86 protein-coding genes, 1 pseudogene and 1 riboswitch (2 of these 88 cut by a window edge) are annotated in these 115343 nt (G+C 45.8%); of the genes and pseudogenes, 48 read left to right on the top strand and 39 right to left on the bottom strand.

Annotated features, from left to right (window positions below):
* A protein-coding gene (locus R7P80_RS11140) for a helix-turn-helix domain-containing protein (protein WP_186585076.1) crosses the window boundary here: on the top strand, nucleotides 1-1091 show its 3' portion. 373 nt of this gene lie to the left of the window's left edge; 1091 of the gene's 1464 nt are visible here — the last part of the coding sequence; its start codon lies off the left edge, out of view; it ends in the stop codon at nucleotides 1089-1091.
* 129 nt (nucleotides 1092-1220) lie between these two features.
* Complete coding sequence (locus tag R7P80_RS11135; protein ID WP_225491620.1) at nucleotides 1221-3878, top strand: alpha-amylase family glycosyl hydrolase; 2658 nt, start codon at nucleotides 1221-1223, stop codon at nucleotides 3876-3878.
* Between the two features lie 84 nt (nucleotides 3879-3962).
* Here the strand turns inward: R7P80_RS11135 and R7P80_RS11130 are convergent, their stop codons facing one another.
* Entirely contained in the window at nucleotides 3963-5120 is a 1158-nt protein-coding gene (locus tag R7P80_RS11130) for a D-alanyl-D-alanine carboxypeptidase family protein (RefSeq protein WP_104976414.1), read from the bottom strand.
* Nucleotides 5121-5330: 210 nt separating this feature from the next.
* Between R7P80_RS11130 and R7P80_RS11125 the strand changes: the two genes are divergently transcribed.
* Together R7P80_RS11125 and R7P80_RS11120 are read left to right on the top strand one after the other, a co-directional pair.
* Entirely contained in the window at nucleotides 5331-6626 is a 1296-nt protein-coding gene (locus tag R7P80_RS11125) for an alpha/beta fold hydrolase (RefSeq protein WP_172563937.1), read from the top strand.
* A 464-nt stretch (nucleotides 6627-7090) separates the two neighbouring features.
* Nucleotides 7091-8071 carry a rhodanese-related sulfurtransferase gene (locus R7P80_RS11120; protein ID WP_054574886.1) on the top strand — a complete coding sequence of 327 codons (981 nt, stop codon included), beginning with the start codon at nucleotides 7091-7093 and terminating at the stop codon, nucleotides 8069-8071.
* A 68-nt stretch (nucleotides 8072-8139) separates the two neighbouring features.
* Here R7P80_RS11120 and R7P80_RS11115 read toward each other — a convergent pair whose 3' ends face one another.
* A complete protein-coding gene (locus tag R7P80_RS11115; protein ID WP_005374898.1) occupies nucleotides 8140-8445 on the bottom strand; it encodes a DUF6482 family protein in 306 nt (101 codons plus the stop codon).
* Nucleotides 8446-8553: 108 nt separating this feature from the next.
* Between R7P80_RS11115 and R7P80_RS11110 the strand changes: the two genes are divergently transcribed.
* The 3 genes from R7P80_RS11110 (at nucleotide 8554) to gbpA (ending at nucleotide 12546) form a co-directional block, all read left to right on the top strand.
* Nucleotides 8554-10035 (top strand): cryptochrome/deoxyribodipyrimidine photo-lyase family protein, encoded by a 1482-nt coding sequence (locus tag R7P80_RS11110; RefSeq protein WP_225491619.1) that lies wholly within the window; start codon nucleotides 8554-8556, stop codon nucleotides 10033-10035.
* An 80-nt stretch (nucleotides 10036-10115) separates the two neighbouring features.
* Entirely contained in the window at nucleotides 10116-10616 is a 501-nt protein-coding gene (locus R7P80_RS11105) for a fasciclin domain-containing protein (protein ID WP_225491618.1), read from the top strand.
* A 267-nt stretch (nucleotides 10617-10883) separates the two neighbouring features.
* Nucleotides 10884-10984: riboswitch (cyclic di-GMP riboswitch) on the top strand.
* A 98-nt stretch (nucleotides 10985-11082) separates the two neighbouring features.
* The gene (gbpA, locus tag R7P80_RS11100; protein ID WP_054574884.1) at nucleotides 11083-12546 is read left to right on the top strand and encodes an N-acetylglucosamine-binding protein GbpA; all 1464 of its coding nucleotides are present in this window, start codon (nucleotides 11083-11085) and stop codon (nucleotides 12544-12546) included.
* 53 nt (nucleotides 12547-12599) lie between these two features.
* Here the strand turns inward: gbpA and R7P80_RS11095 are convergent, their stop codons facing one another.
* On the bottom strand, nucleotides 12600-13472 hold the full coding sequence (locus R7P80_RS11095) for a patatin family protein (protein WP_005374891.1): 873 nt from the start codon (nucleotides 13470-13472) through the stop codon (nucleotides 12600-12602).
* 190 nt (nucleotides 13473-13662) lie between these two features.
* Nucleotides 13663-14305 (bottom strand): annotated as a pseudogene (locus tag R7P80_RS11090) (MarC family protein).
* A 194-nt stretch (nucleotides 14306-14499) separates the two neighbouring features.
* On the opposite strand from R7P80_RS11090, the gene nfsA reads away from it, so the two are divergent.
* Nucleotides 14500-15222, top strand: coding sequence for an oxygen-insensitive NADPH nitroreductase (gene nfsA, locus R7P80_RS11085; RefSeq protein WP_005384597.1), 723 nt, complete (start codon nucleotides 14500-14502; stop codon nucleotides 15220-15222).
* A 69-nt stretch (nucleotides 15223-15291) separates the two neighbouring features.
* On the opposite strand, the gene R7P80_RS11080 is transcribed toward nfsA, so the two are convergent.
* Entirely contained in the window at nucleotides 15292-16185 is an 894-nt protein-coding gene (locus tag R7P80_RS11080) for a hypothetical protein (RefSeq protein ID WP_047102404.1), read from the bottom strand.
* Nucleotides 16186-16643: 458 nt separating this feature from the next.
* Between R7P80_RS11080 and R7P80_RS11075 the strand changes: the two genes are divergently transcribed.
* The 3 genes from R7P80_RS11075 to R7P80_RS11065 all read left to right on the top strand — a co-directional run bounded on the left by R7P80_RS11075 (nucleotide 16644) and on the right by R7P80_RS11065 (nucleotide 20552).
* The gene (locus tag R7P80_RS11075; protein ID WP_017820139.1) at nucleotides 16644-17762 is read left to right on the top strand and encodes a polysaccharide export protein; all 1119 of its coding nucleotides are present in this window, start codon (nucleotides 16644-16646) and stop codon (nucleotides 17760-17762) included.
* Between the two features lie 129 nt (nucleotides 17763-17891).
* Nucleotides 17892-18332 carry a phosphotyrosine protein phosphatase gene (locus R7P80_RS11070; protein ID WP_031780905.1) on the top strand — a complete coding sequence of 147 codons (441 nt, stop codon included), beginning with the start codon at nucleotides 17892-17894 and terminating at the stop codon, nucleotides 18330-18332.
* 51 nt (nucleotides 18333-18383) lie between these two features.
* A complete protein-coding gene (locus tag R7P80_RS11065; protein WP_170893943.1) occupies nucleotides 18384-20552 on the top strand; it encodes a polysaccharide biosynthesis tyrosine autokinase in 2169 nt (722 codons plus the stop codon).
* A gap of 65 nt (nucleotides 20553-20617) precedes the next feature.
* Here R7P80_RS11065 and R7P80_RS11060 read toward each other — a convergent pair whose 3' ends face one another.
* Both R7P80_RS11060 and R7P80_RS11055 read right to left on the bottom strand, forming a co-directional pair.
* On the bottom strand, nucleotides 20618-20989 hold the full coding sequence (locus R7P80_RS11060; protein ID WP_017634450.1) for a hypothetical protein: 372 nt from the start codon (nucleotides 20987-20989) through the stop codon (nucleotides 20618-20620).
* A gap of 7 nt (nucleotides 20990-20996) precedes the next feature.
* Complete coding sequence (locus R7P80_RS11055; protein WP_225491617.1) at nucleotides 20997-21305, bottom strand: monooxygenase; 309 nt, start codon at nucleotides 21303-21305, stop codon at nucleotides 20997-20999.
* 110 nt (nucleotides 21306-21415) lie between these two features.
* On the opposite strand from R7P80_RS11055, the gene R7P80_RS11050 reads away from it, so the two are divergent.
* The 4 genes from R7P80_RS11050 to R7P80_RS11035 all read left to right on the top strand — a co-directional run bounded on the left by R7P80_RS11050 (nucleotide 21416) and on the right by R7P80_RS11035 (nucleotide 26413).
* On the top strand, nucleotides 21416-22306 hold the full coding sequence (locus R7P80_RS11050; protein WP_225491616.1) for a LysR family transcriptional regulator: 891 nt from the start codon (nucleotides 21416-21418) through the stop codon (nucleotides 22304-22306).
* 280 nt (nucleotides 22307-22586) lie between these two features.
* Nucleotides 22587-23852, top strand: coding sequence for a DUF1835 domain-containing protein (locus R7P80_RS11045; RefSeq protein WP_064376875.1), 1266 nt, complete (start codon nucleotides 22587-22589; stop codon nucleotides 23850-23852).
* A 389-nt stretch (nucleotides 23853-24241) separates the two neighbouring features.
* On the top strand, nucleotides 24242-25546 hold the full coding sequence (locus tag R7P80_RS11040; protein ID WP_054576578.1) for a dicarboxylate/amino acid:cation symporter: 1305 nt from the start codon (nucleotides 24242-24244) through the stop codon (nucleotides 25544-25546).
* Nucleotides 25547-25948: 402 nt separating this feature from the next.
* Nucleotides 25949-26413 carry a DUF6795 domain-containing protein gene (locus R7P80_RS11035; RefSeq protein WP_225491615.1) on the top strand — a complete coding sequence of 155 codons (465 nt, stop codon included), beginning with the start codon at nucleotides 25949-25951 and terminating at the stop codon, nucleotides 26411-26413.
* Between the two features lie 133 nt (nucleotides 26414-26546).
* On the opposite strand, the gene R7P80_RS11030 is transcribed toward R7P80_RS11035, so the two are convergent.
* From R7P80_RS11030 to R7P80_RS11010, 5 genes are all read right to left on the bottom strand, one after another.
* Nucleotides 26547-26990, bottom strand: coding sequence for a DUF6795 domain-containing protein (locus R7P80_RS11030; protein ID WP_104980194.1), 444 nt, complete (start codon nucleotides 26988-26990; stop codon nucleotides 26547-26549).
* A 170-nt stretch (nucleotides 26991-27160) separates the two neighbouring features.
* Nucleotides 27161-27535: a YkvA family protein gene (locus R7P80_RS11025; RefSeq protein WP_065275513.1), complete on the bottom strand. Its 375-nt coding sequence runs from the start codon at nucleotides 27533-27535 to the stop codon at nucleotides 27161-27163.
* 237 nt (nucleotides 27536-27772) lie between these two features.
* A complete protein-coding gene (locus R7P80_RS11020; RefSeq protein WP_182038092.1) occupies nucleotides 27773-28897 on the bottom strand; it encodes a M20 family metallopeptidase in 1125 nt (374 codons plus the stop codon).
* Nucleotides 28898-28906: 9 nt separating this feature from the next.
* Nucleotides 28907-29374: a YjiG family protein gene (locus R7P80_RS11015; RefSeq protein WP_005374849.1), complete on the bottom strand. Its 468-nt coding sequence runs from the start codon at nucleotides 29372-29374 to the stop codon at nucleotides 28907-28909.
* Nucleotides 29374-30111 (bottom strand): nucleoside recognition domain-containing protein, encoded by a 738-nt coding sequence (locus R7P80_RS11010; protein ID WP_225491614.1) that lies wholly within the window; start codon nucleotides 30109-30111, stop codon nucleotides 29374-29376. Before R7P80_RS11010 ends, R7P80_RS11015 begins: the two co-directional genes overlap by 1 nt.
* A gap of 448 nt (nucleotides 30112-30559) precedes the next feature.
* On the opposite strand from R7P80_RS11010, the gene R7P80_RS11005 reads away from it, so the two are divergent.
* Both R7P80_RS11005 and R7P80_RS11000 read left to right on the top strand, forming a co-directional pair.
* Nucleotides 30560-30847, top strand: a complete 288-nt coding sequence (locus R7P80_RS11005; RefSeq protein WP_049872671.1) for a hypothetical protein — start codon at nucleotides 30560-30562, stop codon at nucleotides 30845-30847.
* 96 nt (nucleotides 30848-30943) lie between these two features.
* Entirely contained in the window at nucleotides 30944-31660 is a 717-nt protein-coding gene (locus R7P80_RS11000) for a DsbA family protein (RefSeq protein WP_025768635.1), read from the top strand.
* A 69-nt stretch (nucleotides 31661-31729) separates the two neighbouring features.
* Here the strand turns inward: R7P80_RS11000 and R7P80_RS10995 are convergent, their stop codons facing one another.
* The 5 genes from R7P80_RS10995 to R7P80_RS10975 form a co-directional block, all read right to left on the bottom strand.
* The gene (locus R7P80_RS10995; protein WP_161440635.1) at nucleotides 31730-33790 is read right to left on the bottom strand and encodes an alpha-amylase; all 2061 of its coding nucleotides are present in this window, start codon (nucleotides 33788-33790) and stop codon (nucleotides 31730-31732) included.
* A 180-nt stretch (nucleotides 33791-33970) separates the two neighbouring features.
* Nucleotides 33971-34645, bottom strand: a complete 675-nt coding sequence (gene mtgA, locus R7P80_RS10990; RefSeq protein WP_054865800.1) for a monofunctional biosynthetic peptidoglycan transglycosylase — start codon at nucleotides 34643-34645, stop codon at nucleotides 33971-33973.
* A 136-nt stretch (nucleotides 34646-34781) separates the two neighbouring features.
* The gene (glgB, locus tag R7P80_RS10985; protein WP_225491643.1) at nucleotides 34782-37025 is read right to left on the bottom strand and encodes a 1,4-alpha-glucan branching protein GlgB; all 2244 of its coding nucleotides are present in this window, start codon (nucleotides 37023-37025) and stop codon (nucleotides 34782-34784) included.
* A gap of 232 nt (nucleotides 37026-37257) precedes the next feature.
* Entirely contained in the window at nucleotides 37258-39438 is a 2181-nt protein-coding gene (gene malQ, locus R7P80_RS10980) for a 4-alpha-glucanotransferase (protein ID WP_225491613.1), read from the bottom strand.
* Nucleotides 39439-39555: 117 nt separating this feature from the next.
* The gene (locus tag R7P80_RS10975; RefSeq protein WP_005374836.1) at nucleotides 39556-42009 is read right to left on the bottom strand and encodes a glycogen/starch/alpha-glucan phosphorylase; all 2454 of its coding nucleotides are present in this window, start codon (nucleotides 42007-42009) and stop codon (nucleotides 39556-39558) included.
* A gap of 734 nt (nucleotides 42010-42743) precedes the next feature.
* On the opposite strand from R7P80_RS10975, the gene malT reads away from it, so the two are divergent.
* The 7 genes from malT to sstT all read left to right on the top strand — a co-directional run bounded on the left by malT (nucleotide 42744) and on the right by sstT (nucleotide 51465).
* Nucleotides 42744-45452, top strand: coding sequence for an HTH-type transcriptional regulator MalT (gene malT, locus R7P80_RS10970; protein WP_005374834.1), 2709 nt, complete (start codon nucleotides 42744-42746; stop codon nucleotides 45450-45452).
* Between the two features lie 578 nt (nucleotides 45453-46030).
* Entirely contained in the window at nucleotides 46031-46948 is a 918-nt protein-coding gene (locus R7P80_RS10965; protein ID WP_031778872.1) for a DUF368 domain-containing protein, read from the top strand.
* Nucleotides 46949-47191: 243 nt separating this feature from the next.
* Nucleotides 47192-47617: a hypothetical protein gene (locus R7P80_RS10960; protein WP_025768641.1), complete on the top strand. Its 426-nt coding sequence runs from the start codon at nucleotides 47192-47194 to the stop codon at nucleotides 47615-47617.
* 9 nt (nucleotides 47618-47626) lie between these two features.
* A complete protein-coding gene (locus R7P80_RS10955) occupies nucleotides 47627-48241 on the top strand; it encodes an SCO family protein (RefSeq protein ID WP_005384635.1) in 615 nt (204 codons plus the stop codon).
* Nucleotides 48231-48539: a PTS transporter subunit EIIB gene (locus R7P80_RS10950; protein WP_005384641.1), complete on the top strand. Its 309-nt coding sequence runs from the start codon at nucleotides 48231-48233 to the stop codon at nucleotides 48537-48539. The genes R7P80_RS10955 and R7P80_RS10950 overlap by 11 nt, the downstream gene beginning before the upstream one ends.
* Nucleotides 48540-48814: 275 nt before the next feature.
* Complete coding sequence (gene rsgA, locus R7P80_RS10945) at nucleotides 48815-49891, top strand: ribosome small subunit-dependent GTPase A (RefSeq protein ID WP_005384642.1); 1077 nt, start codon at nucleotides 48815-48817, stop codon at nucleotides 49889-49891.
* A 356-nt stretch (nucleotides 49892-50247) separates the two neighbouring features.
* Nucleotides 50248-51465 (top strand): serine/threonine transporter SstT, encoded by a 1218-nt coding sequence (gene sstT / locus R7P80_RS10940; RefSeq protein WP_005374821.1) that lies wholly within the window; start codon nucleotides 50248-50250, stop codon nucleotides 51463-51465.
* A 65-nt stretch (nucleotides 51466-51530) separates the two neighbouring features.
* On the opposite strand, the gene pdxY is transcribed toward sstT, so the two are convergent.
* From pdxY to R7P80_RS10925, 3 genes are all read right to left on the bottom strand, one after another.
* Complete coding sequence (gene pdxY, locus R7P80_RS10935; RefSeq protein ID WP_053303912.1) at nucleotides 51531-52400, bottom strand: pyridoxal kinase PdxY; 870 nt, start codon at nucleotides 52398-52400, stop codon at nucleotides 51531-51533.
* 101 nt (nucleotides 52401-52501) lie between these two features.
* On the bottom strand, nucleotides 52502-52690 hold the full coding sequence (locus R7P80_RS10930) for an AbrB/MazE/SpoVT family DNA-binding domain-containing protein (protein ID WP_017634469.1): 189 nt from the start codon (nucleotides 52688-52690) through the stop codon (nucleotides 52502-52504).
* A 140-nt stretch (nucleotides 52691-52830) separates the two neighbouring features.
* Nucleotides 52831-54027 (bottom strand): tetratricopeptide repeat protein, encoded by a 1197-nt coding sequence (locus R7P80_RS10925; RefSeq protein ID WP_213971617.1) that lies wholly within the window; start codon nucleotides 54025-54027, stop codon nucleotides 52831-52833.
* Nucleotides 54028-54573: 546 nt separating this feature from the next.
* Here R7P80_RS10925 and pulA point away from each other — a divergent pair.
* Nucleotides 54574-58563 (top strand): pullulanase-type alpha-1,6-glucosidase, encoded by a 3990-nt coding sequence (gene pulA / locus R7P80_RS10920; RefSeq protein WP_225491612.1) that lies wholly within the window; start codon nucleotides 54574-54576, stop codon nucleotides 58561-58563.
* Between the two features lie 99 nt (nucleotides 58564-58662).
* On the opposite strand, the gene R7P80_RS10915 is transcribed toward pulA, so the two are convergent.
* The 5 genes from R7P80_RS10915 to R7P80_RS10895 all read right to left on the bottom strand — a co-directional run bounded on the left by R7P80_RS10915 (nucleotide 58663) and on the right by R7P80_RS10895 (nucleotide 65370).
* Complete coding sequence (locus R7P80_RS10915; RefSeq protein WP_225491611.1) at nucleotides 58663-60279, bottom strand: endonuclease; 1617 nt, start codon at nucleotides 60277-60279, stop codon at nucleotides 58663-58665.
* 331 nt (nucleotides 60280-60610) lie between these two features.
* A complete protein-coding gene (locus R7P80_RS10910) occupies nucleotides 60611-62224 on the bottom strand; it encodes an alpha-amylase family glycosyl hydrolase (RefSeq protein WP_017820115.1) in 1614 nt (537 codons plus the stop codon).
* A 140-nt stretch (nucleotides 62225-62364) separates the two neighbouring features.
* Complete coding sequence (locus R7P80_RS10905) at nucleotides 62365-62871, bottom strand: hypothetical protein (protein WP_005374788.1); 507 nt, start codon at nucleotides 62869-62871, stop codon at nucleotides 62365-62367.
* 317 nt (nucleotides 62872-63188) lie between these two features.
* Nucleotides 63189-63998 (bottom strand): MalM family protein, encoded by an 810-nt coding sequence (locus R7P80_RS10900; protein WP_225491610.1) that lies wholly within the window; start codon nucleotides 63996-63998, stop codon nucleotides 63189-63191.
* Between the two features lie 100 nt (nucleotides 63999-64098).
* Nucleotides 64099-65370, bottom strand: coding sequence for a maltoporin (locus R7P80_RS10895; RefSeq protein WP_005374784.1), 1272 nt, complete (start codon nucleotides 65368-65370; stop codon nucleotides 64099-64101).
* Nucleotides 65371-65816: 446 nt separating this feature from the next.
* On the opposite strand from R7P80_RS10895, the gene glgX reads away from it, so the two are divergent.
* Complete coding sequence (gene glgX / locus R7P80_RS10890) at nucleotides 65817-67808, top strand: glycogen debranching protein GlgX (protein WP_193837791.1); 1992 nt, start codon at nucleotides 65817-65819, stop codon at nucleotides 67806-67808.
* A gap of 78 nt (nucleotides 67809-67886) precedes the next feature.
* Here the strand turns inward: glgX and R7P80_RS10885 are convergent, their stop codons facing one another.
* Nucleotides 67887-69257: an L-serine ammonia-lyase gene (locus tag R7P80_RS10885; RefSeq protein WP_193837792.1), complete on the bottom strand. Its 1371-nt coding sequence runs from the start codon at nucleotides 69255-69257 to the stop codon at nucleotides 67887-67889.
* A gap of 11 nt (nucleotides 69258-69268) precedes the next feature.
* The gene (locus tag R7P80_RS10880) at nucleotides 69269-70810 is read right to left on the bottom strand and encodes a sodium:solute symporter (RefSeq protein WP_225491609.1); all 1542 of its coding nucleotides are present in this window, start codon (nucleotides 70808-70810) and stop codon (nucleotides 69269-69271) included.
* A 339-nt stretch (nucleotides 70811-71149) separates the two neighbouring features.
* On the opposite strand from R7P80_RS10880, the gene R7P80_RS10875 reads away from it, so the two are divergent.
* The 3 genes from R7P80_RS10875 (at nucleotide 71150) to R7P80_RS10865 (ending at nucleotide 74826) form a co-directional block, all read left to right on the top strand.
* Nucleotides 71150-72445: an MFS transporter gene (locus R7P80_RS10875; RefSeq protein ID WP_053307975.1), complete on the top strand. Its 1296-nt coding sequence runs from the start codon at nucleotides 71150-71152 to the stop codon at nucleotides 72443-72445.
* Nucleotides 72446-72546: 101 nt separating this feature from the next.
* Nucleotides 72547-73563 (top strand): nuclear transport factor 2 family protein, encoded by a 1017-nt coding sequence (locus R7P80_RS10870; protein ID WP_005374772.1) that lies wholly within the window; start codon nucleotides 72547-72549, stop codon nucleotides 73561-73563.
* A 177-nt stretch (nucleotides 73564-73740) separates the two neighbouring features.
* Nucleotides 73741-74826 carry a porin gene (locus R7P80_RS10865; RefSeq protein WP_017634480.1) on the top strand — a complete coding sequence of 362 codons (1086 nt, stop codon included), beginning with the start codon at nucleotides 73741-73743 and terminating at the stop codon, nucleotides 74824-74826.
* A 69-nt stretch (nucleotides 74827-74895) separates the two neighbouring features.
* Here R7P80_RS10865 and R7P80_RS10860 read toward each other — a convergent pair whose 3' ends face one another.
* The 4 genes from R7P80_RS10860 to hisD form a co-directional block, all read right to left on the bottom strand.
* Nucleotides 74896-75609, bottom strand: coding sequence for an alpha/beta fold hydrolase (locus tag R7P80_RS10860; protein ID WP_170889939.1), 714 nt, complete (start codon nucleotides 75607-75609; stop codon nucleotides 74896-74898).
* Nucleotide 75610: 1 nt separating this feature from the next.
* Entirely contained in the window at nucleotides 75611-76615 is a 1005-nt protein-coding gene (locus tag R7P80_RS10855; protein WP_005374765.1) for a cupin, read from the bottom strand.
* A gap of 65 nt (nucleotides 76616-76680) precedes the next feature.
* Entirely contained in the window at nucleotides 76681-77415 is a 735-nt protein-coding gene (locus R7P80_RS10850; protein WP_005374763.1) for an SDR family NAD(P)-dependent oxidoreductase, read from the bottom strand.
* 1 nt (nucleotide 77416) lies between these two features.
* Nucleotides 77417-78709 (bottom strand): histidinol dehydrogenase, encoded by a 1293-nt coding sequence (gene hisD / locus R7P80_RS10845; RefSeq protein WP_005374756.1) that lies wholly within the window; start codon nucleotides 78707-78709, stop codon nucleotides 77417-77419.
* 289 nt (nucleotides 78710-78998) lie between these two features.
* Here hisD and R7P80_RS10840 point away from each other — a divergent pair, with 289 nt between their 5' ends.
* The 12 genes from R7P80_RS10840 to R7P80_RS10785 all read left to right on the top strand — a co-directional run bounded on the left by R7P80_RS10840 (nucleotide 78999) and on the right by R7P80_RS10785 (nucleotide 92194).
* Entirely contained in the window at nucleotides 78999-79748 is a 750-nt protein-coding gene (locus tag R7P80_RS10840; protein WP_005374748.1) for an HpcH/HpaI aldolase family protein, read from the top strand.
* A 150-nt stretch (nucleotides 79749-79898) separates the two neighbouring features.
* The gene (locus R7P80_RS10835) at nucleotides 79899-80855 is read left to right on the top strand and encodes a LacI family DNA-binding transcriptional regulator (RefSeq protein ID WP_025768661.1); all 957 of its coding nucleotides are present in this window, start codon (nucleotides 79899-79901) and stop codon (nucleotides 80853-80855) included.
* A 266-nt stretch (nucleotides 80856-81121) separates the two neighbouring features.
* Nucleotides 81122-82117, top strand: a complete 996-nt coding sequence (locus R7P80_RS10830; RefSeq protein ID WP_025768662.1) for a TRAP transporter substrate-binding protein — start codon at nucleotides 81122-81124, stop codon at nucleotides 82115-82117.
* Between the two features lie 58 nt (nucleotides 82118-82175).
* Nucleotides 82176-82739: a TRAP transporter small permease gene (locus R7P80_RS10825; RefSeq protein ID WP_225491608.1), complete on the top strand. Its 564-nt coding sequence runs from the start codon at nucleotides 82176-82178 to the stop codon at nucleotides 82737-82739.
* The gene (locus R7P80_RS10820) at nucleotides 82736-84016 is read left to right on the top strand and encodes a TRAP transporter large permease (RefSeq protein WP_225491607.1); all 1281 of its coding nucleotides are present in this window, start codon (nucleotides 82736-82738) and stop codon (nucleotides 84014-84016) included. The genes R7P80_RS10825 and R7P80_RS10820 overlap by 4 nt, the downstream gene beginning before the upstream one ends.
* Before the next feature lie 513 nt (nucleotides 84017-84529).
* Nucleotides 84530-85504 carry an ester cyclase gene (locus tag R7P80_RS10815; RefSeq protein ID WP_054574863.1) on the top strand — a complete coding sequence of 325 codons (975 nt, stop codon included), beginning with the start codon at nucleotides 84530-84532 and terminating at the stop codon, nucleotides 85502-85504.
* Nucleotides 85505-85553: 49 nt separating this feature from the next.
* Nucleotides 85554-86549, top strand: coding sequence for an ester cyclase (locus R7P80_RS10810; protein ID WP_225491606.1), 996 nt, complete (start codon nucleotides 85554-85556; stop codon nucleotides 86547-86549).
* The gene (locus R7P80_RS10805; RefSeq protein WP_225491605.1) at nucleotides 86542-88275 is read left to right on the top strand and encodes a sodium:solute symporter family transporter; all 1734 of its coding nucleotides are present in this window, start codon (nucleotides 86542-86544) and stop codon (nucleotides 88273-88275) included. The genes R7P80_RS10810 and R7P80_RS10805 overlap by 8 nt, the downstream gene beginning before the upstream one ends.
* 217 nt (nucleotides 88276-88492) lie before the next feature.
* The gene (locus tag R7P80_RS10800; protein ID WP_017820101.1) at nucleotides 88493-89500 is read left to right on the top strand and encodes a LacI family DNA-binding transcriptional regulator; all 1008 of its coding nucleotides are present in this window, start codon (nucleotides 88493-88495) and stop codon (nucleotides 89498-89500) included.
* A gap of 146 nt (nucleotides 89501-89646) precedes the next feature.
* Nucleotides 89647-90291: a recombinase family protein gene (locus R7P80_RS10795; protein ID WP_047102429.1), complete on the top strand. Its 645-nt coding sequence runs from the start codon at nucleotides 89647-89649 to the stop codon at nucleotides 90289-90291.
* Entirely contained in the window at nucleotides 90288-91472 is a 1185-nt protein-coding gene (locus tag R7P80_RS10790) for a multidrug effflux MFS transporter (protein WP_225491604.1), read from the top strand. The genes R7P80_RS10795 and R7P80_RS10790 overlap by 4 nt, the downstream gene beginning before the upstream one ends.
* 77 nt (nucleotides 91473-91549) lie before the next feature.
* Nucleotides 91550-92194, top strand: a complete 645-nt coding sequence (locus tag R7P80_RS10785) for an START domain-containing protein (protein ID WP_017820098.1) — start codon at nucleotides 91550-91552, stop codon at nucleotides 92192-92194.
* Between the two features lie 80 nt (nucleotides 92195-92274).
* Here R7P80_RS10785 and R7P80_RS10780 read toward each other — a convergent pair whose 3' ends face one another.
* Nucleotides 92275-94029: a hypothetical protein gene (locus R7P80_RS10780; protein ID WP_186436814.1), complete on the bottom strand. Its 1755-nt coding sequence runs from the start codon at nucleotides 94027-94029 to the stop codon at nucleotides 92275-92277.
* A 427-nt stretch (nucleotides 94030-94456) separates the two neighbouring features.
* On the opposite strand from R7P80_RS10780, the gene R7P80_RS10775 reads away from it, so the two are divergent.
* The gene (locus R7P80_RS10775) at nucleotides 94457-95410 is read left to right on the top strand and encodes a M23 family metallopeptidase (protein ID WP_005374721.1); all 954 of its coding nucleotides are present in this window, start codon (nucleotides 94457-94459) and stop codon (nucleotides 95408-95410) included.
* The gene (locus tag R7P80_RS10770) at nucleotides 95314-95766 is read left to right on the top strand and encodes a bactofilin family protein (protein ID WP_080659230.1); all 453 of its coding nucleotides are present in this window, start codon (nucleotides 95314-95316) and stop codon (nucleotides 95764-95766) included. Before R7P80_RS10775 ends, R7P80_RS10770 begins: the two co-directional genes overlap by 97 nt.
* Nucleotides 95767-95853: 87 nt before the next feature.
* Here the strand turns inward: R7P80_RS10770 and R7P80_RS10765 are convergent, their stop codons facing one another.
* Nucleotides 95854-98604, bottom strand: coding sequence for a M16 family metallopeptidase (locus tag R7P80_RS10765; protein ID WP_053350168.1), 2751 nt, complete (start codon nucleotides 98602-98604; stop codon nucleotides 95854-95856).
* 364 nt (nucleotides 98605-98968) lie between these two features.
* Here R7P80_RS10765 and R7P80_RS10760 point away from each other — a divergent pair, with 364 nt between their 5' ends.
* The gene (locus R7P80_RS10760) at nucleotides 98969-100855 is read left to right on the top strand and encodes a methyl-accepting chemotaxis protein (RefSeq protein ID WP_025768674.1); all 1887 of its coding nucleotides are present in this window, start codon (nucleotides 98969-98971) and stop codon (nucleotides 100853-100855) included.
* A 117-nt stretch (nucleotides 100856-100972) separates the two neighbouring features.
* Here the strand turns inward: R7P80_RS10760 and fecE are convergent, their stop codons facing one another.
* The 6 genes from fecE to R7P80_RS10730 all read right to left on the bottom strand — a co-directional run bounded on the left by fecE (nucleotide 100973) and on the right by R7P80_RS10730 (nucleotide 109062).
* Nucleotides 100973-101737 carry a Fe(3+) dicitrate ABC transporter ATP-binding protein FecE gene (gene fecE, locus R7P80_RS10755; protein WP_225491603.1) on the bottom strand — a complete coding sequence of 255 codons (765 nt, stop codon included), beginning with the start codon at nucleotides 101735-101737 and terminating at the stop codon, nucleotides 100973-100975.
* 2 nt (nucleotides 101738-101739) lie between these two features.
* Nucleotides 101740-102711, bottom strand: coding sequence for a FecCD family ABC transporter permease (locus R7P80_RS10750; RefSeq protein WP_213915592.1), 972 nt, complete (start codon nucleotides 102709-102711; stop codon nucleotides 101740-101742).
* Nucleotides 102708-103667 carry a FecCD family ABC transporter permease gene (locus R7P80_RS10745; RefSeq protein ID WP_370687806.1) on the bottom strand — a complete coding sequence of 320 codons (960 nt, stop codon included), beginning with the start codon at nucleotides 103665-103667 and terminating at the stop codon, nucleotides 102708-102710. Before R7P80_RS10745 ends, R7P80_RS10750 begins: the two co-directional genes overlap by 4 nt.
* Before the next feature lie 74 nt (nucleotides 103668-103741).
* Nucleotides 103742-104665: a Fe(3+) dicitrate ABC transporter substrate-binding protein FecB gene (locus R7P80_RS10740; RefSeq protein ID WP_025768676.1), complete on the bottom strand. Its 924-nt coding sequence runs from the start codon at nucleotides 104663-104665 to the stop codon at nucleotides 103742-103744.
* Between the two features lie 101 nt (nucleotides 104666-104766).
* A complete protein-coding gene (pvuA, locus tag R7P80_RS10735) occupies nucleotides 104767-106905 on the bottom strand; it encodes a TonB-dependent siderophore vibrioferrin receptor PvuA (RefSeq protein ID WP_115386857.1) in 2139 nt (712 codons plus the stop codon).
* 120 nt (nucleotides 106906-107025) lie between these two features.
* A complete protein-coding gene (locus tag R7P80_RS10730) occupies nucleotides 107026-109062 on the bottom strand; it encodes a TonB-dependent receptor (RefSeq protein WP_115386858.1) in 2037 nt (678 codons plus the stop codon).
* Between the two features lie 250 nt (nucleotides 109063-109312).
* Here R7P80_RS10730 and R7P80_RS10725 point away from each other — a divergent pair, with 250 nt between their 5' ends.
* The 4 genes in view from R7P80_RS10725 to R7P80_RS10710 are tightly spaced (at most 6 nt apart) and all read left to right on the top strand, a layout consistent with a single transcriptional unit that may run on beyond the window.
* Nucleotides 109313-110524, top strand: coding sequence for an ATP-grasp domain-containing protein (locus R7P80_RS10725; protein WP_005383468.1), 1212 nt, complete (start codon nucleotides 109313-109315; stop codon nucleotides 110522-110524).
* On the top strand, nucleotides 110521-112353 hold the full coding sequence (locus tag R7P80_RS10720; protein WP_065275535.1) for an IucA/IucC family protein: 1833 nt from the start codon (nucleotides 110521-110523) through the stop codon (nucleotides 112351-112353). Before R7P80_RS10725 ends, R7P80_RS10720 begins: the two co-directional genes overlap by 4 nt.
* A 6-nt stretch (nucleotides 112354-112359) precedes the next feature.
* Nucleotides 112360-113565, top strand: coding sequence for an MFS transporter (locus R7P80_RS10715; RefSeq protein ID WP_005374702.1), 1206 nt, complete (start codon nucleotides 112360-112362; stop codon nucleotides 113563-113565).
* Nucleotides 113537-115343 carry the 5' portion of an IucA/IucC family protein gene (locus tag R7P80_RS10710; protein ID WP_054578600.1) on the top strand. 23 nt of this gene lie beyond the right edge of the window, so only the first 1807 of its 1830 coding nucleotides appear in the window; the start codon lies at nucleotides 113537-113539; its stop codon lies beyond the right edge, outside the window. Before R7P80_RS10715 ends, R7P80_RS10710 begins: the two co-directional genes overlap by 29 nt.

Genomic DNA, 115343 nt, shown 5'->3' with positions numbered 1-115343 from the left:
ACGCCAACAATCCACTCACGGCCGATATTTTTCTAAAGGAAACGCGAGATTCTAAAACGAGTTCAAGCGTGTTTGAACTGGTGAAACATGTTTATTTGCTACTTTCTCACCAGCCAATTGAACAACCCGAATTGCTGAGTGTTTTGAACGCCTTGTTCATCAAAAACAGCAATTACGCGCTCAAGTTAGAGCAAGCGGCAAGGCAACTGGGCGTCTCCAAACGCACCTTGCAACGTCGACTGCAAGAGAAGCAAATGAGCTACTCTCAATGCGTTGATTTCGCTAAAAGAAAGCAAGCACTCACTTTGCTTGCCGACACCCAACTCACAACGCAGCAAATCGCCTATCAACTTGGTTATGAAGAACCTTCGAACTTTCACCGCACTTTTCGTCGTTGGTATCCGTTTTCACCCATGCAATATCGCCAGCAGTGCTTAGATAACCGCACTCATCTCAACAACCAACCCATCCGCTTGTACTACGCCAAAGCGAATACTTTAGCCGATAACGACATTGACCAACCCGTCGGTAAAATCTGGATGGAAGTGGATAATATTGCGTTTGAGAAAGTGGTCTCGGTAGAATGCCGTGACCGTGATGGCGCATGGCGGCGCTACCCCGCTTTCTTCGAGCGTTTTTTAAGTCATGGCACCGAACTATGGGCAACGACCGAACTTCCGGTAGCGCACCCCCTTACCTTTCGCCTTTGTTATGAAGTCGATGGGGAACGTTACATTGAGAATAACCACCAGCGTGACTATGTGGTCTCCAAGGGGCTTTTAATTGGCGCAACGGAATACATTGTCCCGACAAGACAACTTATCCAACTCGGCACTCAGTACACCTTGTTTGTGGAACTCGCGTGTAGATTAAAAGACGTAGCGAAGATCGATTGCTACGTGGGTGACGCGCCAGCTCTGCACGCAATGAGCCAAACTCAGAATGCAGAAGATTACACATGCTGGGCGCTACAACTTCCCCTCACCCAAACGGCTAAACAGTGTCGATTCCGACTCTATGATCATTCTGGTAATGAGTTAGCCAAAGACCATTACCCGATTCAATACCCAATTGTGCAACCACTCAGTTAAATATGTAGCACAGTTCAAATTCAGCACTTCGTGACATCATTTCACGTCTCTTTTGGCGTGAAATGACACTCTCAATTTCAAACCTTTGATTTATCGTTTCCGCATTGCTGCACAACGGAGACAAAAACCGTGTTTGAAACCTTACCTAACCCTATGAATAAAATAAAAATACTCCCTATAGCGATCGCCCTAGCTCTTTCTGGCTGTGGTAGCGATGAAACTACGCCAACCGATACAGGAAGCCACGTGGCATCTCCTGATTGGCAAGATCAAATCATTTACTTCCTGATGATCGACCGTTTTAACGACGGCGACAGCGCTCTTAATGATCAAGGGCAAAACGAATTCGATCCGACTTCGGATAAAAAGTTCAGCGGCGGCGACCTCGTTGGCGTGAGTGATAAGTTAAGCTACATCGAAACTCTCGGTGCCACATCGATCTGGATTACTCCGCCAGTGGCAAACCAATGGTGGGATGCAGAACAAAACTATGGTGGCTACCACGGTTACTGGGCGCGTGACTTCCAAAAAGTGGATGAGCACTTTGGTGACATGGAAAGCTACCAAGCGTTAGCGCGAGAAGTGCACGCTCGTAACATGTTCTTGATTCAAGACATCGTGACCAACCACGTAGGTAACTTCTTCACTTACGATGACCCATACAATTACGATCCTAGCCTACCTTGCCAAGGTTTCCGTTTGATTGAAAATGCGCTACCAGCAGGACAAGAACTGCCTTACCCGCTCAACAAGAATGAGTGTAAAGAAGATGGCACAGGCAGCTACCACTGGACGCCAAGCATCACCGACCACAACGATCCGGTACAAGAAAAAACCTGGCAGCTCTCTGATTTGGATGACCTTAATACGTCCGATCCTGAAGTACGCGCTTATCTAAAAGAGAGCTACCGAAAATGGATTCGCGAAGTCGGCGTCGACGGATTCCGTATCGATACGGTGAAGTTTGTTGAGCACGATTTCTGGAACGACTTCCTGCACGCCGACGATGGTGTGATGACTCAAGCGGTTGATACTGGTCGCGATAACTTCCTGACCTTTGGTGAAGTCTTCGAAACATCTACGCCTTACAACACAGAAGGCGAAGAGAAGATGCTGACTTACATCGGCGAAAGCGGCTCGCCGGAGCAGTTAACCTCGGTACTGAACTTCCCATTGCAAGCGACCATGACGCGCGTATTTGCAGCAGGGCAACCGACCGATTACTTACGCTTCCGTCTTGAGAAAATGATGGAGATGTTCCCAAATCCATACATCATGCCGAACTTCATTGATAACCACGATATGCCGCGTTTTCTATCGCAAGGCAGTGTCAACGATATGAAGCAAGCTCTGATCACCATGATGAGCGTACCCGGTATTCCTGTGATTTACCAAGGTACAGAGCAAGCGATGCCAGCAGCGCGCGATGCGATGTTTGCTGGCGGTTACCGTGAAGACGGCGACTACGTAGATTCATTCGACCAAAACAGCGAGATGTACTTGTTCATCCAAGAGCTTGCTAAGTTACGTACCGAAAACAAAGTCATGACACGCGGCGAAATGAAAGTCATTGGCAGCGATAAAGCTGGTGCAGGTGTGTTCGCCTTTACCCGCACTTTGGATAACGACGAAGTCTTAGTGGTAATGAACACATCTAACTCTCCAATGTTGATGAACCAACTCGATGTAGAACAAGTTGGTGGCACCGTCTTCAAACAACAAATCATGTCGAACTGGGTAGACGCTCCAGAGCAGTTAATCGCAGATGAAAACGGTCACGTAACCCTTGAGCTACCAGCCAAATCTGCCGTGATTTACTCAAAAACTAACGATACCCAATCGGTAGATACCCCAGACCTCAACATACAACTGGCGCAGGATTGGGAAGGAAAAACCATCACTGGTGATATTGTTATCGCGGGTAGTGCGAACGCCAACGAGAAGTTGAACCTTGTCGTCGATGGTAACTTAGAAACAGCGCAAGCCATTACTGCAGGCGCTGATGGTCAGTTTAGTGTCACGCTGTCGACTCGTCACTTTGCAATTGGCGAACAACAACACCGCTTCGCGATTTATTCTACTGAGAAAAAAGCTGGCATTGAAGATGTTAACTTTGTGTCGGACTTAAGCTGGTCAAACACGCCAGACGACACTATTGATAACGCGGGTGATGCGCAAGATGGCATGGGCGGTCCTAACGGTAACTATTCGCTACCAACGGATCCAACATTCGATAAAAACAATAGCCAACTCGCAATCAACAAAGCTGAGGTATTTACCGTTGGCAGTAACGTACGTTTGACCTTCACTATGGACAACATCACCGACACTTGGTTGCCACCAAACGGCTTCGACCACGTAGGTTTCACCATCTTTATTGATTTACCTGAAGAAGCCGCAACTAACTTGTCTGAGCTACCGAAGATCAACGCTTCTATGCCAAGCGGAACCTGGAGTCGTAATGCGGTTGTTTTTGGCTGGCAAAGCTCGATTTACAACACCAAAGGAGCAAATGCGACGACATGGGGAGAAGCGGTCACGCCAGCACCAACAGTGACAGTAGACAAAGCCAATAACACTATTTCGATGGACTTTGCGAGTGACGCGCTGGGCCGCCCAGATTCGCTCGATGGTATCCGCTTCTATGTCACGACTTGGGACTTAGACGGCCTTTCGGCAACTTACCGTCCGCTAGAACAAGACAAAGGCCCTTGGAACTTCTCCGGTGGCGCATCGGATGAAAGTAAGATTTGGGACGATTTACCAATCATCACCTTGTCGGAATAAACCGTTAAATAAAACACCGCCCAGCGTTTAGCTGGGCGGCCATCAACAAAAAAATGCAGAAAGACACTTCTGCTCGTTTTTATTCTAGTTAAAGAACGATTTCACCCACAGCACCAGACTGTCCCAAAGCTGAGCGAACCACGAGCCCTCTTCTACCGCTTGGCTGCTGACCAAGGGATAACTCGCCACGGTACTGTCATCGCTTTTCCAAACGACCTTACCAATCTCATCTCCTTGCGCGATCGGCGCAATCAACGGTTCATTTAACACCACACTCTTATCAAGCCCAGCCGTCATTGAACGAGGCAGAGTGAGATAGGCATCTTTAGCAAAGATCGCCTCAACTTGATTAGCATTTCCCTTCCAAACGCGAACTTTAGACTCAACTTCCCCCTGTTTAGCAACTTGCTTGGTGTCATAAAAGCGAAAACCATAGCTGAGTAGATTCTTCGATTGGCTGATCCGAGCCTGTTTACTTGGCGTACCCATCACCACCGAGATAAGGCGCATTCTTCCTTCTTTGGCCGAGCTCACCAAGCTGTATCCGGCATTGCTGGTGTAGCCGGTTTTTCCCCCGTCGACATCAATGGAATTGTCCCACAACAACTTATTGCGGTTGTACTGCGTAATGTCGTTCCACTTGAAGACTTTCTCACTGTATAGCGCGTACACATCAGGAACATCGCTGATGATCGACTGCATGAGTCTTGCCATATCGGTTGGTGAGGTTTGGATGCCATCACTATCAAGACCATGGGAGTTCACAAAATAGGTGTCTTGCAGTCCTAATTTCTCCGCCCAACCATTCATCAAGGCAACAAAGCCGCGTTCACTGCCTGCAACATGCTCAGCCAGTGCAACGCACGCGTCATTTCCTGATTGGATGATCACGCCGCGCATTAAGTTCGCAACACTAATTTCATCTTTCGGTTTGATGAACATTTTAGAAGAACCGGGAAACTTGGCCGACCACGCGTTTTCGCTCACGGTGACAACATCATCCCATTTCAAACGCCCCGCTTTGATTTCTTGTCCAACTACATAAGCGGTCATCAACTTGGTTAAACTCGCCGGAGCAAGGCCTGCTCGCCCGTTATACTCGGCAATAATGGCACCGGATTGAAAGTCCATTAATACGTAGCCTTTTGCCTGTAACTGAGGTGGGTTGGGCGTAACAACGGCAAAAGTAGGTACGCTTATTAAACAAGTCACAATTGTCCATCGAGCCAGTGACACTTTCATCCGACTTCCTCCATGCTCTTACTTTGTCGCAACTCTATTGAGCATAGCTCACTCAACCAGTTGCACCAGTCGCTAATCGTTTCATTTTCTTGAACTTACATTGATTTGACCAAGGTATAGAACTGAAGAGGCAATTGGGAAATAGCGTTGGTTCTTCGCGCCATTCGCAGTAAAGTAGCGCTACCCCTCAATAAGGAAATAAAGATAACAATGAACGCTCAATCATTTATCGACGCAGGATTGCATTACACTCCCCACAGTTTTACCGTTCCTCTGGATTACCAAAACGCGAGCAAAGGCACCATTGAAGTCTTCGCCCGTGCGGTTTGCCTAGTTGGCGAGGAAGAATCGACCAAACCTTGGTTGGTTTACTTTCAGGGCGGACCTGGCTTTCCCTCTCCGCGTCAAAACGGCAATAACGGCTGGGTAAAACGCGCGCTGCAAGAGTACCGAGTTTTGCTTCTCGACCAGCGCGGTACGGGCAACAGCAGCGTAATTAATCACCAGACGCTTGCTCACCTCACGCCAGAGCAACAAGCAGACTACTTGAGCCACTTCCGAGCGGATAACATCGTGCGCGACGCGGAATACATTCGTGAGCAATTTGGCGTCGAAAAATGGGCGATCTTAGGTCAAAGCTTTGGTGGGTTTTGCTCCCTCACCTATTTGTCTTTGTTCCCAGACAGCTTGCTACAAAGCTACATCACAGGTGGCGTGCCATCAGTCTCACGTCATGCCGACGATGTGTATGAAGCCACTTTCAAACGCACCATGGAGAAAAACCAAGCGTTCTTCCAACAATTTCCCAATGCGCAACAACTTTGCCAAAACATTGCGAATCACTTGCTGGAAAATGAAGAGTACCTACCAAATGGTCAACGCTTCACAGTGGAGCAATTTCAACAAATCGGCATCAACTTTGGTGTGAGTGATACTTTCTTACCAACTTACTATTGGCTAGAAAGCGCGTTGATTGAAGTGAACGGCAAACCACAACTTCGTTATGAGTTCTTAAACGATATGTTGGCGCAGCAAAACTTCCAAACCAACCCGATCTACGCCATTTTGCATGAATCGATTTACTGCCAAAGCTTCGCGTCGAATTGGAGTGCGCACCGCGTTCGCCAAACCCGATCAGAGTTTAATTATGAATCTGGCAAGCCATTTTACTTTACGGGGGAAATGGTCTTCCCATGGATGTTCGACCAATACGTTAACCTCAAACCACTAAAAGACGCCGCAGAAATATTGGCAGCGAAAAAAGATTGGACTGCGCTGTACGATCAAACACAACTGGCTCAGAACAAAGTGCCTGTCAGTTGCGCCGTTTACGCCGATGATATGTTTGTTGAAATGGATATCAGCCGAGAGACGCTCGCGTTAATACCAAACTCAAAAGCGTGGATCACCAATGAGTACGAGCACAACGGCTTACGTGCCGACGGTGAACGTATTCTCGACAGGCTCATCGCCATGGGCAAACAGACCGCAGCTACGTTGAAATAAGCACGGCAGACGTTAGAAAAACGCCTTTTCAGTATGTGGTGAAAAGGCGTTTTATAGCGGTTTATGAACAATGGCGATCAGTCATTCACTCTTTGTCCCTAAACCTTTATCCCTCACCACCTCATGTATAAAACTGCGACATGTCCTTTCCTTGTCAATGACTCCGGTGATTATTTGGTGCTTCTTGCGCCTAACTTTTTTGAAGGGCCTAAAACAGAATAACAGCATAAATTTAAGCCAAAAGTATCGGCTCCAACCTACCTAACTCACTATAATTAATGCTTATAATTTGAACACATATCGGCTTCACCTGCGGACATGCTCCCCCTATCAAAGACCGCCAGGCCCCGCCTACTCATAATATCCGTATAATTTGTCCGTATTTCCGACTAGTTTAGTCAGGTATACTTCGTGCCGCTAAAATTTTAAGGTCGTTGACCACCTGTATTTTTAAAGGAAACCTCATGAGTCAGTATGTAGTTTGTGCGCTGTACAAGTTTGTTGAGCTGAATAACTATCGAGAGCTACGCGAGCCATTACTTGCGTTGATGGAAAAACACCATATTCGCGGAACATTACTACTGGCAAGTGAAGGTATCAACGGTACTGTTGCATCTGATCGTGCAGGTATTGATACGCTACTGGAGTGGCTAAACAACGAACCTCGTTTGACTGGCACCGTATACAAAGAGTCGTATTCTGAGACCCAGCCATTCAATCGCACCAAAGTGAAATTGAAAAAAGAGATCGTAACATTAGGTGTTGAAGGTATAGACCCTCGCCACGTAGTGGGTACTTACGTGAAACCTCAAGAGTGGAACGATCTTATTGCTGATCCTGAAGTGTTTGTTGTCGATACACGTAATGATTACGAAATCGAGATCGGGACATTCAAAGGCGCTGTAAACCCAAATACTGAAACCTTTCGTGAATTCCCAGACTATGTAAAAGAAAACATGGACCCGGCAAAACACAAGAAAGTTGCGATGTTCTGTACCGGTGGTATCCGCTGCGAAAAATCAACGGCTTACATGAAAGAACAGGGCTTTGATGAGGTCTACCACCTAGAAGGCGGCATTCTTAAATATCTTGAAGAAGTTCCTCAAGAAGAGAGCATGTGGGAAGGCGATTGTTACGTATTTGACGGTCGTGTTGCCGTGAACCACCAGCTAGAAAAAGCAGATTACGATTTATGTAACGCTTGTCGTCTACCGATCACTGAAGAAGACAAACAGTCAGAATTGTTCGAGCAAGGCGTGAGCTGTCCAAAATGTCACGGCACACACTCAGAAGAACAAATTGCTCGATTCCGCGAGCGTGAAAAACAAATTGTTCTTGCAGAGCAGCGAGGCGAGCAGCATGTTGGTGGTGAAAGTGCCAAGCAAAGAGAAGCTCGACGTGCCGCTAAGTACGCGCAAAAAGAAGCGCAGCGTAAACAAGACTAAGCCCAACTCTCCTTATATTTAGCGAGCTGCCGTAAGGTGGCTCGCTTTTACTACGCACCAATACTCTTTCAATACAATTTTGTATCCCTCACCAATACCTCTAGTTGATTGTCTCTTTTGCCTTCGGGTAGCCCCACCATTTCATCATAAGCACTTTGATGCACTAGAACCTGCTTATTTGCTTTGATATTCCTGCACTTCTTTTGCATCTCGATCAGGGAATGAGCCCTCAAAAAGATACCGTTGTCATCAGTGATAAATTGCGCTTCTCCATCAATCACGACAGATGCCTGGTACAATGCGAGATCAAGCGAATGAATGACCAATTTGTCTACATAGAAGTATTTTTGTAACTTACTCAATGGTATTGCCATGTGTCACCTCCCTGAAAGTTACCTCTACGTTTTGTAGAATAAAACCGATCATTGGATGAGATTTCTTCGGTTTACTTGCGTACAACATCGGAAACAAAGAGGATTCCGATGCAAACAATCAATGTCGTGTGGTTAAAGCGAGATTTAAGGCTGACTGACCATCAACCACTAACTCAAGCATTATCAACAAAGCACCCAACTGTGCTTTTGTATATTGTTGAACCATTGCTATTGAACAACCCACACTATTCTGAGCGCCACTGGCGATTTGTTTGGCAATCACTGCAAGACATGGATGAAACGCTCAAAGCGTATGGGCATCGAATCACGGTGCTGTTTGACGATGCCTTAGCATGTTTCCAATCAATTCAAGCGCAATATCAAATCAACGCTGTTTTTTCTCACCAAGAAATAGGACTCAACTGCACCTTTGAACGAGACCGACAAGTTGCCGCTTGGCTGTATGAGCAGAACATCGACTGGTTTGAATTCGAACACGGTGCTGTAATCAGAGGTGCAATAAACCGGCAAGGTTGGGACAAACATTGGGACTCTGTCATGAGAGCCTCAATAAGCCCTATTGAGCTCCAAACCGACTTATTGCATTCATTGGATGCAGAAGCTCTCGGCTGTTCGTTTTCGCCACCATCATCCTGGCTATCAAAATGCAAAGGAATGCAAACGGGAGGAAGCCGGCTCGCTTGGAAAACACTAGAGGACTTTTTCCATCGTCGAGGTCGTGATTACTATCGAAGCATTTCTAGTCCCACCGCCTCACGCACAGCCTGTACTCGACTTTCTCCATATCTCGCTTGGGGTAACATATCCTTGCGTGAAGTTTATCAATACCTTTTGAAACACTGGCAAGTCGCTGGGTTTCGTCGCAGCTTAATTGCATTGTCTTCACGGCTTCATTGGCACTGTCACTTCATCCAAAAATTCGAATCGGAATACGACATGGAGTTTTACTGCGTTAATCGGGCTTACGAACCATTGATTAAACAAAGTAGTACTTTCGATGAAGAAAAGTTAGCAGCATGGAAATCCGGGCATACTGGCGTACCTTTGATTGATGCCTGCATGCGCTGTTTGCACCACACTGGTTACATTAACTTTCGCATGCGTGCCATGCTGGTTAGCTTTCTTACTCACCACATGAACATGGATTGGCGAGTAGGTGTAACGCATTTAGCGCAACTGTTTCTCGACTTTGAGCCTGGAATTCATTACCCACAATTCCAAATGCAAGCAGGAGTAACCGGGACTAACACAATCCGTATTTATAATCCGATCAAGCAGGCCCAAGAACATGATCCTAACGGTACGTTCATCTACAAGTGGGTACCTGAGTTACAAATGGTTCCTCCCCCTCTTTTATTCGAGCCCTGGACAATGACCCAGATGGAAGCTGTCATGTATCAATTGCAGCCAGATAGCCGTTACCTTGCACCTATTATCGCACCAGACAAAGCAGCTAAGGCAGCAAGAGAGCGCTTATGGACGTGGCGGAAACGAGCTGATGTGAAACAAGAAGGCAGACGACTTCTTGCGCGACATGTTAGACCCTCAAAAGAAAGTAGGACGCGATGATCATCTTTCAATCACGATGCGTACAAATGCAAACACACTCCAGGGAACCCGTTGTACCCTCAACTAGTAAGGAACACATTATGTTCAAACGTATCTTAGTTATCGCGGCGACACTGATGGCGACATTATCTTTTATGCTTCCCGTTCAGGCTCATGAGCATGGCATGATGAAAGCCGATATTGTCGACGTTGCCGCTGAAAATGGCTCTTTCAATACGCTTGTTGCTGCGGTGAAAGCAGCGGGCCTGGTTGACACTCTCAAAGGGGAAGGCCCATTTACTGTTTTTGCACCAACGGATGACGCTTTTGCAAAACTGCCAGACGGCACAGTCGACATGCTCTTAATGCCGGAAAACAAAGACAAGTTAGTATCTGTTTTGACTTATCACGTCGTGCCAGGGAAAGTGACGGCTGCCGATGTTGTTAAGCTAGACAAAGCGACTACGGTTCAGGGGCAAGATGTGATGATTAAAACCATGGGCGATAAAGTCATAGTTAACGATGCAAATGTCATTGCAACCGATGTGAAAGCTAAAAACGGTGTCATTCACGTGATTGATACTGTCATCATGCCGAAATAACACCATTCAGAGGGCGGTACACTCCGCCCTTTAGACAGAACTTCTTCCACCCTTAGCACGATTCCTCTCCACTTATCCCCACCCCCACTCATTCACCATGACTATAAAAAGGATAAAAACAAAATTAAAATCAATACCTTGCAATACGACACTGCACAATATTGACGAGGTTAAGATATCGTTATCTTTCAATTTGAGAACAGGATTCCATGTCAGTGACGTTTACTTTTCCACATGTAAATTCTTAAGCTAAATTTTGGCTGCTCAATCACATTTCGGCAAACCATTCGAAAGGGTGGGACGCAAAGCTTCCGGTCTGTCAGCATTTAAAAATCTAAAAGAATGCTCATGATAGCGGGGTTACCATGACGCAGTGTTACAGAAGTCCAATTTCTGTAGCGTTGCTTTATGCTCAGCATGCGCCGGGGTGTGACACTAGTTTGTCAGCCATAACAGAGGACATGTGATGAAATCATTTCCAACCAAATCCGTACTCGCGTTAGCACTTGCAAGCATTAGCTCAGGTGCTGCGGCTCACGGTTATGTATCAGAAACCAATGGTGGTGTCGCTGCAAGTCGCTCGGCACTATGTAAGTATCCAACGCCAGATACTAACGAAAAAAATAATAACTGCGGTGCGATTCAATATGAACCGCAAAGCGTTGAAGGCCCTGATGGCTTTCCCGAAACAGGGCCTCGCGATGGTAAAATAGCGAGTGCCGAAACCGCTTTAGCAGCTGCCCTTGATGAGCAAACTGCCGACCGTTGGGTAAAACGTCCTATTCAAGCAGGCACACAAACTTTTGAATGGACATTTACCGCTAACCACGTGACGCGCGACTGGAAATATTACATCACCAAGCCTGATTGGAACCCAAACGCTTCACTATCACGAGACTCTTTTGATCTAACTCCTTTCTGTGTCGTCGACGGCAATATGGTTCAACCCCCGAAACAGGTAAGCCATCAATGTAATGTGCCTACTCGCGAGGGATACCATGTCATCCTGGCAGTATGGGATGTTGGCGACACTGCAGCCTCATTTTATAACGTGATCGATGTGAAATTTGATGGTGACAGTCCCGTTATTCCAGATTGGAAGCAAGGCGGTCAAATTATTCCTACAATGGATTTAAATATTGGGGATTCGGTTTATACGCGCGTATTTGATCAAGCAGGTGAAAACATAGCGTATAGAACTGAACTAGAAATTACCGATGCAGCAATGGGCCAAGCGAAAAACTGGTCTTACGCACTCGCGACTAAGCTAAACCAAGAACAAGCAAAACTGCAAGCTGGGCAGTATGCAGAGGATAAATTCACTCCTGTTTATGGTACTAATCCGGTGTATCTGCAAGCAAATAGCAGCCTTGAGCGAGTAGAGATCGGTTATAACATTGAAACTCCTGTTCCAGAATACTCACTCACAGTAGATGGCTTAGCAGACGAATATATCATTGAGTCAACACCGACAACGTTGGATCTGACACTAACTGCTGAAGGCGATTTAAATGCAGAACTCACCGTTTACAACCACCATCGCGAACCACTTGCAAGTTGGGCAAACGAAATGAAAGACGGCTCGGTAGAGGCGATATCGCTCGCTTTAAGTAAATCGGAGCCGGGTCACCATATGCTCGTAACACGTATTAAGGATAAAGATGGCAACTTGGTGGATCAGCAAACACTCGACTTTCACTTAAAAGAAGAGTCAGTTACTCCACCACCATCTGGTGAGTACGATTTTGTCTTCCCTGAAGGACTATCTAGCTACACGGCGGGCACAAAAGTGCTTGCCAGCGACGGGGGCATTTATCAATGTAAACCTTTCCCATACTCTGGTTACTGTATGCAGTGGAAAGAAAGCGCAAACCATTACGAGCCTGGAATAGGTTCACACTGGGAGATGGCTTGGGATAAAGTCAACTAAATCACCCTTTGAACGTTACGTAAAAAGAGCCTCACGATGAGGCTCTTTTACAATCAAACGCAAAAATGACAGCTTTCTCGGTCTAAACCATGAACACCAGATAAACTAGTGAGATGCGCTCGCCCCTCAATCAGCCCCATTTCATACCCTTCTAGTAAAACGGATTGTCGCATTGATAAGCGCTGAACATGAAAATTATCTGGTGGGGCAATCACCCTAACATGTGTTCCTGGTGGAGGGTTACGAATAAACTCTAATGATTGATTATAGTTATCTGCACGTCTTAACATCGCATCCGCCATTTTGGGGTGCTCCGCAAAAAGTTTCTTCATCAGCCATGTGGTCTTAACTGGCTTTTTGGCATAATTCAGTGGGTGAGAGAGTACTACGGTTATGTCGCGAGCCCCTCGACGATAAGCCTCACGCACTGGGATAGAATCAGCGACCCCACCATCGGTATAACAACCGCCAGAAAAACAAGGGGTATGCTTGTAGGCAATCGGTAATGCTGTTGTCGCTTCAATCGCATGGTGAAAATTATCACGTGTCACGCGGTAATAATCTGCCTGCCCTGTATCTACATTTGTTGTCGCTGCGAGAAAAGGAACGCCATTAAACAGTTTATTTTCATCGACGGGATACAAGCGATTAGATTCTTCAAACAGCCACTTCACATCGATGAGGTCCCCACCTTTAACGAAGCGAGTCGGGTCAAAAAAGCGTTTGCTTGTGGCCAGCTTAGTAATGACGTTAATACTGCGATGCGGGTAGTCGGTCAAATACCCAATCAAATTTGATGCACCAGCAGATACACCGATTGCAAAATCAAACGGTTTATAACTCTGCTCTAAAAACGCATCTAACACTCCGCTTGCGAAGACGCCTCGCATCGCGCCACCTTCTACTACAATTGCTTTTGTTGCCATATTTCCCCCATTCTCCTTGCCAAAAGAGTAATGAAATTCGTGCAATCACAACAATTGAATATTCTTATTATTGAAATAGGTGAAGTCTATTTATTTCTCTCTTAGAAAATGAAAACTAAAGTTCAAAAAATCCGTACCCGTTAGAAATGTAATTGCGGGTTGAACCAAGGTGGCAATGCCTAAGAGAAATCTAGGAGAAAACCGTTTTATAGGCTTCGCCCGCGCCATCAATGAACATTTGAGTACCAATAACCGCTAGAATTAAGCCCATCATTTTAGTCACAACATTTAGAGCACTTGGTCCAACCGCTTTGACCAATTTGTCTCCAAATAAAAACAGTACATAGGTGATCACACAGAGGACAGCGAAAGAAACCGATAGTAATAATGGTTTGATCGAAACCACCCGCTGTCGCAAAGTTCATCGCGGTAGCAATCGTTCCAGGCCCAGCTAATATTGGCATCGCCAGTGGAGACACTGCAATACTCAATGCCGCCCGTTGCTGAGCTGGTGAATACGCCTTCTCTTTGGTTTTCTGATGCGTCGAATCACCTTGAAGCATGTTAAAACCTATCAAAAACACCAAAATACCGCCTGTTATTCGCAATGCATAAAGCGTGATACCAAACAAATCAAAAATTAACTTACCGGCAATAGAAAATATCGCGATGATAATAAATGCAATAAAAACCGAGCGGAGCGCAATGGAACGGATGGTTTCTTTATCTTCATCAGCAGTTAAACTCAAAAAGATGGGAATATTGGCGATAGGGTTCATGATGGCAAAGAAGCCCATAAACACCGTAACTGTATGAACAATGAGTTCTTTCATATATTCCACTGCATTTAAATTATTGATTCTAAAAACAGTATATACGCTCTCAAACAGAACGAGTGGTGTAATCTCGAATCGTCTTCACACTTATGCGCCAAGCATTGTTTTTCTTTTGAGATAGTTTACCGACTCATCAAATGTCGCTAAGGTGAGTCTTCAGCCTTTAACGTAACAGGGGATGTTAAGTCACCATGAACAGCACGATTCAAACAATTCTCAATCACCGCTCAATTCGAAAATTCACCTCACAACCGATTGAGAGCGAACAATTAGATGCCATTCTTCAAGCCGGCCTTGCGGCGTCCTCATCAAGCATGTTGCAAGTCGTTTCAATTATTCGCGTGACCGACAAAGAAAAACGTACGCTATTAGCTCAATATGCCGGAAATCAAGGGTACGTTGAAAGCGCGGCTGAGTTTTTGGTGTTTTGCATTGATTACCAACGCCACGCCAGTATCAACCCAGATGTTCAAGCTGATTTTACCGAGTTAACGCTAATAGGCGCTGTAGACTCGGGCATCATGGCACAAAATTGCTTGCTTGCGGCGGAGTCGATGGGACTAGGAGGTGTGTATATTGGTGGTTTACGAAACAATGCCCAAAAAGTAGACGAATTATTAGGTTTACCTAAAAATACCGCCATTTTATTTGGTATGTGTCTTGGTCATCCAGATCAAGCCCCTGAAGTAAAACCTCGCCTACCTAAGCATGTCGTGGTGCATGAGAATCAGTATCAAGACCTAAACTTGGATGATATTCAGACGTATGACCAAACTATGCAAAACTACTATGCAAACCGTTCGAGCAATCAAAAACAGAGTACTTGGTCGCAAGAAGTCACCAGTAAACTGGCTGGCGAATCACGTCCGCACATCCTGCCTTACTTAAACAGAAAAGGGCTCACTAAAAGGTGATGACTACAGTACGATAGGATCAAAAAAGGCCTCTGAAGAGGCCTTTAGAATTTATCAGCAAAAACTTGCTTAGTTACCGCCTGAACCGCCTGATGGTGGAGCAACCGGATCAACTGGCTTACCAGGCTTCGCATCTGGAACTGGTGGAACGGTAGGTTTGATTTGGTCTACAGGCTTACCTGCAGCAATGTCTTTTTCAACCTGCTCAACAACGTTCTTCGTATCTTCTTCAGAGATTTCTACGTAAATCACTTCTTCAGAATCCGCGCCTGCTTTAGGGTAATGCGGGTATTTCGCAATCACTTCTTCTGCCATTGATTTTGCAGCTACAGCCACGGCTTCAGGTGCAGCTGTTGGGTTCGCTTTAATGATATCAGACACGATATTTGCCGTAGCAACTAGCTTCGTAGCAAGTTCACTATTGCCGCCTTCACTTTGAAGGTTAGCAACTACAGACTCTGTATCACGAAGGATTTCGTCAACTGTTTTACCACTTGCATTGATATCGATACCTAAATTGGCAAATACTTTTTCAGCAGTATCTGATGAGTATACCTCTCCGTCATCTAGAGAGTTAGCTACCAACGTTGTAAATGGAGAACCTGTAACTAAAGAGTCAGCTTGGGCAAGACCTTTAGGAATCTTGTAATCAGACGTAATAGGTTTTCCGTTAGATGCATCTACACTCTTATCAGTATGCTTCAATGTGAAAGTACATTCACCTGGTGCACTCACTACGTCGATATGGCTAATGCGAGCTTTACCAACCATGCCTTCATAGTTTGTTGTTAGCTCATCAGCCTGACCTTTTAAGTCTCCACCACAGTCATAAGATACTTCCATGCCGATAACAGCTGGGTCATAAGCCTGTACTGAGTATGTTTTTACCTCAGGATCGCTGTCACTACCACAACCTGCTAGTAGAACAGCAGCCACACTTGCCGTTAAAAGTTTGATTTTCAAAATTAGCTCCAATATTTGTTGTTATATCCGACCGCAACACGAAGCATAACGGCAGTTGCATATAGTGTAAATAGGATGCATACAACTTTGGCATGAGTTTTTTCACATTACTGCCTGTTTGCTTGTGCAAAATCATGCATTCATCTCAATAACGCTAAATAGACACAATTTTGTCATGTATTCGTCAGTATTTTTTCGAGTAACTTGTTGCCTTTATTGCAACCAGATGGATAATAGTTGACTATTTTTTGTGGGTCGGATTTTCACACCTTCATTAATAAAACTAAGAGCTCTAAGTCGCTAGCAGCCATTTGGAGTGTTTATTACACAAATAATTCTGAATGGACTCGCTTTCTAAAGGCTTAAAACTGCAGTAAATCGTCAATATTGATGAAACTCAGTTCAATTAGAATGAATCAATTTCAGTCGGCAAACTTTCTTTCGGTAGTTATAAACCAATGAACACATTTAATAAATTTTTGGGGATATCAGTACTTCCAATCCTTCTTACAGGGTGTACTTTGCCTGGTAGCCACCTTTCGGTCAGTGACAAAACAGTCATGAGCACTGAATCGAGTGATATAGAGTCTCAGGTTACCGTTTATCCCTTAACTTTGGAGCGCGTAACGTCTTTAAATTCAGTGGACCCTTTTTCAAAACCAAACCCAGAGTTAGATATTGAAATCGCAAAATATGAATACGAAGTAGGACCTGGCGATATCCTAAATATCACTATTTGGGATCACCCAGAGCTAACGATCCCAGCGGGCTCATACCGAAGCTCAGCCGAAGCGGGTAACTGGGTGCATTCGGATGGCACGATCTTCTACCCTTACATAGGTGTCGTACATGTTGAAGGCAAAAACGTACGTCAGATTCGTGCAGACATTGCAAGCCGCCTTGCAAAATACATTGAGAGCCCACAGGTCGATGTAAGCGTTGCGGCATTTCGCTCTAAAAAGACTTATGTAACTGGCGAAGTTAACAAGCCAGGACAACAACCAATTACAAACATCCCCCTTACACTTCTAGATGCTGTGAATAGAGCTGGCGGACTGGCTGCCGAGGCTGATTGGCGTAATGCGACACTGACACGCAATGGCGTTGTTGAAAACGTCTCTTTGTATGCTCTGATGCAACAAGGCGATTTAACTCAAAACCGCCTTCTAAAGCCTGGTGATATTGTTCATATTCCTCGAAACGATGCGCAAAAAGTATTTGTTATGGGCGAGGTTAACGATCCGAAATTACTCAAAATTGATCGTAGCGGCATGAGCCTTACTGAGGCTCTTAGCAGCGTTGGTGGTATCAGTGAAATCTCCGCAGATGCTACCGGTGTGTTTGTCATCAGACGTTCAAAAGAAGAAGCTAAAATGGCGGACATTTATCAGCTAGATGTTTCTGACGCTTCTGCTTTGGTGATTGGTACTGAGTTTGATCTCAACCCTTACGACATAGTCTATGTGACGGCTGCACCTGTTAGTCGTTGGAATCGTGTGATTGCTCAGCTCGTTCCAACCATTTCCGGCTTTAATGAACTAACTGAAGGTGTACTACGAGTACGCACTTGGCCGTAAAACAACGTGCCGCAAGAAACTTATCTCTTGCGGCACGTAATCGATAGCTACTCAGCTCAATTGCGCAATATAAAGAAGCCAGCAATTCAGTTGAGATCATAAGCATACAATTTAAAGTAGGGTAAGCATTTGTTTTCTAATATTCTTGTCGTCTGTGTCGGTAATATTTGCCGCTCTCCAACAGGAGAGCGGCTTTTGCAGTCTTTACTACCAAACAAACATGTCGCATCAGCAGGAATCGCAGTAGATAAGAGCCATCTAACGGGAAAAGCTGCTGACGAGATGGCAACCACTATCGCGAACGAACATAGCGTAAGCTTAGATGGACACGAAGCACGACAATTAACACCTGAGCTTTGCGCTCAATACGATCTGATATTGGTTATGGAAAAAGGTCATTTAGAAGCCTTAACCAAAATCGCTCCTGAGGCACGAGGTAAAACGATGCTGTTTGGACAGTGGATAAATGAACAAAACATCCCTGATCCATACAGACAAAGTAGAGAAGCTTTCGAACATGCATATACGCTTATAGAAAAAGCAGCAAAAGCGTGGTCTCAAAAACTATAAGCCGCAAGGCTAAATAAACGCCAATGGCAAGGTATTTAAGAAGTTAAAGTAATGACAACACAAACTATTAAGCAATCACGTCAAGCCGACGATGAGATCGATTTGGGAAAGTTATTTGGGATCATTCTCGATGCCAAATGGCTCATTCTATGTACCGTAGTCCTATTTTCGATTATAGGCGTCGGCGTTGCCATTCTATCAACACCTATCTATAAAGCTGACGCTCTTATCCAAATCGAAAGTAAGAGTTCAGGTGGTATTTCAGCGATGGTTGGTGATATGGGAGAGCTGTTTTCAGCAGAATCATCAGCGACAACAGAAATAGAGATCATCAAATCTCGTATGATCTTGGGCGGTACTGTTGATAAGTTCAACTTAACGACTGTCGTTTCTCCAAACTACATGCCAATTATTGGTAAAGGCCTAGCTCGACTACAAGGTGAGCAAATCAGTCTGAGCGTTTCACGATTTAATGCTCCTTCTTACGCAGTTGGCGTTCCTTTAACTCTTGAAGTTATTGATTCTGAAAAACAGACGTTCAGGCTCTTAGAAGATAACAATAACGTCATTCTAGAAGGTAAAGTTGGTGAACTGCTTGAGAAGAATGGATACCAGTTTTTGGCGACTGAACTTGTGGCTCAAACTGGTGACTCATTCACGGTCAGCAAAATCAGTAAATTAGATGCAATTAATAAACTTCAAGAAAACTTATCGATTAGCGAACGTGGTAAGCAAACCGGGATTATATCTTTAAGCTTCTCTGGTGAAGACCGCGCTAAGATTCAAGATATCTTGAACGACATTAGCCAAAACTACTTCTTACAAAACGTTCAAAGAAATTCTGCAGAGGCAGAGCAAAGCCTCGAGTTCTTGAAAGGTCACCTCCCAGACATCAAAACAAAACTGACCGCTTCTGAAGACGTTTTAAATCGGTTCCGTCAAGAAAATGAATCTATCGATTTAGGCCTTGAAGCTCAGTCAACGCTGAAAGTAATGGTTGAGTTAGAAGCACAGCTAAATGAGCTTACATTCAAAGAAAGTGAGATCAGCCAACGCTTCACACAGGATCACCCAGCTTATAAGTCGCTACTTGATAAACGTGAAACACTACTAAAAGAGAAAGAACGTCTTAATAAACAAGTTCAAAAGTTACCGAAAACACAGCGTGAAGTTCTACGTATGACACGCGATGTAGAAGTAAACCAACAAATCTACATCCAACTATTGAACAAGGTTCAAGAGCTCAACATTATTAAAGCCGGAACAGTTGGCAACGTTCGAATCTTAGATAACGCTCAATCTTTCTCTAAGCCAATCAAGCCGAAAAAAGCGCTTATTGTTGTGCTAGCAACACTGCTTGGCGGTATGGCAGGCGTGGCTTTCGTATTAATTCGTGCAGCATTCCACCGTGGTGTGGAAACACCAGATCAAATTGAACAGATTGGCATGCCAGTTTACGCAAGCGTTCCAAAATCTATTCAACAACTGGAATTTGCAAACAAGCTTAAGCGCAACAAAGGCAGCAACAATGAGCTAGTCCTTCTAGCGGAAGCTAACCCAGCCGATCTTTCCATTGAGGCTCTACGTAGTCTTCGCACTAGCTTGCACTTTGCAATGATGGAAGCGAAGAATAACGTTCTTATGATTTCAGGTCCTGCACCATCTATCGGCAAAACATTTGTATCGACCAACTTTGCGGCCGTCGCTGCGAAAACCGGTCAGAAAGTGCTGCTTATTGATGCGGATATGCGTAAAGGTTATTTGCAGCAATGCTTCGGTCTACGCTGGGACAACGGTCTTTCTGATTACTTGAGCGGTAAGACATCCCTTAGCAACATCATTAAATCTACATCCATTGATAATTTAGATGTTGTGACTCGCGGCCAAGTACCACCAAATCCGTCAGAACTTCTTATGCACCCTCGCTTCAAGAGCTTTGTTGACGAGATGTCTGCACAATACGATCTAGTCATCATCGATACGCCGCCTGTACTCGCAGTTACCGACCCAAGCATTGTTGGCGCGCTTGCAGGAACAACTCTGATGGTCGCTCGTTTTGATCAAACGACTTTGAAGGAGATTGAAGTCGCGCAAGGTCGCTTCGAGCAATCAGGCGTTGAAGTTAAAGGTGTGATTCTCAATGCAGTTGAGAAAAAAGCATCTAACTCATACGGCTATGGATACGGCTACTATAACTACGCGTACAAAAGCGAATCATAACTTGAATTTAGATCGCTAATTAAACCAAATATGACAAAGCCCTGCTAGAAACAGCAGGGCTTTTTCTATTGCACTCTTAATTGCTTGTACGTAATCAAACTAAGCAAGACAAAGAATATTGGGTCACTCCAACCAAAACCGACAAATACTCCGATAATGCCGGCATAGGTAGTAATCACTGCCCCTAAGCCATTAGTAATCAATAATGCTTTAAACAGCTGTTTCGCAGTATGCCCTGATTCCACATTACGTAACATCAAACTCACCGCTGCGATTCCACCTAAAAAGATCGAAGTATGCTGCGATAAAAACAGCGCGTACTGGTCGTTAATTTGTACTCCATACATCGGCCACATTATGGTTGGTACAAAAAACAACGCAAAAGCGAATACCGTATATACGACACCATGAACGGTTAGAAAAGTGCGGTTGGTCATCATCTCCTTATCCTCTAATAGGCCCTTGATTGAGCGTCGTTAACGGCACATTGATATCGAAGATTTGACCTCGTACTTCGACTACGCCCTTTTTTCGTAAGCGTGCGGCATGCATTTCGAGATAAGCTTGCGCCGTGGCTTCATCTTCAAAAAGATAGATACCACCACCGAGTTTGTCTTTTTCGTTTTCCGTCCAAATTTTCCAAATCATGCCCGGCTCTTGGTTAATCGACTTAGCTAAGTCGACCAAAGCATTCGACATCTCTTCACCAAACGGACCATGAAATTCAAAATCAACTTGCAATAATTTCGCCACCTTGGGTCTCCTCTTCTTAATTGACTCGCTTTCGATGACAAGATTATTGCCTTTATAAAACTGACAAAAAAGTTCATAATTTTGCCATTAGCTGTCTAAAAAATTGACTGATGAGACTAAAAACGACCTTAGAACAATGGCAAACGCTACAAGCGATTGATCAAGAAGGCAGTATTCAATCCGCAGCTTTACTGCTCAACAAGAGCCATACCACATTGATCTATTCGGTGAGGAAGTTAGAAGACCAACTTGGTATTCAACTTATCGAAGTACGAGGGCGCAAAGCGGGTTTGACAGAGCACGGCAAAACCATACTGCGTCGTGCACAATCCATGCTTGAACAAGCGCGGGAACTGGAAGTCATCAGCGAGCAGTTAAAAAGTGGGGTGGAATCTCAAATCACGGTCGCAGTAGATCATCTTTGTGACCCTTGTTGGCTTTATGCACCACTCAGTCAATTTTTGGAGGACAACAACACGACCTCCGTTCAAGTGGTTGAAACGTCACTGAGCAAAACAACCGAAATGGTCGTAAATGAGCTCGCTGACATAGCAATCATCAACTTACCGATAACCAACTACCCTGCCGAAGCATTTGGCGTAACAACCATGCTGCCTGTAATCGCAGCACACCATCCACTCGCTAAAAAGCCGCATGTTTCCATCGACGATTTTGCAACCACCAGCCAAATTGTCATCCGTGACTTAGGTGATTCAGACAAAACGAAAAGAGATGTGGGTTGGTTACGCGCACGTCAGCGTATTACCGTCGATAACTTCGACCACGCTTTTCACGCCGTAGAGCAAGGCGCTGGACTTTGTCGGCTACCAGCGCACTTAGTCGCAGTCCGCAAGAGCGATAAAATTAAAGTATTGGAGATCGAACACTCCCATCAATATCAAGTTGCGCTGCACCTCACTTTACCCAAAGGAGCCAAAAGTGGTCCTGCGACTCAAGCGCTTTATCGTACTTTACTCAAAAGTGTAGAAACTCGAATCTAGCAACAGTGGTATTGAGTTGAATCGCTAGTGTTATCGCCTATTGATTCTCCCTAAATATAGAGAAACGGCCATTTTGTGACGCTACACTCTCACAAAAGGTTGCACGAAGGATAGCGACCACCTACTATCACTCTGCTCATGCCTAAAGCACCCAACACTCGCGGAAAGAACTCGGTTCACGGCAATATCCTCACCTGCTTGGTTTAGCAGGCACAATCTGTTTTTACCTTCTTTTTAGCTTCTATATAGGCGAGTGTGGAAGAGATAAGAAAGGTGAAATATGAACTCTACAAATAGCTTCTCGATCAATATCAATCAGCAAAAATCCATTGCTAAAAAAAGGCTCAAAGCTATCCGCCTATACGATGACGCCACGTTGGAGTTAGTTAAGCGATTTCACTCCAAACCAGAATCTTTGGCTCCCAATACAATTCAATTGGCTGACGTTCAACATGCACTCGCAAGAGAACTGGGCTTATCCAGTTGGAGTAAACTAAAAGCTCATGTCGAAGAGCTAGAAGCGCACAAACTAGCCATCAAAGAACAAAAACCGCCCCTAGATGCAAAAGTAAAAACGCTACACGTTCGTTGTGGCCACGACATTCAACAACAACTTAAAGCCAGCGGATTTGAAGGGACATTTTTAGCCCTGATCGATCCGCTTTGTATTGGCCCCATACCAGCAACACCACAGAACTTCCTTGCCATTCGTGCCCAATATGTCGTAGAGACTCTGCTGCCTGTGATGAAGCGTGAAGACTCGGTTCAAGATATAGTCACATTGGAACAATCAAACCTCGATCTGTTGCAAAGTGATGTATTTGAACGAATCGTCTTTTGGGTCGAACATGACAGCTATGATCAATTGATTCTAATTCGTGCTCTAACACAGTTAGAGAATGTAGAGAATAAAGTGATAGAGATCATTGAGTTGAATCAGTTCCCGGGCACTGAGCGATTCATCGGCTTTGGGCAGTTGCCTGAAGAAGCTATTCGTTCTTGTTGGCGATACCGTAAACCTGTGACAGCAAAATTATTCAGTCAGGCTAAACGGTGTTGGCACGCTATTACATCACCGACACCTATTTCCATAGTTAATTTGATTCAGCAGCATAACCTGGATTGCTTGCCCAATATACTCGACGTGCTTAAACGCCATTTGCAAGAGTTACCTAATTCACAAACTGGATTGAGCTTGACACAACACCTCGCACTAAAGGTTTTGAACTCGCAAAATCGTTCAATTCCCATCAAAGATTGGTTTGAGCAATATCAACAACTAGAACCTCTTCCTTACCTAGGAGACGTGATGTTTTACGCGTTACTCCTCCCTCTAGCACAGTGTCAAACACCTTTGATCACGATTGAGTCACGTGAAAGGCACTGGTGGGAACAAAGCGTCCGTATCACTGAGGCTGGCAAGCAGTGTTTGGAGGGTTTAATACGAGCGAAACAATGCTATTGGGTTGGAGGGATTAAAAATACCAGTCAAAGTTATTGGAGCTGGGATCACCTCCAACTAACTACACTTGCCAACCATCATTGAGTTGACAAATATGAAAGCATAAAAGGTTCGTTGGCTCTGATGAACACTCAATACTAAAGTATCGCTAAAGAAGCGACCGCTAGTCTGAATACAACTTAAATAGTTATGCAGAAATGCATCCACTCAAAGAGAGTATGCACTCTATCTCTTATTAAAATTTATTGTAAATCCTCTTTGTTATCGGTTGTATATTCGATAAAAGTGTTAAAATACAAACTTTTCATCCGGCCAATTCGTTAATATTTGGTTAAAATCCCATTTTTATTAGTGATAAAGTTCACATCTATTAACCATTTAGAGGATTATTCTTTCGTATTTTCTCACTCCGCTGCTAATCTGCTCGCCGCTTTGAAGTGAACTCAAGGTGCATAACTATAAGGAGTGTTCTCATGAATACCAAGAAACCGATGTCGCTTACCAGCCGCGTAATTTTAGGTATGGTTGCGGGTATCTTGACAGGATTTGCAATTCGCACACTTTTTGCCGACAACGGATTTGTCGACGCATACATTGTTAATGGATTATTCGAAGTTGGTGGACAGATCTTCGTTGCCAGCTTAAAAATGCTTGTTGTACCGCTAGTATTTGTTTCGTTAGTTTGTGGTACTAGCTCTCTCAAAGACCTCTCTACACTGGGTCGCATGGGCGGTAAAACCCTCGCTTTCTACGTTACGACAACGGCTATCGCGATTACGCTTGCTCTAACTATGGGTACTCTATTCCAGCCAGGGGCAGGGGCAGATCTAACGGCAGCAAGTTCATTCAAATCAGCCGAAGCGCCATCTTTAGGTCAGGTGATCATCGATATGTTCCCGACCAACCCAATCAGCGCAATGGCAGAAGGTAAAACTCTGCAAGTTATCGTGTTCGCCGTGCTATTCGGTATCGCGATCAGTGCAGCGGGTAAACCAGGCGAACGCATCGCAGCATTCTTCTCTGATCTGAATGAAGTGATCATGAAGCTGGTCGCGATTTTGATGAACTTGGCGCCTTATGGGGTGTTCTTCTTAATGGCGAAGCTATTCACTGGTCTTGGTCTGGGCGCGATCGTCAATCTGGCAGAGTACTTCTTAGTACTGGCTGGTACGCTTGTCCTACACGGTCTAGTTACTTACAGCTTAATGTTAAAAGGTTTCACAGGTCTAAACCCAATTACGTTCCTACGCAAGATGGAAGACGCGATCATGTTTGCTTTTTCTACAGCATCATCGAACGCGACGATTCCAGTGACAATGGAAACAGCAAAGCACCGCATGGGTGTTGAGAACCGTGTATCATCGTTCACTGTACCACTTGGTGCAACCGTGAACATGGACGGTACGGCGATCATGCAAGGCGTAGCAACTGCGTTTATTGCTCAAGCTTTCAATATTGATTTAACTATGGGCGATTACCTAATGGTTATCATGACGGCAACTCTGGCGTCTATCGGTACCGCAGGTGTTCCTGGTGTGGGTCTAGTAATGTTGGCAATGGTATTGAACCAAGTAGGCCTGCCTCTAGAGGGTATTGCACTTATCATGGGTGTTGACCGTCTTCTTGATATGATTCGTACCGCGGTAAATATCACTGGTGATAGTGCTGTGACCGTCATCGTTGCGAAATCAGAAGGTGCATTGGATGAAGCTCGCTTCAACGACCCAATGGCAGGCGTAGCCGAAGAAGAAGTGCACCTGAAACGCGCGGAAGCTTAAACCCTTCCAAGTTAAATTATCCTGTCTAAGCAAAAACCACCTTACTCTAAGGTGGTTTTTTATTTCCAATTAACCCGAAGTCAAAAAGGTTTAGATAAATTTCTCGTCCCCCGAGGTTGTTTCAATTACTAATCGGTAAGTAGTTAGATTCTATATTAGTTCATCTAGAGGGTTAAGATAACTCGCCTATGTTTATCACTTTGAAAATGATATAAGGAACATTTTCATCATATAGAGATACAAATTCCATTATCAAATTAAAGTTCAAAACCAAATCGCGATAGATAGTAGTCTGATAATTAAGTTGGTACTAAGATACATACATCATAATTTCATGTTTAAAAATAGTCTTTTTTATTCATTTTCTCATTTCCAATACTTGCATTAGGTTTCAACGAAAGTATGTTCGATTTTTTTAAGAAATTTAAATATACATTAAGCCCAGAGGTAAAAGGTACTTTAGTTCTTGATCAAAGACCTCTAGAAAATGTAACGGTTTACTTAGAAGCTAATTTTTTAAAAAATAATTACAAAAGGAGTTCAAGTACTAATGAGTTAGGTGAATTTCACTTTAAACCAGTCATACATGCTCAAAGGTTCAAAGAATCAGCTTTGAATCAAACATATTCATATATCGGAATATATACCTATATAAATGAAGAAAAGAAATATATTTGGGAGTCTCAGTTAAACTACGTTTCACCACCTATATTTATAGAGGACAACTTAAGTAATCTTTACTGTGAGCTTGAAGATACCGAGTTTCGATACTTTTTCAAGAATATCAATCTAGAAAATGCTGGAGATCTAATGGTTATTAGCAACTGCAATTTAAATGGATTTTTATATAAAAGACATTTTTCATAGAGTTTATGATTGTGATGATTATTAAACTCAAAGTTCTTTAAAAGAAAAAGCTATACCTGCACGCCTCAATCAAGTTTAAACATATCAATCAAAGTGCTAATTCGCAGAATATTTCTCTAAAGTAATTCACTACTTAACTTTCGTATACTCCTGATTCTACATAACCAGTTAGTTTGCACTGACTGTACACATAAGTATCATCTTCACCATTTCCAAAATAAGAAAAAGCGAAGTAGTAAACTTCATTGGTTACTTCACAATTCAAATTTCCCATATTTTCTCTAGCAAACTCATAAGTCTCATAACCATCAATTGAAGACTCCCATATCGTCACCTCTTCTCCATTTGCTAGATGAGTCTTCAGGAAAACGAGCACGTATTTCTGATCTAAGTTCAATAAGTCTTGAGACTCATGCTCTTCAAATACAGGGAAGGCAAACGATCCGTTAGCATCAGTAATAGTTTGAAACTCATGAATGGTTCCACGCACACCGACTCGGAGGACCACTAATTGAGATGACAACGGTTTTCCGTTCAAAGTTAGCATACCAATAATATCTGGCGTATACCTGTACATGAAAGGTTTCTCTTAGATAAAAACTTGAATCTGAAAGTACCCTTTCAAATCGAGCAAATCTACTACGGAAAAACGTATTGTGACGAGCTCGTGTGCTTTGAGTAAATGTTAAAAATAACAATTTCTTGTTTGCGCTAAACCAAACATAGAACATGTTTGATGGGCCATACCTACTCCACCATCGAATTCAGTTTTTCTCTGGCTTGTGCTTCGTGTTCTTTAGTGATGGCATTACCGACTGAGTTCGCGGCTAAGGTAAGTGCTGCCATGTCATCGGTAAAACCGACGCCAGCGAGTACGTCTGGCACCATATCTGTTGGTAGGACGAAGTAAGCCAACGCGCCACCTAAGATAGCCTTGTGGCGAACAGAAGTGTTGGAATCTGCCATCGCGAGCCATGATTTTATGCCCATTACGGCAATTTCTTCACCCGCTTTCTTAACCGACCCTTTCATTTTACGCCAAAAGGTTTTCTCATCTGGCGCTTGCATCGTTTGGTCTAAGACGTCATCGGACGCCGAATTTACAGACATGCTTGTGGTCATCGTGCCTCCTAAATTTATGACTGTGGCAAAGATATTAAGAAGATGAACCTGAACGTAGGATTAATAGCGAGTAATGATAATGAAGAAAGGAAACAAAATGGCTAGATAAATAAATCCCCAAACCGAAGTCCGGGGATTATTGCCTTGAAATCAAAAGTCTTGGAAATCAAAAGTTTTGGAAACCAAATGGTTTTGAAACCAACAGCTTTGGGAACCAAGCTTTAGAAGCAAAATGCCTTATTGAGCAATCTTCTCCAGTACACGCATCAGCATTTTGATACGTGGTTCGATAGACTCAAGCAACAAGTACTCTTGATCGCTGTGGAAGCCCGCACCGATAGGTCCTAGACCATCCAAAGTTGGAACACCAAGAATCGCCGTGTTGTTTGCATCAGAGCCACCACCTACTTCTTTCCAGTTGATGTCGATAGCCAGTTCACTTGCGGCTTCTTCAACTAGCATCATCAGGCTTTCTGTTTGTGGGCTTGGCACCATAGAAGGCTTATAAGCTTCACGAACCAACTCAATTCTCACGCCATCAACGAATGGTGTTTCCAGCATGCCATTTAGCTTGCTATCGACATCATCGTATTCTTCGTTGCTCCAGAAACGCACATCCACGATCGCTTCCGCGTGCTCAGGGACGATGTTCGCACCGTTGCCGCCAGAAACAATGCCGACGTTCAGCGTAGTACCAGAGTCAAAGTTGGTCATTGCATTGACAGCCAGAATCCAATTTGCCATCTCAGTGATTGCGCTGCGACCGTTTTCTGGCTCGTTACCTGCGTGAGCAGCAACGCCATTAAAGGTCATTTTGTAGCGAGCCATGCCTTTACGCGCTTTCACTAAACCACCGTCTGCACGTGCTGCTTCTGCAACCAGTACATTCTTAGCGTTTTTCGCAACTGATTGAATCCAATCCACAGAATCCAGAGAGCCTGTCTCTTCATCTGGGTTCATGCAGATAGCGATAGATAACTTATCCAACACAGCTTGGTCTAGATTACGCATCGCGTACACGATGTTCAGCAAACCAGATTTCATGTCAGACACACCTGGACCGTACGCTTTCTCTGCATCTTGAAACATTGGACGAAGCTCAGCGGTACCCACAGGGAACACCGTATCCATGTGACCAATTAGCATCACATCGATTTGCTCAGCTTCCGGCTTATTTCGAACTTCAAGACCAACACCGGCTCTGCCACAGTCGATGCGTTTTACGCTCCAACCTGACATCGCTTGGTACTTCTCTTCAAATTGAGAAGCGATGAACTCGATACCATCAGTAGTATAAGTGCCACAATCCACATTGATTAGCGGACGTAGCTCTTCTAGATATTCATTTAGAGAGAATTGCATGACTCACTCCTAGACAAACAGATTCATCACTAGCATTGCGCCAAATGCGTTCAATACTGAGATTGCAATCATAACTGGGATGTAACGACCTTCAGTACCAATTGGACCCATGATACGACCCATGTACTGAACTTGAGAGCCCATTAGGTAGATAGCTGGCGCTAGAATCGCAATGTGCGTACCGTTCAGGATGCCTTGGTCAAATAGCGTAATCACTACGCCCACCGCGCCGCCCATCGACATCCAAGCACCGATCAATACCGCTGCTGCTTCACCCGGAAGACCAAACACCGCCATGATTGGAGAGAACACAGTGCCCATCAGATCTAGCGCGCCAGTGATTTGCAGCGCTTTGATGATAACGAACGCCATCAATACGTTAGGAACCGTAGAGGTAGTCGCAATTACCCAACCTTTCTTAGCACCTTCGACGAAGATATCCGTCACCATTGGTTTTTTCGCTTTAACGTCACCCATTATGCCGTCTCCTCTTTTAGGTTCTCTGATTTGTTTTGGTCTTGTTTGTCTTCTTTACCTTCCGTCATGTTCAGGTAAATACGGAACAGGTTTGCACCGATGATCTTGAATGCGAACATCACCACAACCGCTAAACCAATAGAAGACGTGACCGCTAGAGAGCCGTCAGCCATCGTCAATGTGAACAGCACAGCACCTGATGAGAAGAAGTTCACGATGGTCGCACCTGCAGTAAACTGGAACATGGTAAATACGTCCGTTTCACGCTTAGTTAGGTGACCTTCATCTTTTAGCTGACGCGTCATCGCCGCGCCCGCGTCGGTACTTTGTAGAGAAGCAATTAAAGCCAGACCAGAGTTACCAGGGATGCCCATTAGAGGACGTAGAAGAGGAGTAAGAAGCTTACGAGCTGCTTCAAGTGCACCGTAGTGCTCAAGTACGTTGATCATACCTAAGGCGAACATAACAGTTGGAATCAAAGTAAGTGCGAAAATGAAACCGTCGCGAGCACCGCTACCACCAGTACCGCGAAGCGACGTTGTTGCAACTTGCACACCGTCAGCCGTTTCGGTGACACCATACGTCACCTTGCCGAAAGAGCCATTGAGCGTTGTAAAATCGAATACACCGTACCATTCGCTAGATTGCATCAGGCCAGAAAAGAACACGACCGCAAACGCCAGAGCAACGTAGCACCCCAGTGTAACTTTACGCTCAGTTTGAACAGGAATTTTCATAACATTACCTACACATGTGGAACTTAACACATATGTTCACCTGAATAATGTGCTAGAGAGATGATCAAAATCAATCCGCCTGCCGAACATTATCGCGACTCAGTTATGAAGTTTTGTTTTATGATTCCAATCACAATTGAAAGATAATAAAAATTTGTGCTAACAATTAGGTATATTAATCTATGTCGATAGCTCACGACTTCTTCATCAACTCAACAAATTATTCTGACGAATATTGCTTTCTACAACATTCATGACGTACTTCATACTTTGGCATTGAGGCAATATCGATTAACTCGAAAGTAACATTCAGCCACGAAATTTAGGTTAGGATGGCCCGGTCATATGTAAACGGCATAAACCAGAATTAACAGGACTATACGACCCATTGTTACGCTCACAATATAAAATAGCCAAATGGACACTCGCCCTCGTGCTTTGGGTGGTGATGATATGCTTAAGCCAAAATTCTGGTTTCTCGAAAAGCTGCCCGAAGGCTCACCAAATACAGAGTCAGCAAGATGAGAGTGTGAATTTATCACCATCTTGCGACCTTTCAGAAAAGCTGGTTCAAGCGTACCAACATCAGTTTGATCATATTCTTATTCCATTTTTTCTGTTTGCTTTGATTGTGGCGCTGCCGATGACAACCACAGCAATTCGTTATCTGGAATACACAGAACCGATACCGGAAAAGTATCGGGTTCACCTAAAACTTTGCGTGTTTAGAGAATAAAGCCAGCAAGGCGAGAGACCTTTCTGCCTGACTTTTGTACATATTTTATTCACTTCACATAACAAACAACGAAATTTAAAAGTTTTAGGAAATATTATGACATTCACTCGTACACTTTTGGCGTTAACGATGGCTATCGTATCTGCCGTATCTTTCGCATCAGAAAAGACCGCAGAACAAAAGCTAGAGGAAGTTACTCAGATACTAAAAGAAAACCCTCAAATTCTTGATTCATTGCACCAAAACCTTCAAGAGTACATTGCGTATCAACAGTCATTTGGCGACACCTTGAAGGAGGTTCGTCAATATCTAAGTGATGGCAAACATTCCTCTTTTGGTGCTGAAAACCCTGAGTTAACCATTATTAACGTAACAGACTACAGCTGCCCTTTTTGTAAACGTTTAGAAGGAGAGCTGGTCAAAGTTGGTAAGGAATATCCGCAGGTAAAAGTGCTTAACCTCAATGTCTCTTTTAAAGAACAATACGAGAAAAACGGCTACAACTCGGCAAGTTACGCATTAAATGTTTGGCAAAACCAGCGAGATAAGTACGAACAAGTGCATGAGTTATTGGTGAAAAAACCGGGCGCACATGACGCACGTTCCTTAAATCAAATCGCGAAAAAAACGGGGACAGAAGCGCAGCTTGTCGACGACAAAGAGACCAAGGCGTTGCTTGATAAAAACTATCAGTATTTCACGCAACTTGGTTTACGCGGCACGCCTGCGTTGATCATTAATGATCAAGTCATTCCTGGCTATGTGCCGTTTGACGAGCTAGAAAAAGTCATCGACCAAGAACTGGCGAACTAAAACAACAAAGCCCTTCCCTGATAACTCAAGGAAGGGCTTTTTCTATCTAGGCTTAAAACGAAGTTCTAACTACTTTTCGCGACCCACAAACGCCACAATGACTTTGTCATTGCCAAGCGAGCGAGAGAACACGTACGCGCCTTCTTGTTCAATCACGTGATGCTGACCCGCACCAATCGCTGGGTGCGCTTTACGGAACTGACCAAGAGTTTGCCAGTGTTTGAGCAGCGCTTGCTTCTCATCAGATAGCTTCCATACCATGTCAGAACGAGTGCCTTGGTGGAAATCGTCCGCGTAAGGACCAATGTTACGACCAACTTCATCACCATAGTAAACCTGAACAGCACCAGGGCTCAGAAGCAGTGCATTCGCGGCGTTACGCTGCATGCCGTAATCTTTGAAGCGAGAGAAGAACAGCTCGGTATCGTGAGAAGACATGTAGCTCACTGGGTTGAAGTCTTTTTCATTGGCGATAGTATCTGCGTAACTTTGGTAGGTGTCTGCCATTTGGCTGAAACACGCCGCGCCTTTGTCTAACTTCTTCTGCATGTCGAAGTTAATCAACGCATCAAAGCCATCGTCAAAGTAAGGACTGCGATATGCGGTATGTCCCCATACTTCACCCATCATCCAGAATGGCTGACCTGACTTACCATTCTCTTTGCGCCACTGCTCAAGACTGCTTGAAGCCTCTTCTTTCAAGCGTTTCCACACATCGCCTTCAACGTGCTTCACCGTATCGACACGGTAACCATCAATGCCAAAGCGTTTCACCCAATCAGTTTGCCACTCAATTAGGTAGTCCGAGACGGTGTAATTGTCGCGCGCCTCTACGCGAGTACCAGGGTTATCCAATAGCCACTGCGCTGGCTTCACAGCTTTGTCTGATTCAGTGATAAAGTCAGGCAAACCCGCCAATGACATGGTGATATCACTGCTGCCCGGAGCTGGGTATCCCGGTAGACCTGTTCTTATCCAGTCACCGCCCCACCATTTCGCCCAGTTTGGACTCTGGTAATCAATATTCTGGTGGTAGCTATGCCAATTTTCACCCGCTTTTGGTTGCCAATCCCCCCACTTCTTAGGTAGTTCAGCGTTTGGTTTTAACACCTCAATACCATCAAATTGCAAATCGGCTAACGTTGAGTAACCGGTGTGGTTGATTACTGCGTCCATCAATACTTTAAGGCCACGTTTGTGTGCCTCTTCCACCAGCTTTTTCAGGTCATCTTCGTTACCGAAGTTCTCATCAATCTTGGTGAAATCACGCGTCCAGTAACCGTGGTAAGCGTAAAATGGGAATGAGCCGCTATCGCCGCCGCCAACAAAACCATGCACTTGCTCAACGATTGGCGACAGCCAAATCGCATCTGTACCTAGGCTCTTTATGTAATCTAGCTTTTCGATCACACCTTTTAGGTCACCACCGTGAAAGGTACCAATCTCTTCTTTACCGTCTTTCTTGCGACCATAGCTGTTGTCATTGCTCGTATCAGCATTATTGAAACGGTCGACCATCACGAAGTAAATGTTGGCATTGCGGTAATCAAACGGCACTGCTTCTTTGGTTTTCTTCACTGGCTCTAGTAGCACCAAACCGCCTGAATCTTTGCTTGGTGTCAGCGATACTTGCTGATCTTTTACTTCGACCATCTGACCAGAATAGGCATCACGCAACTTGGTGCCATCGGGGAAACTGTCACCCAGCGCGATGGTGACTTCGCCGCCTTGGTAAACCTCACATTGCACTTGTGGGATTGGGCGTTTAAATTCTGTCTTGGCAGCTTTCTTAGGCTCTCGCTTGAAGCGTAGAGTTTTGGCTTCCGCATCAAAAGCAAAAGAGTAATCGCCAGTAAAACGGATTTTTAAAGGCAGTTCTGTTGGCTTTCCACAGTTCAGCGCGATAGGTTTGTTGAATTTGACCTTCTGACCATCAGGCGCGACACAGTCGCCTTCAACACCCGTGATTTTGAGCGTGTATCCGTCTTTGGTTAAGGGCACAACCAAAGGTTGCTCTGCACTTAAAGGAAAGTCACGGCTGTTGGTCGTGGTAGAAATGGTGATGTTTGGCTCGGCGATGGCACTTGCCGATGCAAGCAATAAGGTCGTCGTAATCAGATTCAGTTTCATCGTTCAGTCCATTGGTTGCGCATAGGCGCAGTATTCGTGTTGTAGTTTTATTCACACTAATAGTAAATGGATGAAAAACTGAGCACATCATTCTGAAAAGCTACGCCCTAAAGCTTGTGACGCTTCACATTTTGCTTTTATGGGGGCGTAGTTCTACTTATGAGCAGGGTAAAAAGGAGTTTAAAGCTGAACGCTACCAAGGTTACGCATTTGTCTCATCGCCCAATTGACGCGGCTGATGGTGTAAGAAGTCTGAGGGTAAACTTTGATGCGATACGGATTTGGCAGCACCACCGCAAGCCTTGCTGCTTGGCGTGTTGAAAGTTGTTTAGCAGGAATACCAAAGTAGTTTTGCGCAGCGGCTTCCGCGCCATAAATACCTGGACCAAACTCCACCACATTCAAATACACTTCAAGAATGCGTTTTTTACTCCACATTGCTTCCATCAGCAGAGCAAAATAAAGCTCATACGCTTTGCGCACATAAGAGTGTGAAGGAAACAGAAACACGTTCTTTGCAGTTTGCTGAGTAATCGTGCTCGCACCGCGAGAAGGACCGTTCTCGCCAGACTCTGAGATCACTTTAAACAAGGAATCAAAATCCACTCCGTAATGGGTCGGGAACTTTTGATCTTCTGTCGCAATCACAGCCAATTGAATGTGTTTAGAAATATCACTCAAAGGCACCCATTCATTTTGACTCTCTTCAGGAAATCCTTCAGGAGGAGAAATCATGCGGCTGATCTTCCATCCCCAAATTGGTGGATCGATGTATTTCACTATGCCAACGAGCATCACTGGTAAAAGCAAAAGCACCAATAAGATATTGAACAGAAGGGATTTAATCTTTCTCAAAGTCCGACCTAGCCTGATTTAATAAAACAATATGATGCAAGTATAGAGTATGCAGTCTGTTTATCGTTAGTGAAAACTTGGTCAAAAAAAGCCCGATTTACAATGTAAAACGGGCTTAGAATTTGATTAGACAAAATTATTTGTGCAGCTTGTAGAACACGGTTGAAAGTGGAGGCAAACGAAGCTCAAGTGATTGAGGCAGTGATTCACTTTCAACTTTTTCCGTTTTCACACTGGTCAGCACTTTAAAATCGCTGCCGCCGTATTTGCTGTCGTCTGTATTCAGTAGCAGTTCGTATTGACCTGCATTTGGAACGCCTAAACGAAAGCGCTCGTGTGGTACGGGCGTAAAGTTGGTGATGATCAGAATACGCTCACCTTCTTTACTAATACGCTCGTGCGCTAGGATGCTCGCATCCGCTTCGTCTTGTAGACGCCACTCAAAACCAGCAGGAACACAATCTTGATCGTGCATCGCCGCTTCATTTCGGTACAAGTGGTTCAAATCGCGCATCAGCTTTTGAACGCCTTGATGACGTTCGTATTCCAGCAAGAACCATTGCAACTGATCATCGTGGTTCCACTCCGCCGTTTGGCCGATTTCCGCGCCCATGAAGTTCAGCTTTTTGCCCGGTTGACCATACATATAACCGTAGTATGCACGTAGGTTTGCGGTTTGCTGCCATTCATCGCCCGGCATCTTGTTATGGATAGAGCCTTTTCCGTACACCACCTCGTCGTGAGAGAGAGACAAGACGTAGTTTTCGCTGTGCGCATAAACCAGCGGGAAGGTGATGGTATTGTGGTGGTATTTGCGGTGAACAGGATCTTCTTTGATGTATGAAAGACTGTCGTGCATCCACCCCATATTCCACTTGAAGCCAAAGCCTAAACCACCCATAAAGGTTGGCGCAGACACACCCGGAAACGCCGTTGACTCTTCCGCAATCGTCATCGCATTCGGGAAGTGCTTGTACACTTCTTCGTTCATCCGTTTTAAGGTTGCGATTGCGTCGTAGTTTTCGTTGCCACCATCAACGTTCGGGACCCACTGATCGTGGCTACGTGAATAATCGAGATAGAGCATCGACGCAACAGCATCGACACGAATGCCATCAATATGGAATTGTTCAAACCAGTACAGCGCATTCGAGACAAGGAAGCGACGTACATGTTCACGGCCTAAATCGTAAATGTAGGAGTTCCAATCTTGGTGCCAACCGCGACGAGGATCTGGATCATGGAACAGAGGCGTACCATCAAAGTTAGCTAAACCATGATCATCCGATGGGAAATGCGCAGGAACCCAATCCAGCACTACACCGATACCAGCTTGGTGACACGCATCCACGAAGAATTTGAAATCATCAGGTGAGCCAAAACGGCTAGTTGGTGCAAACAAGCCAACAGGTTGATAGCCCCATGAACCATAGAATGGATGCTCAGACACAGGCATCAGCTCAACGTGGGTGTAGCCCATATCCACAAGGTATGGCACCAACTGCTCCGCGAGTTCGCGGTAGTTCAGGAAATCACCGTTCTCGTCGCGCTTCCATGATCCAGCATGTAGCTCGTAAAACGATAACGCTTCATCACACTTTTGTGTCACTGCACGGTTTTGCCATTTCGCATCTTGCCATTGGTAACGCTTGTGATCGTAGGTAATGGATGCGAACGATGGGTATTGCTCAGAGTAGAAACCCCAAGGGTCTTGTTTGTGTGGCAACCCTTCCCCATTTGGCCCTTTGAGCTCAAATTTGTATTGTACCCCCTCTTCCAAACCAGGAATGAATAGGCCCCAGATACCGTAGTCTAAGCGTTGCATTGGATGACGACGGCCATCCCATTGGTTGAAGCAACCCACAAGGCTAACAGCAGATGCATGTGGTGCATAAACAAGGAAACGCACACCAGAGATGTTTTCACCGCCACGCTCTAGCGTGACAAAGTGCGCGCCCATGTAGTGATACATGTCTTTTGGCGTATGCAGATGCTCGTACTCTTGGTAGATATTGTGGTACTGGTACGGGTCATCAATAATTTGTTCAACACCATTCCAATCGACCGCTAAACGGTAGTGGGTCAGGTGTAAATCGCGTTGTTCTTTTAAGATGAAACCGCTGTCGCCATCACGCTCAAGCGCCACGCGAGGTTCACCATTAACAAGCAGTTCAACCTTGTTTGCGCCCGGCATCCAAACTCTCAGCGAAGCTTCGTCGTCAATGAATGGACCCAGCGCCGCAAATGGATCTGAGTAAGCCGCCTCAGCAAGCAGTTCGTATGCGCGTTCGTGTTGTTTCTTTATTTTCTTGGTTTTGGTGGTTTTCAAATCTTTCTCCCTAGAGCCAACATCCTTTTCAAGACCAGAGATCTGAATCAAACATCGGTTTCTCCACAGCCAACGTTGTGAACTCACAAAAAGACTCCGCTTCTCACGTTCGTTGCGTAAACGGCGTCAAAATACAAAAATGCCCGCTATTGTCGCGGGCATAATAACGGTACTTCATCCTAACGGATTGTGTTTTAGGAATGAGTGACCTAGACGGAACTTTCGTACCTCTGAGCTAACAAAATTAGTAATCCGCTCATTCATCTACGTCACTCTACGCATCTTATTTGCTCGCCTGTGCGCGAACTTCTGTAAGGCGTTTAGAAATGCGATTCACGTCTTCACGACTGAAGATTTCATCTAGGTTCATCGACAGCTTACGACGCCAGTTTGGATACTCATCAACCGTGCCAGGAATGTTGACCGGTTGATCCATTTCTAACCAGTCTTCAAGCTGAACGCTAAGCAGTGCAGAATCACCCGCAGCAACGTGCAATTGAAGCGCTTCGCTTAGGTATGAATCCATTGGTACGAACTGAGCATCATGACCAATGCCTTCTGGCAGATAGCCATGCCAGCGAACGCTGTCTAGAATACCTTGTTTGCACTTCAAGCGGTCAGCGAATAGGCCTTCCAACTGCTGTTCATCAGGGTACAAACCAATCTCACGCCCCATCTTCAAGTCATCACAGTGCCAGAAACCGCGTAGTGTTGGCATATCGTGCGTACACAGCGCAGCCATAGACTGCTCAGCGTAGTGCTTCGGAGAAATAAAACCGCCGTCGTCTTTTGATGTTTCGAAGAAGAAGACTTTGTACGAATGCACACCCGCATCACGAAGGATATCAACGATTTCATCAGGTACAGTACCCAAGTCTTCACCGATTACAGAACACTGATGACGGTGAGATTCCAACGCTAGGATTGCTAGCATGTCTTCAACTGGGTAGTACAGGTATGCGCCTTCTGTCGCTTTCTCGCCTTTTGGAATCCACCAAAGGCGAAGCAGGCCAAGTACGTGGTCGATACGCAATGCACCACAATGCTTCATGTTAGCACGTAGCAATTTGATGTAAGCGTCGTAGCCAGTCGCTTCTAAAACCTGAGGGTTAAGCGGAGGCAGACCCCAGTTTTGGCCTAGTGGACCAAGTACATCTGGTGGTGCACCGATGCTTGCATCCAATACTAGCGCGCCTTCATCAGCCCATGTTTCACTACCAGAATCAGCAACACCAACCGCAAGGTCACGGTATAAACCCACAGCCATGCCTTTTTCTTCGGCTAGCGCTTGCGCTTCTTTGATTTGATCGTCTGCGATCCATTGCAGGTACATGTACAAGTGAACACGATCTTGGTTGTCCTTAATGTACTTCTGAGTACCAGCTGCGTCGAATGTGCGGTATTTCTCAGGGAATACAGGCCAACCCCACATGTTTGCATCTTCTGCATGTAAATCAGCATGAAGTGCATCGAATGCAGCTTGGTGTAGCAAGCTGTCGCCGCCTTTTTCAACAAAGTCCAAGAAGGCACGAGCGCGATCGGTGTTCTTGTCTAAATGGCGAGCTTTAAACTCACTGAATAGCAGCGGAAGAACGCTCATTTTTAGTTGCGAAACTTCGGTGTAATTCACCCAATGAGAGTCTCGCGCTTTTTGTAAACGTTGTTGGAACTCTGCACTACCGACACGTTGTTGTGCTTCTGCACTTAGCGCGAACTCAGGTACAGAGCTTACGTCGATGTACATGATGTTCAACCAACGACGAGAAGACGGGCTGTATGGGCTTGCCCCTTCTGGATTCGCAGGGAACAGCGAGTGAATAGGGTTCAAGCCAATGAAGTCACCGCCACGAGAGGCAATATCACTCACCAGTTGTTTTAGGTCACCAAAATCACCGATGCCCCAGTTATGCTGAGTACGCAGTGTGTAAAGCTGGATACTAGGACCCCATAGCTTTTTGTGTTGGTTTAGATCGTCTTGTTTGAAACACGCTTTCGGCGTAATGATCAATGACATCTCGTAAGGTGTTTTACGACGCTTACGACTGATGATCAGTTTGTGATAACCCCAAGCCAAGTTCTTTGGCAATGCAAACACTAGAGGGCCACCCTCAGCACGCTCATCACGAACAATTTGGGACTGAAGATAGCCTTCAAGTACCTCTCCTTGTTCTGTTTCTAAACGCCAGCTGAATTCACTCTCACGAGCACTCGTACCTAGGTTTAGTTCCACTTCGACTGGTTCGCCGTCGCGTAAAACAAGAACAGGGGCTAGTACGTCTTTTTTATGTCTTTTTTCAGCAGAAGCCAGTAGTTTTTCATCACTGCTAGTATCGTAGCCAAGCGAAGCGAGCAAGCGGCGTAGCGTCTCCTCAGACACTTTAGCCTCATCTCCCCAAGCACTGACATAGCTATCAGCCAATCTCGCCATTTCCGCGACTTTCTTTAATGCTGTTTGTTCTTTCATCGCTTTCTCCGAAGGTAATACCAACACCTTCCATGTAGGGTTTTATTGTTATCAATAACTTCTTTTGGAAAATGACCAAAGGTAGCGCTTGGCTACCTTGGTCTTAACTAGGTTCTATTAGCGTTTCACCGCTTCAAGTTTCCAGATATTGTTCACGTAGTCGCGGATTGAGCGGTCTGACGTGAACTTGCCAACAAGGGCGGTATTAAGAATGGCCTTCTTCGCCCAGCCAGCTTGATCTTTATATTGTTCGCTCATGTCTTCGTGTGCTTTCACGTAAGAGGCGAAATCCGCGAGACATAAGTATGGGTCACCACCGTCTAGCAGGCTGTCGTATGTGGCACGCAGTAAGCCCGGTTGGCCTGGTGTGAACTCTTCACCCAATAGCAAGTCCATTGACGCTTTGAGTAAGTGATCCGCATTGTAGTAATCAAATGGGTTGTAACCTTGAGCTTTCAGCGCTTTCACACCTTCAACATCTAGACCGAAGATATAGATGTTCTCATCGCCTACTTCCTCACGAATCTCAACGTTTGCACCATCCATTGTACCGATAGTTAGCGCACCGTTTAGCGCCATCTTCATGTTACCTGTACCTGATGCTTCTTTACCCGCTAGCGAGATTTGTTGAGAAACGTCAGCCGCAGGGATAATGATTTCAGCCATACTCACGCGGTAGTCAGGGATGAATACCACTTTCAGCTTGTTACCGATGCGAGGATCGTTGTTCACCTTGTCTGCAATCTTGTTGATTGCGAAGATGATTTCTTTCGCTAGGTGGTAACCCGGTGCTGCTTTTGCTGCGAAGAACACAACGCGTGGCGTACACTCAAAACCTGGTTCATTAAGAATACGGTGGTACAGAGACAGTACGTGTAGCAAGTCTAGATGCTGACGTTTGTACTCGTGCAGACGCTTGATTTGAACATCGAAGATTGCATTAGTATCGAGCTCGATACCCATGTTCTCTTTCACCCAAGTTGCTAGGCGTTCTTTATTCTCTTTCTTCACTGCCATGAATTCTTTTTGGAATGTCGCGTCAGTAGCGTACTTCGCAATACCTTCAAGTTGCTCTAGTTTCGCTGGCCATTCTGGGCCGACTTTCTCAGTGATAAGCTGAGACAGACCTGGGTTACAGAACTTCAACCAGCGACGTGGCGTAATACCGTTCGTTACGTTGTGTAGACGTGTCGGGTACATTTCGTGGAACTCTGGGAATAGGTCTTTCTTAACCAATTCAGAGTGAAGTGCTGCTACACCGTTTACTGCGTAAGAGCCGATTACACATAGGTTTGCCATGCGAACCATGCGGTGGAAACCTTCTTCGATGATAGAAAGCTTCTGTTGCTTCGCGACATCACCCGGCCACATTGCACGTACGTCTTGTAGGAAGCGGTGGTTGATCTCGTAAATGATCTCCATGTGACGTGGTAGCAGGTGCTGGATTAGCGACTCTGGCCATGTCTCTAGTGCTTCTGGAAGTAGCGTGTGGTTGGTGTACGCAAATGTCTTAGAGCTGATTTCCCAAGCCGCTTCCCAAGCTAAACCTTTTTCATCCATCAGGATGCGCATTAGTTCAGGAATCGCAATCGTTGGGTGTGTATCGTTAAGCTGGATAGTCTCTTGCTTAGGTAGATCCGCTAGCGAGTAGCCCGCAGCTTCGTGGCGACGTAGGATGTCACGTACAGACGCTGCTGAGTGGAAGTACTGCTGCATTAGACGCAGTGTTTTACCTTTCTCGTGGTTGTCATTCGGGTAAAGCACTTTAGTGATGTTACCTGCGTCGATCAGTGCGTGCTGAGCTTCGAAGTAATCACCATTGTTAAAGCTTGCTAGTGAGAATGGTGCAATCGCCTGACATTCCCAAAGACGTAGCGGGTAAACCGTGTCTGATTCGTAACCCACAATTGGAAGATCCCAAGGCATTGCTCTTACTGTCATGCCTGGTACCCATTTGCGGACTTCTTTACCGTTCTCGTTAATCACTTCAACGTGACCGTAGAAACCGATCTCTTGCGCAAGTTCTGGACGCGCAATTTCCCAAGGGTAGCCTTCTACACCGCGCCATGCGTCAGGTGCTTCTTGCTGGCGACCATCTTTGAATGACTGTTTAAATAGACCGTATTCGTAATGTAAACCATAGCCGACAGTTGGGAATTCTTGTGCCGCACATGAATCCATGAAACACGCAGCCAGACGACCAAGGCCACCGTTACCCAATGATGGGTCGCGCTCTTCTTCTAGCAGATCAGTTAGGTTGTAACCTAGTTCAGCCATTGCTTCTGTTACTTGTTCGTACAGACCCATGCTGATTAGGTTGTTACCAGTCAAACGACCGATAAGGAATTCTAGCGAAAGGTAGTTAACGCTCTTCGCACTTTTAATGCGTGGATCTTCTTCTGTCGCAAGCAAATCTAGAGTAGTAAATTCAGCCAGAGCATGCCCCATTGCTAGGTACCATGCGCGGCTGTCTGCGTTTTCAATCGTATGAGCGTAAGTTACAGATAGGTGTTTCTTTACGCTTTCTTGGAACGACTTCTTGTCAAATTGTTTTTGTTGAGTAGGTTTCATTACGAAATTCTCACGTCTTTTGGTAATTCATCTGCCATACATCGTGCATTTACCTCTGTGAATAAACATCCTCCTAATTCTCATCCTTTGAAGGAGGAGGGCTGAGGGCGTAGAGGGGGTACCATTGCTAGGTTAGTGATCCAAATCTCAACAAAGTGAACTTTGCACCAGTTCTTAGTGATTTTGATCACAATGGAATGTGAGAAAGGTTAAAACCCGTTCATGACGCTTTTTATAGTCCACTCATCTGATGATGTGAAAATTGTAATATCGGTCACATTAACTCGGTCAGCGTAGAAGAAATTTTCGTAATCTATGTGCAACGCGATCTTAACGCCAACGAAACAAATGATATTTAAGTGACGACAATCACAAATAAAGGGCGTAGTTGATGGTAAATCCATCAACCCTTGAGAATTAGGAAGTGGATCAAAGTAACGAACATTTCTGATGTCGTAACATCCCACTCAGCTCACAGGATTGTACGCTTTTTATACAAACTAGAATTAGGCGATGTGAGTTATTTCTAGTTTTCGCTAGCTTTTATATCTAAGTGACCGTATGGAATGGTTTTTCAGACGGACGCAAGCCCCAACAGTAGCGACATCATCCGGCATTCAAACAGTGTTTTTGATGCTGATGACATCATTCAGTAAGACGGCTTTCAAGGGGGCTTTACAAGAATGATCACGTTGCTGTCATTTGGGTATACATAAATAAGGACATAACTACTAATGTGGATTCCATCTAAGCTTACTCGACCAGGACGCCTGCACAATGCCATCGTGCGCCCACGAGTGTTGGACTTACTACAGCAAGCGCCTTACTACAAATTGGTTTTATTCCGATCCCCAGCAGGTTACGGAAAAACAACAATGGCAGCGCAGTGGCTATCCGATAAGCCAAACGTCGGTTGGTACAGCATTGATGACAGCGATAACGACGGCTTTCGCTTTGTAAACTATCTGCTTCAAGCATTAAACAAAGCCACCAACTTCAGTTGCGCTAACGCACAAAAACTGGCGGAAAAACGTCAGATCTCGTCTTTACGCTCCCTATTTAGCGAAGTATTCGCTGAAATGGCTGACTTTCATCAAGAATGCTACGTGGTGCTTGATGACTACCATTTAATCACGAATGATGAAATCCATGAATCCATGCGTTTCTTCTTAAAGCACATGCCAGACAACCTCACCGTTGTGGTAACCAGTCGTGCAGCGCCGCCTCTGGGCACTGCAAACTTACGTGTTCGTGATTTAATGATCGAAATCGGCAACGAGATGTTGGCGTTTGATACCGAAGAAACCACTCGCTTCTTTAACCAGCGTATCGCCGATGGTATTGATGAAGACATGGCGAACAGCCTAAGAACCTATGTTGAAGGTTGGCCATCGGCGATGCAGTTGATCGCATTACAAGCCCAACATCAAAACCGCACATTGGCACAAACTGTAGAGTCGGTATCGCAGTTCAATCACGCGCACTTGTGGGATTACTTGGTCGAAGAAGTGTTTGACCTACTCGATCACGAAACTCGTCACTTTTTAATGCAAGTATCCGTGCTTGACCACTTCAATGATGAGCTAGTGTTTGCCCTTACCCAACGCGAAGATGCACTGGGAATGATTGAATCGCTTAACCGTTACGGCTTATTCATTTACCCACTCGAAGGGGAACAGAACTGGTTCCGATTCCATAACTTATTTGGCGAGTTTTTGTCTCATGAGCGCCAAGCTCGTATTCCTCAGCAAGAAAAAGATCTCCACCGCAATGCTGCTATCGCTTGGTTACAGCAAAAAGCACCACACCAAGCGATTCATCATGCACAAAAATCGAATGATAAGGACTTAGTGGTAGAGATCCTAAACGAATTCGGCTGGAAGATGTTTAACCAAGGCGAACTCAGCACACTGGAAAGCTCAATTAACAAGTTGGACGATGATCTGTTGTTCAGCCACCCAAAACTTACGATGCTCCGAGCATGGTTGGCTCAAAGTCAGCATCGTTATAACCAAGTGGGCCACCTGCTTGAAGAAGCGGAAGAGGAACACAAAAAGCGTAACATTGCGTTAGATATTCATTATCAAGGTCAAGCAAACGCGTTGCTTGCTCAAGTGGCTATCAACAGTAACCAACCAGAAAAAGCTCTCGAATTAGCGGAGCTAGCGCTTAGCCAACTTGATAACACAATTTACCGTAGCCGAATTGTGGCGACTTCGGTTGTTGGTGAAGTTAACCACGTGCTAGGTAAACTAGACCGTGCTTTGCCGATGATGCAACAAACTGAAAAGCTAGCTCGTCAGTATCAGGTATATCACCAAGCGTTATGGGCAATATTGCAGCAAAGCGAGATTTTAATTGCACAAGGTTACGTGCAAGCTGCCTTTGAACTACAAGATTCCGCATTTCGTCTGATTGAAGATCAGCAGCTTCAGCATGTTCCTCTTCATGAATTTTTGCTGCGTATTCGCGCGCAAGTACTTTGGTGCTGGAACCGACTTGATGAAGCGGAAGAATGCGCGTACAAAGGTCTGCAAATTCTCGAAAACCATTCACCAAGCAAGCACTTACATAGCTATTCGATGTTGGCGCGTATTGCGATTGGACGCGGTGAATTAGACAAAGCAGGTAAATTCATTGAGCATATACAGCACTTGATGAAACAGTCGACTTATCACGTAGATTGGACTGCAAACGCTTCACTATCGTTGATTCTATTTTGGCAAGCGCGCGGGAATACCGATGCAATGCAAGAATGGCTCAACACTGCGGTTCGTCCTGAATCGGCATGCAACCACTTTTCTCAATTGCAATGGCGTAACATTGCTCGCGCCCACATTAATTTAGGCCAATATACCGACGCTCGTGCTGCGTTAGATTTTCTCCAAGGTGAAGCTCGTCGCACTAACCTAATCACAGATACTAATCGCAACTTAGTGGTTGAAGCGGTCCTTTCTGCTCGCCAAAAAGATGAGGAGCAAGCCAAGGCTCTGTTAAAAGAAGCATTAGTAATGACGAACCAAACTGGCATGGTCGGAAACTTCCTGATTGATGGTGCAACCATTGGCGGTCTGCTGGAGAAGTTGAGCCTCCGCCATGAACTGGGCGATCTTGAGCGTCACCGTGCTCAACAGTTAATGAAGGACATTTCATCGAATCAACGTAGCCGGTCGATTCACTTTGATGAAGACTTTATTGAAAAGTTGGTGAATCACCCTAATGTGCCAGAGCTAGTACGTACCAGCCCATTAACACAACGCGAATGGCAGGTTCTGGGACTGATTTATTCAGGCTTTAGTAACGAGCAAATCGCACAAGAGCTGGATGTGGCAGGTACGACAATTAAAACCCACATTCGCAACCTGTACCAAAAGCTTAATATTGCTAATCGTAAAGAAGCCATTGTGACAGCTGAAAATTTGCTACAGTTAATGGGATACTGAACTGCTAGATAAACGGGTTAAAACGTAAAGTAAAACACAAGGGTTGACGTAACACGTCAGCCCTTTTTTATGACTGACAGAAAGAGAAGTGCAATTTGCAAAGCACGTAAGTAACGTTGTTCATATAAAAAAATAGCCAACCGCAATAATCGCGATTGGCTTATATTTAGTGTGAACAAATTGTATTCACTAACAACGTCAGTTGGCTAGGTGACCCTCGGCTTAAGAAGGGTCGAGCAGTATTATGCATTAATCATGCCAAAATGCAAAGACTTATTTTTGGGCACAAGATCTCATATAAGCTGGATTTATTCACGCGCAAATTATCAAAATGCAATTTTATAATGCAAATTGCAATTGCATAATGCAACCAAGATTGATAATTGATAGTAGAGTTAATCATCTCAAAAATGTAAACCAAGCATTAAAAGCTCGTTACGGCGGCATTGTCTCTTGGCGGGTAATAAAGATAGGCAATAGATTGGATATAAAACCAAGTAGTTACAGCACTATTTCATACTTTTTTCATCGCAATGTTTGTATACTCTCTGCCATCGAAACGACTTAGCATTAGAGCAATGAACTACTTAATTACTTTCTTCAAGGGAATCGCCATGGGTGCAGCAGATGTTGTACCTGGTGTATCTGGCGGCACCATCGCGTTTATCACTGGTATTTACGATACGCTGCTTGAAAGCATTCGACGCATTAACCCCTCACTTTTCTCTATCTGGCGAAAAGAAGGGGTTAAAGCCGCGTTTAATCACATCAACGGATTCTTCCTTATCGCTCTGTTTGCCGGCATTTTCACCAGTATTGCAACGCTAGCAAAGTTGATTACTTGGCTTCTTGACACACACCCGATCCCACTTTGGTCATTTTTCTTTGGTCTGATTTTGGTCTCTGTGTATCACATTATTCGTCAGGTTGAGCAACGCGATCTTGTCCGCTTTGTCATTCTGCTCGTTGGTGTCGGGTTTGCTTATAGTATTACTGTGCTCAAACCTTTACACATGGAACCAACGGCCATTAATACCTTATTCGCTGGAGCTATCGCGATTTGTGCGATGATCTTGCCGGGTATCTCTGGCAGTTTTATTTTGCTGCTGATTGGCATGTATGCTCCTGTATTAGCCGCAGTGAAAGGTTTTCAAGTCGATACATTAGCGCTATTTTTGTCTGGCTGCGTGATCGGTTTACTGTCCTTCTCTCACTTATTGTCGTGGTTACTACGCAAGTTCCGTGATTTCACCCTGATGTTTTTGACTGGATTAATGATTGGTACGTTGCCAAAGATTTGGCCATGGAAAGAAACCATCACTTGGCGCACCAATTCGAAGGGCGAACAAGTGCCATTGCTACAGCACAACCTATCACCATTTGAATTTGAACACGTGACATCACAACCTTCTCAGTTAGTACTTGCTGTCGTGATGATGCTTGCAGCCATTGCTCTGGTTTTAGGTCTAGAGAAATTCGCAGACTCAGATAAATAACTTTGGTATCAAACACATACTGAACCAAATAAAAACGGAGCCAATTGGCTCCGTTTTTATTTATTGGCTAAGGGCAAAACATCTCAATTGAAAACTCTGCTGTATTTGATGCAATAAAGTCCGTCGCGTTATAAGGAAGCTGGTCACCGAGGTATAACGCACAATTTACCGAGGTCACGAGTTGGCGAGCGGCGCATCTGTGCTACGATGCTCGTAATGTTAAGTGATAAATGCTGAACCTTAATGAAACTGTTACAAATCGCCGCTGTTTCAGCCGCATTAGTTGCGGGATTTTATGCCCCGACTCTAATAAAAAGCTTTTCTTCTTCCACTCAAAGCAAGTCAATAGATGAATACTGCTTTCTCTCTACAACCTCTTGCGTCCAAGAAAATGTTACGATGACGCTAAACTCAGAAACTGCTCAACCCTTGGTTCCTACCACTCTAAATGTTGAGTGGCATACAAGCGATGCTAAGCAACTCATCCTAAGTCTTTCAGGAAGAGAAATGGAGATGGGTGAGCCTAAGTTTTTGCTGAAGCAAATCGCTCCTGGCCAATATCAAGGTGACATCATTCTCCCGGTTTGCACGGAGGATGCAATGACTTGGGTTGGTGAACTCAGTGATGGAGAGAATACCGTTTACCCTGCTATAAAAATGCAAAGATAAGGAATCGTTATGAGCCACAATTGGTCCCTATTTCTCGTAGCTGCTTTCGCACTCGGGTTTGGCGTAAAGAGCTATTTAGATAATCAGAAAACGAAGCCAGAGCAAGTGGACAGTTCCACCTCTCAACAAACGGTATTGTTTGGGGAAAATAACCAAGCCGTCAATATCTTCGATGTGAATGACCCTCGCATCCGAGTCGTCTATTTTGGCTTTACTCGCTGCCCAGACGTTTGCCCAACTTCTCTTGCAATGCTGGCAGGAGCACTGAATCAAATTGACGACGCGCAAAAAGCACAACTACGCCCGATGTTCATTTCTTTAGACCCAGAGCGTGATGAGGCCGATGCATCAGCAAAATATGCCCATTACTTCCATCCAATGATTGAAGGCCTATCGGCACCACTTGATGTAACGACACCTTTGGCACACAACTATGGTGTCATTTTCCGCAAGACAGAATTGGAAGGCTCAGAACTAAAATACACGCTGGATCATAGCTCTTACTTTTACTTCTTGAAGCCGGATGGCACGTTAATCACTAAAGTACCGCATACGCTCTCACCGGCACCGATTGTTGAAGCCATTTCAAAACTAACGACCGAAGACTCTTCAAATGACGGTTAAGTCAGTGCTGAAGCAATTTTTCAATTTCCTAACTCATACCAACCCCAATGTCGAACAAGACGTCGATACGATCATTGACGCCATTGGGGGCATAGAGAACCTGCTAGAAACTGGTGCATGTGCGACTCGGCTGCGTCTTACCCTCAGAGCGACGTCCGTCATCGATAAGAACGCACTCAAGAATCATGGCGCGCATGGCGTCGTGATATTGGATGATCGTCATGTCCAAATCATATACGGCTTAAAAGCCAACACGTATTCGCAGATTATGGAAGAGCGCATCACAAAACAAAGTTAATATTTTTGCAGTATAGCTACCCTCTTTAAAAAAGGGCGGCTATACTCTTTTGGCTTAATTAACTCACTTATTTATTAACCAACGAAGAGGACACAAGATGATTGTATTGAATAACACTAACTGGGCATCGCAAGGGTAACCCTAACAGCACCAACTCTGTGGCATAGCCACAACTCCCCTTCTCTGCCCGGTCTTCACCGGGGTCAACTCTATCCGAATTAGACCCTAATGCGATTTGTATTAAGGCGCTTTGTTGCGTCTGGGATAATTCAATAATGAATCAAACACATACTTTTTGTGACACATTAGTTTCAACTTCAAACCCTCTAAAACAATTGGGTTGGAAACCATTTTTTCAGCAACAACTGACATTAGACGATTACGACAACACTATCTTTGCTCGTGTAATTGCGCATCACCGAAGTGGTTATTTATTGGCAACAGAAACTGGGCAAGTTCATCTTAATGCCCACCATTCTTTACCCAATATGACCGTCGGAGACTGGGTAATCTTAAATGAAGATCAGCAATTTGTTCGCTTACTGGATCGCTTGAGCCTCTTTAGCCGCAAAGCCGCTGGCAGCAAAGTGGTAGAGCAACTTATCGCAGCCAATGTGGATACAGTGTTTATCGTCTGTTCCCTTAACGACGACTTCAATTTAAGTCGTATTGAACGCTATCTTGCCTTGGCTCATGAAGCCGAAGTCGAACCCGTCATCGTGCTTTCCAAAGCCGATTTGTGTGACAATACTGATGAACTAAAAAGCCAAGTACAGAAGCTCGACCCTCTATTAGCTATAGAGACAGTCAACGGCTTAGAAATAGAGAGTGCTTCTAAACTCATGACCTGGTGCAAAGAAGGACAAACCCTCGCTTTTATCGGTTCTTCAGGCGTTGGCAAATCAACTCTTGTTAATGCATTACTCGGGCAACAAGAACAGGCAACTGGGCATATTCGTGAAGACGATAGCAAAGGGCGACATACAACTACATCGCGCTCTATCCATCTATTACCTGATGGCGGCATCTTGATTGATACTCCGGGAATGCGCGAGCTTCAACTAGCAGATTGTGAATCGGGGGTCAGTGAGGCATTTTCTGACATTGAGGCGCTCGCTCAGCGTTGTCGCTTTGGCAATTGTAAGCACCAAACTGAGCCAGGCTGCGCAGTTCAAACTGCGATTGCAAATGGCAAACTGGAGGTTCGTCGTTTCAATAACTATCAAAAACTATTGCGAGAACAAGCCTTTAACGGCGCGACTTTGGCAGAGCAACGAGCACAAAGTCGACGATTCGGTAAACTTGCTCGCAATGCCATGAGTGATAAGCGCAGGCGCCAACAAAGTTATTAATTTGTTGCGTTTGAGTTGTCAATAAAATCAAAGGAGACGAAAGTCTCCTTTTTAACAACTTTATTAAAAACCATTACTCATAACTAATGATAATTTTCAACATAAAAATCTTATTTAAATAACATTGAGCAAACATTTAATCCAAAAACAAACTAAAACTAGACACAAAATATTACCAAGCTAAGATATGTGATATTCAGCAAGAAAATGGCTGAATTTATAAAAACAGGATAATTGATAATCATGTGTCTTAGTGACCAGAAGCAATGCTCACCCCTTGTAATATAAGGGCATTATCGCCGTGTAATGATGGACTATTGCCCTGCCACTCTGGCATAAAATTGCAGGAATGATGTATGCAACACAACAGCCTCGTTGCCCGATATGCTCGTGGTAACCTCGTCGTCCAGATCCTTGTCGGTATCGTCTTTGGTATTTTGCTCGCGACAATTTCTCCAAGCCATGCCGAAAGCGCGGGATTAATTGGTAGCCTTTTTGTCGGCGCGCTTAAAGCGATCGCGCCAATTCTTGTGTTTATTTTGGTTGCCGCTTCAATTGCAAACCAAAAGAAAAACCAACACACTTACATGCGCCCAATCGTTGTACTGTACCTGATGGGTACATTCTTCGCGGCGCTATCAGCAGTGGTTCTAAGCTTCCTTTTCCCGACCAATTTAACGCTTGTCACCGGCGCTGAAGGTGCAACGCCTCCTCAAGGTATTGCTGAAATTCTACGCACACTGTTGTTTAAACTGGTCGACAACCCAGTAAATGCACTAGTAGAAGCAAACTACATCGGCATTCTTGCTTGGGGTGTGGGTCTGGGTCTTGCACTACACCACGCATCGGCAACAACGAAGGCCGTATTTGAAGATCTAAGCCACAGCGTGTCTCACATTGTGCGCTTTATCATTCGTCTTGCACCATTTGGTATCTTTGGCTTGGTTGCTTCAACGTTTGCGACAACGGGCTTTAGCGCACTAGCAAGCTACGCACACCTTCTGGCGGTTCTTCTTGGCGCAATGATGATCATCGCACTCGTTGTAAACCCAGCGATCGTGTTCGTTAAAACCAAACAAAACCCTTACCCACTTGTATTCCGTTGTCTACGTGAAAGTGGTGTAACTGCGTTCTTCACTCGTTCAAGTGCGGCGAATATTCCAGTAAACATGGCACTATGTGAGAAGCTAAAACTGGACGAGGATACATACTCAGTATCTATCCCTCTAGGTGCGACCATCAACATGGCTGGTGCTGCAATCACTATCACGACGCTAACGCTTGCAGCTGTGCACACTATGGGTATCGAAGTTGATCTACTGACTGCGCTACTTCTAAGTATTGTAGCTGCGGTTTCTGCATGCGGCGCATCAGGTGTTGCAGGTGGCTCTCTACTACTTATCCCACTTGCGTGTGGCCTGTTTGGTATCTCAAACGACGTAGCAATGCAGGTTGTAGCGGTTGGCTTCATTATCGGTGTGATTCAAGACTCTGCTGAAACTGCGCTAAACAGCTCAACAGACGTTGTCTTTACGGCAGCAGTTTGTAAATCAGAGCAGCAAAAAGCTCAGTAAGACTGACAGAACAAATAGAAAGGGGAGCCGATGATGGCTCCCCTTTTTTGTTTAATTGCGCTCAATTATGCGGTGACCAGAGCCACTTCTTCAATCGGGAAGTGTTTGCTTGGTTCAACAAACTCTTGCTGCGCCGCGATAGTTTGCAGCTCCCATTCGCCTGCATGATACGTTGCACTTAACACCCCGTAGCACGCGTCATGACAATGTTGGAAAGCTTGTTTAGGAGACCAGCCTTTTAAGAGTCCCGCGGTAAAAATAGCTGAAATAAGATCGCCCACGCCAACAGGTTGTTTAGCAAACTCAAATTGAGGACGCTTCGCAAGGTAAATACCTTCTTGCGTAGCCAATAGCATGTTAAAGCTGCCATTTTCTAGGCAGTAAAGGTGCTTAACTAGCACCACTTTTGGACCTTTCTCTAGCGCACGTTGGCATGCGGTGATCGCATCGTCTAGTGAGTGGATTTCCATCTCAGCAAATTGACTTAGCTCGAATTGGTTCGGAACGATCACGTCCGCCATTGGCATCAAACGCGTTAGAAGATTTTCAGCAATGCCCGGAGCCACAATGCAGCCTTTGTCTGGCGCGCCCATCACAGGGTCGCAAACGTAAAGTGCGTTCGGGTTCGCTTGCTTCACTTTCGTCACGGTATCTTCAACAGCAAGGCACTGCTCTGCGCTACCTTGGTAGCCCGTCAATACCGCTTGGCACTTTTCCAGCGTGCCGATGTTACCAAGTCCACGAACTAACTCGCTGATGTCTTCAGCCGCAAACGCTCGCCCAGTCCAGCCTTCTTGATACTGCGTGTGGTTAGAAAATTGAACGGTATGAATCGGCCATACTTCGAAACCCATGCGTTGCATTGGGAAAACAGCACTGCTGTTACCAGCATGACCAAAAGAAACATGAGATTGTATAGAGAGGATACCTTGCATAGTACCTTACCTCTTATTGTAGTTATCGATAGTTCAAAGACAGCGGCAAGCGCCAGTTTTGCGAAACCAGTAGTGTATCCGACAAACCAAGATTCTCTAACTCAATTCTCCTCAATATCTTCAGAGTAAGTTGGAGCGCTGGTTTTCAACACCATCTTCTTAATTTCCATTTTGTCTTTATTCAGTGCGATTTCTAGGGTATCTCCTTCCCTTATCCCGAGCTGAGCCAGGATTACGCTTGGAATGACTACGGCGGTGTCGTCACCGATTTTAACAGGTTGACTTATCATCTTTCGTCCTCCAAATGTCGAAAATGAGTTTTCACGTCATTGGATGTCTAGCCTCAAATACATTAAGCTGACTTGGATTTGGCGTAACATTTTAAAGACAAAAGAAAAGCCTCAATCTTGAGGCTTCTGGATAAGATAGGTTATGGCTGAAGGAAGTTTTGAGTGAAATCGAGCGCATCTTTAGAGAGTTTTTTTTCGTTAGGCGATGTGCTTGCCTGGTCTTCTGCTGTTACCGTTGTCATCTTAGGCTGAAAATCTAGTGTTGATGTCTCCTCCCAAGCTTCGGAGACGTCTTTATTCTCATCATTCAACACCGCATTGAGCTCCTCTTCCGCAGGAAAATACGCTTCGCGTTTGTACACTTTGTTAAGGGCTCGAATAATAGAGTGCTTTCTAACCATTCCTGAGGCCAGCTTTCTTTGCAACGGCTTCGCTATGGACTGCAATCCAACGACAACATCAACACCAATATTGGTTGCCACTTCATCACGCAACGTACGTGCAGGTTGGTAGCCCATATTAGCAGCAAGAAACAGCCAAACGTAAGCAATTGCATTACCCGTTTTACCTTTATCCTTCCACGCTTCGCCAGCATGATACATCGCTTTAGCACTGCCACCTTCCGCGGCCCGTTCCAGCCAGTAGCAACCTTTAACCATGCTTTTTTCTGTACCAATGCCATTTAGGTAACATAAGCCGACTTGGATTTTGCCATCCGCACTGTCTTTTTCCGCCGCTTTCATAAACCAGTAAAGCGCATCTGCACTGCGTCCTGCACTATTATCTGGTGAAAGCTGCCATTCCCCCATATAAATCATGGCATCAATGCAGCCTTCTTCGGCGGCAGTTTCAATCAGTTGGTTACCTTTTGGGATATTTTTTTCAGTTCCTCGACCAAAGACCAAGGCCTTGCCCGTCGAAAATTTCGCTTCGGTATCCCCTTCCATTCCCGCAATTGCGGTACGCCAGAAGTTTGCCTGCTCTTTTAAAATCACATCTTCGCGCATGCGTTCACTTAAGCGAACAATGCCGTACATCCCCGTCACATTGTCCAGTTTAGCGGCTTTATCATACCAATACAGCGCTTGACGAATGTTGCCCTTTTCGGCTTCTTTCGCTAGAAATAAAATGGTGGGGATATGCCCAGTTTCGGCTTTGAACTCTCGCTCTTTACGCTCTTGCTCTCGCGCTTTATGCATCGCCTTTCGATAAGCGGCTTCGCGAGCTTTCCTCTCTGCCTCGAGTCTCTGTTTCCGCATCGACAACGAGATCATCCACACAAATATCAGGACGAGTGAAAGGCCAGTTGCCGCAATGGCAATGCCCATACTACTCATAAATAGCCTCTTTTGGTTTCAGGGCCCAATTCAACTCCCTTTCAGGGAAATCTTATGATTACGCGCCGACGTAACGCCGACTACCTTCATTATATAACGACCACTTAGCGAAAATCTGAAGCTTGCGAAAACTTAATGGCGGTATTTTATTCAACATCACTGCAACTTATTTTTAAAAGAAAAATATAGCCCTCATTTTTATAGAACTTAATCACGGTTTTGGGGCTGAGACATTCTCATCCCCTATCATCCCCCCTTACTCATCCCATAAAAATTTACATTTTAATGATGTGCAGAATCTCTCACTATGCGCCTGTTTTGTTATTTAATTTGTGAACAAAATCGACTGTGACAGAAAATTTGCACCTGTAAAAAACTTAACAGCCTGCTCTCACATTTTGCTGATGATTCAGTGTATTAGCATCTAATTGAACATTTCCTTTTTTGGCATCTGCCTTTCTAGCGTGTGCAAAACCTTCTTGATGATTGAGTCAGCGAAGGCAGCGCGCAGCTCAATATCAATTCAATAACAATGGATTTGTAAACGTGGACAATAAGACATTTAAATTATCAACAATTGCCAAAACCGTACTGCCTTTGATTTCCGTCGCGGTAATCAGCGGTTGTGGTAGTGATAGCACGAACGAAGATACGACGACCCCTGGCTCAGGCTTGTACCCTGCGGGAGAGAACGAAGTCGTCATTTATTACAAACGTGACGTAGCATCAGCTTCAACAGCCAGCGACTACGAAGGTTGGGGCTTGCACCTATGGAACGGTGAGGGCTGTACCAGCACAGATTTAGACGCAATGGGCATTCCGGGAACAGGAACGGATTGGTCTGCGCCACACCCATTCGATGGCATCAACGACACCTACGGTGCTTACTACGTACTGAAAATAAACCCTGACGCCTCTGACCCACACGAATGCATGAACTTCATTCTGCACAAAGGTGATGAGAAAGCGTTCGGCAGCGCAAACTCAAAAGTAGAGTTGACGAAAATCGGCGAATCGAAAGGTTTGTTTGGCTTCCACGGCAGCAGTGAACTTTACTACGAGCCAATAGAAGAGCGCCCTGTTGATATTGATGGTCAAAAAGCCCATTGGTTAGACGCCAACACCATTGCATGGGAAGCGGCGACCAGTGCGGATTCCATGAAGCTGTTCTACAGCCTTAGCAATGACATCAAAATGGATGAAGATAAGCAAATCTCTGGCGGTACAGCGGTTGAGCTGACAAAAGCTGGTGAGTTGTCTGATGGTCTGAAATCACGCTTCCGTCACCTTGCTAGCCTTCAAGCTGCAGGTATCGATGTCGATGACGCGACCTTGCGTACGATCCTGAAGTCACAAATCGTTATGGTGGCTTACAACGCAAATGGTGACGTCATTTCTGCAACTGAAGTGCAAAAACCGGGCGTTTTGGATGCGGTGTTTGCCGATTCCAAGGCAGGTAACGCGATCGGTCAAGAACTCGGTGCGATTGTGGAAGGCGGTGCCGCAACCTTCAAACTATGGGCACCAACTGCCCAAGATGTTGATCTGATAATCTACGATGAAAACTTAGCAGAAGAAGCGACCGTTGCCATGACGGAAGACCCAGCAACAGGTATCTGGGTTTCTGAGGCACAAAGCAACGTTGTCAACAAATACTATCGCTACCAAGTTAAGGTATACCACCCAACAACTGGCGTCGTTGAAACGCGTTTAGTAACAGACCCATATTCAATGAGCTTGTCTAAGAACTCACGATACTCGCAAGTGGTTGATTTAGATGATCCAAGCTTAATGCCTCAAGATTGGAAAAACTACGCACGCCCAACGGTTAAAAAAGACGAAGACCACGTCCTTTACGAGTCACACATTCGTGATTTCAGCTTTAACGACAGCAAAGGCACACCAAGTCTTGATGGCAAATATCTGGCGCTTACAGAACCTGAGCGTGAGTCTGTATCTCACTTACAAGCTTTAAAAGATGCTGGCCTAACAACGCTACATATCTTGCCAGCATTTGATATTGCAACCGTGGATGAAGACGCTGACAAGCGAGTCGATATCACCGACACCGTGGGTAAACTTTGTGGCATCAAGCCAGAAGCCTCCATTTGTGAGACCGAAGATGACGGCAAAGTGATTGAAGAGGTATTAAATAGCTACGACCCAACAACGGGCAAAGCACAAGCGTTGATGAACGATCTTCGCATGCTAGACAGCTTCAACTGGGGTTACGACCCTTACCACTACACCGTGCCAGAAGGCAGTTATGCGACCGAACCTAACGGGTCTAAGCGTATTCTTGAGTTCCGCGAAATGGTTCAAGCGACGCATAAAATGGATCTGAAACTGGTCATGGACGTCGTGTACAACCACACAAATGCATCTGGTGTGAACGAAAAATCAGTACTGGATAAGATTGTCCCTGGGTACTACCACCGCCTAAACGTCAACACTGGCGGCGTCGAAAACTCAACCTGTTGTGATAACACCGCAACCGAGAACTTGATGATGGGTAAACTAATGGTTGACTCATTGATGGTATGGGCGGATGACTATAAAGTCGATGGTTTCCGTTTTGACCTTATGGGCCACCAGCCGAAAGATGTGATGGTTTACGCACTTGAAAAAGTCCGTGAAATTGACCCGAATACCTTGTTCTACGGCGAAGGTTGGGACTTTGGTGAAGTCGCGCAAAACGCTCGCTTCGATCAGGCGACACAAGTCAACATGGCGGGGACAGAAATCGGTACTTTCTCTGATCGTCTGCGTGACGCAGTTCGTGGCGGAAGCCCGTTTGATGGCGGTTTAGATTCTGAAGGTAAGCACCCACTTCGCTTTAACCAAGGCTTTGGTAACGCCGCTTACCCTAACGAAGAAACCAAAACTGACGCAGAGTCGGTGAATGGTCGTTTACACAACCAAGATCTGGTTCGTCTAGGTATGGCTGGTAACTTGGCTGACTACATCCTTCTTGATTACAAAGGCGAAACCAAGCTGGGTAAGAACGTTGATTACAATGGTGCGCCTGCAGGCTACACAAAAGTGCCATCAGAGAACATCTCTTACGTGTCTAAGCACGACAACCAAACATTGTGGGATAACAACGCCTACAAGATTGCGACAGGTACTTCATCTGCCGAGCGTGCACGTATGCAGTCTGTGTCCCTATCAACGGTGATGCTTGGTCAAGGCATTCCATTCATCCATATGGGTTCTGAGCTATTGCGCTCTAAATCCATGCAGCGCGACTCGTACGATTCTGGTGACTGGTTCAACCGTGTATTCTTCGACGGAAGCGACAATAACTGGAACGTTGGTCTACCACGTGAAGACAAAGACGGTGCAAACTGGGAGCTGATCAAAACCATCGTTGGTGACAGCACGGCGAAACCAGATTCAACCGACATCGAGCTGACTAAGCAACAATTCCTAGAGCTACTAAAAATCCGTAGCACAAGCGAACTGTTCCGCCTAGATACCGCGCAAGAAGTGATGAACCGTGTTGACTTCCGCAACGTAGGGAAAGACCAAGTGGAAGGCTTGATTGTGATGTCTATCGACGATGGTACATCAGCAGGTGCCGATTTAGATTCGAACTACGATGCTGTCGTGGCCGTTGTGAACTCAACATCAACTGAGAAATCTTTCAAAGTTGCTGGCGCAACTGGTTTCGAGTTACATGAAGTTCAACAAAACTCTGCGGATGACATCGTGAAAGGTGCAAGCTTCACCAATGAAACCTTCACAGTACCAGCACTGACAACAGCGGTATTCATGCAGCCACAAAACGGCGCGCAAGGTGCTGGCCTACCAGTAAACACGGATAATAAAGACGTATCGAGTATTCCTCCTTACGGCGAAACCGTGGTTTACGTCAAAGGCACCATGAACGAGTGGTCAGATAGCAGTGACTGGGCGATGACCTTTATTGGCAACGGCATGTACTCTGTAACTGGCGTTCTTGAAGCAGGTGAACACGAGTTCAAATTCGCGGACTCTGGTTGGGCAAATCCAAACATCGGTTGTGATGCTGCGAATATAGCTTCTGGTTCACTAGAATTAGGTTCAGAAGGTAACTGTAAGCTGTCTGTTGCTGAAACAGGTAAGTACAACTTCACTCTGAACGCGCTGCATGTTCAAGATGAAAGTGTAGAAAAACCGGTCGTGTCAGTGACCAAATCAGCAGATGCACCAACATTCGGTGAAACAGCACTTTACTTACGTGGCACTATCACAAGTTGGGACACTCCAGCGCAAGATTCAGCAGCGAAGTTCAGCTACGTCGCTAATGATGTTTACTCGCTAGACATTGACGTAGCGGCGGGCAACTACGAGATGAAAGTTGCGAGCGCAGACTGGGCAGCAGACACCAACTTCGGTGGTGAAGGCAGTGTTGAACTTGGTAAAGGGCTGACGATGGAAGCCGGTGGCGGTAGCGCAAACCTAAAAATTGCGATTGCAGAAGCAGGAAATTACAACTTCCACTTCAATGCAGCTGACAAGTCAGCGCCAATCGTAACCGTTACGAAAAACTAGTTTCATTTGAAAACATCCATAATGAAAAAGGGGAAGCATCACACTTCCCCTTTGTTTTATTGGCGTCACTAAATGGCGGATACCAAAATCAAGAAGGTGTTAGTTTCCCCAAATCTGTTCAACAAACTCCGGGTGATCAATGAATGGGTTGCGGTTGCCTTGAAAATCAAACACTTGTTGATTCCGATTTCGTTCTTTTTCACTAACAGGATCATTTTTGTGCCAACGCTTAAGCATGTTTAACACCCAAGGTTCAAAAACCGTCGAACTTGAACCATTAAGGACAGCATCCGCATTGCTTGAATTACCTTCCCAATTACCTACAACATTTTCATAACGGGTCGCCATGTAGAAATAAGCACGGGCGAAGTCGCCCTTAAACTCATCAATCGGCTCAAACACCGTACCGGAGTAGCCCAGACTAGTGCTTGCTTGGCCAAGTTTAGAGCCATTACTAGACACGTAGGTCACGGTGCCCACTTCACCAAATGGCCAATTACTGCGCTTCGCGTTTACATAACCATCGGTTGCAAACAAGTGATGACCGTCTGAGTTCATCGGCTCAACCTTACCGCCAAACCAGCTTTTCGGGAAAGAGTGCTCACGGTTGTAGCAATCCCCTTCCGTTTTGTATTGGCCACATTGGTCTGCGACTTTGGTAAAGCTTACTGTATCGCTACCAGATGGCTTTTCAGAATACATATCGAGAATAGAGCCATCATTTTCGTAATAACGATCAATATCGGCATCTTTTACCAAGGTCCAGACCGCAGAATAGCCTCGGCTGGAGTGATTATTGATAATGTTAAACAACGCTGTTTTTAGAGCGTATCCCGTCTTACCAGATGCCGCTTGATAGTAACCATCAACCACTGGTGGGGTCGTGGTTGAGTCACCTAACGTAAAATCGGTGGTTTCACTTTTCGAGAATTCAGCGCCAGAAGCAAGAGTCTTATCTCCCTCAGTCAGCGTGTACGACCCCGCGCCACTGCCACAACAAATGCCGTCACCATACTCGTCTTGAATCGTGAATTGGTAGTTACCGTCAGCTAAGCACATGCTCTTTTCAATGGTGATTGCTGACTCATATCCCTGACCAGAAAACAGTACTTCAGCTTGGTTGTTTTTTAACGTCCAGCTAGTTTCTGAACCATAATTATCGGTTGTGAGAGTCAAGACCACTTGGTGATCACTACAACTTTCTACAGGAGGTTGTGTACTCGTCTCAGTCGGTTGAAAATTATCGACGTAGACAACTTCTGAGCCATCAAAACTGGCTTCATCGTAAAAACGCAAACCGACGTTGATGGTCTTGTTCGAGCTCGCTGTGTAGTTGTGCGCCAGCTCTTGCCACTGGTTTACCTGCTGCGGATCTGAGTAATTGTGATAACCATCAACCACCAGACGTGCTTTTACATTTCCTTCGGTGTGATAAACCGAGACAGAAAACGGATAGGTTTTCCCTTGCTCCACATTAATGGTTTGCAAAAGGTCAGTGTTGCTTTGGGTACCTGTATTCACGACGACTTGAGCAGCCAGGCCGCCCGATTTGATTTGTTCGCTGCTTGGCGACACCGCGATGCCAGCGTCAATCACTGACCACTGCGTAGGTACATTGCCATTCCACTGTTCAAAGTCACCGTTGATAATTTGGCTATATGCAAACGGAGAGCTAACAGCAGCAAGGAGACAGAGGGAGTTCGTTATGGATTTCATTATACTTTTCCATTAGTTATATAAATCCCAAACACGATAAACATATTAGTGGGGCATAAGTAATCCTTCAGTCACATTTTTACGTTGCACAAGTGTTAATTTACTTTTTAATGTGCAGCTTATCTCACAAATATCCATCTGCTGAAAACAAACGCCAATACAAAAAGCGAAGCAACTTGTTGGCTACATCGTCGTAAAACCATTAAGGGAAAAGTAAAACAGACAGAAAAAAGCCAAGTGTGCGCCTATGGGGGTCAGCAACAACACTTGGCTTGTTTATAAGAAAGCTTGTGGTCAGCTCAACTGGTGAGCATCAATTCTGGATAATTCCTTAAGGTTTTACCGCAAAGAATCGTCCTTGTAGTGGCGACATCAGAATCTGATATTGACCATTGCTCGGAGTAATTTTTTCATTCGTGAGCAAATCCACCAACTCACCAGTACCAACACTCTCCTGAGTAAGAGTGACGCTTCTAGCGCTCTCTAAGGTATTTAGCGCAAACAAGACTTTGTCCGAACCAGATTGTTTCAAGTCCACATAACTGCCGTTACTCGCAACTAAATTCGTGCGTGACCCTTGATAAAGTGCAGGATGCGCATCGCGCATTGTCATCAGCGATGTCACATAAGATTTGAGATCGGCTTGGTTTGCATCAAGCGTCGCCGTCACGCCTTCAATTTTCGCACTGCTGCGCGCAACGTGATCATCGCACAAACCTTGAATGGCACAGGTGCTGTTGTCTTCTTTTGCGGCAAAACCATCCACTTGATCCCCGATTTCATCACCGTAGTACAACGTGATTGGCCCGGTGTACGCCGCTTGGAAAGCAAACGCGGCTTTATGGCGTAACCAATATTCTGCATCATTCACATCCGCCAAGTTTCCGCGCTGTAACAAGTCACCAAAGCGCACTAAATCATGGTTGCCGATCATCAAATTCGGCTGCGCATGTGTTGGATATTGGTTGTGTGTGCTGTAGCCGTTGTCTAACCAATCCACACCGCGACCACCCACGCCGCTCTCATTCACGGCCAAAGTTTCAACGATGCGATATCGCATAGGGAAGTCAAACGCAGAGCACAATGCTGGATCGCTGTTCGATCCATACGCCTCATTCGCAATCTCAGACTCCCCTTTCCAAATCTCTGCCACCATGTAACCCAACGGATTCACTTGATCGCCTTTGCTATTGGTGTACGTCACACTTTGTGAGGCTTCATCGACGGCTTTACGAAGTTGTGTCCAAGCGTCTGTCGGAACTTGATAGGCTTGATCTAAACGCCAGCCGTCAATCTTGAGTTCTTTGATCCAATACGTCGCCACCTCTTTGTAGAAATCGAGACTGGCTGGGTAATCCACGGGATTGCTTGAGCCTGAAGGCAACAAGCCGGAAGGCGAGGGTTTGATCAAACCATTCTTATGGTGGCCAAATACGCCATCAAAAAATACGTACAGACCGCGTTTGTGTGCTTCTTCGACTAAAGTTTTCGCGGTCGCTAAGTCACCAAATTTGGGGTCGATTTTAAAGTAATCTGTCGCAAAATAGCCGGTGGCGTCCAAACGATCCGCCCAATGATCTTGTCCTGCTATCTCTTCTGACTCAAAAACTGGCGTCAACCAAATCGCATTCATCCCTAAGTCTTGGATGTAATCGAGTGAATCAATCACTCCTTGCAAATCGCCGTTATGATGGCTGGTGCCATAACCTGTACCGTGACCAATGCTCGCATCACCATCCACAAAACTCTCTACCATGATTTGATAAGTACGAAGTTGGTTACTTTGCGCCATGACATTGGCTTGGCAAGCATAACTGGTATCCGGTAGCGGAGTGCTGCTATTAGTGTCGCCACCACCAGAAGAATTACACGCAGATAAAGCACCAATCACACTTAACGCAAGCAACGATCGAGACAGGCGATGGTTACGTAGGATATTACGCATTTTATTCTCCCTAACTTACTCAAATAAACTACGGAAATTTGAGTAATAAAATTAACCCCGACATGTGTTTCATGCAGGGGTTAATAAATAAAAATAGATTTTAAATAATTGAATTGAATTGAATTGAATTGAATTGAATATTATTGGCACTTATTTACCATGACATGAACAGGTTTACCTTTTCCTTCAAACTGAAGACTCCATACATATTTACCATCTTCTTTAATATCAACCGAAGTATCCGTACCGTAACCACCAAATGTTAATGGTGTTAATTCACCAACGTTCATTCTATTACCTTTTGCGGTAAATTGTGGGAACCACAACTCGGTCGCATACTGCATTTTGTAGGAGCCTACTTTTTCTTGAACCACGGCTTGGTAGAAATTATTCCCTTTGTAGGTGTATTGACGCTGAGGCACGTGTTTCCAATCGGAATCCGCAAAAGTACCCACCACAAATAGTGGTTTAGAAATAGGTCCTTTCGCTGTGCTATCTGGGTTGTCACACGCTTTCATGAAAGCAACCACTTCGTCTTGAGACATATTAACAACAGGCTCTGCGGCCGCTTCTGGTTCTGCCGTCGATTGACAACCTACTAAGGCAACAAGTAGGGCAGCAGCAAGAGAGGTCTTCATCATGTTCATTTCACGTAATTCCTTTTTAGTATATCCAAAGCAAAATAAACTCAACGGTTAAAAGAAATATTAATCGTTATTAAAATGGAAATATCAAACGCCAAATAAATATTGTCAGATTGCGAATTTAAATCACTTCGAGAAGTTTGTTTATTTCCTAAGTACAAAAAATAAATTAGGAACTGCCATTAATTATTGATCCAAACTATATAAAAAACAAAGTAATAAAAATAATTATGTGAATAAGGTAACTCTATGTAGGGGTATTTTTATTAGTTTATTTTCTATGAAAAAGGTCAGCATTTCGCTGACCTTTTTTTATCTGATTATTTTCTATTTACGGCTTTCACAAACACTTGTTGCGCACCTTCGATACCCAGTTCTTTTGCTTCATCAAGCAAAGTGAGCGCTTTCGGAATATCATTCGCTGCGACTGCCGCTTCAATTGAGCTGTAGTAGTAGCTAGTAAGGTCCGTACCTTGGGGAATGTTATCGTTTTTCGCAACAATCTTAGTATTCACAATATCATTCGCGGATACCGAAAAGCGGAACTGACCGAGTGGGCTATGTTTCGCTAGAGGGTCTGCAATATCTGGCGGCTGAGTGTGACGCGCCATGGCGAAGGCTTTTGCAGGGTGTAAAACTTGTGTACTTCCTTTTAGATCGGCGGAAGTCGTGTAAACCAACACATGCAGATCGTTACCTGTCATGTCTGGAATCACATTGAGATCAAGTACGAATTTATCGTTGTCCAACAGTTTTGCTGGTTCATACTTAAACTTTGAAAAATCTGCTTGGTAAATGGTTTCTCCTGCCGAGTTCATCACTGCGACATTAGGAGCATAAAATTGAAGTTCTTTACTTACGAATGTCTCTAATTTGATATCGAGACTGCCACGGTTACCTGGAAGAGCAAACGCTGCAATAGCGCCAGCACTGTTACCATCCAACAACATTTGGCTTTTATCAGTCAAAGCGAATTCAGTAACCACAGGTACATCAACCGTTACCCATTGAATATCACCCGATTGAGTGATCACTTGTTGCTGACCTTTTGGACTCATCTCTACTTGTTCTACAGACGCACAACCAGTAGCCAACATGCCCAGCAGTACGGGAGCAAGCCATTTTTTCATTACTGTCTACCTCGACTCTTTATTGTTTTTTAAATAAATACAGCCAGATAAGTTCTGGCTGTATCATTCTAGGACAATTTAGGACTTAGTGGTTAGATGATTACCACCAAGCTTCAGCTTGTACACCGAATTGGAACGTATCGTCTGAACGACCGTTGTCAAATGTGTTTGAGTTGTCTTCTTTGTCAGCCGTTAGGTAAGAAGCGTAAACACGTATTTCAGGACGAGCCCAGAAGCTAGAACCAGCAGACCATGCTTGTGCAACAGTTAGCTTACCGTATTTGTTTTCTTCGCCGTCGTTATCGTCGATAGCGTAACCAGCTTCGAAGATAGTTTTGTGGTTGTCATCCCATTTGTACATTGGACGAACAACAACAGACATTGTTTCCCACTTGTCTTGGCCAGCCCACATGTCTTCACCAACACCGTACACTAACTGGTGACCCATTTCCCAGCTGTCGCCCATGCCGATTACACCCCAGTTGATTAGGCGGTAACCAGATGCACCGTTGTCAGCTTCTGCGCCGTACCAGCTACCGTCGCCGTAGAATGCCATTGTTTTTGAGTAACCTTCAGTACCGTACTGAAGCACTGTTTTGTTGAAACCAGCGTCTAGACCTTGAGTCAATTCTGCTGTGAACATTACGCCGTTTTTCGCATCTTTAGTGCCGTTTGGCGCAGCGTCAGTTTCGTTAAGAATTGCGTAGTTCAAGCCCATTTCTAGAGAGCCGTTGTCCCATAGAGGAAGACCTGCGTAACGTACGTCTAGAGTGTTTACGTTTGTTGCGCCACCATCGTTGCCTGGGTCTGCGATATCGCCGCGGTCGTTACGAACCCAAGCGAAAGAAACTTTACCAGGACCAGCTTCGATACCTTCAACACCAGCGCCCGCGCCAGAGATGTTCCAGTAGTAGAAGTCAGAGATATGAATGTCGTGACGTTGGTAGTAGCGCTTACCAGCCCAAAGTGTTGCTTCTGGAGCAAAGTTTAGTAGGCCTTTAGCTTGAACGTTGAATTGACGTAGTGCGAATTGTGCATCGTCAACACATTTCACTTCGCCGTTATCCAAACCACAGTTAGCAGAAGTGCTTTCCCAGTCGTTTGAACCATTAGAAGTCATTGCAACCATAGAGTCTACGTAGAACGTTTTGCCGTTGTTGTTGTAAACTTCTTTACCTAGTTGAATCTCGCCGTAGATATCGCTTTCATTACCTAGACGACCGATCTTGTTCTTTTCGAATGTTAATTGTTGACCACCGTCAGCGTTCACGCCAACGCCAGCACGCATGTAACCGTGGAAATCCACTGCGAATGCAGAACCAGCAGCTAAAGTTGCAGCTACAGCAGCAGCAATTGCACTTACTTTTTTCATTCTTAACTCCATTAAGGGTATTTATAATTCTGTCTTCCCTGCTCACTCTTTTAGGTGAATATAGGCAGTAAAAACACACCTAAAGAAAGAGAGGTAAGATGGGAACGAATCCCCGTTTGTTTCAACAGTTGTGAGATTACCCGAGGCGTACAAGGATGACTTCCTCCGCCCTAAACTAATTTAAGGGGGATGAGAAGGGAGTAGAAAATTTACCGAATGGTGTTTTTTCGAGTCAGATCACCAATCTAGGGAGGAATTAGTAAGTTTGTTCGGTTTTGAGCCGCTACAAAGTGATAGCCATTTCATATTTTTGACTCTAAGCCGTCACATAAAGTAATTAAATTACACGAATATTTTTATATTTAGGGTGGTTGACCTTAGTAAGACAAAGTTTTTAACTTATAGTTTCCTAAAGGTAGCAATAAATATTAAATAAAGTATCTCCGATGACACGACTTCTCTCTCGCCCCTACCCCCTAGGCGCAACATTGAATAAAGAAGGCTGTAACTTCTCTATTCATGCTCCAGGCGTAAAAGACATTCAACTGGCATTGTTTGCAGACGATGGCAGCTACGAGCTTCACGGTTTACCGAATGAATACGCTGGCATACGTCATACTTTTATTCCAGATATTAAGCCGGGGCAAAAATACGGTTACCTTGTTTCCCACAAGGAAGAGCCACTGTTAATTTCTGATCCGTACGCAAAATCAATAGATAAAGCCCTCCACTATCACCCTCCGTACTCTCCAGCCAAAAGTTTCGATATGCCGAAGTGCGTCGTTATCGAAGATGATTTTGACTGGCAAAACACGGATCACCCGCGTATACCCAGAGAAGAGATGGTGTTGTTTGAGACGCACGTCAAAGGGATTACCCAACGCCACCCAGAGGTTGAGGACAAGCTGAGGGGGCGCTATTTAGGTCTTGCATCACCTGAAATGCTGGCCTTTTACGAACAACAAAACATCAACACGCTGCAATTGCTACCTGTCGCAGCATGCATGCATGAGCCTCACCTACTAGAGATGGAAAAGGTCAATTATTGGGGATACAACCCTTATCTCTTTATGGTGCCCGATCCGCGCTACGCAGAACAAGACGCCGTTACGGAATTAAAAACAACAATTCGCGAATTGCATAAAAACGGCATCGAAGTGATTCTCGACGTGGTTTACAACCACACTGCTGAAGGTGGTGAAGGGCCTACAATTTTCAACCTGAAGGCCCTCGATTCCTGTTTTTACATCAAACATGGCAACCACTTCGCCAATTACACTGGCTGCGGAAATACAGTGGATCTCACCTACCAACCAGCCTTAAACCTTGTGATGGATACATTGCGCTACTGGGTTAGCGAATTTAAAGTCGATGGCTTCCGTTTTGACTTGGCTGCAACGTTAGGTCGACAGGGCGATGATTACAACCCAGAAGCAGCTTTCTTTAAAGCCGTTGCGCAAGACCCAATTTTGCGTGAAACCAAATTGATTGCCGAACCTTGGGATATTGGTCCAAATGGCTACCAAGTGGGTAACTTTCCATTTGGTTGGAACGAATGTAATGACAAACTGCGTGATATTTCCCGCAGTTTTTGGCGCGGTGATCAAGGCTATTTAAAAGAGTTTGCCACTCGATTAATGGGCTCTCGTGACATTTATAGTGCAGCGAACTGGCCATACAAACTCACCGTAAATTACATCACGTATCACGATGGCTTCACACTGCAAGATTTAGTGTCTTACAAGCACAAACATAACGAAGCCAATGGCGAAGAAAATCGCGACGGTCACGGTGACAATCGTTCAGAAAACTACGGTGTTGAGGGCGAGACGGAAAATCTGATGATCATCGCCACGCGTGAGAAGCAAAAACGCAACCTTATTGCTAGCTTGCTGTTTGCCTTCGGTATCCCACACATTCTCACTGCTGATGTTCTGTCTCACACCCAAGGCGGTAACAATAATGCCTATTGCCAAGACAACGAAACCAGTTGGCTGAACTGGGAAGAGACAGAACGTAAGCAACATTTCAAAGCATGGATGTCACAAATGGTCGCCAACCGAAATCAATACATGGTGCCATTTATCCGAGCTTTCAGTGGCGAAAACCGCAATAACAACCGTATTTTCTGGCACCGTACAGACGGTCGCTTAATGGAGCACGATGATTGGAACCGTTTAAGCTCCGTCGCACTTCACCTTGGTATCGGTAAAGAAGGGCAAGAGCTGGTCTACCTCATCAACCAAACTAACGCCACAGCGCGCTTTAAGCTCCCCAATGAGCGAAAGCAAGAATGGGTGACGATCTGTGATACAAACGTACGTAATCTCAACCCAGGACATGCTGAAGGCGAAGTCTTGCTGTCACCCACCTCGATGGTGATTTTGCACTATCAACCAAACCAAAGCACACCAAAAGGTGAGCAAACGCATAGCTAAGTTATAAACGCTCCAAAAAAGGAAAGCCGATGCATCTCAGTGCTTCGGCTTTTTTGTTGGTTAGATGTGCCTAACTCATTATTCGCAAGGCGGCGCTAGGTGAATCAAAGCTAACCCACCCAGTGACGTCTCACGGTATTTCTTGTTCATGTCTTTGCCCGTTTGGTACATGGTTTCAATTACCTTATCCAACGAGATCAGACATTTACTATTACGCTTTAATGCCATGCGAGATGCATTGATCGCTTTCATTGCACCCATTGCATTACGCTCAATACACGGTACTTGCACTAAGCCACCGATTGGGTCACAAGTCATGCCTAGCGAGTGCTCCATGGCAATCTCAGCCGCAATACAAATTTGCTCATTGCTGCCACCACGTAGCGCGGTCAAGCCAGCTGCCGCCATAGAGGAAGATACACCGACTTCACCCTGACAACCTACTTCGGCACCCGAAATAGACGCGTTGGTTTTGTACAAAATGCCAATCGCACCGGACACAGCAAGGAAGTCTTTAAGCTGTTTAGTATCAAGCTCTTTGATGAAGCGATGGTAGTACATCAATACCGCAGGAATCACACCCGCCGCACCATTAGTTGGCGACGTTACGACTTGTCCACCAGCCGCGTTTTCTTCACTCACAGCAAAAGCAAACAAGTTAATCCAATCCATGATTTCCATTGGATCGTTTTCGATTGCTGCATTTGCTTCAAGCTTCTTCAACAAGTTTGGCGCACGTCGGGTCACGTTCAAGCCGCCATCCAAGATACCTTCTGTTTCGAAACCGCGCTCCATGCAACGCGTCATCACACGCCAGATCTGTTCTGCGCGTTGATTGATGGCTTCCATATCCTGAAACGCTTGTTCGTTTTTCAGAATCATGCCGCCAAGGCTCATGCCGTTATTCTCTGCCTGCGCCAACATTTCGTCCGCACTGGAGAATGGGAACTCAACTTCTACGGGCGCAGTCGCGCTGCCATTTTGCAGTTCATCCGCCGTTGCGATGAAACCGCCACCGATAGAGTAGTAAGTTTCAAACCCAACCTGATTGCCATGCGCATCTAACGCAGTAATCGTCATGCCATTCTCATGCAGAGGAAGGTTCTCTTCATGGAACAACATGTCCGTTTTGTAGTTGAATTCGATTTCATGACGGCCATCGACAGACATCATGCCCTCTTCAATCGCCTTGCGCATCGCTTTGTTCGCAGAAGCGATTTTGATGGTATCTGGTTTGTTACCCAACAGACCCAAAATGGTCGCACGGTCTGTATGGTGACCAATCCCCGTTAACGAAAGTGAGCCGTATAAATCGACTTGAATACGAACCACTTTTGCCAAGTTCGATTCAATCAAACGAGTGAAGTGGTAACCCGCGATCATTGGACCATTGGTGTGAGAGCTAGAAGGGCCCACACCAATCTTGTAAATATCAAAGATGGACAGCATAAACTTACCTATTACGACAATGCAGCATAAAGCCAATCAGGGAGAACCATACAAGCAGCGATGGTCGCCACAGCGAACACCAACAGCCCGTAATGGCTTGCGGTTGGCTTTGCAAAAAGATGTTTTTGATTATTGATAAAGATTTGTTGCTCGGCAGTCACAGCGCCCCAACGACGGCTCACTAACACACCAAACAAAAGGAAGACGAACGTACCAATTGGCGCGAACCACGGCCAAGCCACGTCGAGATACATCACAGTAAACACCGCAATCACACTCATGATACTGCCAACGATCACGCCTTTCTCATTGGCGTTCACCCAGAATAAACCAAGCACGAATGAACCCAAACGGATACCAACAAAGATAGAAGTCAGACTAGCGATGGTTTTGAGTACCGATTCATTCGATACCGCCAGAAGAGCTGGCACTACCACCATAGCCGCAGCGAGCAAACTCATCTTTCTTGCGACTTTTTCGTAGTGCTCATCATCGGCACTCTTGCGAACGAAACGCTTGTAGATATCGAACGTCGCGACGGTCGCCATTGAGTTGTAGGTCGAATCCAAGGTCGACATTGCGGCCGCCGCCAATGCGGAAATGATCAAACCAACGACGATTGGGTTAGTGTGGTTGAAGACGAAATCCAAAATCACTTCGTTGCTGTTTTCAAACGATTGATCTTGATAGAAAACACTCAAAAGAACACCGAGTACCGCGAAGAATAAGTACACAAAAAATGCACCGTAACCACACAACAGCATCGACTTCTGCGCCGTCTTTTCACATCTCGTCGCTAACGTGCGTTGGATGATCAATTGGTTGGTGCCGTACACACTCAAATGCAAAAAGCTCACGGCAACCACGCCAGCCCAGAGTGTGGTATCTACGCCTAAATCAAAGTCTAAGTTGATGATATTCAGGTGATTACGAGAAAGGTAATCTGCCGCATTAATCTCTGTCATTAGAATAGCAAAGATAGCGATACTGCCCGCCACCAATACTGCAGATTGCAACATATCGGTCCAGATAACCGTGGAAATTCCGCCCGCATAGGTATAGCAAGCGGTGAAAATACTGATGTAGATAATGGCTTCAGAAATACTGATAGGCAGAACTTGCACTAAGATCAGCGCCACAGCATACAAAATCACACCCGCAGATATACATTGAACCACAATGAACACAATCGAGTTGATGGTTCTTGCATACACCCCAAAGCGGTGCTCAAGATATTCATAAATCGAAGTCAAGCCCAGCTTATAAAAGACTGGCACAAAGAAAATGACGGTGAAAAAAATAACGATGGGATAGTTAAGGTGAATACTCATCGCTTCCATGCCAGAGCTATAAACCCAACCTGGCATCCCTACAAACGTCATCGCACTAATGTAAGTCGCAAGTATCGAAACACCTGCCGTAAACCAGCCAAATTGCTTTCCACCCGTAGAAAAGTCGCCACCATTGCTGTAGCGCTTATTCACTAAATAGCTGATTAATATGGTGATTAACACGTATAACGCAATCACCGCAAAACTTGAGTACGTAACCATTTCAGGGTTTCCATAATTATGGGTGCTAATTATTTGTGCTTGGATATTACTTTAAAAAAGCATATCTAAACGATAATCCCGCCATAACTGTGACTATAATCACCAATATAGACGGTTATATATTCAAAAATGCCAAAAAGACCGATTTAATGAGACTCCCATCACTAAAAACCACTAATTGGGTACGCATTCATTTTAAAATTGATATTGATCACGGATCTAATGACCTTAAAAAAACTATGATTCACCACGACACGAAATCGAAGATGATCCCAATAAGATCGTGTTCTTTAAGTTTGAATAGCAACAAATCCTAAGTGAAATAGAGGTTTATCGGTCATGAATGCCAAAAGACACATGAGCGAAGTTCCTATGATTCAAAGGGTAGCTGCCTATCTAGCGATACTGGTTGGTTACTTTTTCTATTGTTATAACTTTGTAATTATTGACTACGTACGCCCATACATCGTTGAAGCGTATGATGGTATTAGCCTGTCAGACACTGCCCAGTTCTATACATGGCAGTCGGTTGGTGCACTTATCGGTGCATTGAGCTGTGCTTGGTTCGCAACAAAATTTGGTAAGAAATCCACTCTTATTACCATCACAGCCCTAAACGGTGGCGCAACGATCATCAATATGATGTTCACCGACTACACAACATGGGCAGCAATGCGTTTCATCATTGGTTTGTCACTGGGTGGTTACTTCACCGTGGCAGTAAGCCTGATGATCGGCCTATTTACGCCAACGGTACGTGGTAAGTTGACGGCATTCGCGTCTTCTATGTTCTCTGTTGCACTGATGGTAATGGGTGCGTATGCAGCGTTTATTGCAAGCATCGATGCACCATGGGAAAGCCTAATGCTTGTTGGTGGTATCCCACCATTGGCAGCCGCTGTTGTCATGATCTTTGTACTACCTAGCGACAGCAAAGTGATCGCTTACGGTGAAGAAGAGCAAGCAAAAGCAGAAGAATCAAATGCACCAGCGAAAAAAGGCTCTTGGGGAGAAATGCTAAGCAAGCCCTACCGTAAGATCACACTAACCTGTCTATTACTGGCTGGCCTTAACTTCTATGGTTTCCAATTCTTTGGTGGCTTCGTAACCACTTACCTACGTGATGTACGTATGTTCGACGGTGCAACTATCGGTCTCATCTTCTCTATCTCAGCATTTGGTTCACTGTTTGGTGCTTGGTTCTGGGGTTGGGTAGCTGACAAATTCGGTCGTAAGGTGAACGCATTTGGCTTCATCCTAGCGGGCATCATGGTTTCAATCTTCTTTGTTGCACCTGGCGACATGGTGATTGGCGGCCTAAACATGCTGGCTCTACTTGGTCTGATTTACAACTTCGGCCTGTCTTCTTCAGCGGTATGGGGTGGTTACTTCTCAGAACTGTTCCCAGCACACCTACGTAGCTACGGCGCGGCGCTATTCCACGGCGGTCGTATCCTGGGTATGTGGGCACCAATGGTACTTATCTTCATCCAAGAGCGTACCGACCTACAAACCGCAATGTGGGGTTCACCAATCGTATGGATCCTTGCTGGTCTTCTATGGCTATCACTGCCAGAGACACTAAAAGGCGGCGTGCTCGATAAGAGCAAAAAAGCCGAAGCAGCAAAAGCGTAACTGAATTTCAAAAACTCCGGCTGGCTCCCCGGTCGGATGAAAAAACTTAATTTCGAGTCCTGTTCCCAAAGCCGACTCGACAGCAAATAAGAGAGTTTATTATGTCTAAATATCAAGAAGCGAAACGCGTTGTACGTGAATACTTCAGCGCAATGGAAAACGCAACTCACGAGAACGTGGCAGAAGTACTAAAAGCACACACTTCAGAAGATTACCTATGGCGTGGTGTTTACCCATTCCGTGAGCAACAAGGCGCTCAAGCAGCGGCTGACGTTTTCTGGGCTCCTTTGATGAAATCAATGACTCGCATGCAGCGTCGTCAAGACATCTTCATCGGTGGTGAGAACGAAGTAACATCAGGTGAAATCTGGGTAATGAGCATGGGTCACTTCATGGGTCTATTCGACGCTGAATACCTAGGCATGCGCCCAACTGGCAAAATCATGAACATCCGTTACGCAGAATTTAACTGTGTTGAAAACGGCAAGATCACTAAGACTGGCCTATTCCTAGACCTTCTAGGTGCAATGGACCAAGCGGGTTGTTACCCACTACCACCATCAACAGGTAAGCACTTCGTATACCCTGGTCCTCGTAACCACGACGGCCTACTGTTCGAAGACGCAGCACCAGAAGAAGGCGTAGCAACACTAGCACTAGTGAACAAGATGGTTGATGACCTATCTGCACTAAACGACAGTGGCGCTATGGGTTGCCCACCAGAAGTTCTTGAGAAGAGCTGGTCTAAAGACATGATCTGGTACGGTCCATGTGGTATCGGTGCGTCTTACACAATCCCTCGTTACCAACAGCAGCACCAATTGCCATTCCGTAACAACCTGAAAGACAAGAAGTTTAACGGCCACGTATGTCGTTTCGCAGAAGGTAACTTCTCTTGTTTCTTCGGCTGGCCAAACCTATCTAACACGCCAATCGGTGGTTTCCTAGGTATGACAGGTGGTGAAGTACGTGCAGACATGCAAGTGGTTGACGTTTACTACCGTGATGGCGACAAGCTATCTGAGAACTGGGTACTGATCGACCTACCTTACTGGCTAAAACAGCAAGGTCTAGACGTGTTCGAGCGTACTCAACAGATCCTAAACCCTTCTCTATAAGAAGTCCTAGGGGCGGATTGTCAACCCGCCTTTATGCTGCCTGAGTCCCCTCTCGGTTCAGGCGACATGCTCCCAACTCGTGCCTCAAGGATGGGGCACAACCTCAAGATAGAACCCTTATTCAAAACGGGCATGAACGCACGGTGGCTTTCTGCGCCCTGAATAATGAGATTGATGATGAAAAAGTCGACCCTTTCTGCAGTGATTTTAGCAGCGCTTACTTCTAGCTCAGCCTTTGCTGCACACACTTTTGTTAATGACGCTGGCGACAGCCTAACCATCGATGGCCGTTTCGATCTTCGCTACCAAGACCGTGGCGGTGATGACAACGGCGAATGGAACAGCGGCAGCTCACGTTTCGGTTTGAAAGGCCAAATGGGTCTGGATAACGGCTGGACTGGTTTCGGTCACGCGGAATGGGGCTACAACTCTGGCGCGAACGGCGACAACATTTACGACCGCTTGCTATACGCAGGTGTTGATCACGAAAAATATGGCAAGATTGCTGCGGGTACTAAGCAGTGGTCTACCTTCTACGACGTAGCATGGTACACCGATTTAGGTCGTGTATTCGGTACTCGTGGCTCAGGTGTTTACAACCTAGCTGACTGGGGTATCGCATCCGGTGCTGGTCGTGCAGAAAACTCAATCACGTACCGTAATTCAATCAATGAAAAAGTGAGCTACGGCTTTACTTACCAAACCACGCGTGAAGATGTTGCTCTAGCAAGCAATGCGACAGCCTCATTGAAAAACGGCATGGGTGCGTCTATCACTTACAAACCGGTTGATGGCGTAACACTTGGTGCGGCTTACCATCAAAATGAAGTTGCTGATTTAGACGCAAGCGTGGTTGGCGTAGAAAACGGCGACAACATGCGCATCATGCTATTGGGCGCAAACTACAGCAACGGTGGCTTCTACGCAGGTGCGACTTTCCACGTTGGCGAAAACTGGGAAGCAGTGAGCCAAGGCGGTACGGACGTAATGTTCGATACCCTAGGTGGCGAAATCTACACTTACTACCACTTCGATAACGGCCTACGCCCAACGTTGAACTACAACTACATGGAAGATCGCGGTGACGAGACACAAGGCTACGAGCGTAACTTGCTGATTCCTGGTCTTGAATACCACTTCCAGAAGAACAAATTCCTAGTTTGGACTGAATACCAGTTCGACCTAGGTAAAGATCAGTACGATGGCAGCAAATTCGAAAACCGTGATGATCAATTCGCGGCAGGTATTCGCTACTACTTCTGATAATACTCATCGCTCACCACCTATACCCAAGTAACCTTAAGGTGGTGAGTGATGAAGTTCTTATCAACACTAAGCAAAGTTATCTTGAAGCCAAGTAGTCATCACTTCACTAACAATTAAAGGCTGCTCAAGCGTAGATAGATGCCCACACTCAGGGATAACATGAAGCGTGACGTTTGGGATGCATCTCTCCATGAGCAGATGATTGTCTAGCGGACAAAGCTTATCTTCTTTACCTGTTATCACCAACGTAGGAACTTGAATGTCCGCCAATAAAGGTCGAGCATCCGGGCGAGTTGCTAACGCTTTAGCATGTGCTTCAAATGCCTCCAAACCTACATTGACCGCCATGCCTTCTATACGCTCAGTTAACGCTTTGTCTTGCAAACGGCTTGGATGAATCAGCACAGGCATCAGAGTGTCAGGCGTAATGCGTTCAAACTCACCATTTAATGCCTGATTAACCAGTGCATCACGCTTTTGTGTCACCTCTGGCTTTTCATCTGCTGCATTGGTATCCATGAGGATCAAGCCTTTGACTCTGTTTGGCGCTTGACGGTACACCTCAAAAGCAAGAATCCCACCCATTGATAAGCCACCCAAGACAAACTCCTGCGGTGCGTCTTGCAACACTTTCTGCGCCAGCTGTTCCATTGACGGCAATGAAGCCAGCGTCGGGCATGTAGGCTCAACCCAACTTGGCAACGCTCGGTTGACTTCCTCAAACAATGTGCCATCACAAAGTAGTCCGGGTAGCCAAACTAACGAGGTGGGTTGTGTCATTTTATTCTCCTGCAAGCGGCTTTGGTTGATCAGACCCAAGAATGCAATACGTCAAACTATTACCACGCAAGTTCGTCAGTGAATAAGACGCACCTTCTGGAACATTCAGCACATCACCGCGCGTTAAAACAACACTCGCTTGTTCGCCTTGATGCGTGAGGACCACTTCAGTATCGCCATCAAAGTTGATAAGCACTTGTTTTTCTTCTCGGCAGTGTTGAGGAATCGAGCCACCTTCAGAAAGCTCATAAGCCATGATGCTCACTTCATCTTCACTCTTTACTTGGAAGTCATAACTCGCCAAAGGATGACCCGTTAAGGCGTATTGTTTCACGTTGCTTCCGCCGAAATCGCCTTTGATTTCACGATAATCTTTTTGCAGAGCGACAAATGGCATCATCTCTTCTGCGGTGTAGGTATCGAAGGTCGCGAGCTCTTCTTCGGTAAGCAGCGGCATCAATTCTGATTCTTGTGGCACCGGGTCGCCATTAATGGTGTCCACGAGTGTGCCATCGGCTTTGAGGTATAAACCATAACCTTGACTGTCTTTAATAACGTTTGGATGCCAAATAACGCCGCCACCTGAATCGTCGCCGCCAAGTACCGAGAACATAAAGCCGTAATCGCGGCCAACCACTTCAAATCCACGGAAGAGATTGGTTGGAATCGAGATGACGTCACCGTGAGACAACACCGCCTCATGCTCTCCATCGTTCCCCCAATAAAAACGGAACTGACCTTTGAACACCAAGAAAAGCTCGGCGGTACGATGAGAGTGCAACGAATTTTTGATGCCCGGCGGTTGGCCTGCGGCACCAATGTTAAAGCCCGCCGTATCGCGAATATGAACATGCTGACGACTGCTTTCTGCCACCCCAGCACCGATAATGCAGAAGTTATCTTTCAGATCACTGCCTGGCGTGCGCGCATCAATAAACGCACTCGTACCCGGAATCAGTTCCATGTAGCGGACCAGATTATTATTCATTTTAGATTGTAGAGTCATTGTAAATCCTTGTTGTCCTTGTTTGGACCTAGCCTTTGAATTGTTAGTTACAAGCCTAAAGTTAGTTACAGACCTAAAGGTCGCCCACCATCAACCGCGATGGTATTGCCTGTCGAGAAGGTAAGAAGATCTGCCACGGCGTACACGGCTTGAGCGACTTCTTCATCATTGGCTAAACGCTTAAGCGGTGTGGATTGTTCTTGTTGATTACGCCATGCGTCATCCAAGCCTTTGACAAACTCAGTGTCGACAAGCCCTGGAGCAACAGCCAGAACTCGAACCTCGGGAGACAGAGCGCGAGCTAAAGAACGGGTCATGTTCTCCGCGGCAGATTTACTTGCACAGTAAGCAATGTTGCTCCCCATCGCAGTCTGTGCCGCGATAGAAGTAATGTTCACCACACAACCATTGGCTTGCTTAAGCCAAGGCTCAAACGCTCGAACCATGGCAAAAGGCGCACGGACGTTCACTTGGAAAATTTGGTCAAACAGCTGGTCATCTAAACTTTGCAAATCAGAGTGCGCGACGAATTTCGTCATCCCCGCACAGTTGACCAACAAATCCAGCTTGTCGCTTATTTCACTGACTTGATGTTTAAGCTGTTCAATCGCACTAGAATCTGCCACGTTCAATTTGAATGCTAGATGCTCGTTACGTGGCAGCGAGGAAAGCACATCCTCGGCCGCTTTCTGATTACTGTTGTAAGTCAGAATTACGCGATATCCCGATTCAGCTAGCTTGCGACAAATGGCGGCACCCAGTCCGCCACTGCCGCCTGTGACTAAGGCAAGTTTCGACATATTACGCCTCTTCTACTTTGCCTTTGTAACGGCGCACACGAATATCCGCTTGCTCTTTGTGGCCAGCAAAACCTTCGAGTGCACACAAGCGAGAGCAATACTCACCGACTTTGAGGGACGCAGCTTCCGTTACACGCTGGTAAGTACAGGTTTTGATAAATTTACCTACCCAAAGACCACCGGTGTATCGCGCCGCTTTCTTCGTTGGCAGTGTATGGTTGGTACCAATACATTTATCGCCGTAAGAAACGTTGGTTTCACGACCTAGGAACAAGGCACCGTAGTTGGTCATGTTATCTAGGAAGTATTTAGGATCTTCGGTCATCACTTGAACGTGTTCAGAAGCGATATCGTCTGCCACTTCCACCATTTCTTCGTAGCTATCACACACAATCACTTGTCCGTAATCTGCCCACGCTTTACCCGCGACTTCAGCCGTTGGAAGAATGGTTAACTGACGTTCAATCTCTTTGATGGTTTCTTGCGCAAATGTTTCGCTATTGGTCAACAATACAGCGGGAGAGTTGTAACCATGCTCAGCCTGACCAAGCAAGTCTGCCGCTGCCAATTCCGGGTCACAGCCTTTCTCATCAGCAATGACCAAGGTTTCCGTTGGCCCTGCAAACAAATCGATACCAACGCGACCAAACAACTGACGTTTTGCCTCTGCTACAAATGCGTTACCCGGCCCTACAATCATATCGACTGGCGCAATAGTCTCCGTGCCCAATGCCATAGCTCCTACCGCCTGAACACCACCGAAGCAGTAGATTTCATCCGCACCCGCCATTGCCATCGCAGCGACAATCGCGACGTTCGGCTGGCCGTTAAACGGAGGCGCACAAGCAATAACACGTTTTACGCCCGCGACTTTCGCCGTCAGTACACTCATGTGAGCGGATGCAACCAATGGGTATTTACCGCCAGGGATGTAACAACCCACGCTGTTGACTGGAATATTTTTATGCCCCAGTACCACACCAGGCATGGTTTCTACTTCGACGTCTTTCATTGAGTCACGTTGAATTTGAGCAAAGTTTCGAACTTGTTGCTGAGCGAACTCGATATCATGACGAGTCGATTCATCAAGCGCATCCACACAGGCTTGGATTTGCTCTTCTGACAGGCGGAATTGCTCCGGCGACCAGTTATCAAACTTTTCAGACAACTCACGTACAGCGCTATCACCTTTCGATTCAATATCAGCAAGAATGTTTTCAACAATCTGACGCACTTTTGCGTCGTTTGATGCTGATGCTTCTTCAGTGATTCCGTTTTTTAAAATGCGTGCCATTGGGTTTCTCCTTGAACATTGAGGCTGACGAACGGTTACTTTTATACTTTTGGATACGAATGCAAAATCAGATTAAACACTTAATTAACATTTGACAAGTTAAGTCAACAAAACACAAAAACCACCCTTAAGCCTTTGTATTAATTAATTTAAATAAATAAAAGCAAGTAATAAGGACCTTGATTGAGTTTAATTTTTAATCAAAAATGAGTTTTAGATCACATCATTTTTACTCATCATTTACATTTCTCCGTGTTAGTTTTTGCATACCTTTGCAAAGGAGAGAATTATGAGCAATTTTAAGCAACGTCTGACTAAAGAAACGCTATTAGGTACATTTGTTAAAACCCCTCATCCTCACATTATCGAGGTATTGGCACTGGCAGAATTGCCTTTTGTGGTACTGGATGCAGAGCACGCACCTTTCGATCGTTCCTCGCTTGATCTGTGCATCATGGCGGCCAGAGCGAATGACCTCGCGTGCGTGGTACGAGTACAAGACAGCGCCCCTTCAACCATTTTGAACGCGCTTGACTGTGGCGCGGCGGGTGTACAAATTCCCCATGTTTGTACTGCTGAGCAAGCGACGCAACTGGCGAAAATCTGCCATTACGGAGAAGGTGGCCGAGGGTATGCTGGTTCCAGTCGAGCAGCGCAATACGCCACTAAGCCCATGGTTGAACACTTAAAAGACAGCCGTGCGAATACGATTGTCATTGCACAAATTGAAGACCCTCAAGGGGTTGAAAATGTTGAAGCGATTGCCAATGTTGAAGGAATTGATGCGCTCTTCATTGGCCAAGTTGATCTCACTGTCGCTTATGGTGCTGATAGCGTTCATGATGAGAAAGTCGCACAAGCAAGTATGCGAGTAATCGAAGCGGCCAGAGCCGCCAATAAACCTGTTGGCATGTTTGTCGCGACGGCTCAACAAGCTCGGGAATGGCGTGAACTCGGCGTTAGCTTCTTTTGTGTTGGCTCTGAACACAAAATGATCATTGATGGCTTCAAGCAAGAGAGAAATGTGATGAATTCTTGAGTTTTCTCTGATATTTACGCCTTATCAATGTAATGCTCTAGACACAGAAATCCCCTAGCCCATACACTCAGCACGTATGAGAAGGTTCAATGGCCTTAAATAAGGAGTATCACCATTAAAGCGAAAGTAACTTCGATCGACGTCGCGAAGATGCTCGGCGTCTCTCAATCGACGGTATCTAGAGCATTCAGCCCGACTGCGAGTATTAGCGAGAAGAAACGCAAAATGGTGATGGATGCCGCAGCTAAGCTCGGATACACACCGAATGCCATCGCCCGAGGTCTGATTTCGAATCGTTCAGGCTTAGTGGCGATTGCGTTAGATAGCGAATCAAACCCAATGTACGACATGCAATCTCGTGCTTTGGCTGTCGAAATTCAAAAGCGAGGCGGACAAGTTGTGCTTTGCCCTATCGACAAGGACGACCTCGATCTCGCCATTTCACGCGCCATTGAATACCAAGTGGACGGACTCGTTATCGCCACCAGCCGTTTAACCTCACGCGCGTTTGCCCAATGCGAAAAGTTTGGCGTTCATTTAAGCTTGATTAACCGCTACGCCGAGGGTATTAATGCCAATAGCTCTGGTATTGATAACCGATTGGCGGGCCAACAAGCAGCCGAGTATTTAACGCAGAAAGGCGCAAAACAGTGTGCTTATATCAGTGGCGATGCTGGCTCCATGACCAGTGAAGAGCGTTGGCTGGGTTTCTCTTCAAAGTTGCAAGAACTCGGCTCCCCGTCACCAACCTTTATCCAAGCCAAGTACAGCTTTGAAGCAGGCTTAGAAGCGGCGAAAGCGATCTTGTCGCACACTAGCAAACCCGATGCAATTTTTTGTGCAAACGACATCCTCGCCATGGGTGTGATGGATGGCTTGCGACAAGCCGGAGCAAAGATCCCCCAAGACTTCTCTGTGATGGGTGTAGATAACATTCCGATGTCTGCATGGCCGAGTTATGATTTGACCACCATTGCTCAACCAGTCGACAAAATTGTTAAACGAGCGGTTGAAGACTTGATGAATCGAATCAACGGCAACCTGGATGCAACTGGCGAATACCTTTTCGAGCAAGGCACCTTGATCGAACGTAGTAGCACCATTTAATAAATCCATTTTATTCATTCTTCATAAACAAAATGTCTTGCTTTCGAGTAAGGCATTTTCTGTGATCACGATTAAATTTTCACCAATCGTTATTTAATTCCTCATCAATTCATCAATCTTGTTATTGACTTGTTACTTTAATGTTTTATTTTGGATTCGTATGCAAAATGGATATGAATTGCTCAACTAATTTATAAAAACATAAAAAGTTGTGTGACTTGCCGACGAATGCCCATCGCAGGTCATACCAGAAACAAGGAAGAACGATGAAGAAAGCAATCCTTACTTCACTTACCGCACTGGGGCTTGCATTTAGCAGTATGAATACGTTTGCAACCAGTGTTATTCGTCTTGCTCATGACAGTCAAGAAACCTCTCCCGTACACAAAGCAATGCTCTATTTCGAACAAGAAGTGGAAGCTCGCTCAAACGGTGAGATAGAAGTTGAAATCTATCCGGCAAGACAACTAGGCGATGTGCGTGAGACGACTGAACTCGTACAGCAAGGCAACTTACAAATGACGTTTGGTGCGTCAGTTTTACTCTCTCCCTACGTCCCAGAGTTTAACGTGCTCGACGTGTTCTACCTTTTTGATAGCGAAGAGCAAGCACACAAAGCGCTCGACAGTGAGAAGATCGGACAACCATTGTTGAATGCTATGGAATCAAAAGGCTTTCATGGACTTGGCTTTATGGAGGTCGGCTTTCGTAGCGTGACCAACAACAAACAGCCAATTGATAGTATTGAGGACCTGAAAGGGCTAAAGATTCGCTCGGCATCTAACCCCACTCAAATAAGCGCGTGGAAATCTATTGGTACTGCGCCAACACCTCTGTCTTGGGGAGAAATTTTCACCTCGTTACAACAAGGCCTGATTAACGCTCAAGAAAGTGCTATCTACTCTATTTATGCCGAACGTTTTTACGAGGCACAAAAGTACCTCTCTTTAACTAACCATATATACACCAACTACGTGTTGTTCATGAACAAATCGTTTTGGGATTCACTGCCGGCCGCACAACAAGCGCTGATCAGTGAAGTAAGCAAAGAAACCATCGCAAAACAGCGTGAGCTCGCCGCTAAGCAAAACCAAGAAGTAATCAAAGAGCTCGAAGCAAAAGGCATGACGGTTAACATCGTCCCAGACGAGGTACGCAGCATCATGAAAGAAAAAATGAATGCAGCCGTGTACCAAGATCTGCGTAGCAAGACAGGTGAAGACTTGTTTGACAACGTGATTGCCGAGATAGAACGCCTATAACTCCCACTCTTTTGCACAATCTGGCAACAGGTCGTGCTTTCTCGTTTTGGAGGTGAACATGAAGTGGTTTCGCTTACTAGACAAATACCTAGAACCTACCCTTATCGTTATCGCGATCTCGACGATGACAACTTTACTGTGCTTGCAAATCGCACTACGCCTATTTGACGCAACGATCGCGTGGGCTGAAGAGCTGGCACGTTATTTATTCGTATGGGCGATGTACCTGAGCATCAGCTATTGTATCCGAGATGATCGACACATCCGCATTCGTGTGTTCATCGATAAACTTCCGGGCAATTGGACGCAATTCAGTTTGATTGTTTCTGAACTTATCTACCTTGCCTTTAGTGCCACTGTCGCCTGGTTTGGATTTAAGGTGATCAATCGCAGCCTGCAACTCGGTCAGATTGCACCCGCAATGGAAATTCCTATTGCGTGTTTGTATGCCTCTGTTTTAGTTTGCGCACTATTAAGCTGCGCGCGCCTAGTGACAAGCATTTATCAACGTGTGAACGCGTGCTCCACCAGCAATGAACGAGTTCGCTTTTCTCGCCAACGCTATCGCCATATCAAAGCAAAGTACCGTACTTCTAACCGACTATTGGAGTTTAACGCATGACGTCTGCACTTTTGTTTGGCAGCTTTGGTCTGCTTCTGCTCATTGGCGTTCCGGTCGGTATTGCTCTGGCGGCAGCCAGTATGGTCGCGATACTCAGTCTGCCGTTTCTTAACATCGAGTTTTTAGTCCAAGGAATGGTAACAGGGCTCGACTCTTTCCCTCTCCTCGCCGTCGTTCTATTTACCTTGGCAGGTAACCTTATGAGCCAAGGAGGGATCTCAAAACGATTATTACACGTGGCGGAGGTCTTCTTTGGCCACTTTACTGGTGGGCTTGGCATCGTCGCCATTGTGGCGTGCATGTTCTTCGCTTCCATCTCTGGTACAGGGTCTGCCACCGTTGCCGCTATCGGCCTGACGATGATTCCCTCTATGGTGAAGAAAGGCTACGACCGCAGCTTTGCCGGTGCCTTGATAGCCTCTTCCGGCGGGATTGGTGTCATTATTCCGCCTTCTGTGGTGATGATCGTCTACGCGATCACTGCTGAGGTCTCGGTCACCAAGATGTTCATGGCGGGCATCATTCCTGGCTTGGTCGTTGGTATGGTATTGATCGGCTACTGTCTGATTGTCTCCAAAATGCGGGGCTACACAGGTAACGAGCACAAAGCGACTTGGGCAGAGCGTCTTGATGCGCTAAAAGAAGCCAGTTGGGCAATGCTACTACCCGTTATCATTCTCGGTGGCATCTATTCCGGCATTTTCACGCCTACCGAATCAGCCGTCATCGGAGTTCTCTATGGCTTGTTCTTTGGCATGTTTGTTTATAAAGAGCTCAAACCAGCGCAAGTTGTGAAAATCATTCTAGAGTCGTCAGTGTTAGTTGGCGCAGTGCTCGTTATTGTGGGTGCGTCCGTGACGTTTGGCCGCATATTGACCCTAGAACGTCTACCGACCGAGATTGCTCAGTTCATTCTATCGATTACCGAAAACAAACTTCTGATACTGCTTTGCATCAATGTTCTGTTGTTGCTCGTCGGTACCTTTATGGAAACGCTGGCGGCCATTGTTATTCTCACGCCAATTCTGTTACCCATTACGTCAGCACTCGGCATGGATCCCGTTCATTTTGGTATCGTGATGATCGTGAACTTGGCCATTGGCTTTGTTACGCCTCCTCTGGGTGCCAACCTGTTTATGGCAAGTCAGGTAGGCAAAGTACCGATAGAGTCGCTCTCTAAAGCCATCATGGGTTGGATTGGTGCAATGATAGTGGCGTTGATGTTGATTACCTTCATCCCTGCCATCTCGCTATCGTTACCTGCGCTTTTATCCTGATCGTTGCACTCATAGAGCGCTTATGACTGTTATAGCCACTAGATAAACACCTTTCTAGTGGCTTATTCGTTATTTACTTCCGATTTAATAAAAAAGCCTTTAAGCATTCGTATGCAAAAGGAAAATTTGAAAGATATAAGGATAATTGACACCAAAATAGCTGAATATTAGCGATAAAGTCTATTTGGGTGCCTTGATCTGCATGATTATCAGTTTTGGCTTAATCATTTGTTTCCATTCAAACAGATAAAAATAAATTAAGCGATTAAAAAACAATAAGATATTAGGAAATTCATACAAAAAACTTTGACCTCCTTTCTTATTAACACGTCTCGATAAGAGATAGCTTCCATCTCTCCTGTACTTTTTTAGTTTATTTTCCGCTCAATTGTTAAAAATCTGATCATCAGCACGCTATTTAAACAATCGAAAAACAATCCGTTGACAAAATGGCAACATGATATATTTTGAATACGTAATCAAAACATAATTATTCAATTACGGAGGTGATTTATGGCCATGGTTGGCTTCGATGAAAAGTGGCGTGATTTTCCCGACTACATTCTTGGTATCACAAAAGAGATTTGGGAAGACCGAGGTTTAAACACCTTAGAACACTACTACTCTCCCGACATTGTTGTGCGTACTCCACTCTCTATCGTTCAAGGAAACGAAGGGGTGATCAGTGCAACAATGGCGACACTGGCCGAGTTTCCCGATCGCACGCTATATGGCGAAGACGTCATTTGGTCAGGCACCCCAGAGCAAGGCATGCTTTCTTCTCATCGAATCATCTCTACTGCAACACACAGTGGCAACGGCTTCTACGGGCAAGCCTCGAACCGCAAACTTCGTTTCCGTATTATCGCAGATTGCCACGCTATCAATAACCAAATCAATGACGAATGGTTGGTTCGCGATCAAGCCGATATCGCGAAACAACTGGGTATGACGTCAGAAGAGTTTGCACGCCAACAAATCGAATTTGAAGGTGGCGTGGAATCAAGCCCATTTCCGTTCACACCTGAAGTCGACATTCCTGGACCTTATTTGGGCGTAGGCAACGACAACGAATATGGTCAGCGCTATGAAGCAATTCTCAGAAGCCTTATGAATGCCGAGTTCTCTATAGTACCGAAAGAGTACGACCGCGCTTGCATCGGCGAATACACTGGCGGTCAAAATGCCCTATCACACTCGGAAGTCGATCATTTTTGGATGGCACTTCGTGCGTCTTTCCCAAATGCTCAATTTACCGTTCACCATCGTATTGGCCGGGATGACGACATGATGTCACCACGCGCGGCAATTCGATGGTCTTTGCACGGTAAGCATGAGGGATATGGGATGTTTGGTAAGCCTTCAGGAAAAGAGGTTTACATCATGGGGATCAGCCACGCTGAGTTTGGCCCTTGGGGTCTTCGTCGCGAATTCACTTTGTTTGACGAGACCGCAATCTGGAAGCAAATCCTGCTACAGCAAGGCTAACGGCTGACTAAACACTATTTATTAAAATCACAGACAGTAAGGAAGCAACATGTCACTCAACATCATCGAACAGTTCTACCAGAACTACTTCAAAGCCGCAGACATCGAGCAAAAACAGGCCGCTCTGCAAGCTTTGAACCCTGACGTAAAATGGTGCGTGGCGCACCCTGTGAACGATCTTAATGGCCCAGATGCAACCCACGAATCTTTCCTCTCACCACTTGTTAATGCTTTGCCTAACGCCGAGCGCCGACCAATAATTGTGATGCACGGCGAATACGAAGGCCGCACTTGGTACAACTCTACCGGCTACTTTATCGGTACATTTGAACAACCACTATTTGGCATACCAGCAACAGGGAAAACACTCTACTTGCGTTACACCGAAATGGTGTGTGTGGAGAACGACCAAATCACCGAATCTTACATGATCCCAGACTTCATCGACGCGATGAATCAAGCAGGCTGCAACCCTCTTCGTAAAAGCTTAGGTCACGATGGCTTGGTTCCTTCTCCTGCAACTTCTAACGGTATTCAACAATCTGTTGTGTCTTTGGAAGAAAGTGAAAAGAGCGCCCAGCTGGTTGAAGATATGCTGTCTTGCTTGGGTCGTTTTGATGGTCAAGATCTTTTCTCGATGGATTTAGAAAACTACTGGCACAATGACTTCATGTGGTACGGCCCAGCAGGTATTGGCACGACGCGCGGTATCAAAGGTTTCCGTAACCAGCACCAAGCGCCATTTGTGTTTGCGTTCCCAGATCGAAGTGTCGATATTGAGGTCAATTTTTTGGCCAAAAATGACTACGTATCCACAGGTGGTTGGCCACATATGCATGGTACTCACACTGGTCACAGTGGCTGGCTCGGTCTTGCCCCAACCGGAAAACACATCGAACTTCGCGTTATGGACATTTGGCGACGCGAAGGAGATTTACTGAAAGAAAACTGGGTGGCGATCGACATCGTTCATATCCTGCTGCAACTTGGCTATGACGTGTTTGCACAAATGAAAGAACAGTTAGAAGGACCTAATTATGCATGAGTTTGGCGCACTTAACTGGAGCATCCTTGGGGGATACATCGCCCTCACGCTAGTACTGGGTGCAGTAATCGGAAAGCGAGTCACTTCGGCTAGCCAATTCGCCTTGGGTGATAAGAGCATCCCTTGGTGGGCGATCGGTATTTCTGTCGTTTGTACTTACGTGAGTGCCATGTCTTTCCTTGGCGGGCCAGCTTGGTCTTACAAAGAAGGTCTGTCGGTTATCGCGATTCACCTCAATTACCCGCTCGTTATCTTCTTCATCGTGGCTGTGTTTATGCCGTTTTTCTACAACAGCGGTTTAACCTCCATCTACGAGTATCAAGAACGACGCTTCGGTAAGGCTTCACGACTGACTTTGTCGTTTATCTTCCTTATCAAACAAGCATTGAGCTCGGCAGCGGTACTCTATGCGACAGCAATGATTTTAGAGTTCATTACTGGTATCGACGTCATGTACTGCATCATGATCGTCACTGCAATTGCCCTTATCTACACCGTAATGGGCGGTATCGCGGCTGTCATTTGGACCGATGTGATTCAAGCAGTAATCTTATTTATTGGCGCATTCATCATCATTGAAGCCGTTTGGAATGGCATGCCTTCTCCAATGACGGAGGTCATGGCAGAGCTCAAAGCGAAAGGAATGACCGATGCCCTACAAACAAGTTTTGACCTAAGCCAAGTAACGACGGTATGGGCTGGCGTTATCGCAATGACGATGTTCCACACCACCGTGTATGGCGGTAACCAGATGATGGTACAACGTTGTATGGCCGCGAAAAACATGGGCGATGCGAAAAAGGCAATGTTGATGATGGGCTACGTGGCCTTCTTTATTTACTTTGTCTTTATCTTGCTTGGTGTCCTATTCAACGCTTATTACGACGGTAAAGAGTTTGAAAACGGCAACACCATCATTCTTCATTATGCGAGTGAATATGGAATGCCAGGCTTGATGGGCATCATTGCCGCTGCGATTCTGGCGGCAAGTATGTCAAGTCTCGACTCTGCGTTCAACTCAATGGCGACCGTTTCTGTGGCTGACTTTTACAAACGCTTCTACAAGCAAAACGAGTCGGAAGAGCATTACTTGAAGGTATCGCGTTTCTTCACGGTGGCGTGGGCGATTTTGGTCATCATTCCAGCGATCATGTTTGCCACCAGCACAGGCTCGGTACTGGAAGTGCTGAGTAAGGCAGGCTCTTACTTTGTCGGTGCAAGCTTCTGTATGTTTGTCCTTGGGTTCTACTCAAAACACATTACGGAAAAAGGCTTGTTGATTGGCGTTGCTGCTAGCTTCTTGGTGATTTGGTATGTAGCCGTTGCGACCGATATTGCGTGGCCTTGGTATTGCGTGATTGGCGTCCTTGTGAATGCCGTTGTCGCTTACATTGCTAGCCTTCTCCTGACGGGTAAACAAGATGAAATGCATCTTTACACAGTGAAAGGCCAGCAAGCGGAATATGCTCGTCTAAATAAACCAATCAAGGAAGATGGTTGGTATGTCGTTCCCGGCAAAATCGATGCTCCATGTTATGGCTTACTAGTGATGTTTGTATTCTCGATCGTGATGCTTTGGGGGATCAACGCGTTTACCGACAACGCTCCTATGCTGATTAACTTTATGCGTGGCTGCTCTATTCTTGTCGCTACCGCTTGCATCGGATGCATGGGGTATTCACTCCTCTCCCCAAAACGTAAAGTTGCAGTCAAACAAGCAAATTAATGTTCTTTACGTAGATACTGTACGTCCAACAAACGGACAGTATCTACGCTCTAGATCTAGTGCTAGCTCAAAGCAAACCAAATGGGTTAACCCACATTTTGCTTTTTAACACTCCAAAGCCATTATTCTACTTAGGATACCCCGTCAGAACATTTATGAATACGTACCTATTTATGCTAGTCTTATGACCTCAATTACTGGCAACTAAGTTTTATTCATGAAATCAATTAAACACGTAGTCACATCAAAAGATGTGGCAAAGATGGCAGGCGTCTCTCAATCTACTGTATCGCGCGTGTTTGTTCCGGGTAGCTCAGTATCCGAAAAGACCAAGCAAAAAGTCTTTGAAGCGGCTAAAGCCCTTAACTACCGCCCTAACGCCTTTGCACGTAGCCTGACCACAAACGAATCGAAATTGATAGGTTTGGTGTTTCCTGATGCGGATTACCCTATACATATGAAAACACTGCAATTAATTTCCAGTGAGTTACAGAAAAAAGGTTATTCTGCCGTATTGATTCCATGGCAAGTGGATGAAGAAGAGGGCCACTCAATCCCAAATATCTTCCAGTATCGCGTCGATGGTGTCATTGCTGCTTCCGCAACCTTCAATAAGTCCCTTTATGAAGAATGTGAAGAGTTTAATATCCCAATTGTTCAATACGCACGAGTTGTTGAAGGTACTAGGAGTAGCTACGTTATCAGTGACAACTACGAAGCAGGCCAACAAGCTGCGCAACTTCTGCACAAAAGTGGCGTGAAGAACGCGGTTTATTTGACGGGAGAAGTGCCAACCTTTACGAATGACGAACGTCAAAGCGGCTTCTGCTCTGAATTTGAAGACCTAACCGGCAAGACGCCACGCATCATTGAAGCCAGCTATGACTACGCGAGCTCACTTGATAAAGTCCGTGCCATACTGGCAGACAAAAATCGGCCTGAAGCGGTGTTCTGTGCAACCGATAACCTTGCGATGGCGGTCATGGATATCGCCCGTATAGAATGCGGGTTGAGGATTCCTCAGGACTTACAAGTCATTGGTTTTGATAATATTCCTCAGACAGAATGGTTAAGCTATCAATTAACCACGTTCCGCCAGGATTTCCGTCGCCTCGCTCGCGAGTGCGTGAAGATCATTGTTGATCAAATTAATACGAAAAACGGCAGCCTAGTAAAAATGATGGTGCCAGTGAAGTTAATCGAGCGCCAGACAACAAAAGCTTAAATAGCTATAGCCAGCCATTCGGTTGGCTTTTTTATTTGCCTCTGACTCCCAAACGGCTCATTTAGTGTTGTAAGCATTAATGAACCCATGTATATTTATGAACTATTACACTATATGAACCAAACAAAAAGAGGCTCATAATCCTTATGACCACGTATCTTTACACTCGTTATTCGCCAAAAAATCGAGCTTACCAAGAGCACCTTAATACTCTAAAAGCTTTTGCGCCCGAAGCTCAGCATTTTGAGGATAAGGTTCGTGGTTGCATGCCTCCAACCGAGAGAGAGGCATTCTTACGACTGCTCGATTCCGTCAGAGCTGGGGATACGATTGTGCTCTGGTGGCTGACCGCATTTGGTCGCGACTTTAGTCAAGCATTGAACACGATAAAAATGCTACTCGATAAAGGGGTAACATTGAAAACTGTATGTGAATCAATAACTTTTGAGCCAGGTTCTGTTCAGACTCAAACACTACTCACAGTGTTATCTGGATATGGGAAAGTGCAGACTGAACATCGCCTGTTTGCCGCAGAGCAAGGGCGACAGGCCATTAAAGAGCAGCCAGAATTATGGAAACAGAAGTTTCGCGGCCGCCCCGCAAACAAAACCAAACACCAACAGATCGCAACGTTACTGCTAGAAGGCTACACATTGCAAAACGTAGCAGAGCAATGCGAAGTCAGTCTATCGACTGTGAAGCGGGTCAAAGCAAAGCTAAATGAAGTGGATGACGAAGGCGGCTTAAGCTCACGACGCCAAAAAGGTTGTTTGAATGGAGACCAGTCATGAGTCGCCCAATCAACTTTCATACTATACTACTCGCCTGTCTTATTATTAGCGTTGGCCAGTTGAGCATGGGGCTAGTTATGCCCTCTTTGCCATGGATAGCAAAAGACTTTTCCATCTCCCTCGACCAAGCTCAACTGCTTGTGAGTATTTATTTGCTCGGCTTCGGCCCCTCTCAATTTATCTACGGGCCAGTGTCAGATGCTTTAGGACGAAAAAGAGTATTACTTACCGGTTTACTCATCGCGATGTCTGGTCTGCTGATGATTATTTTCTTCAGTGACACATTTACAGGGATGGTGATGGGGCGCTTTTTACAAGGGTTAGGTACAGGATGCTGCGCGGTACTCGCGAGGGCGTCGACTCGAGATAGATTTAGCGGGGATGAACTCCCAGTGGCAATGTCTTACATCGCCATGGCGGCTTCAATCACGCCACTTATTGCACCTGTGATTGGCGGCTTTATCAACTTCCACTTCGGTTGGAGTATGGTGTTTATTTCTCTATTGGGCTATGTCTCGCTGGCCTGGGTAATCATCGCCTTTAAGTTCACAGAAACCATCACAAAACGTTCTGTCATTCCGTCACCCCGAAAAATGTTACTCCAATACAAGAGCTTACTTACGTCTCGTTACTTTATGAGTTTCGCCAGTATCAGTTGGTTAAACTTCAGCTTAATGATTACGACAGTCTCTGTGATGCCATTTATCATGCAAGATCAAATTGGCATGACCTCCGCTCAATACGCGATATGGGCGCTCATTCCCGCTTTGGGTATGTTATGTGGTACCACGATTTGTAACCGAGTAAGGCCAATTATTGGCAATAAAAAAATGCTGCTTTGCACCCCATTTCTTCACCTCGCTGCCGCAATATGGTTATTTTTCTGTCCTGTTGAGCCTCTATTTCTGATGCTAGGACAGCTATTAATGATCTTGGGTAATGGTATTGCCCTACCTTGTGCACAAGCGATGGTAATGCAACCTTATAAAAAGCAAGCAGGTGCCGCAGCGGCAATGTCTGGTGGTGGACAAATGGTCGTCTCCTCATTGGTCAGCTTAACTCTGGTGCAGCTTGGATTGAGTCAAGCATGGCATCTAGCGATCGTTATCGTAATATTTGCATCGCTTACCTTCACCAACATTCAACGTGGCTTCAGTGCAGAGCAACCTTCAGAACGATAACAAAAAACATACTATTGTCCTTATAGTTACGACAAATCGTATAAACTTAAATTTAGGAAAAGTTGGCGGATACTAACATGATGTTGCATTTAAGAATGGGCGCCTTAACACTCGCCACATTGATATCCGCTGGCACTGATGCGAGCGCCAACGAGAACTGGCAGTTCGAGAGTGACAAGAATGGAATCACAATTTACTCCCGAGAACATAGTGACGGTTTAGTTGAGATCCGTGCCCGGATGTTCACACCCACCAGCTATGGTGCATTTTTAACGCTACTGGAAGACAGTGACAATATCCCGAACTGGATTGACAATGCCAGTCATAGCCGGGTTTTAAATCAGATATCGGCCACCGAGAACATCGTTTACACCCAGTTTAAAGCACCATGGCCTGCCAAAAATCGGGATATGGTCACCTACTCAAAGTACTGGGTCGATGAGCTGGGATTCACCATAGAAATCAAAAGCGCACCTGACTCATATCTTGCTGAACAAAATGGTTATGTTCGAATTCGCTCGGTTGATGCGACTTGGGAGTTACAAAAACTCACAAACGATACAACACTCGTGGAATACAAGGCGTTTGCTGACCCCGGAGGTCTATTGCCAAACTGGCTGATCAACAAACTCTCAAAAGAAAGTGCATGGGCGACATTTAGTAATTTAAGAAAAGAGTTACCTGAATATCAGCAATACTCTCATCCTCAAATAGATGAGTAAGCGTCGCTCTTCCCACTCGCTTTTTAATACGGTACATAATAACAAAAGGCGGCATATGCCGCCTTTTTCTACTCAATGTGTTACTGTTGTGCAACCGTTACAGGTTTAGTTGCACCACGGTAATCAAACTCAAAACCAATACCTTGGTCTGTCACGTCCATCGTCATACCACCAACAAGCTCGCCTTGTAAGCTTTTGACAACATCATCCGGAACCGGCTCCCCAGTGATTGACGACGCACTCTCTAGCACTTCCAAAATACGCTCTGAATCAAAATCAAAGCTGAACAAGCCATTTGGAGAAAGTGATTGCGCCATCACTTCTTTGCTTGCTTCCGCAGCACTATCACCACTGTAAAGGGTGAAATGGTTTTCGTTTAGACGAGCAAACACGTCCACCTTCATGCCAGTATGCATTTCTAATAGCTCACTGACATTAACAGGTTGGTTATCCGGTTGAATTTGCAATTGAGCAAGTTCAGGAACGAACATTTGCGCAGTTTGAATAAGCATCATTGGATCATTGGCAGAAAGAGACAACATACCATCTAGCTGGCTAAATACTTCACCATGCTGAGCATTAGTATCTACTTTGATATCAAACATTTGCAGGCTTAACCCTTTCAGGCCGTTAACCATGCCTGACCCCATGCTTACAGCGGCTGCTGGATTCTGGCCGCCTATCTCTTGCTGCATTTGTGTCAATAAAGAGCATTGGTATTGAGGCTGAGTCAAGTCAGCCCAAATCTGACCAATCGATGGCGCTAGCGTATTAATGTCTAAGCCAAGCGCCATACTAAAGAAACTCTTATCACTTTTAGACTCTGCCAATACACCACGAATCGACTTGAGCGCATCTAGAATCACTTTATTGTTGGACTCAACAACAAAAGAACCTTTAATGAACGCCTGATCGCCTTTCATCTTGTATTCTGCAAACGCGACGGACTGAGGCCAGTTTTCTGCAACTTGAGTAAGCTCAGTATGGCAGGCTGGTGAACGCATTTCCTCAATAGTTGGTTCAGGATCTATTGCATCCAACGTGCTGATTTGACGAGCAAACATATTGCCATCTTTCGTCGTCAAACCTTTAATCACTTCGCGATGATCAAAGTAACCAAAAGAGTTGTTGTTTTCACCGTATTTGGCTTGCAACGCCTCAAGGCGTCCACTGTCAGCAATATTTTGACTTGGTGCTTCAAGCCCTAATGCCATTTTAATCGGGTTTTGAACGCCCAGTTGCGGAACATCAACCGTTAACGTAAGCACGTTATCAACCACGGCTACAACCAAGCCAATACCGTCCTGCGGGTCAATTGAATCAGTCATCTCGTAACGACGATACTCGACGTCACCAAGCTTAACCAACTCATGCTTAGCGCCGCTCATCTGCTCTTCATGATCCAGTGTTTTCCATAACGCGGCAGGGTCTTCAATATCCACTTTGTACACCGGTACCATACCAATTGTGTACAACACAGGATTAATGTTTTCCCCGGTGCCCAAATAAGCTTTTAATGTTTCTGGCGACGCAGCACTCTCTAGGTACCCATCGAATAAGTTAACTGCAAACTGCTGTTGTGGAGACAGTGGTTCATCGGCAAAAAGTTCTGCAATCGAGCCTTGATTCGCCGTACCGAATGCGTTCATGTATTTATAATGGTTAAAAGGTTCAGTCTGATACGTCACCATAAGTGAATCTGCAGGAACTTGCGTTAACAGTGAGCCTGCATCACTTGTGGTAGTATTGTTTTGGTACAGGTAGCCAGCGCCCCCTGCAGCTGCGACCACCGCTGTAGCCAATAGTAGTTTTTTCACGACCAACTCCGTTGTCATAGTTATGTGTTCCTAAACGAAATGTAACGCTTAGGTTTAAAGCCAATGAATAGTGCTTTATATCAACCGCTATCATAAACAAGTTATCGATGTAATGAATGTCGGTTTGATAAATTATCCAACATTTATAAGGCAAACCGTGAAGTAAGTTGAATTGCGTGCGGATGCTATTGGCAATATTCACAATCCAATTTCTCGGATAACCGCCTTAAAAATCATAATATTCAGTTAAATGAAGCGATTTGGAGTAATTACGACCAAAATCAGCAGAATATTAAATCTTTATTGAGTCTTTTATCTAATATCTGAAAACGCCTCACGACCTGACACTTCTTTCCAATTTGCCTCTGGCAGTCCCTACTCGTTTTCCTTACATTCCTACTAACTCAGTGACGAGACGTATACCAAATACGAGCAATAGAAGACGATGAAAGACCAGTTGACGATCTCTATATCAACTATCAATGGCTCAAGACATTGGTACTTCAGTAAAAGGATGCAACGCAACATAAAAACGTTTTTCGTTTTTTTTGTTGTTGCTCTGGCCGCGACCGTAATCTTAATTCATCACTTGTACACTCGCGTTGATAATGCAGCGTTAAAACAAGCTGAATTGACAGAGCATTCACGCACCATGGGTGAAGAGCTCAGCACACTGAAAACACTTAAATCAGAGCTAGAAAATGACCTTTCAGAACGGGAAGAACGGGTACAACTTGTTTCGGAACGTTTGGGTGAATTAGAGAAAGTGCTTGGGGTTGGGGAACATACCTCGACAAATAACTTGGATGCTAGGCTCGATGCAGCAGCGATAACCTCAAACGTTCGCATGGTGTTATTAAACCAAATACCAAGTGGCTCTCCAGTCGGCAACGTACGGCTATCTTCCGGATTTGGTAAGCGTATCCATCCGGTGACAAAAGTTGCCAAGATGCATCGTGGGCTCGATTTTGCCGTAAATATCGGCACCAAAATTTATGCCCCTGCCGATGGGGTAGTGGAAGTCACCCGCCGCAGTAATAAAGGCTCTGGTAACTTCCTCAGGCTGCAACATTCTTTCGGTTTTTCGAGTTCTTATTCGCACTTGAAAGCGTTCAAAGTAAAAAGTGGTCAGTTCGTCAAAAAAGGGCAGCTGATTGCAATTTCCGGCAACAGTGGGCTCTCTTCTGGCCCTCACCTGCATTACGAGGTGCGATTTGTTGGGCGAGCACTGAATCCGAAACCATTTGTCGATTGGAGCCTTAATGATTTCGAAGACATTTTTACTAAGGAGCGAAGAATACGATGGGAATCTTTAATCAAAACAGTGGAACAACGAGTAGCTCAGCAGCTTCAACTCTCATCGCCAAAGGCTGTTCTCTTAGCGGAGAACTCAAAGTAGAAAACGATGTCCAGATTGATGGCATCGTCGATGGTCAAATTAACGTGGAAGGCACTCTCGTTGTCGCAGAAAGCGGGCGAGTAAACGGTGAAATTTACGCTAAACAGCTGATCATTAACGGCATGATGGACGGAAACTGTCACGCAGAACACATTCAAGTGCTTGCCAAGGGACGCGTAAGCGGTAGGATCTGGAGCAATAACCTCAGCATTGAACCTGGTGGTAAATTCTTTGGTGAAGCAGCTGAATTACCTGAAAAAGAAGTGGTAACGCTCAAGGGTAAGGCTCAAGACAGTGCGAACACAAAAGAAAACAACACCAACAATGAAAAGCGACTTGCGCGTAAATCAGCATAAAACGCTTTGATTAAAGTGCTTAAAAAGACGGCTTTCACGCCGTCTTTTTTATTACTATTGCCACGATTTTCGTCAGAAACTACGTGATTATTCGGCCGGATTTAAAACCATCACCGAGCGTTTTGCTTGTGGACCAAAAGCTGATTTTGCATACGCTTTCACTTCATCTAACGTCACACTCTTAGCCACTTTCTCAACGTCAAGCAACACATCGACGCCGTAATCATGCACCAAATAACGAGTATATGCCCATGATCTCTGTGCTGGGTTGTCATCCAATCCTTGCATCGCGACTGCCAGTTGTTTCGCGGCCGTATCCACTTCTTTTTGGGTAATATTTGACGCTAAATCATCAAACACTTTGCCCAGTTTACTCTCTAAAAGTGCCACGTCTTCGGGCTCAACTTGAGACTCCAAGAGCCAATCAGAGATGGGTTCGCGATCTTGTGTCATGGTGTAAATGCTCGGGCTGTAATCAAGGCTAGACTCTTCTCGCACAATATCCAAAACACGTGCATTACTAATACGTTGCAAAATATCTTCGATAACCGTGTCTCTTGCCGTACGTTGGTAATCGCTCGTATTAGTCAAACGCATTACATACAACGATGAAGGTTCATGCCCATCCGCAACCACAGTTCGCTCCGGCACTTCCGGGTTAAACGCAACGTGATAATCAATCGAACGACTCGGTTTCATTTCGATAGAGGCCACATACTTACGCAAAAGTGGTGTAATTTCTTCCGGCTCTACGTTTGCAACAATAACCATCTTAAAACCATCATTGGTTTTGAAAAGTTGCTCATGCACCGCTAGTACCTGCTCGGAAGTCACTTGTTCAACATCATCACTGGACACTATACGATGACGACTCCCCGGCAAATAAGAATTGCCGTTTGCTTTTTGAATCAGTTTTCCCATCGGTGATTCAAAAAAAGCGCCGCTCTGCTGTTTAAACTCTTGCTTCGCTGCTGCCATCTGGCGCTCGTCGACTTTAATCTCCGTCGCTAGGTTGTATAGTCCATTCAAAGCATCAGTTAGGTGCGTATTTGGCGCCGTAATTTGTGCTCCGTGACTGGTCGCATCAAGCATCGCGCCAAGCGCAATGTTGTTTTTGCGTAAGTAGCTATCTAGCTCTGAACCAGAAAATGCCCCTAACCCACTGCGTATTGCCGTTGTTGCTGCGATTTCATAAGCGGCATACAACGTCGGATCAACAGCGGCTTTACCACCTTGGCTCGCATAGTAAATATACGCTCGACCACCCGCTTTAGTATCTTTTTGGAACCACACTTCGACACCGTTTGATAGCGTATAGACTTGAAAACCACCCGCTTCCTGACGCATGCTCGTGATGCTGCCTTCCTGGGTAGGCTTTAAGAATCCATCCACTTTGTCATACATCTCTAACGGTTTTTCGCCAGTTTGAAGATAGGCACTGTTTAGAGCGGCAAATACACCATTGAACTGTTCTGACGTTTCGCTTTTCCCCAAACCAATAAAAAAGCTTGGCTGCTGAGATAACAAAGCCGCCAATTGTGTGTTAATGCTCTCTAAATTCTCGTTGTTGATGAATTCTGCCAAACTCTGGGCATAATTCTCTTTTGATTGGCTGACACTGTCTTGTCCAATTTGAAAAACACGTGCTTCTGCGTAACTGTTTGGCTTACGCAGACTCCAATCTGAATCAATATTTGCAAGTTCACCTTGCCAATTTGACATAACGCTATCTAACTCGGATTGAGTCGCACCATAATCTCTCAACGACGCCAAGGTACGAATGAAAGTCTGGTGCATTTGTTCGCGGCGATCTGGTGCAAACGAAATCCCTGCCGACATCATACGCTGATAGTTAGAGTAATAGGGCTCTGCATAAGCGTATTGAAAAGGTTCAGCGGCATCACTGAGTACACGGATCAAACGCTGTTGAATGAGTTGTGTTGCGACTTCATCACGCCACACTTCATGTTGTTGCTCAATCGTCGTGCCGCCACTTAGACCACGCTCAATCACTAAATGAAGACTTGGTGATTCCATCGTGTTACTTGGCAAGATTCTGTTTTCGTTGTTCACTCGAATATCGCGGCGCTTCTCTATTACCGTATCCGAGGTACTTTCCCAGTTCGAGAACTTGCTTTTGATAATCTTGGACAGTGAATCTACGTCGATATTACCGGTCACAATCAACTCGGCATTTTGTGGCTGGTACCACTTGTCGTAAAACGCCTTTAACTTACTCGAGGAAGCATTTTGAATCGCTTCGCGAGTACCTATTGGGTCATGCTCACCATACATAGTGCCTTCAATCGAGGCTTGGTAAGCATGCATAGAAAAGGACTTATCATCCGGATTGGCACGTCGCCATTCCCCGAGAATCACCCCTTTTTCTTTCTCTACTTGCTCAGGAGCAAACTCAAGTCCGTTACCGATATCTCTCATCCACTTCAGGGCATCTTCTAGCTTCGTATTATTCGCAAGGTCAAGTTGGTAAGACGTTTGCTGATAACTGGTAAAAGCGTTGATATCAGCGCCAAAGCTACCACCAGATTGCTCAAAAAGTTTGACAACGTCGTTACCGGTAAAATGCTCACTACCATTAAACGCCATATGCTCAACAAAGTGAGCGTAACCCTTTTGAGAAGATGTTTCTTGGAATGAGCCGATATTCATCACCAAACGGACCGAGACTTCTTGGTCTTCTGTTGGATAGAGATGGTATTTCATACCGTTCGATAACTGGTCCACGTGCCAGTTGGCGTCAGGTTGAATCGGCGTCGACTGTTGTATCAGAGCACACCCTGACACTAATAACGCGGGGACTAACAATATACTGCGCATAACGATTGCCCATAACAATGATTAAGCTAATCAATATATATCCGGTGCTATAACCTTCACATTTTTAATGGATTATCAGACACGCAAATGTGATAAAGATCACCATTTATTGAAATCAATTCTCATTTACAAAAATCGACAAATCCTTACTTTACAAATACATAAATAATATCGTTCCAAATCCTTTTGCTTATTTGGTGTAAAACTCAAATTCGCGACATGGAGTCAGTATTTATTTTGAGCAATAAAATATAATTATTGAACAGATTCGAATCTGACTTTCTGCTGCATATTCAACAGCGCAGAGAGCACTGATGAGAATAAAAACACAACAACTATTATTCAAAGATCTATTATTCGCTTTATGTTCAAAAATCTATCATTAAAAAACAAACTGGCAATCTCTGCCAGTGCCGCCATCATTCTAGGGGGAGTGCTGGTAGAGGGGCTGTCTTTTCGAGATTCATTAAATAGGCTCGATGTCGAAGTCGCACAGCGACTAGAAAGCACTAGCGCATCTTACAATCAATACGTAAAGGACTGGCTACTCTCTAAAGAGCGCGCACTAACTTCACTCTCTTCTGATTCAGAGAAACGTTCTCTGGTTACGCATTTGAAACAAGTCCGAGACTCTGGCGCGTTCGATAACGTTTTCCTCGCTTACCCGGACGGGTCACAAGACAACGCTAATGGGGTGGTTTTGCCACCAGGTAATAACGATCCTCGTAAGTGGGGCTGGTACACCAATGCAATCGCCAACCCATCGAAAGTCTTTATGGATAACCCGACCGTCGCAGCTGCCACGGGGGCTAACGTCGTGTCGCTCGGTAAAGCCCTGCAATTGCATGGTCAAACCGTCGTTCTGGGTGCTGACGTAGAGATCGGTGATATCCTGAACAGCCTGAACCAAGTGATCCTACCGGGTGAAGGTTATATGTTTATTGCCAATGAACAGGGCAATATTTTCACTCATAACAACGGTAAACTGCTGAATCAACCGGTTAGCAAGCTAGGCCTCAACAACAACGACATTACGTCTGCCGCACGTTCAGGTACAGAGCGTCGCGTCTCTATTAACGGCACCGAATATGTGATTTACGCGCGCCACATAGAGGGTACCAAGCTCACAACAGTGACGGTGTTAGATCAAAACTCGTTGGTTGCCCCACTCTACGATGCTGTTTGGGATCAGATCATCGCAACCACCATCGTCGTCGTTATCTGCGTAGCTTTGTTTAATCTGCTATGTAACATCTTGTTCCGTCCGCTCTACAACGTTTCGAATGCGCTTGCACAAATCGCAAACGGTAGCGGCGACCTAACTCAACGCATCAAAGTAGAAAACCGTGACGAAGTTGGTGAGCTGGCTGAAAACTTCAACCAGTTCGTTGAAAGTTTGCAGCAACTTATTGGTCACATTCGTCACCAAGCGGAAGAACTGAGCCAACAATCGGAGCTGAGCACGAATCGCGCGAATCAATCGGTTTCCGATCTGAACCATCAGCAACAAGAAATCACGATGGTGGCGACCGCTGTGACTGAAATGGCATCGGCAACGCAAGAGATTGCAGCACATGCAGAGCAGACGGCTAAAGCCGCTCAAGACTCTTCAGCGAGCACACAAAATGGTCATGAGTTAGTGATCAACTCCAAGTCATCCATCAACAATTTGTCTTCTGAAGTCAACCAAGCGAGCGTTGTCATCGGCGAGCTCAACCAGCACGCGCAAGACATCTCAACCGTACTATCAACGATTCGAGACATCGCAGAACAAACCAACTTACTGGCTCTGAATGCGGCGATTGAAGCGGCGCGTGCAGGTGAACAAGGTCGCGGTTTTGCCGTTGTTGCAGACGAGGTTCGCGTGCTATCACAACGCACACACACCTCAACCGAAGAGATTCGCTCGACGATCGAGACTTTGCAGCAAACCACACAACGCGCCGTGACCATCATGGATACAAGCTCTCAGCTCGCGCAAGGTTCGGTGGAAGATGCAGATCGCGCAGCACTGGCTCTGGATGAAATCAACGCGGCCGTTGCGCTGATCAGCGATATGGCAACGCAAATTGCGACAGCCGCCGAAGAGCAAACGCACGTAACCAATGAAATCACGCAAAACGTCACGTCCATTAAAGATGTGACCGATCACTTGGTAGTTGGTGCCGAAGAATCGATGAATCAATCTGCTGAGCTGAAATCGCAAGCTGAGGATCTCAACTCGAAAGTGGCAACGTTTAAACTGGCTTAAACGCCACATTAAGGACGCTCTTAAAAACAACAAACCCCGCTAGCGACTTTGTTACTAGCGGGGTTTGTTTTTATGGATCGACGTTTTTATTGCAGATAGCTTTCGAAAGACGTAAACCTACACCGCCACACACATCGGCGTGCCTGAGATTGGGTCGTTAAATACTCTCGCTTGTAAATCAAACACCGATGCCAACATACCTTCTGTCAGTACCTCTTGCGGTGTTCCCTGCGTGACTAACTGACCTTTTTCCAACACCACCAAATGATCGCAGTAACGGCACGCTTGGTTTAGATCGTGCAGCACTACGACCACTGTTTTGCCTTTGTCGTTCATCTGCCTCATGAGTTTCATCAGCTCAACTTGGTGAGAGAGATCCAAGTAAGTGGTTGGCTCATCAAGCATCACTACGTCGGTATCTTGCGCCATTACCATCGCAATCCACGCCCTTTGTCTTTGGCCACCAGACAACGATTCAACTGGCTTGTCAGCAAACTCAATCACGCCAGTATCTTGCATTGCTTGCTCGACTAAGGTCTTGTCTTGTTGACTTAACCGGCCCCAATGAGAGAGATAAGGCGAGCGGCCATATTCGACCAGTTTTCTGACGATAATACCTTCAGGACTGACAAGAATCTGCGGCAGCAAAGACAACGAACGCGCCAAGCGTTTATCACCGTAGCTGCTTAGTGGTTTGTCGTCATACAACACTTGGCCAGAAGCGGGTTTATTGATGCGTACCAAGGTTTTTAATAGTGTCGATTTACCGCAACCATTTGGACCAACTAGTGCGGTAATTTTACCTTGAGGAATCGACAAAGAGAGATCTGGAATGATGGTCTGTTTGCCGTACGCGACGGATAAGTTCTGCGTTCGTAACATGCTTACCAACCTCTATAACGATACAAAAGAAAAATGAAATATGGTGCGCCAATAACAGATGTCAGCACTCCCGCTGGTAGCTCAATTGGCGGCTGTAAGCCTCTCGCTAAACCATCGGCGCAAATCACCAACAAAGCGCCAAGGGTTGCAGCGGCTGGAATCAACAACTTGTGGTTGTGGCCAAACAGCAAACGCGCAAGATGCGGCGCAAGCAGGCCAACAAAGCTGATCGTGCCTGCCACAGACACACTGATGCTCGCCAATAACACGGCAGCAATCAGCGCAAGAATTTGGGTCTGTCTTGGTTTCATGCCAAGCGTAGTAGCGCTTTCTTCTCCCAGTCCCATAACATCTAGCCGCCAAGCCAGCCAAAACGCCAATGGCAGTAGCAGCAATAGAGCACTCCAAATAAACGGCACTTGTTGCCAATTTCGTCCCCACAAACTGCCGGTTAGCCATACCATCGCCGTGTTGATTTCGATAGGGTGCACAATCAGAAGAAAATCGATACCGCTGGCTAAAAATGCGCTGACAGCAACACCAATCAGCGCCAAACGTGCTGGTGTTGGTTTCGACCAGTAAGCCAGCACAGCAATAAAGCCAGCAGCAAGCAAGCCTCCCGCCATAGCGACCATCGGCAACATTGCCACTGGCGCATTCGGATACAGCACCAAACAAGCGGTAGCCGCCAGTCCTGCTCCGGCGCTTATCCCCATTAAATCTGGTGAGGCAAGTGGATTACGGATGACGCCTTGAACTAAAACGCCTGACAGCCCCAACCCAGCGCCCACGCCAATGGCGAGCAACATTCTCGGTAATCGATATTGGTGAATCACAAAGTCCGAGTCAGAGAAAGAAAACAGTAATGCAAAAACCTGTTGAGCCGACATGTTCGCCGCGCCAACAAACAGCGTGAGAGAAGACGCAATCAGCAACAATCCAACTAATGCAAACAGTTTGGTTTGATTCATCATGATGATTTCCTCATTGCAATCGCGATAAAGCAAGGTGTGCCCAACAGCGCGGTAATCACGCCCACTGGCGTTTCAGCCGGAAAAGCAATCGCTCGTGATAAAGCATCTGACCACGTCACCAATGCCGCGCCACACAAGGCGGAAACCGGAATGAGAATGTGATAGTTGTGACCAACAATCGGGCGTACCAAGTGCGGCACTAACAACCCGACAAAGCCAATTGGCCCAGCAATCGCTACGCTAGTTCCTGCCAACAGCACAACCGCTAAACCACTGATAAATCGCGTAAGACGAATGTTACCACCTAGCCCAACAGCAACTTCGTCCCCCAACGCGAGTAAATTTAAGTTTCGCGCTAAGCCCATGGCGAGCACCAAACCTAAAGTCGCAAAAGGCCACAGTTGCTGCCACTGTTCAGAATCTACCGCGGAGAGTGAACCCGTTAACCAATGCAACACGCTGTAAGCCATGTCATCCGCCAAAATTACCGACGCACGAGTTAACCCTATCAGCAGTGCACTGATGGCAATGCCCGCTAGCACTAAACGCAATGGGTGAGAACGCGCGGAAAAAAAACCGCCCAACAACATGACCGCACCACCACTTAGTAGCGCGCCGAGTACTGCGTTGATGATTGGGTTCAATTGACTAAAGAATGGTACGCCGATGGACGCCAAGGCCATAAAACAAGCCGCACCAGCATTAATGCCGAGAATGGATGGCGACGCCAAAGGGTTACGAGTTAATCCTTGCATCAGCACTCCGGATACCGCAAGCGAAGCGCCAATTAATAACCCAGCATAGGCACGAGGCGCACGCAGCGTCGCGAGGATTTGATGCAGCATATTGCCCTCATCAAACGCAAACCAATAGCTTGTCAGATCATTAACGCTCAAAGAAAAGTTGGACCAGCCAATCATTGAGGCTGCATAGCCTGAGAGCGTACACAACGCCATAGCACAGACAAACAAGCTCGCTTTCCAATGCGATTTGCTAACCGAAGACGCGCTTTCCGAGCTTATCGCCGCACTCATGAGCGCTCCAATAACGCTTCAAGATTGCGGGCAATTTCTTCCGCAGCCAACATGCCGCGATTTAACGACCACAGTTCAGGAGAAACCTCAACAAGTTGCTGTTTTTTCGCAGCAGTTAGCAACTTAAACAATGGATTTTTGCGCCACTCATCCACAATATTTGGTTGAGAGTAAAGTCCAACTAACAACCAATCAGGGTTGGTTTTTAGTAAAAGTTCGAAACTGGTTGGGATATACGCTTTTTGCTCAGATGGAGCCAGCGGGCTTTGGATGCCCAGCATACTCAAAACGCCCCCAGCGTAAGAAACCGGGCTATGCAACCACATCCCTTTGTCAGAAACCACACCAAACTGAATGGTTTCTTGTGTTGCAAAATGCTGTTTGAACTCCGCCATTGTCTGTTTGTGCTGCTCAATTCGTTGTGTCATTTTCGCTTGTTTGCCAATTGCCACGCCGATTTTGTGTGCGGATTCGAGATTTTCTTGATATGTCTCACCACGGCTTTTTAACAGCAAAGTTGGCGCAATTCGCTGCAAATCTTGATAAATCGCGCGATGACGTTCTGCATCAGCAATGATCAAATCCGGCTTGAGCACCGCAATCGCCTCTAAACTCGGTTGCGAGCGCATGCCGACCGATTGCCAAGGACCAACCTTGGCACGAACAGCAGGAATGACTCGTGTGGCATCGTTGTCATCGGCGACGCCTACAGGTGAGACATCGACTGCCGCTAATGCATCGACAAACGAAAATTCTAAAACCACAATACGTTGAGGTATCGCTTCTAGCTCAAAAGTGCCTTGCTCATCTTGCACGCTGCGCGCCTGAGAAAATGCGCTAAATGACATCAAAGCTGAGCTCAACAGCATCAGCAAAACGGTTGAAAAGTGTTTGATCGTAAATTGTTTTTTATTTTTCATCTTGCTTTTTTCCAGTGCTAAGAGTTTTCCATTACCTAAGATCGGCAAAGTCGCCAAGGTAAATTGGCGACTTTTCTTTTCAAACTCGGTGAACGAAACGCTTAAAACTGATAGTTCAGATCCAGTGTGTAAGAGCGTCCCGGAGCTGGGTACCGACCAACTGGGCTTGTATCAATCCCGCGGAAGTAATACTCCTCGTCAAACAAGTTGTTCACCGCAACATTCATGCGTAACTTGCCTTTGTCGTCTTTGTATAAATCCGTCCCCAAGTTGAAATTCCACACCATGTAAGATGGTACTTTACCCGTTGCGCCAGTTGCATCTTCGGCACTGGTGTTGGCGTTATCGGTATACGAATCACTAAAGTAGAAGCCCGATAGCGTGGTGTCCATGCCGTAAAATGCGTAGGTTGCATCCCAACCAAGCTGATGCTTAGAGGTGTAAGGCAGTTGATTACCTTTATTCGTGCCTTCTTCTTCAAGCGTAGCGTCTAGATAGTTGTAGCTTGCGCCTAAACTCAGTGCAGGTAGTGCTTCAGGCACGTAACGAGCAGAAAGCTCTATGCCTTGGTGAAGTGTTTTTCCGATGTTATCGAAGGTCTGCGTTGAGCTTTGCCATTGCAATTGATCTTCAAAGTCGATGCGATAAAGTGCAGCGTTAAAGCTGGTCGCATCTTGGGTGTAACGCGCGCCGACTTCGTAGTTCCAAGCCAGTTCGCTACCTTCTTCACCCAAACCTCGGATGTAGGCAATTTGTGGCGCACGAAGTGATTTTTGCGCGTTCGCATACGTCACCCACTGGTCAGTTAAGTTGTATGCCACCGTCAAACCTGGCAACCATTCCGTCACGGTGTTGTCTGCCGTTTGTTTTTTACCACGATCGGTAAACGTCATTCGAACCGACTCAACACGCAACCCAGGCGTTACCTTCAATGTATCATTGAACAAACCAATTTCGTTGCTAACGTATCCAGCAAACGCGTCCGTATCTAGATGCCAATCACGCGGAACGCTGGTTGCACCACCGGCGATTGGAGTCTGAGTGAGTTTGTAGTCAATGTCTTCATTAACATAACGGGTACCCACGATCCAGTTTTGAGTAACGGATTTACCTTCGCCAAAGTACATCGCCATTTTTGGCTCTATACCATACACGGTAAATTCACGTGGAGAGGTACGAACGTCCGTCGCTGGCAGAGCCGGATCCGCCCAATGGCCACCCGCGCTGTTAAAGCCCCACTTGAAAAGACGCTCTGACTTATGGCCAAACGTTAGCACTTCTAGCTCGGCACTGTCGGCAAATGGCAAATCGTGAATGTACTTAACACTCCAGCGCGTCGACTTACCTTCATAATCATCGTAAGGACGTTTCGATTGGTGACGATCTTGCTCGTAATCTTGTGGCGAAAGTGCGCCCGGCATTTGCGTTTCAGCATCGTAACGTTGCAGGAATGCTTGAATCTCTTGAGTGTCACTCAGTAGCCACTGTGCTTTGGCTTGGAAGTTCTTCACGTCCGTATCGGAATGTTCACGGAAGCTTTCACCTTTTAGGAAGTTACCTTCCAACTGTAGTGCAAATGTGTCGCTTAACCAGCCGCCCGTGCGTAGGTAAAAATCATTCAGCGGCGCATCACCGCCATCAAACACGGTAAGGCGGTTACTGATTTCAGTTTGCCACGTGTGTGGAATCGGTTTGGTCACTAAGTTGATCACACCACCGACGTTGTTTGGGCCGTACTGTACTGCGGCACCACCGCGTACAATGTCAATACGATCAAGCATCGACAGTGTTGCTGGGAAGATAGACTGACCAGTGTGACCATATGGCGCAAGTGTTAGCGGTACACCATCCATCAAGAACTGAGCATGACCACTACGGCTTGCTTTCAAACCACGTACGGAAATGTTAGGCAATACGCCCGTTCCGCTTTCATCCTGAACTTTAATACCCGGCACGCGCTGTAGCGCGTTATCAATCGAGCCTGCGGCGGTTTTCTCGATTTGATCGCGGGTAATGACGGTACGAGCACCTGGGTACTCTTTGACGTCTTCAATTTCAGATTTACCAATCACGCTACCAGTGACAACGACGGTTTCCATCGTGGTAGTTTGTTCTTTTTTAGCAGGAGCAGCAACCGCGCTCATGGATGTGGCAGAAGCGATTGCAATCGCAAGCACACTGTAAGTGGTAGACAAACCAGCACGTACACGCACTTTACCATCCAAATTCTGGTAAGACATTAAGATCTCCTTTGCGAGAAATTGAGCCTCGGGCAGAATACATCCCGTAGGCTCTAGGGGCTAAACATCCTCAATATGAGGAAAAAATCGGCTAACAGGCGCTAACTACGCACAAAAAGCCTAGAACTGATATCCGTAGCTGAGCATGAACTCGGCTGGTGCGCCGTAGCCAATCTGGTTTAAGCCAGACGTGCCGTTTGTTGCGCCAAGAATGTATTTCTCATCCAAAATGTTGTAAGCGTTCGCTTGGATTTTGTGACGACCAGTGGTGTACGCCGCCATCAAATCCACCGTTGTGTAATCGCCAAGTGCGACGGCTTCGTCGTTACCTGCGTAACGGTCGCCCACGTACTTCACACCACCGCCTAAACGCCAGTTGTCATCCAATTGGTAAGTGCTCCAAAGAGAGAACAAGTGGTCTGATACATCGTTAGGCTTTTTGCCTGTGGCTTTGTCTTCCGCATCTAAGTAGCTGTAACCAACAGAGATGTCCCACTGTTTGGTGATTTGGCCGCGAGCCTCTAATTCAATGCCTTGGTGACGCACTTCAATTTTATCGATCACATCGCCGTCCACGTTAGTTTGTGGTTGCTCTTGATCAATCTGGAACAGTGCCGCATTCAACATTAATGCGTTATCCAAAAGGTACGCTTTCGCACCCACCTCTTTTAAGTCGGTGTGGAAGAATTCCGCCAATTTTGGATTGATGTAGATACCAGCGTACGGTAACTGCCAAGAGCGCGCTAAACTGGCGTATACGGATGTGTCGGAATTGATGCGGTATACCAAACCAGCACGGTAGCTGACTTTGTCATCATCCAACTTTTCCTTATCTGAGCCCGCTTTTTGTTGTTCGAGCTCCATCGAGTCGTAACGCACGTTACCGATCAAAGAAAGGTCGCCCCACGTATAGACGTCTTGCACATACAAACCTGTCGTGGTGGTGGTATTGTCACGAAATGGCTTAAAGCCCGGATCAGGCGTTGGACCAACGACTGGGTCGTATATATTTTGCGGAGGAAGCGTTTTGTCACTTGCCAACGTTAGGTCGATATCGATCTGGTTGAAATCTGCACCCACCATCAATTGATTGTCCCTGGTTTCCCAAACCAACTCAGATTGTAAAGTGGTCGTAGTACGTGGATCGTAACCAAAGTTGTTGACGGTTTGAGACACTTCATTACCCGTCACTTTGCCCTGACGCGTGCCTTTTTGCTCAAGTTCGATATGGTTGAACGCCGCTCGGTTGTTCCATACCCATTGATCATTCAGACGCCATTCGTAATCCACCGCAATACGGAGACTGTCTGACTCCTGATAGTCGTTTGTGCCGCCAAAGTAAGTGCTTACTGGCAAATCAACTGGCTTGCCATTTTTTGATGGCACACCACGATATGGCACTAATTCTTGATGGGCGTATTCCACGTCAACATCAATGGTGTGACCATCCGCTGGTAACACACGAATGGTCGGTGCAATGAAGAAATCGTTTGAATCAACATGATCAACGTACGAGTCGGCTTGACGGTATTCCAAGTTAATACGCCCGTTGACCTTATCTGTAAACGCCATTGAGCTGTCGACCTGACCAACATATTGGTTGTTGCTGCCTACACTACCGTTTACGTGAGTAAAATTCTCACCGTTAGCGCGTTTCGTCACCAAGTTGATGATGCCCCCAGCCGAACCACGGCCATACAAAGCACCCGCAGGGCCTTTCACAATTTCAACGCGTTCAACGTTCGCTAAGCTGCGGTAAGACTGCAACGTACCGTCATCTCGCAAGCCATCACGGTACATATCGTTGAGTGAATCAAAACCACGGATCATGAACTGATCGCGGCTGCCTTCGCCCAAGGTGTTATTGACCCCGGCTACCCCATCTAGCGCATCCACTAAACGCACCGCGCCTCGGTCTTGCATTTCTGTTTTCGTTACTACGGATACCGCTTGTGGCACATCAAGCCATTCCACATCGGTTTTGGTGCCTGATTGAGGCATGTGTTCAGCATAACCTTCGTACTGATGACCGAAGACTTGAATCGTTTCAGTTGCTGATGGGGTTGAGTTCGTCTCTTCTGAAGCCACTGCGCTTGGTGCTACTAATGAAGAACCAATCGCGACCGCCAAGGGGGTCAGGGTCAATAATTTATTCATTCCATAATTCCGTTTAGTTGTTATAAAGCCAACGGATGGAAATAAGAACAAATATTATTTCTATTTGCAATATTAATTTTATGCTCTATATTTATTTACCCTAAAAACACAACTAACAACAAAAAAAACCAAATATCATAACAATAAATACTAAAACTTCTGCCCTCCGTCTCGAGAGAGGCACATTGGAAGACGACCGTGAGCGACTTTATCAACGTTAGAAGAAAATGTTAGAAAATTAGGAAAGCTCATGAAATCTACGATGATTATCGTAAGTCATGTCGTTAACGATGCAGTCACTCACGGCTTTGTGCCTGCAGCTAAAGCGATGGACCTTCACGTCGTTCTTATCACCGACCATAAGCTCAGCCATTTAGAGTTGGCGAGTCATGATAGTCACTTTAATCCGGATACCATTCTAGAATGTGATGTCTTCAACCCATTAGAACTCATCGAAACCATCACGGAGCATGAATTAAAGCCAGACGCTATTTTCAGCAATAGTGATCACTTACAAACTTCCACCGCCATCTGCGCGCAATTTTTTGGCCTCCCATCCAAAGATTGGTCTGTCACGTTAAAGGCCAAAAACAAACACTTAACTCGACAAGTGTTAAATGAAAAATCCTTACCCAACACACAAAGCTGTTTGCTGCATCGCCATTCGAATGTGGCATTAGGCATGGCCTTCCCTGTCGTAGCAAAACCCAAAGAAGGCGTGGCAAGTTTAGATGTACAGCGCTGTGACTCCCAAAGCGAGCTCGATGCTTACTGCGAGGCGTTTTGGCAAAAGCACCCAAACGCCGCCATTCTGGTGGAGCAGTTTCTTCAAGGACCGTTGGTTACGCTCGAAACTTTAGGAGACGGTAACCAACTTATCGCCGTGGGCGGTTTTGATGTGTCGCTCTCTGAGCCACCTTACTTTATCGAAACCGCCGCAGACTGGAACGGACCAAACGGCATTGCTCACCGAGAAGCTTGCTTGGCTCAACTGAAAGCGTTCGGCGTTGGTTTTGGAGTTTGCCACAGCGAATTTATTATTACGGAAAATGGCCCGGTTCTGGTGGAAATTAACTACCGCAGTATTGGAGATGGCCGCGAATTCTTGCTCAACAATCTCGCTCCCTTCGGTTGGTTTAGCACGATTTTGGGTCTGCATCTGGGTCGAAGATTGGACGGCGATTACCAAATTCATGGGTCAGCGCACGTGCACTACGTAGTTGCGGAACACAGTGGTGTGATTGACGGAGGTTCGACGTCGTTCATCCAACACGATGACGATATCATCACCCAGCAACAGGTACTAAAAACCGCTGGAGAACACTTCCAACAGAGTTATTCCAATAAGGATTATCTCGCCCGAATTTCGATTGTCTCACCATCAGGGCGAAACCTCGACCAAGCGCTGCAGAACGCGCTTAGCAATTTCGATCTAGCTCCGACTCGTGAGGTGGCAGCATGAATGACAACGCTTTGTATCTAACGCAACGATTGATCGACACTTGCTTGCGCGAAGACATGTTTGGCATTTTGTCGAAGGCCAAGTTCAGTAGAGACGCGCCAAAAGGGGTAATTGTTCCTCAAGACGAGCAAGTCTGGCTGATATTTGCCAACTCTGATTTCACGTTGTATTTACCTGTTGCGCCAACGTATTACATGCAGCACTGGCGCTACGGTCACGCCAATGACGAAACACCACCAGGTTGGTGGGTGGAGAAAAATGGCCAAGTCGAGCATCAACAGCATTACAAAGAGTGGATTGCGCTACTAACGACACTGGCGCACGAGAGCTCTCACGAGTTGCTGGCGGGATACCTTCAAGAACTGGAATGTGCAGAGAAACACAAAGCGCTGTGTGACCAAGCGTTTCATCATCATGCAGACCACATTTCTCAACCAATATCCGAGCTTGGTTCTTGGCATCAAAAACTGCTGCTAGCCGACCAGATCGCTTCTTACCTTGACCACCCGTACTATCCAACTGCGCGGGCGAAGTTTGGCCTGAGCGATGAAGACCTTGCTAAGTACGCGCCCGAGTTCGCACAAAGCTTTGCTCTGCATTGGATTGCGATTGAAAAATCACTGGTGACATTAACCAGCGGACAACCTGATTGCTGGCCAACAATGGAGCAAGTGGGGCTTCCTGCTGATTTTGCACTGAGCCACGTTCTGTTCCCTGCACATCCGCTCACCCTGCGATCTTTAGAAGCCTTACCCGAAGGTGTGATAGAAGCGCCTTTAACGTATCTAGACGTGACGCCGACGCTTTCCGTTCGTACTGTGGTCGTCAACGAGGCACCGCACATTCACATCAAGGTTCCGCTGATCATGCGATCGCTAGGCACGAAAAATATTCGCTTAATCAAGCCTTCAACACTGTATGACGGCCACTGGTTTGAACGCCTACTCAGCCACCTTGAACAAACGGACGCCGACTTAAACAGTCGCTTGTTCCATTGCAACGAAAAACACGGTGGACACATCGGCGAGGATAAAACCTTCGCGTACATCGTACGTGAGTACCCACTTACTCATTGCGAAGACAAAGCGTTAGTTCCGGTTGCAGCACTAGCAAGCCCAATGCCTGACGACCGCTTGTTCTTAGAACATTTGGCAGAACATTACTATCAACAAGATACGCTGGCGTGGTTCCAAGATTACGTCGATCTATTATGCCAAGTGCACCTCACCTTGTGGCTTCGTTATGGCATCGCATTGGAGTCCAACCAGCAAAACGCCATCGTTGCATTTGATCAACAGGGCAGAATGACGCTCGCGATGAAAGACAACGACGCGGCGCGAGTTTGGCCAGAGCGCTTCCGCTTTGCAACAGACCATGCTGCCGAAAAACACGGCGCAAAAACAATTCCAGTGGATTGCGATGAACTGCTCGACCAACGCATCAAAGTCGACAATGAATTGGCGCTCGGTCAGATGTTTACCACCATCACACTGCAACTGGATATCGCAGCGATTGTAGAATCTATGGCAGCGAAGGGCATTGCCTCTTCAGCATCGCTTTACGCCATCGTGGCCAAAAGCATTGCAGAGCAACTCAACCGATTGGAAGGCGAAGGGTTAGAGACAAAACTGGCACGCGAGTTACTGCAAGAGGCGCCTGATTTGTACGCCAAGTACTTGTTGAGCTCTGGCAGTTTGCTCTCGAAAGAAGCCTCCGGCGCGAGTGACATCAATAAGTTCTATGGTTTGTCGGCTCCGAACTTCTTGCTGCTTTCTAACGAAGAAGCGCAACGCGCCTACTTAGAAGCCATCAAAAAAAGCGTACGTTAAACGATTATGACCAAACTCATCTACAGTGTGTTGTTGTGCCACTTTATCGCTGCGTTTGCCGCGTTAGGTATGCCGCTATTTCTACCCGTCGTGTTGCCAACGTTAGGCGCAAGCATTGATGCGGACTGGGCAGGGGTATTGTTTATCCTACCTACGTTTTGTACTGCGTTGGCGGCGCGATTTTGGGGCAACTTTGCCGATCGCTACGGTCGCCGCCTCTCACTCTTGCGTGCGCAACTTGGCCTTGCAGCAGGGTTTGCGCTGTGCGGCTTGGCAGACAACCTCGCCATGTTTGTGTTTGGTCTTATTGTTCAAGGAACCTTTGGCGGCACCATGGCCGCCTCGAACAGCTACTTATCTAGTCAAATTAAAGAAGCCAAAACACTCGGCAAGTCACTCAATAAAACCCAACTATCTGCTCGCTTGGCGCTGATCGTTGCGCCCATTGGGCTCGGCTGGAGCTTGTCAGAGACCAACCCGCTCAACGCGTACCTGTGGTTATGCGTTTTGCCTTTAATTGCTATGGGCATCACGCTAACACTGCCAGCGGATAAACCCGCCGACCAAAACCTCGAAAAGCCAAACTCAGAACCTCAGCAAGAAAAACCGGTTGCACAGAAAAACGCAATGCATGCCATTCGTTGGATCTTCTTTGCTCAATTCGGGTTTGCGTTTTCTATGGTGGTGACCTTTCCTTACTTCTCGCCGTTTGTGCAGCAATATGGCATCACTAACCACGCATGGATCGGTTTTTTGTACGCACTGCCGCATGGCGTCTATCTGTTGCTGGCAGGAAAAATTCACGTGTTGTCAGATGGGTTGAATCGCCATCAACCGCTGCGCACGTTGTGGCTTGGGTTTGCATTGCTTGCCGTGAGCTCTGCCTTGCATTTGATTGCGTCCGAAACCGCACTCATTGCTGCGAGAATTATCTTCGGCATCGCGATGGTGTGTTGTTATCACGGATTGCATCAGCATCTTGCGAGCAATCTGGATCGCAAACTCAGTGGCAAAGTATTTTCTCGCTTTGATGCCATGTCCAAATGGGGTGGCGTGGCAGCGGGATTTTGCGCTTCTTTCATTTCTAGCTTGGGGCTACTTGAGGTTCCTTTCCTACTTTCTGCGATAGTCAGCGTAATCACCTTGATCGCGCTGGTTCTCCACTCAAAATTTGGAAATCAACATGTTACAAACTCAATCCTCTCAGACTAGCGAGTTGCGCGCACATGAGGTGCAGCTCAACCGTGAGAAAGCCCAACTCAACACGATAATGGGTGTTCTTAATTGTTACTTACGTGAATTTGCGCTACCGAATCAACAAGTGGAATGGCACTACCAATCGACATCGCTACCCCAAACGTTAAAACGCAACTATCCCGCTAAACAGCGGATAGCCGTTCATCTTTCTCAACAAAATGGCGTGCTGGTTTTGCCGATTCACTACGCGAGCAAACTGGGCAAAATCAAATTGGCAGAACTGCCTTGGGCGAAAATGCCGGGATCTGGTTGGGCGAAATTGGATGCCACGCAAACTCTTACGCTTTTGCTTAACTATCTCAAGCAGGTATTGGCGATCCCGTTTAACCATGAGCTGATCGAACAACTAGAAAATAGCGTGCTGGTTACCGAGCAGTTTCTCAACGTCGCGCCCAAATCGCATCACAACGAATTTATCGCTTCGGAACAATCTCTGATTTGGGGGCATACTTTCCATCCGACCCCGAAAAGTCGTTCGGGCGTCACCATGGATGATCTCTTGGCGTTTTCTCCAGAAGTCGGCGCGCAAGTCCCGTTGTACTGGTTTGAAGTGGATACGTCCTTACTTGATGTGCTGAGTTCCGACGGAGAAGCTAACCCTGCGCAGCGCATGCTACAACGGCTCGCGCCACAACACGCCACCAGCAATGGGAAGACCCTCTACCCTTGTCATCCTTGGGAAAGCTACACCATTTTGAGTAACCCAAGCGTGAAGCGCGCCATTGAACAAGGCAAGATCACGCCACTGGGTTTAGGTGGTGAAAAGATGCAGCCGACCTCTTCAGTTCGTACCCTCTACCACCCTGACATGGACTGGTTTGCGAAATTCTCCATCAACGTACGATTAACCAATTGCGTGCGCAAAAACGCGTGGTACGAACTCGACAGCGCCGTGCAACTCACGTCGATTCTCAAACCAATTAGAGAAAACGAACAGCTGCACAACCCCGTATTTAAAGTGATGACAGAGCCTTACGCCACCACGTTGAATCTAGAAAGTGTCGCTGAGCACAACTGGGACGACAACACCAAAGCACGCGAATCGTTTGGGATTTTGTATCGCGAAAATTTCTCGCTGAGCGAAGTCGACATCTTGAAACCAACCCTCGCTGGCGCTCTGTTTGCTTACGATAATAACGGCAACAGTCGCATTGCTCAACGCCTTAAAAACAAAGCGCGTACTACGCAAAATCGCTATTCCGACATCGCGACACTTTGGTTTGAACGCTATTTGCATTGCCTGATCCCGGGCGTATTTAATTACTACTTCAAACACGGGGTGGCGTTTGAGCCGCATTTGCAAAACACCCTGATTGGCTTTGAGCAAGAGATGCCGTGTTGTGTTTGGATTCGTGATTTGGAAGGCACTAAATTACTGCCGGAGTTCTGGCCAGCAGAAACATTAACTGACTTGTCTGAACGCGCACGACAATCGGTTTACTACAGTCGCGAACAAGGCTGGAATCGCATCGGATACTGCACCTTTATCAACAACATCAGCGAAGCGATTTTCTTCATCGCAGAAGGTGATGAGCCACTAGAGCAAACGCTGTGGAATGCGGTGCAAAGTGCCATTGTGCATTGGCAATCAGTGAATGGAAAACAACCGGAACTAGAAACGTTGCTAAATGGCGGTCACTTCCCAAGCAAAAATAATTTCACCACGCGTTTGATGCAAAAAGCCGATAAGGAGTCGGGCTATACCCAAGTCGCCGCGCCTTGGCAGCAACACG

This window comes from Vibrio sp. 2092 (assembly GCF_033339635.1).
GTDB lineage: Bacteria > Pseudomonadota > Gammaproteobacteria > Enterobacterales > Vibrionaceae > Vibrio > Vibrio alginolyticus.
This window is presented reverse-complemented; position numbering and strand designations above follow the sequence as displayed.

Bases quoted from the DNA above. Each gene is read 5' to 3' on its own strand.
- R7P80_RS10790 (WP_225491604.1), top strand. From the start codon at position 90,288: ATGAGTCGCCCAATCAACTTTCATACTATACTACTCGCCTGTCTTATT.
- rsgA (WP_005384642.1), top strand. From the start codon at position 48,815: ATGAATCAAACACATACTTTTTGTGACACATTAGTTTCAACTTCAAAC.
- R7P80_RS11065 (WP_170893943.1), top strand. From the start codon at position 18,384: ATGACAACACAAACTATTAAGCAATCACGTCAAGCCGACGATGAGATC.
- R7P80_RS10895 (WP_005374784.1), bottom strand. From the start codon at position 65,370: ATGAAAAAAGTAAGTGCAATTGCTGCTGCTGTAGCTGCAACTTTAGCT.
- R7P80_RS10815 (WP_054574863.1), top strand. From the start codon at position 84,530: ATGGCCATGGTTGGCTTCGATGAAAAGTGGCGTGATTTTCCCGACTAC.
- R7P80_RS11000 (WP_025768635.1), top strand. From the start codon at position 30,944: ATGACATTCACTCGTACACTTTTGGCGTTAACGATGGCTATCGTATCT.
- R7P80_RS11040 (WP_054576578.1), top strand. From the start codon at position 24,242: ATGAATACCAAGAAACCGATGTCGCTTACCAGCCGCGTAATTTTAGGT.
- R7P80_RS10785 (WP_017820098.1), top strand. From the start codon at position 91,550: ATGATGTTGCATTTAAGAATGGGCGCCTTAACACTCGCCACATTGATA.
- R7P80_RS10740 (WP_025768676.1), bottom strand. From the start codon at position 104,665: ATGAAAAATAAAAAACAATTTACGATCAAACACTTTTCAACCGTTTTG.
- R7P80_RS10840 (WP_005374748.1), top strand. From the start codon at position 78,999: ATGAGCAATTTTAAGCAACGTCTGACTAAAGAAACGCTATTAGGTACA.
- R7P80_RS10960 (WP_025768641.1), top strand. From the start codon at position 47,192: ATGAAACTGTTACAAATCGCCGCTGTTTCAGCCGCATTAGTTGCGGGA.
- R7P80_RS10720 (WP_065275535.1), top strand. From the start codon at position 110,521: ATGAATGACAACGCTTTGTATCTAACGCAACGATTGATCGACACTTGC.
- sstT (WP_005374821.1), top strand. From the start codon at position 50,248: ATGCAACACAACAGCCTCGTTGCCCGATATGCTCGTGGTAACCTCGTC.
- R7P80_RS10910 (WP_017820115.1), bottom strand. From the start codon at position 62,224: ATGCGTAATATCCTACGTAACCATCGCCTGTCTCGATCGTTGCTTGCG.
- R7P80_RS11125 (WP_172563937.1), top strand. From the start codon at position 5,331: ATGAACGCTCAATCATTTATCGACGCAGGATTGCATTACACTCCCCAC.
- R7P80_RS10760 (WP_025768674.1), top strand. From the start codon at position 98,969: ATGTTCAAAAATCTATCATTAAAAAACAAACTGGCAATCTCTGCCAGT.
- R7P80_RS11120 (WP_054574886.1), top strand. From the start codon at position 7,091: ATGAGTCAGTATGTAGTTTGTGCGCTGTACAAGTTTGTTGAGCTGAAT.
- R7P80_RS11030 (WP_104980194.1), bottom strand. From the start codon at position 26,990: ATGTACAGGTATACGCCAGATATTATTGGTATGCTAACTTTGAACGGA.
- R7P80_RS10965 (WP_031778872.1), top strand. From the start codon at position 46,031: ATGAACTACTTAATTACTTTCTTCAAGGGAATCGCCATGGGTGCAGCA.
- R7P80_RS10950 (WP_005384641.1), top strand. From the start codon at position 48,231: ATGACGGTTAAGTCAGTGCTGAAGCAATTTTTCAATTTCCTAACTCAT.
- R7P80_RS11005 (WP_049872671.1), top strand. From the start codon at position 30,560: ATGATATGCTTAAGCCAAAATTCTGGTTTCTCGAAAAGCTGCCCGAAG.
- R7P80_RS10850 (WP_005374763.1), bottom strand. From the start codon at position 77,415: ATGTCGAAACTTGCCTTAGTCACAGGCGGCAGTGGCGGACTGGGTGCC.
- R7P80_RS10955 (WP_005384635.1), top strand. From the start codon at position 47,627: ATGAGCCACAATTGGTCCCTATTTCTCGTAGCTGCTTTCGCACTCGGG.
- R7P80_RS10975 (WP_005374836.1), bottom strand. From the start codon at position 42,009: ATGAAACCTACTCAACAAAAACAATTTGACAAGAAGTCGTTCCAAGAA.
- R7P80_RS10725 (WP_005383468.1), top strand. From the start codon at position 109,313: ATGAAATCTACGATGATTATCGTAAGTCATGTCGTTAACGATGCAGTC.
- R7P80_RS11015 (WP_005374849.1), bottom strand. From the start codon at position 29,374: ATGGGTGACGTTAAAGCGAAAAAACCAATGGTGACGGATATCTTCGTC.
- pdxY (WP_053303912.1), bottom strand. From the start codon at position 52,400: ATGCAAGGTATCCTCTCTATACAATCTCATGTTTCTTTTGGTCATGCT.
- R7P80_RS11020 (WP_182038092.1), bottom strand. From the start codon at position 28,897: ATGCAATTCTCTCTAAATGAATATCTAGAAGAGCTACGTCCGCTAATC.
- R7P80_RS10800 (WP_017820101.1), top strand. From the start codon at position 88,493: ATGAAATCAATTAAACACGTAGTCACATCAAAAGATGTGGCAAAGATG.
- gbpA (WP_054574884.1), top strand. From the start codon at position 11,083: ATGAAATCATTTCCAACCAAATCCGTACTCGCGTTAGCACTTGCAAGC.
- R7P80_RS10830 (WP_025768662.1), top strand. From the start codon at position 81,122: ATGAAGAAAGCAATCCTTACTTCACTTACCGCACTGGGGCTTGCATTT.
- R7P80_RS10745 (WP_370687806.1), bottom strand. From the start codon at position 103,667: ATGGCGTTGTGTACGCTCTCAGGCTATGCAGCCTCAATGATTGGCTGG.
- R7P80_RS10995 (WP_161440635.1), bottom strand. From the start codon at position 33,790: ATGAAACTGAATCTGATTACGACGACCTTATTGCTTGCATCGGCAAGT.
- R7P80_RS10855 (WP_005374765.1), bottom strand. From the start codon at position 76,615: ATGACTCTACAATCTAAAATGAATAATAATCTGGTCCGCTACATGGAA.
- R7P80_RS10770 (WP_080659230.1), top strand. From the start codon at position 95,314: ATGGGAATCTTTAATCAAAACAGTGGAACAACGAGTAGCTCAGCAGCT.
- R7P80_RS10795 (WP_047102429.1), top strand. From the start codon at position 89,647: ATGACCACGTATCTTTACACTCGTTATTCGCCAAAAAATCGAGCTTAC.
- R7P80_RS11045 (WP_064376875.1), top strand. From the start codon at position 22,587: ATGAACTCTACAAATAGCTTCTCGATCAATATCAATCAGCAAAAATCC.
- R7P80_RS11095 (WP_005374891.1), bottom strand. From the start codon at position 13,472: ATGGCAACAAAAGCAATTGTAGTAGAAGGTGGCGCGATGCGAGGCGTC.
- R7P80_RS10775 (WP_005374721.1), top strand. From the start codon at position 94,457: ATGAAAGACCAGTTGACGATCTCTATATCAACTATCAATGGCTCAAGA.
- R7P80_RS11075 (WP_017820139.1), top strand. From the start codon at position 16,644: ATGAACACATTTAATAAATTTTTGGGGATATCAGTACTTCCAATCCTT.
- R7P80_RS11115 (WP_005374898.1), bottom strand. From the start codon at position 8,445: ATGGCAATACCATTGAGTAAGTTACAAAAATACTTCTATGTAGACAAA.
- pvuA (WP_115386857.1), bottom strand. From the start codon at position 106,905: ATGTCTTACCAGAATTTGGATGGTAAAGTGCGTGTACGTGCTGGTTTG.
- R7P80_RS11050 (WP_225491616.1), top strand. From the start codon at position 21,416: ATGAGACTAAAAACGACCTTAGAACAATGGCAAACGCTACAAGCGATT.
- R7P80_RS11060 (WP_017634450.1), bottom strand. From the start codon at position 20,989: ATGACCAACCGCACTTTTCTAACCGTTCATGGTGTCGTATATACGGTA.
- R7P80_RS10905 (WP_005374788.1), bottom strand. From the start codon at position 62,871: ATGAACATGATGAAGACCTCTCTTGCTGCTGCCCTACTTGTTGCCTTA.
- R7P80_RS10870 (WP_005374772.1), top strand. From the start codon at position 72,547: ATGTCTAAATATCAAGAAGCGAAACGCGTTGTACGTGAATACTTCAGC.
- R7P80_RS10780 (WP_186436814.1), bottom strand. From the start codon at position 94,029: ATGACAACGGAGTTGGTCGTGAAAAAACTACTATTGGCTACAGCGGTG.
- malT (WP_005374834.1), top strand. From the start codon at position 42,744: ATGTGGATTCCATCTAAGCTTACTCGACCAGGACGCCTGCACAATGCC.
- R7P80_RS10825 (WP_225491608.1), top strand. From the start codon at position 82,176: ATGAAGTGGTTTCGCTTACTAGACAAATACCTAGAACCTACCCTTATC.
- R7P80_RS10865 (WP_017634480.1), top strand. From the start codon at position 73,741: ATGAAAAAGTCGACCCTTTCTGCAGTGATTTTAGCAGCGCTTACTTCT.
- R7P80_RS10915 (WP_225491611.1), bottom strand. From the start codon at position 60,279: ATGAAATCCATAACGAACTCCCTCTGTCTCCTTGCTGCTGTTAGCTCT.
- R7P80_RS10805 (WP_225491605.1), top strand. From the start codon at position 86,542: ATGCATGAGTTTGGCGCACTTAACTGGAGCATCCTTGGGGGATACATC.
- R7P80_RS10900 (WP_225491610.1), bottom strand. From the start codon at position 63,998: ATGAAAAAATGGCTTGCTCCCGTACTGCTGGGCATGTTGGCTACTGGT.
- R7P80_RS10715 (WP_005374702.1), top strand. From the start codon at position 112,360: ATGACCAAACTCATCTACAGTGTGTTGTTGTGCCACTTTATCGCTGCG.
- R7P80_RS11105 (WP_225491618.1), top strand. From the start codon at position 10,116: ATGTTCAAACGTATCTTAGTTATCGCGGCGACACTGATGGCGACATTA.
- R7P80_RS10835 (WP_025768661.1), top strand. From the start codon at position 79,899: ATGCTCGGCGTCTCTCAATCGACGGTATCTAGAGCATTCAGCCCGACT.
- R7P80_RS11130 (WP_104976414.1), bottom strand. From the start codon at position 5,120: ATGAAAGTGTCACTGGCTCGATGGACAATTGTGACTTGTTTAATAAGC.
- R7P80_RS10820 (WP_225491607.1), top strand. From the start codon at position 82,736: ATGACGTCTGCACTTTTGTTTGGCAGCTTTGGTCTGCTTCTGCTCATT.
- R7P80_RS10730 (WP_115386858.1), bottom strand. From the start codon at position 109,062: ATGAATAAATTATTGACCCTGACCCCCTTGGCGGTCGCGATTGGTTCT.
- R7P80_RS10885 (WP_193837792.1), bottom strand. From the start codon at position 69,257: ATGCTGTCCATCTTTGATATTTACAAGATTGGTGTGGGCCCTTCTAGC.
- R7P80_RS10750 (WP_213915592.1), bottom strand. From the start codon at position 102,711: ATGATGAATCAAACCAAACTGTTTGCATTAGTTGGATTGTTGCTGATT.
- malQ (WP_225491613.1), bottom strand. From the start codon at position 39,438: ATGAAAGAACAAACAGCATTAAAGAAAGTCGCGGAAATGGCGAGATTG.
- R7P80_RS11035 (WP_225491615.1), top strand. From the start codon at position 25,949: ATGTTCGATTTTTTTAAGAAATTTAAATATACATTAAGCCCAGAGGTA.
- nfsA (WP_005384597.1), top strand. From the start codon at position 14,500: ATGAACAGCACGATTCAAACAATTCTCAATCACCGCTCAATTCGAAAA.
- R7P80_RS10860 (WP_170889939.1), bottom strand. From the start codon at position 75,609: ATGACACAACCCACCTCGTTAGTTTGGCTACCCGGACTACTTTGTGAT.
- R7P80_RS10875 (WP_053307975.1), top strand. From the start codon at position 71,150: ATGAATGCCAAAAGACACATGAGCGAAGTTCCTATGATTCAAAGGGTA.
- R7P80_RS10930 (WP_017634469.1), bottom strand. From the start codon at position 52,690: ATGATAAGTCAACCTGTTAAAATCGGTGACGACACCGCCGTAGTCATT.
- R7P80_RS10765 (WP_053350168.1), bottom strand. From the start codon at position 98,604: ATGCGCAGTATATTGTTAGTCCCCGCGTTATTAGTGTCAGGGTGTGCT.
- R7P80_RS10880 (WP_225491609.1), bottom strand. From the start codon at position 70,810: ATGGTTACGTACTCAAGTTTTGCGGTGATTGCGTTATACGTGTTAATC.
- hisD (WP_005374756.1), bottom strand. From the start codon at position 78,709: ATGGCACGCATTTTAAAAAACGGAATCACTGAAGAAGCATCAGCATCA.
- glgX (WP_193837791.1), top strand. From the start codon at position 65,817: ATGACACGACTTCTCTCTCGCCCCTACCCCCTAGGCGCAACATTGAAT.
- fecE (WP_225491603.1), bottom strand. From the start codon at position 101,737: ATGTTACGAACGCAGAACTTATCCGTCGCGTACGGCAAACAGACCATC.
- R7P80_RS11110 (WP_225491619.1), top strand. From the start codon at position 8,554: ATGCAAACAATCAATGTCGTGTGGTTAAAGCGAGATTTAAGGCTGACT.
- R7P80_RS11010 (WP_225491614.1), bottom strand. From the start codon at position 30,111: ATGAAAATTCCTGTTCAAACTGAGCGTAAAGTTACACTGGGGTGCTAC.
- R7P80_RS11025 (WP_065275513.1), bottom strand. From the start codon at position 27,535: ATGACCACAAGCATGTCTGTAAATTCGGCGTCCGATGACGTCTTAGAC.
- R7P80_RS10925 (WP_213971617.1), bottom strand. From the start codon at position 54,027: ATGAGTAGTATGGGCATTGCCATTGCGGCAACTGGCCTTTCACTCGTC.
- R7P80_RS10810 (WP_225491606.1), top strand. From the start codon at position 85,554: ATGTCACTCAACATCATCGAACAGTTCTACCAGAACTACTTCAAAGCC.